This is a genomic window from Pseudomonas sp. BT-42-2 (assembly GCF_025847435.2).
GTDB classification, from domain to species: Bacteria; Pseudomonadota; Gammaproteobacteria; order Pseudomonadales; family Pseudomonadaceae; genus Aquipseudomonas; species Aquipseudomonas urmiensis.
Window position 1 is genome coordinate 1 of record NZ_JAOYTM010000009.1, and the last position, 114,743, is coordinate 114,743.

General features: G+C 62.0%; 103 protein-coding genes (1 of these 103 running past the window's edge). 39 read left to right on the forward strand and 64 right to left on the reverse strand.

The window, feature by feature from the left end; translation table 11 throughout:
• From OIU19_RS10210 to OIU19_RS10220, 3 genes are all read left to right on the forward strand, one after another.
• A partial coding sequence (locus OIU19_RS10210) for a hypothetical protein (protein WP_264234902.1) occupies positions 1–307 on the forward strand: 307 nt, incomplete at its 5' end.
• 39 nt (positions 308–346) lie between these two features.
• On the forward strand, positions 347–1,234 hold the full coding sequence (gene rhtA / locus OIU19_RS10215; RefSeq protein ID WP_264234903.1) for a threonine/homoserine exporter RhtA: 888 nt from the start codon (positions 347–349) through the stop codon (positions 1,232–1,234).
• A 192-nt stretch (positions 1,235–1,426) separates the two neighbouring features.
• Positions 1,427–1,708 carry a hypothetical protein gene (locus tag OIU19_RS10220; protein WP_264234904.1) on the forward strand — a complete coding sequence of 94 codons (282 nt, stop codon included), beginning with the start codon at positions 1,427–1,429 and terminating at the stop codon, positions 1,706–1,708.
• A gap of 53 nt (positions 1,709–1,761) precedes the next feature.
• Here OIU19_RS10220 and OIU19_RS10225 read toward each other — a convergent pair whose 3' ends face one another.
• Positions 1,762–3,570, reverse strand: a complete 1,809-nt coding sequence (locus OIU19_RS10225) for an aminopeptidase P family protein (RefSeq protein WP_264234905.1) — start codon at positions 3,568–3,570, stop codon at positions 1,762–1,764.
• A gap of 172 nt (positions 3,571–3,742) precedes the next feature.
• Here OIU19_RS10225 and OIU19_RS10230 point away from each other — a divergent pair, with 172 nt between their 5' ends.
• On the forward strand, positions 3,743–4,855 hold the full coding sequence (locus OIU19_RS10230; RefSeq protein ID WP_372353305.1) for a DUF3182 family protein: 1,113 nt from the start codon (positions 3,743–3,745) through the stop codon (positions 4,853–4,855).
• Entirely contained in the window at positions 4,839–5,609 is a 771-nt protein-coding gene (locus tag OIU19_RS10235) for a S9 family peptidase (protein ID WP_264234907.1), read from the forward strand. The genes OIU19_RS10230 and OIU19_RS10235 overlap by 17 nt, the downstream gene beginning before the upstream one ends.
• Here OIU19_RS10235 and OIU19_RS10240 read toward each other — a convergent pair.
• A complete protein-coding gene (locus OIU19_RS10240; RefSeq protein WP_264234908.1) occupies positions 5,588–5,968 on the reverse strand; it encodes an antibiotic biosynthesis monooxygenase in 381 nt (126 codons plus the stop codon). The two genes, OIU19_RS10235 and OIU19_RS10240, sit on opposite strands and share 22 nt — an antisense overlap.
• Before the next feature lie 86 nt (positions 5,969–6,054).
• On the opposite strand from OIU19_RS10240, the gene soxR reads away from it, so the two are divergent.
• Both soxR and OIU19_RS10250 read left to right on the forward strand, forming a co-directional pair.
• On the forward strand, positions 6,055–6,525 hold the full coding sequence (gene soxR, locus OIU19_RS10245; protein WP_264234909.1) for a redox-sensitive transcriptional activator SoxR: 471 nt from the start codon (positions 6,055–6,057) through the stop codon (positions 6,523–6,525).
• 32 nt (positions 6,526–6,557) lie between these two features.
• Positions 6,558–7,115 (forward strand): cysteine hydrolase family protein, encoded by a 558-nt coding sequence (locus OIU19_RS10250; RefSeq protein ID WP_264234910.1) that lies wholly within the window; start codon positions 6,558–6,560, stop codon positions 7,113–7,115.
• A gap of 3 nt (positions 7,116–7,118) precedes the next feature.
• On the opposite strand, the gene OIU19_RS10255 is transcribed toward OIU19_RS10250, so the two are convergent.
• Positions 7,119–7,682, reverse strand: coding sequence for a helix-turn-helix domain-containing protein (locus tag OIU19_RS10255; protein WP_264234911.1), 564 nt, complete (start codon positions 7,680–7,682; stop codon positions 7,119–7,121).
• Between the two features lie 83 nt (positions 7,683–7,765).
• Between OIU19_RS10255 and OIU19_RS10260 the strand changes: the two genes are divergently transcribed.
• The 7 genes from OIU19_RS10260 to OIU19_RS10290 all read left to right on the forward strand — a co-directional run bounded on the left by OIU19_RS10260 (position 7,766) and on the right by OIU19_RS10290 (position 14,944).
• On the forward strand, positions 7,766–8,725 hold the full coding sequence (locus OIU19_RS10260; RefSeq protein ID WP_264234912.1) for a DMT family transporter: 960 nt from the start codon (positions 7,766–7,768) through the stop codon (positions 8,723–8,725).
• 149 nt (positions 8,726–8,874) lie between these two features.
• Positions 8,875–11,805, forward strand: a complete 2,931-nt coding sequence (locus OIU19_RS10265; RefSeq protein ID WP_186555775.1) for a monovalent cation/H+ antiporter subunit A — start codon at positions 8,875–8,877, stop codon at positions 11,803–11,805.
• Positions 11,805–12,149: a Na+/H+ antiporter subunit C gene (locus tag OIU19_RS10270; RefSeq protein ID WP_186555774.1), complete on the forward strand. Its 345-nt coding sequence runs from the start codon at positions 11,805–11,807 to the stop codon at positions 12,147–12,149. The genes OIU19_RS10265 and OIU19_RS10270 overlap by 1 nt, the downstream gene beginning before the upstream one ends.
• Complete coding sequence (locus OIU19_RS10275) at positions 12,146–13,822, forward strand: monovalent cation/H+ antiporter subunit D (protein ID WP_264234913.1); 1,677 nt, start codon at positions 12,146–12,148, stop codon at positions 13,820–13,822. The genes OIU19_RS10270 and OIU19_RS10275 overlap by 4 nt, the downstream gene beginning before the upstream one ends.
• The gene (locus OIU19_RS10280; protein ID WP_264234914.1) at positions 13,819–14,307 is read left to right on the forward strand and encodes a Na+/H+ antiporter subunit E; all 489 of its coding nucleotides are present in this window, start codon (positions 13,819–13,821) and stop codon (positions 14,305–14,307) included. The genes OIU19_RS10275 and OIU19_RS10280 overlap by 4 nt, the downstream gene beginning before the upstream one ends.
• Positions 14,304–14,582, forward strand: a complete 279-nt coding sequence (locus OIU19_RS10285; RefSeq protein WP_186555771.1) for a K+/H+ antiporter subunit F — start codon at positions 14,304–14,306, stop codon at positions 14,580–14,582. The genes OIU19_RS10280 and OIU19_RS10285 overlap by 4 nt, the downstream gene beginning before the upstream one ends.
• Complete coding sequence (locus tag OIU19_RS10290) at positions 14,579–14,944, forward strand: Na+/H+ antiporter subunit G (protein WP_264234915.1); 366 nt, start codon at positions 14,579–14,581, stop codon at positions 14,942–14,944. The genes OIU19_RS10285 and OIU19_RS10290 overlap by 4 nt, the downstream gene beginning before the upstream one ends.
• A gap of 22 nt (positions 14,945–14,966) precedes the next feature.
• On the opposite strand, the gene OIU19_RS10295 is transcribed toward OIU19_RS10290, so the two are convergent.
• Together OIU19_RS10295 and OIU19_RS10300 are read right to left on the reverse strand one after the other, a co-directional pair.
• Positions 14,967–15,182, reverse strand: a complete 216-nt coding sequence (locus OIU19_RS10295) for a hypothetical protein (protein WP_264234916.1) — start codon at positions 15,180–15,182, stop codon at positions 14,967–14,969.
• Positions 15,179–15,649 (reverse strand): hypothetical protein, encoded by a 471-nt coding sequence (locus OIU19_RS10300; RefSeq protein ID WP_186555768.1) that lies wholly within the window; start codon positions 15,647–15,649, stop codon positions 15,179–15,181. Before OIU19_RS10300 ends, OIU19_RS10295 begins: the two co-directional genes overlap by 4 nt.
• A 208-nt stretch (positions 15,650–15,857) precedes the next feature.
• On the opposite strand from OIU19_RS10300, the gene OIU19_RS10305 reads away from it, so the two are divergent.
• Positions 15,858–16,154: a hypothetical protein gene (locus OIU19_RS10305; protein ID WP_186555793.1), complete on the forward strand. Its 297-nt coding sequence runs from the start codon at positions 15,858–15,860 to the stop codon at positions 16,152–16,154.
• Positions 16,155–16,162: 8 nt separating this feature from the next.
• Here the strand turns inward: OIU19_RS10305 and OIU19_RS10310 are convergent, their stop codons facing one another.
• The 7 genes from OIU19_RS10310 to OIU19_RS10340 form a co-directional block, all read right to left on the reverse strand.
• Positions 16,163–16,357, reverse strand: a complete 195-nt coding sequence (locus tag OIU19_RS10310) for a hypothetical protein (RefSeq protein WP_264234917.1) — start codon at positions 16,355–16,357, stop codon at positions 16,163–16,165.
• A gap of 118 nt (positions 16,358–16,475) precedes the next feature.
• Complete coding sequence (locus tag OIU19_RS10315; protein ID WP_372353306.1) at positions 16,476–18,095, reverse strand: methyl-accepting chemotaxis protein; 1,620 nt, start codon at positions 18,093–18,095, stop codon at positions 16,476–16,478.
• A gap of 328 nt (positions 18,096–18,423) precedes the next feature.
• Positions 18,424–18,828 carry a TraR/DksA family transcriptional regulator gene (locus tag OIU19_RS10320; RefSeq protein WP_264234918.1) on the reverse strand — a complete coding sequence of 135 codons (405 nt, stop codon included), beginning with the start codon at positions 18,826–18,828 and terminating at the stop codon, positions 18,424–18,426.
• 216 nt (positions 18,829–19,044) lie between these two features.
• Positions 19,045–20,709, reverse strand: coding sequence for a NahK/ErcS family hybrid sensor histidine kinase/response regulator (locus OIU19_RS10325; RefSeq protein ID WP_264234919.1), 1,665 nt, complete (start codon positions 20,707–20,709; stop codon positions 19,045–19,047).
• Positions 20,693–21,856: an alcohol dehydrogenase-like regulatory protein ErcA gene (gene ercA / locus OIU19_RS10330; RefSeq protein WP_264234920.1), complete on the reverse strand. Its 1,164-nt coding sequence runs from the start codon at positions 21,854–21,856 to the stop codon at positions 20,693–20,695. Before ercA ends, OIU19_RS10325 begins: the two co-directional genes overlap by 17 nt.
• Before the next feature lie 108 nt (positions 21,857–21,964).
• On the reverse strand, positions 21,965–22,036 hold the full coding sequence (gene pqqA, locus OIU19_RS10335) for a pyrroloquinoline quinone precursor peptide PqqA (RefSeq protein ID WP_009394664.1): 72 nt from the start codon (positions 22,034–22,036) through the stop codon (positions 21,965–21,967).
• 104 nt (positions 22,037–22,140) lie between these two features.
• A complete protein-coding gene (locus tag OIU19_RS10340; protein WP_264234921.1) occupies positions 22,141–23,661 on the reverse strand; it encodes an aldehyde dehydrogenase family protein in 1,521 nt (506 codons plus the stop codon).
• Positions 23,662–23,848: 187 nt separating this feature from the next.
• On the opposite strand from OIU19_RS10340, the gene OIU19_RS10345 reads away from it, so the two are divergent.
• Entirely contained in the window at positions 23,849–28,399 is a 4,551-nt protein-coding gene (locus OIU19_RS10345; RefSeq protein WP_264234922.1) for a DUF6543 domain-containing protein, read from the forward strand.
• Between the two features lie 88 nt (positions 28,400–28,487).
• Here OIU19_RS10345 and OIU19_RS10350 read toward each other — a convergent pair whose 3' ends face one another.
• The 8 genes from OIU19_RS10350 to OIU19_RS10385 form a co-directional block, all read right to left on the reverse strand.
• On the reverse strand, positions 28,488–29,261 hold the full coding sequence (locus tag OIU19_RS10350; RefSeq protein WP_264234923.1) for an enoyl-CoA hydratase: 774 nt from the start codon (positions 29,259–29,261) through the stop codon (positions 28,488–28,490).
• Between the two features lie 13 nt (positions 29,262–29,274).
• A complete protein-coding gene (locus OIU19_RS10355; protein WP_264234924.1) occupies positions 29,275–30,402 on the reverse strand; it encodes an acyl-CoA dehydrogenase in 1,128 nt (375 codons plus the stop codon).
• Between the two features lie 8 nt (positions 30,403–30,410).
• Complete coding sequence (locus tag OIU19_RS10360; protein WP_264234925.1) at positions 30,411–31,604, reverse strand: acetyl-CoA C-acyltransferase; 1,194 nt, start codon at positions 31,602–31,604, stop codon at positions 30,411–30,413.
• Positions 31,605–31,616: 12 nt separating this feature from the next.
• On the reverse strand, positions 31,617–32,384 hold the full coding sequence (locus OIU19_RS10365; protein ID WP_264234926.1) for an SDR family NAD(P)-dependent oxidoreductase: 768 nt from the start codon (positions 32,382–32,384) through the stop codon (positions 31,617–31,619).
• A gap of 13 nt (positions 32,385–32,397) precedes the next feature.
• Entirely contained in the window at positions 32,398–34,044 is a 1,647-nt protein-coding gene (locus OIU19_RS10370) for an acyl-CoA synthetase (RefSeq protein ID WP_264234927.1), read from the reverse strand.
• 128 nt (positions 34,045–34,172) lie between these two features.
• Positions 34,173–38,720: an NEL-type E3 ubiquitin ligase domain-containing protein gene (locus OIU19_RS10375; RefSeq protein WP_264234928.1), complete on the reverse strand. Its 4,548-nt coding sequence runs from the start codon at positions 38,718–38,720 to the stop codon at positions 34,173–34,175.
• A gap of 76 nt (positions 38,721–38,796) precedes the next feature.
• The gene (locus OIU19_RS10380; protein WP_264235132.1) at positions 38,797–39,822 is read right to left on the reverse strand and encodes an AraC family transcriptional regulator; all 1,026 of its coding nucleotides are present in this window, start codon (positions 39,820–39,822) and stop codon (positions 38,797–38,799) included.
• A gap of 69 nt (positions 39,823–39,891) precedes the next feature.
• Positions 39,892–40,755 carry a LysR substrate-binding domain-containing protein gene (locus OIU19_RS10385; protein ID WP_264234929.1) on the reverse strand — a complete coding sequence of 288 codons (864 nt, stop codon included), beginning with the start codon at positions 40,753–40,755 and terminating at the stop codon, positions 39,892–39,894.
• A gap of 133 nt (positions 40,756–40,888) precedes the next feature.
• Here OIU19_RS10385 and OIU19_RS10390 point away from each other — a divergent pair, with 133 nt between their 5' ends.
• Both OIU19_RS10390 and phnX read left to right on the forward strand, forming a co-directional pair.
• Positions 40,889–41,995 carry a 2-aminoethylphosphonate--pyruvate transaminase gene (locus OIU19_RS10390; protein WP_264234930.1) on the forward strand — a complete coding sequence of 369 codons (1,107 nt, stop codon included), beginning with the start codon at positions 40,889–40,891 and terminating at the stop codon, positions 41,993–41,995.
• Positions 41,996–42,026: 31 nt separating this feature from the next.
• Positions 42,027–42,854 carry a phosphonoacetaldehyde hydrolase gene (gene phnX, locus OIU19_RS10395; protein ID WP_264234931.1) on the forward strand — a complete coding sequence of 276 codons (828 nt, stop codon included), beginning with the start codon at positions 42,027–42,029 and terminating at the stop codon, positions 42,852–42,854.
• Between the two features lie 112 nt (positions 42,855–42,966).
• On the opposite strand, the gene OIU19_RS10400 is transcribed toward phnX, so the two are convergent.
• Entirely contained in the window at positions 42,967–43,527 is a 561-nt protein-coding gene (locus OIU19_RS10400; RefSeq protein ID WP_186555750.1) for an NADPH-dependent FMN reductase, read from the reverse strand.
• 157 nt (positions 43,528–43,684) lie between these two features.
• Between OIU19_RS10400 and OIU19_RS10405 the strand changes: the two genes are divergently transcribed.
• Entirely contained in the window at positions 43,685–43,903 is a 219-nt protein-coding gene (locus tag OIU19_RS10405; protein WP_186555749.1) for a hypothetical protein, read from the forward strand.
• On the opposite strand, the gene OIU19_RS10410 is transcribed toward OIU19_RS10405, so the two are convergent.
• The 4 genes from OIU19_RS10410 to OIU19_RS10425 form a co-directional block, all read right to left on the reverse strand.
• Positions 43,887–46,148, reverse strand: coding sequence for an Orn/Lys/Arg decarboxylase N-terminal domain-containing protein (locus OIU19_RS10410; RefSeq protein WP_264234932.1), 2,262 nt, complete (start codon positions 46,146–46,148; stop codon positions 43,887–43,889). The two genes, OIU19_RS10405 and OIU19_RS10410, sit on opposite strands and share 17 nt — an antisense overlap.
• A gap of 530 nt (positions 46,149–46,678) precedes the next feature.
• Positions 46,679–47,422, reverse strand: a complete 744-nt coding sequence (dnaQ, locus tag OIU19_RS10415; protein WP_264234933.1) for a DNA polymerase III subunit epsilon — start codon at positions 47,420–47,422, stop codon at positions 46,679–46,681.
• A 52-nt stretch (positions 47,423–47,474) separates the two neighbouring features.
• A complete protein-coding gene (gene rnhA, locus OIU19_RS10420) occupies positions 47,475–47,921 on the reverse strand; it encodes a ribonuclease HI (RefSeq protein WP_264234934.1) in 447 nt (148 codons plus the stop codon).
• Positions 47,922–47,944: 23 nt separating this feature from the next.
• Complete coding sequence (locus OIU19_RS10425; RefSeq protein ID WP_264234935.1) at positions 47,945–48,724, reverse strand: class I SAM-dependent methyltransferase; 780 nt, start codon at positions 48,722–48,724, stop codon at positions 47,945–47,947.
• An 85-nt stretch (positions 48,725–48,809) separates the two neighbouring features.
• On the opposite strand from OIU19_RS10425, the gene gloB reads away from it, so the two are divergent.
• From gloB to OIU19_RS10485, 12 genes are all read left to right on the forward strand, one after another.
• Positions 48,810–49,589, forward strand: a complete 780-nt coding sequence (gene gloB, locus OIU19_RS10430) for a hydroxyacylglutathione hydrolase (protein ID WP_264234936.1) — start codon at positions 48,810–48,812, stop codon at positions 49,587–49,589.
• 100 nt (positions 49,590–49,689) lie between these two features.
• The gene (locus OIU19_RS10435; RefSeq protein WP_264234937.1) at positions 49,690–51,117 is read left to right on the forward strand and encodes a lytic transglycosylase domain-containing protein; all 1,428 of its coding nucleotides are present in this window, start codon (positions 49,690–49,692) and stop codon (positions 51,115–51,117) included.
• Positions 51,118–51,264: 147 nt separating this feature from the next.
• The gene (locus OIU19_RS10440) at positions 51,265–53,094 is read left to right on the forward strand and encodes an extracellular solute-binding protein (RefSeq protein ID WP_264234938.1); all 1,830 of its coding nucleotides are present in this window, start codon (positions 51,265–51,267) and stop codon (positions 53,092–53,094) included.
• Entirely contained in the window at positions 53,091–54,941 is a 1,851-nt protein-coding gene (locus OIU19_RS10445) for an extracellular solute-binding protein (protein ID WP_264234939.1), read from the forward strand. Before OIU19_RS10440 ends, OIU19_RS10445 begins: the two co-directional genes overlap by 4 nt.
• 1 nt (position 54,942) lies before the next feature.
• Positions 54,943–56,016, forward strand: coding sequence for a microcin C ABC transporter permease YejB (locus OIU19_RS10450; protein WP_186555742.1), 1,074 nt, complete (start codon positions 54,943–54,945; stop codon positions 56,014–56,016).
• A 1-nt stretch (position 56,017) separates the two neighbouring features.
• The gene (locus OIU19_RS10455) at positions 56,018–57,037 is read left to right on the forward strand and encodes an ABC transporter permease (protein WP_186555741.1); all 1,020 of its coding nucleotides are present in this window, start codon (positions 56,018–56,020) and stop codon (positions 57,035–57,037) included.
• Between the two features lies 1 nt (position 57,038).
• Positions 57,039–58,655, forward strand: a complete 1,617-nt coding sequence (locus OIU19_RS10460) for an ABC transporter ATP-binding protein (protein WP_264234940.1) — start codon at positions 57,039–57,041, stop codon at positions 58,653–58,655.
• 386 nt (positions 58,656–59,041) lie between these two features.
• A complete protein-coding gene (locus OIU19_RS10465; RefSeq protein ID WP_264234941.1) occupies positions 59,042–59,179 on the forward strand; it encodes a hypothetical protein in 138 nt (45 codons plus the stop codon).
• Between the two features lie 10 nt (positions 59,180–59,189).
• Entirely contained in the window at positions 59,190–61,829 is a 2,640-nt protein-coding gene (locus OIU19_RS10470; RefSeq protein WP_264234942.1) for a T6SS effector BTH_I2691 family protein, read from the forward strand.
• Positions 61,829–62,989 carry a DUF6708 domain-containing protein gene (locus tag OIU19_RS10475; protein WP_264234943.1) on the forward strand — a complete coding sequence of 387 codons (1,161 nt, stop codon included), beginning with the start codon at positions 61,829–61,831 and terminating at the stop codon, positions 62,987–62,989. The genes OIU19_RS10470 and OIU19_RS10475 overlap by 1 nt, the downstream gene beginning before the upstream one ends.
• A 349-nt stretch (positions 62,990–63,338) precedes the next feature.
• Entirely contained in the window at positions 63,339–63,839 is a 501-nt protein-coding gene (locus OIU19_RS10480; RefSeq protein WP_264234944.1) for a hypothetical protein, read from the forward strand.
• Positions 63,840–63,851: 12 nt separating this feature from the next.
• Positions 63,852–64,091, forward strand: a complete 240-nt coding sequence (locus tag OIU19_RS10485) for a hypothetical protein (RefSeq protein WP_264234945.1) — start codon at positions 63,852–63,854, stop codon at positions 64,089–64,091.
• A 162-nt stretch (positions 64,092–64,253) separates the two neighbouring features.
• Here the strand turns inward: OIU19_RS10485 and OIU19_RS10490 are convergent, their stop codons facing one another.
• From OIU19_RS10490 to OIU19_RS10555, 14 genes are all read right to left on the reverse strand, one after another.
• The gene (locus OIU19_RS10490) at positions 64,254–64,943 is read right to left on the reverse strand and encodes a response regulator (RefSeq protein WP_264234946.1); all 690 of its coding nucleotides are present in this window, start codon (positions 64,941–64,943) and stop codon (positions 64,254–64,256) included.
• Positions 64,940–67,594 carry a sensor histidine kinase KdpD gene (locus tag OIU19_RS10495; protein ID WP_264234947.1) on the reverse strand — a complete coding sequence of 885 codons (2,655 nt, stop codon included), beginning with the start codon at positions 67,592–67,594 and terminating at the stop codon, positions 64,940–64,942. Before OIU19_RS10495 ends, OIU19_RS10490 begins: the two co-directional genes overlap by 4 nt.
• A 59-nt stretch (positions 67,595–67,653) precedes the next feature.
• On the reverse strand, positions 67,654–68,205 hold the full coding sequence (gene kdpC, locus OIU19_RS10500) for a potassium-transporting ATPase subunit KdpC (RefSeq protein ID WP_264234948.1): 552 nt from the start codon (positions 68,203–68,205) through the stop codon (positions 67,654–67,656).
• 11 nt (positions 68,206–68,216) lie between these two features.
• On the reverse strand, positions 68,217–70,271 hold the full coding sequence (gene kdpB / locus OIU19_RS10505) for a potassium-transporting ATPase subunit KdpB (RefSeq protein ID WP_264234949.1): 2,055 nt from the start codon (positions 70,269–70,271) through the stop codon (positions 68,217–68,219).
• 10 nt (positions 70,272–70,281) lie between these two features.
• On the reverse strand, positions 70,282–71,976 hold the full coding sequence (kdpA, locus tag OIU19_RS10510) for a potassium-transporting ATPase subunit KdpA (RefSeq protein WP_264234950.1): 1,695 nt from the start codon (positions 71,974–71,976) through the stop codon (positions 70,282–70,284).
• A gap of 9 nt (positions 71,977–71,985) precedes the next feature.
• Entirely contained in the window at positions 71,986–72,075 is a 90-nt protein-coding gene (gene kdpF / locus OIU19_RS10515) for a K(+)-transporting ATPase subunit F (protein ID WP_186555729.1), read from the reverse strand.
• A 366-nt stretch (positions 72,076–72,441) separates the two neighbouring features.
• Complete coding sequence (locus OIU19_RS10520) at positions 72,442–73,494, reverse strand: AI-2E family transporter (RefSeq protein ID WP_264234951.1); 1,053 nt, start codon at positions 73,492–73,494, stop codon at positions 72,442–72,444.
• 12 nt (positions 73,495–73,506) lie between these two features.
• Entirely contained in the window at positions 73,507–74,289 is a 783-nt protein-coding gene (locus OIU19_RS10525; RefSeq protein ID WP_186555727.1) for a DUF4892 domain-containing protein, read from the reverse strand.
• 109 nt (positions 74,290–74,398) lie between these two features.
• Entirely contained in the window at positions 74,399–75,253 is an 855-nt protein-coding gene (locus OIU19_RS10530) for an alpha/beta hydrolase (protein ID WP_264234952.1), read from the reverse strand.
• Positions 75,250–76,038 (reverse strand): alpha/beta fold hydrolase, encoded by a 789-nt coding sequence (locus tag OIU19_RS10535; protein WP_186555725.1) that lies wholly within the window; start codon positions 76,036–76,038, stop codon positions 75,250–75,252. Before OIU19_RS10535 ends, OIU19_RS10530 begins: the two co-directional genes overlap by 4 nt.
• Positions 76,039–76,141: 103 nt before the next feature.
• Entirely contained in the window at positions 76,142–76,483 is a 342-nt protein-coding gene (locus OIU19_RS10540; protein WP_264234953.1) for a hypothetical protein, read from the reverse strand.
• Positions 76,484–76,579: 96 nt separating this feature from the next.
• Complete coding sequence (gene sixA, locus OIU19_RS10545) at positions 76,580–77,038, reverse strand: phosphohistidine phosphatase SixA (protein ID WP_186555723.1); 459 nt, start codon at positions 77,036–77,038, stop codon at positions 76,580–76,582.
• Positions 77,035–77,382 (reverse strand): DUF4389 domain-containing protein, encoded by a 348-nt coding sequence (locus tag OIU19_RS10550; protein WP_264234954.1) that lies wholly within the window; start codon positions 77,380–77,382, stop codon positions 77,035–77,037. Before OIU19_RS10550 ends, sixA begins: the two co-directional genes overlap by 4 nt.
• Before the next feature lie 36 nt (positions 77,383–77,418).
• The gene (locus tag OIU19_RS10555) at positions 77,419–78,444 is read right to left on the reverse strand and encodes an NAD(P)H-dependent glycerol-3-phosphate dehydrogenase (protein WP_264234955.1); all 1,026 of its coding nucleotides are present in this window, start codon (positions 78,442–78,444) and stop codon (positions 77,419–77,421) included.
• A gap of 181 nt (positions 78,445–78,625) precedes the next feature.
• Between OIU19_RS10555 and OIU19_RS10560 the strand changes: the two genes are divergently transcribed.
• The 5 genes from OIU19_RS10560 to fabB all read left to right on the forward strand — a co-directional run bounded on the left by OIU19_RS10560 (position 78,626) and on the right by fabB (position 85,545).
• Positions 78,626–80,773, forward strand: coding sequence for a TonB-dependent siderophore receptor (locus OIU19_RS10560; RefSeq protein ID WP_264234956.1), 2,148 nt, complete (start codon positions 78,626–78,628; stop codon positions 80,771–80,773).
• Positions 80,773–81,663 carry an ABC transporter substrate-binding protein gene (locus tag OIU19_RS10565; protein WP_264234957.1) on the forward strand — a complete coding sequence of 297 codons (891 nt, stop codon included), beginning with the start codon at positions 80,773–80,775 and terminating at the stop codon, positions 81,661–81,663. Before OIU19_RS10560 ends, OIU19_RS10565 begins: the two co-directional genes overlap by 1 nt.
• The gene (locus tag OIU19_RS10570; RefSeq protein ID WP_264234958.1) at positions 81,660–83,591 is read left to right on the forward strand and encodes a response regulator; all 1,932 of its coding nucleotides are present in this window, start codon (positions 81,660–81,662) and stop codon (positions 83,589–83,591) included. The genes OIU19_RS10565 and OIU19_RS10570 overlap by 4 nt, the downstream gene beginning before the upstream one ends.
• A 206-nt stretch (positions 83,592–83,797) precedes the next feature.
• On the forward strand, positions 83,798–84,313 hold the full coding sequence (gene fabA, locus OIU19_RS10575) for a 3-hydroxyacyl-[acyl-carrier-protein] dehydratase FabA (protein WP_138220177.1): 516 nt from the start codon (positions 83,798–83,800) through the stop codon (positions 84,311–84,313).
• Between the two features lie 11 nt (positions 84,314–84,324).
• Positions 84,325–85,545, forward strand: coding sequence for a beta-ketoacyl-ACP synthase I (fabB, locus tag OIU19_RS10580; protein ID WP_186555717.1), 1,221 nt, complete (start codon positions 84,325–84,327; stop codon positions 85,543–85,545).
• Between the two features lie 202 nt (positions 85,546–85,747).
• Here the strand turns inward: fabB and OIU19_RS10585 are convergent, their stop codons facing one another.
• Complete coding sequence (locus tag OIU19_RS10585) at positions 85,748–86,752, reverse strand: amidohydrolase family protein (RefSeq protein WP_264234959.1); 1,005 nt, start codon at positions 86,750–86,752, stop codon at positions 85,748–85,750.
• 116 nt (positions 86,753–86,868) lie between these two features.
• On the opposite strand from OIU19_RS10585, the gene OIU19_RS10590 reads away from it, so the two are divergent.
• Positions 86,869–87,732 carry a pirin family protein gene (locus OIU19_RS10590; protein ID WP_264234960.1) on the forward strand — a complete coding sequence of 288 codons (864 nt, stop codon included), beginning with the start codon at positions 86,869–86,871 and terminating at the stop codon, positions 87,730–87,732.
• A gap of 265 nt (positions 87,733–87,997) precedes the next feature.
• On the opposite strand, the gene OIU19_RS10595 is transcribed toward OIU19_RS10590, so the two are convergent.
• From OIU19_RS10595 to OIU19_RS10610, 4 genes are all read right to left on the reverse strand, one after another.
• Entirely contained in the window at positions 87,998–88,723 is a 726-nt protein-coding gene (locus tag OIU19_RS10595; protein WP_264234961.1) for a dienelactone hydrolase family protein, read from the reverse strand.
• 59 nt (positions 88,724–88,782) lie between these two features.
• Complete coding sequence (gene htpG / locus OIU19_RS10600) at positions 88,783–90,690, reverse strand: molecular chaperone HtpG (RefSeq protein ID WP_264234962.1); 1,908 nt, start codon at positions 90,688–90,690, stop codon at positions 88,783–88,785.
• A 95-nt stretch (positions 90,691–90,785) separates the two neighbouring features.
• Positions 90,786–91,244, reverse strand: a complete 459-nt coding sequence (locus OIU19_RS10605) for a PaaI family thioesterase (protein ID WP_186555712.1) — start codon at positions 91,242–91,244, stop codon at positions 90,786–90,788.
• On the reverse strand, positions 91,241–91,720 hold the full coding sequence (locus OIU19_RS10610; RefSeq protein WP_264234963.1) for a PaaI family thioesterase: 480 nt from the start codon (positions 91,718–91,720) through the stop codon (positions 91,241–91,243). The genes OIU19_RS10605 and OIU19_RS10610 overlap by 4 nt, the downstream gene beginning before the upstream one ends.
• Positions 91,721–91,876: 156 nt before the next feature.
• On the opposite strand from OIU19_RS10610, the gene OIU19_RS10615 reads away from it, so the two are divergent.
• Positions 91,877–92,152 (forward strand): hypothetical protein, encoded by a 276-nt coding sequence (locus tag OIU19_RS10615; protein ID WP_186555710.1) that lies wholly within the window; start codon positions 91,877–91,879, stop codon positions 92,150–92,152.
• Between the two features lie 51 nt (positions 92,153–92,203).
• On the opposite strand, the gene OIU19_RS10620 is transcribed toward OIU19_RS10615, so the two are convergent.
• The 11 genes from OIU19_RS10620 to sdhC all read right to left on the reverse strand — a co-directional run bounded on the left by OIU19_RS10620 (position 92,204) and on the right by sdhC (position 106,362).
• Positions 92,204–92,968, reverse strand: coding sequence for a DUF599 domain-containing protein (locus tag OIU19_RS10620; protein WP_264234964.1), 765 nt, complete (start codon positions 92,966–92,968; stop codon positions 92,204–92,206).
• A gap of 276 nt (positions 92,969–93,244) precedes the next feature.
• A complete protein-coding gene (brnQ, locus tag OIU19_RS10625) occupies positions 93,245–94,558 on the reverse strand; it encodes a branched-chain amino acid transport system II carrier protein (protein ID WP_186555708.1) in 1,314 nt (437 codons plus the stop codon).
• Positions 94,559–95,025: 467 nt separating this feature from the next.
• Complete coding sequence (sucD, locus tag OIU19_RS10630) at positions 95,026–95,910, reverse strand: succinate--CoA ligase subunit alpha (protein WP_016393102.1); 885 nt, start codon at positions 95,908–95,910, stop codon at positions 95,026–95,028.
• Positions 95,910–97,076, reverse strand: a complete 1,167-nt coding sequence (gene sucC / locus OIU19_RS10635) for an ADP-forming succinate--CoA ligase subunit beta (RefSeq protein ID WP_186555707.1) — start codon at positions 97,074–97,076, stop codon at positions 95,910–95,912. Before sucC ends, sucD begins: the two co-directional genes overlap by 1 nt.
• A 172-nt stretch (positions 97,077–97,248) precedes the next feature.
• On the reverse strand, positions 97,249–98,685 hold the full coding sequence (gene lpdA, locus OIU19_RS10640) for a dihydrolipoyl dehydrogenase (protein ID WP_264234965.1): 1,437 nt from the start codon (positions 98,683–98,685) through the stop codon (positions 97,249–97,251).
• Between the two features lie 92 nt (positions 98,686–98,777).
• A complete protein-coding gene (gene odhB / locus OIU19_RS10645; protein WP_264234966.1) occupies positions 98,778–100,001 on the reverse strand; it encodes a 2-oxoglutarate dehydrogenase complex dihydrolipoyllysine-residue succinyltransferase in 1,224 nt (407 codons plus the stop codon).
• A gap of 42 nt (positions 100,002–100,043) precedes the next feature.
• Complete coding sequence (locus OIU19_RS10650) at positions 100,044–102,875, reverse strand: 2-oxoglutarate dehydrogenase E1 component (RefSeq protein WP_264234967.1); 2,832 nt, start codon at positions 102,873–102,875, stop codon at positions 100,044–100,046.
• A gap of 246 nt (positions 102,876–103,121) precedes the next feature.
• Positions 103,122–103,826, reverse strand: a complete 705-nt coding sequence (locus tag OIU19_RS10655) for a succinate dehydrogenase iron-sulfur subunit (protein ID WP_172231853.1) — start codon at positions 103,824–103,826, stop codon at positions 103,122–103,124.
• 11 nt (positions 103,827–103,837) lie between these two features.
• Entirely contained in the window at positions 103,838–105,610 is a 1,773-nt protein-coding gene (gene sdhA, locus OIU19_RS10660; RefSeq protein ID WP_186555703.1) for a succinate dehydrogenase flavoprotein subunit, read from the reverse strand.
• Positions 105,611–105,613: 3 nt separating this feature from the next.
• Positions 105,614–105,982, reverse strand: a complete 369-nt coding sequence (gene sdhD, locus OIU19_RS10665; RefSeq protein WP_186555702.1) for a succinate dehydrogenase, hydrophobic membrane anchor protein — start codon at positions 105,980–105,982, stop codon at positions 105,614–105,616.
• Positions 105,976–106,362, reverse strand: a complete 387-nt coding sequence (gene sdhC, locus OIU19_RS10670; RefSeq protein WP_186555701.1) for a succinate dehydrogenase, cytochrome b556 subunit — start codon at positions 106,360–106,362, stop codon at positions 105,976–105,978. Before sdhC ends, sdhD begins: the two co-directional genes overlap by 7 nt.
• A gap of 351 nt (positions 106,363–106,713) precedes the next feature.
• On the opposite strand from sdhC, the gene gltA reads away from it, so the two are divergent.
• Positions 106,714–108,003, forward strand: coding sequence for a citrate synthase (gene gltA, locus OIU19_RS10675; protein WP_186555700.1), 1,290 nt, complete (start codon positions 106,714–106,716; stop codon positions 108,001–108,003).
• A gap of 70 nt (positions 108,004–108,073) precedes the next feature.
• Here gltA and OIU19_RS10680 read toward each other — a convergent pair whose 3' ends face one another.
• The 9 genes from OIU19_RS10680 to OIU19_RS10720 all read right to left on the reverse strand — a co-directional run.
• Positions 108,074–108,679 (reverse strand): START domain-containing protein, encoded by a 606-nt coding sequence (locus OIU19_RS10680; RefSeq protein ID WP_264234968.1) that lies wholly within the window; start codon positions 108,677–108,679, stop codon positions 108,074–108,076.
• 33 nt (positions 108,680–108,712) lie between these two features.
• Complete coding sequence (locus OIU19_RS10685) at positions 108,713–108,967, reverse strand: YkgJ family cysteine cluster protein (protein WP_264234969.1); 255 nt, start codon at positions 108,965–108,967, stop codon at positions 108,713–108,715.
• Positions 108,968–109,083: 116 nt separating this feature from the next.
• Positions 109,084–109,590, reverse strand: a complete 507-nt coding sequence (locus tag OIU19_RS10690) for a hypothetical protein (protein ID WP_264234970.1) — start codon at positions 109,588–109,590, stop codon at positions 109,084–109,086.
• A 107-nt stretch (positions 109,591–109,697) separates the two neighbouring features.
• The gene (locus OIU19_RS10695; protein ID WP_264234971.1) at positions 109,698–111,140 is read right to left on the reverse strand and encodes a PLP-dependent aminotransferase family protein; all 1,443 of its coding nucleotides are present in this window, start codon (positions 111,138–111,140) and stop codon (positions 109,698–109,700) included.
• 234 nt (positions 111,141–111,374) lie between these two features.
• Entirely contained in the window at positions 111,375–112,184 is an 810-nt protein-coding gene (locus OIU19_RS10700) for an OmpA family protein (RefSeq protein ID WP_264234972.1), read from the reverse strand.
• Positions 112,181–112,534, reverse strand: a complete 354-nt coding sequence (locus tag OIU19_RS10705; protein WP_186555695.1) for a DUF4398 domain-containing protein — start codon at positions 112,532–112,534, stop codon at positions 112,181–112,183. Before OIU19_RS10705 ends, OIU19_RS10700 begins: the two co-directional genes overlap by 4 nt.
• Before the next feature lie 10 nt (positions 112,535–112,544).
• Complete coding sequence (locus tag OIU19_RS10710; protein ID WP_264234973.1) at positions 112,545–113,366, reverse strand: ABC transporter substrate-binding protein; 822 nt, start codon at positions 113,364–113,366, stop codon at positions 112,545–112,547.
• A 76-nt stretch (positions 113,367–113,442) separates the two neighbouring features.
• A complete protein-coding gene (locus OIU19_RS10715) occupies positions 113,443–114,372 on the reverse strand; it encodes an electron transfer flavoprotein subunit alpha/FixB family protein (RefSeq protein WP_186555693.1) in 930 nt (309 codons plus the stop codon).
• Positions 114,373–114,743 carry the 3' end of an electron transfer flavoprotein subunit beta/FixA family protein gene (locus OIU19_RS10720; RefSeq protein ID WP_264234974.1) on the reverse strand. The gene runs 379 nt beyond the window's last position, so the window shows 371 of its 750 coding nt (coding positions 380–750); its start codon lies beyond the right edge, outside the window; the stop codon is at positions 114,373–114,375.

Genomic DNA, 114,743 nt, shown 5'->3' on the forward strand with positions numbered 1-114,743 from the left:
CGAGAAACTCGTTCAACTTCAAACACTTGACTCGCTTGCGATCTCTCGTAGCGGGAGGCGAATTCTACAGCGTTACAAGCTGCTGTCAACTACCTTTTTCACCGCTGCCGATCAGAAGACCGAAGCATCTCCAGTACCGCCTGAAACATCTAACTCGTTGATACTCAAGGAGTTTTCCGTTCCAACTACGCTGGAAGTGGGGCGCATTATAAGGGGATCTGAGAGGCCGTCAACCCTTAATTTCAATAAACCTCAATTAATGTTCAAAGTGCCGCTTGCGGTCCCTTGCAGCTATTGCGCACTATAGTGCTCAACCGCACGATCACCCACGGATCACCCCCTAGACATGAGCACTCAACCCCGCAGCCTGGCCACCACCCTGTTCCCCATTGGCCTACTATTAATAGCCATGGCGTCGATCCAGTCCGGCGCCTCCCTGGCCAAGAGCATGTTCCCCATGGTCGGCGCGCAAGGCACCACAACCCTGCGCCTAGTATTTGCCAGCATTATCATGCTGCTTCTATTGCGCCCCTGGCGGGCACGCATGAACAGCAGCACCTGGCGCAGCGTGATCATCTACGGCATGGCCTTGGGCGGGATGAACTTCCTCTTCTATATGTCGCTGCGCACGGTGCCACTCGGCATTGCCGTCGCGCTGGAGTTTACCGGGCCCTTGGCGGTTGCGATTCTCGCCTCACGCCGGGCCATCGACTTTGTCTGGATCGCATTGGCTATCGTCGGCCTACTGCTGTTGATACCGGTCGGCCAAACCGGCAGCGCCATCGACCTGGTAGGCGCCGGCTACGCGCTTGGCGCCGGAGTGTGCTGGGCGTTGTATATCCTTTATGGGCAGAAGGCCGGAGCCGAAAATGGTATTCAGACCGCCGCCCTTGGCGTAGTGATAGCAGCACTGTTCGTTGCCCCTATCGGCGTTGTGCACGCGGGCAGCGCTTTGCTCAACCCGGCGTTGATTCCCCTGGCACTGGGCGTGGCTATCCTCTCCACCGCCCTGCCCTACAGCCTGGAGATGGTAGCCCTGACGCGGATGCCAGCGCGCACCTTCGGTACCTTGATGAGCATTGAGCCGGCGTTCGGTGCACTGTCGGGCCTGCTGTTCCTCGGCGAGATACTTAGCGTTGCCCAGTGGCTGGCCATCGCCGCCATCATCACCGCATCGGTTGGCGCCACGTTGTCGATGCGCAAGGAAACCACGCCGCCGGTAGCTGCCGACTGATATGAGAAATATTTTCATTTGAGACGGCGTTAGCGGTTGTACCCATCCGCCCGGCTGATTAAGCTGTCACCAAATCATAATATTTACGCTATCTACTGTGCCGAACACGGACGCTGGGGAAATTTCAGGAAGAAATCGACGCGATGACGACGGGGGCAGGCAATGTGGTCGCTCCCGCATTTAAGGACAGGAATGAAACGTATTTTGCTCATCCTGGCCATCTTGGCCATTGCTGGGTGTGCCGCTACCGCCAAAACCGAGGTGAAGCGGGGGAAAAAGGGACTGCATATCAATTGCTCCGGCCTCTCCTCCTCCTGGGAAAAGTGCAACAGCAAGGCAGCCACCGCTTGCGGCAGTCGAGGCTATAAAGTCATAGCCCGCTCCGGTGACACTGACGAAGAGCCCGGCGACTACTTGTTCGGGATCAACCCGGCCGGCTATACCAGCCGCAGCATGATCGTGATCTGCAAGTAGCAACGGAAAAGGGCAGCCTACGGGCTGCCCTTTTTATTGCACGCGCAAGCTGCTCAGAGCGCTGCGGTGCGCGCCTGCAGCCAGGCCAGCGCCTCGCCCTGCAGCAGCGGAGTCAACCGCTCACGTACCTCGGCGTGATAGCTGTTGAGCCAACGCAGCTCCTCTTTGCTGAGCATCTCGGGCAGCAGGCAACGGCTATCGATTGGACACAGTGTCAAGGTTTCAAAGGCCAGGAAATCACCAAAGGCACTTTTGCCCACTTCGCGATTGACCACCAGGTTCTCGATCCGCACGCCCCACTCACCTGGCCGATAGGTCCCCGGCTCGATCGAGGTAATCATGCCCGCCTGCATCGCGGTTTGTGGCGTCGTCGCCGCCTGGTAGGCGATGACCTGCGGCCCCTCATGCACATTCATGAAATAGCCCACACCATGGCCAGTGCCATGACCGTAGTCGACCTGGTCAGCCCAAATCGGCGCGCGGGCTATGGCATCGAGCAGCGGCGAGAGGATGCCGCGCGGGAAGGTCGCTCGCGACAGCGCGATCATGCCCTTGAGCACCCGCGTACAATCCTGGCGCTGCTCAATAGTCGGACTGCCAATCGGCACCATCCGCGTAATGTCAGTGGTACCCCCCAGATACTGGCCACCCGAATCGATCAGCAGCAAGCCATCACCTTCGATCAGCGCATGCGATTGCTCGGTGGCGCGGTAGTGCGGCATCGCCCCATTGCGATTGAACGCGGCGATGGTGGAGAAGCTCAATGAAACGAAGTCAGGTCGCCGGGCACGGGCGGCGGTCAGGCGCTCGTCGATGGTCAGTTCGGTAATGGGTTCCTTGCCCAGGGTCGCTTCGAACCAGGCGAAGAACTCGCACAGCGCAGCACCATCCTGCTCCATGGCCTTGCGGATATGCACCAGGTCCTGCTCGCCCTTGCGAGACTTGCTCAAGGTCGTCGGATTGACCCCTTCAAGCAATGACACCTGCGCATCGAGCTTATCGAGCAACCCGCAGGTAACTCGCGTCGGATCGACCAGCAGCCGGCTGCCCTTGCCGATAGCCGCCAGCGCCGCGCCGATCTGCTCATAGCCCAGCACTTCAATGCCGTCGACCGACAACACCTGACGCAGATGCGGATCAATCTTCTCCAGCCCGACGAACAACGTCGCCTGCTCCTGGCTGATCAAGGCGAAGGAGACGAACACCGGATTGTAGGAAACATCGCTACCGCGCAGGTTGAACAACCAGGCAATGTCGTCAAGGGTGGCAATGAAGTGCCAGTGGGCGCCCTTATCGCGCATGGTCTGGCGCAGATCCGCCAGCTTCTGCGCGCGATTGACCGTGGCATGCGGTGGCAAGTGCTGATAGACAGGATTGCCAGGCAGCGCCGGGCGATCCTCCCACACGTGCTCAAGCAGGTCCTTGTCGGTCTTGAGCTGCGCCCCTCGCGCTTGAAGGTTGTGCGCCAATTGGCGAGAAGCACTCAGCGCCAGTACCGCACCATCCACTGCCACGCAGCCTTGCTGCTTGATGTTTTCCCCTAGCCACTCCAACGCGCCAGGCCAGCCGGGCAGCATTTTCATCAGTTCGATACCACTGCCGGCGAGCTCGTTCTGCGCCTGCTCCCAATAGCGGCTGTCGACCCACAGCCCGGCGAAATCCGCCATTACTACCAGGGTCCCGACCGATCCATGAAAACCGGACAACCACTGGCGCCCTTGCCAATGGCCCGGCAGATATTCCGACAGATGCGGATCGGCAGAAGGCACCAGCAAGGCGTCCACCCCTTCCTTGGCCATGACCTCACGCAGGCGTGCGAGGCGCGCTGGCACGCTTTGCTGAATCGGGGACTGACTGTTCATGCGCACTCCTGCGATAACTTATTCGACATTCAATCGCCTCGATAATGGAACAGCTGCCAGCTCGCCGCAATCGGCATGATGCCGTTATCGCCGCCGCCGTCGATCAATCTTGCTGAACTTCGCCGCCGCTGCGGCTTCACATTTCATACACGCCCAGCGGACGAGATTGCCCATGCCCCGTTCTCCAGAACCGCACAGCGCCGTAGTACTGCTCGACACCCGCGAGCACACCCCTGAGCACGAGCACGCCACCCATTTGCAACTGGCCGAGCACCTGGCCAAGCTGCTGGGCATAGCCTGTGCACAGCCTGATCAGCCACCAACCGCAGCTGATCGCTACTACTACCTCCCTACCGAAACCCTGATCGATCCGCAGCGCTACCGCGGTATGGGTATCAACAGCGAGCAGGACCTGTTCGGCGGCATGGTCAGCCATCCTTATATAGCTACCAAGGCGATCTCCCATCCGTTGCCCGCCAATGGCAGCTTTCCACCGGGCTGGACCGACGCCTTCGCCCAGCAGGCCAGTGATGCGCTGCTCAAGGGTTACACCGTGTTCAGCAAGGACGACGCCCGGCGCGCGGCGCAGTTGCTGCTACCTGAGGGGGCGGTGCGGATCAAGCCCGTGTTGGCAACCGCAGGTCGTGGCCAGGAAGTCATCGAACAGATCGATCAGCTGGAACCGTTATTGGCTGATATGGATGACCAGACACTGAGCCTTTGCGGACTGGTCCTGGAGGAAAATCTCACTGATGTGCAAACCTTCAGCGTCGGCCAGGTGCGAGTGGCCGGCTTGACCTGCAGCTATCACGGCACCCAGCGCCTGACCCATGACCACCAAGGTATCGAGGTATACGGCGGATCGGATCTGCTGGTGGTACGGGGTGACTACCAGGCCCTGCTGCAATTGCCCCTGGAAGACCCGGTACGCTTGGCAGTCAATCAAGCCATGGCCTATGAAAAAGCCGCTGAGCAGCACTTCCCAGGCTTTCTTGCCTCGCGGCGCAATTACGACATCGCGCGCGGGCTGGATCCGCACAACCATATGCGCAGCGGTGTACTCGAACAATCCTGGCGACTAGGCGGCGCCAGCAGTGCCGAAGTGCTGGCCTTGCAGGCGTTCGCCGATGACCCGGCCCTGCAACGGGTGCACGCCTCGAGTCACGAAGTGTTCGGCACCACGACGCTGGCCGCAGACGCCACTCTCTTCTATCAGGGGAACGACAGTGAACTCGGACAATTCAGCAAATACGCACGGATCCGCGAGCATGGCCATTCAGAGTGAGACCGTCGAATTGCAGGTCCAAGGCGAAACCATCGCCGGAACCTTGGTCAGCCCTGGCAGCAAGATGCCAGGCATCCTGTTCGTCCACGGCTGGGGTGGCAGCCAGCAGCGCGACCTGGCCCGGGCACGGCAGATCACAGGCTTAGGTTGCGTGTGCATGACCTTTGATTTGCGCGGCCATGAAAAAACCGAAAGCCAGCGCCTGACCGTCACCCGCGAGCAAAACCTGGATGACCTGTTGGCCGCCTATGATCGGCTGGTCAGTCATCCTGCAGTAGACCCTGGCGCAATTGCCATCATCGGCAGCAGTTACGGCGGCTACCTGGCGACCCTACTGACCTTGCAGCGGCCCGTGAAATGGCTGGCCATGCGCGTGCCGGCGCTGTACTGGGACGACGAGTTCAACATCCCCAAACAGGCGCTCGACCGCCAGCGCCTGAATGCCTACCGCCAACGCAGCCTCGGCCCGGCCGACAACCGTGCCCTGGCCGCCTGTGCGGAATTTGCCGGCGATGTGCTGTTGGTTGAGTCCGAGCAGGACGACTATGTCCCACACAGCACCTTGATGAGCTACCGCTCAGCATTCGTCAGCGCCCACTCCCTGACTCATCGCACTGTCGATGGCGCCGACCATGCGTTGTCCAGTGAGGAAAGCCAAAAGGCCTACAGCGCGATCCTCGCCGCGTGGATCAGCGAAATGGTCATCGGCGCGCGCCTGGACCGCTACCCGCATTACGCGCCCTGGTACGCCTGAGGTTCGCCGACTTCGCAGTGCAAGCCGCCATCGACGCCGCGCACCAGACTGCGCAAGGTCTGATAAGCCGCGAAATTCACCCCCTTGGCCTGATGCTGGCAGAGCAGGTCAAGGAACGGCTCCTCGACAAAGCACGCGGTGGCCGCAGCCCATTCATAACGCGATTGCCATTGCAGGTATTGCAGCACCCGGCTGCCATCGTCGCTGGCCTGGATGCTTACGCCCAGCAGGCCTTCGCAGCGCGAGGCCAGCTGCTCACTGCGCAGCACCAACGCTTGAGCCAGTGCCGCTTGACGCGCCGCTGGCACTTCGTATTCGATCATCTGGGTGAACCACAGGGCATTAGGGTTTGCCGTCATGGGCTGTCTCCTTGTAGCGGATACTTGCAGCAATGATGGCCGGCAGGGTAAAACCTCCAGTTAACTCAAGGTCAAGGACTATTTTCATGCCGAGCAAATCGCCCAACAGCGAAGAACGCCTGCTCAGCGTCGGCCAGCTCGCCAGTCGTAGCGGAGTAGCGGTCACTGCCCTGCACTTCTACGAAACCAAAGGCTTGATCCATAGCACTCGTAACGCGGGCAATCAGCGCCGCTATCCACGGGCGATGCTGCGGCGGGTGGCGGTGATCAAGATGGCCCAGCGCTTGGGCATCCCGCTGGCCGACATCGCCCAGGCCTTGGCCAGCCTGCCACAAGACCACACCCCCAGCGCCGAAGACTGGCAGCGACTGTCTGCACGCTGGCGCCAAGACCTGACCCAGCGCATCGAAGCGTTGACCCTGCTGCGCGACCAGCTCGATGGCTGCATTGGTTGCGGCTGCATGTCACTCAAGGAGTGCCCGCTGCGCAATCACCATGATCGCATGGCCGAGGAAGGCCCTGGTCCTCACCTGCCGGTGGCAAACGACTACGCTTGACTGACATTCGCAAGACCCCACAGGAGGCAGCAATGAGCAACCAGGCTTTGATCATCATCGATATCCAGAACGATTACTTCGCCGGGGGCAAATGGACCTTGGAAGGCGCCGATGCGGCAGCTGACAATGCCGCCCGGCTGCTGGCCGCCGCCCGCGAGCGCGGTGACCTGGTGGTGCATGTACGCCATGAGTTCGAATCTGCCGACGCACCGTTTTTCACTCCCGCATCGGAAGGGGCGCAGATTCATCACAAAGTGACCCCAGTCGAAGGCGAGCCGGTGGTACTCAAGCACCAGGTAAATGCTTTTCGCGATACCAACCTCAAGACCGTGTTGGATCAACATGGTATCGACAAACTGACCATTGTCGGCAGCATGAGCCACATGTGTATCGACGCCGCCACCCGCGCTGCGGCTGACTTTGGCTACCAAGTCTCAGTCGCCCACGATGCCTGCGCCACCCTGCCCCTGGACTTCACCGACCAGCAAGTGCCTGCGGCGCAGGTCCACGCAGCGGCGATGGCCGCCTTGGCATTTGCCTATGCCGAGGTCGAAAGCACCGACAAGCTGCTGGACAGCTATCAGCGCTAGACCTCAGATCACCACATTGCGCACGAAGCGCACAGGTAAGTCACCTTCGTTGCGGTAGGCATAGGTGCAGTCGCAGGGAAAGACATGGAAGTCACCCGCGCCAAGTACGTGGACCTGCCCTTCGATGATCAAGGTCAGACAGCCCTCGGCGACGTAGATCTGCTCGCTCCAGCCCTGGGCGTCGGCTTCGCTGGCGTAGCATTCGCCTGGGGCCAAGGTCCATTCCCACAGTTCGACCTCGCGCCGGGCCGGGCTGGTGCCGAGCAACACGGCTTTGCTACCGGCATGCTCGCCGGCCCAGGCCAACTCGTCGATTCGACTTGGGTCGCGCTTGTCCGGGGCCTGGATCAAGGTGCTGAAGGCCACCCCAAGGGCTTCGGCGATCAGGTCCAAGGTGGTCAGGCTGACGTTCTTTTCACCCGCCTCGATAGCCACCAGCATCCGTCGACTGACCCCGGAACGCTCAGCCAAGGCGGCCTGGCTCAAGCTAGCAGCAGCGCGCAGTTGACGAACATTCTGACTGACATGCTGTAACACCGAGGCTCGGTGCGCAGAATTTTTGTGCACTATATTGCTCACTCATCTAGGTTGCGCAGTATACTGCCCACTTTGCGGCGATTGTGCGCCGCCTCCGCCGAGTGTGCAAGACCATGAGCCAAGCCCCCGACAGCCCAAAGACCTCCGTTTCCTTGCGCCTGAGTAAAGCCGAGTTGGTGCTGGTGTTCATCACCATGCTGTGGGGTGGCACCTTCCTGATCGTGCACAACGTCATGACCGTCAGCGGGCCGATGTTCTTCGTCGGCCTGCGTTTTGCTGCGGCCGCCTTGTTCGTTGGCCTGGTCTCGGCGCGCGCACTGTCAGGGCTGACCTTCACCGAGCTCAAGGCCGGGGTGCTGATCGGGGTGACAATCATGCTCGGCTACGGTTTGCAGACCATGGGCCTGCAGAGCATCAGCAGCAGTCAATCGGCGTTCATCACGGCCCTTTACGTGCCGTTCGTGCCGCTGCTGCAATGGCTGGTGCTGGGCCGTCGCCCTGGACTGATGCCAAGCATTGGCATCTGCCTGGCCTTTATCGGGCTGATGCTGCTCGCCGGCCCCACCGGTGGCAGCTTGCACTTTAGCGAAGGCGAACTGGTAACGCTGGTCAGCGCGGTAGCGATTGCCGGTGAAATCATCCTGATCAGTCGTTACGCCGGCCAAGTCGACGTGCGCCGGGTCACCGTGGTGCAACTGGCTACCGCCTCGGCCTTGTCGTTCCTGATGATCGTGCCAACCCAAGAACAACTGCCGGACTTCTCCTGGCTGTTGCTGAGCAGCGCGCTTGGCCTGGGCCTGATGAGCGCGATCATCCAGGTGGCCATGAACTGGGCTCAGAAATCGGTTTCGCCCACCCGGGCGACCCTGATCTATGCAGGTGAGCCGGTCTGGGCTGGGGTAGTCGGACGCATTGCCGGCGAGCGGCTGCCAGGCGTTGCGCTGCTGGGTGGCCTGCTAATTGTGGTCGCGGTTATCGTCAGTGAGTTGAAAGTACGCCGTACGCGCGACACCGAGCAACAGCAAGCCGAAGACCTGCACCATGCTCAAGGCGAACGCGAAACAAGACAATAAAGCGGCAAACAGCAGCTATGCTTTGAAAAAAACTGTTATAAAAAAACAGCGTGTCACACCCCTTTTGTATGATTCTGCGACAGCTTGCGTGTTGGTGATCACCTTCCCGGCACGTATCATCCTTGGAAACTTCTCCAGATTAGGTCGCTATGTCATTGATAGTGCTATTGCTTCTGCCGTTCTTGGGCAGTTGCCTGGCAGCCGTCCTGCCGCACAATGCGCGAAATGCCGAGTCCATTCTCGCCGGGCTTGTGGCGTTGGTCGGCACCGTCCAGGTGGCACTGATGTACCCGCAAATCGCCGACGGCGGGGTTATTCGCGAAGAATTTCTCTGGTTGCCTAGCCTGGGCTTGAACCTGGTGCTGCGCATGGACGGCTTTGCCTGGCTGTTCTCGCTGTTGGTACTGGGCATCGGCACGCTGGTGTCACTGTACGCCCGCTACTACATGTCGCCGCAAGATCCGGTACCGCGTTTCTTCGCGTTTTTCCTGGCCTTCATGGGCGCAATGCTCGGCCTGGTGATCTCTGGCAATCTAATCCAGCTGGTGTTCTTCTGGGAGCTGACCAGCCTGTTCTCGTTCTTGCTGATCGGCTACTGGCACCACCGCGCCGACGCCCGCCGCGGCGCCTACATGGCGTTGATGGTCACCGGCGCGGGCGGGCTGTGCCTGCTGGTGGGGGCCCTGCTGCTTGGCCATGTGGTCGGCAGCTATGACCTGGACAAGGTCCTCGCCTCCGGCGAGGCGGTACGGCAGCACGCCCTGTATCCGGTGTTGCTGCCGCTGATCCTGATTGGCGCGCTGAGCAAAAGTGCGCAGTTCCCCTTCCAGTTCTGGCTGCCACATGCTATGGCAGCACCCACCCCGGTATCGGCCTATCTGCACTCCGCCACCATGGTCAAGGCCGGGGTATTCCTATTGGCCCGGCTGTGGCCGACCCTGGCGGGTAGCGAAGAATGGTTCTGGATCGTCGGCGGCGCTGGGGCGATCACCCTGCTGCTGGGCGCCTTCGCCGCGATGTTTCAGAACGACCTCAAAGGTTTGCTGGCCTACTCGACCATCAGCCACCTGGGCCTGATTACCCTGCTATTGGGTTTGAACAGCCCACTGGCCGCAGTCGCCGCCGTGTTCCATATCCTCAACCACGCCACTTTCAAGGCGTCGCTGTTCATGGCGGCCGGGATCATCGACCACGAGAGCGGCACCCGTGACATTCGTCGCCTCAGCGGGCTGATCCGGCTGGTACCGTACACCGCCACCCTGGCCATGGTCGCCAGCGCCTCGATGGCAGGCGTACCGCTGATGAACGGCTTCCTGTCCAAGGAGATGTTCTTCGCCGAAACCGTGTTCATCAGTTCCACCGCCTGGGTCGAGGCCGCCCTGCCGGTGATCGCCACCCTGGCCGGCACCTTCAGCGTCGCCTATGCGCTGCGCTTCACCGTCGATGTGTTTTTTGGCCCAACTGCGCAAGACCTGCCGCATACCCCGCACGAACCTCCGCGCTGGATGCGCGCGCCAGTCGAACTGCTGGTGCTGACCTGCCTGGTGGTGGGCATCTTTCCCGCTCAATCGGTTGGCCCGCTGCTCGCTGCGGCAGCGTTGCCAGTGGTCGGCGGTACCTTGCCGGAATACAGCCTGGCGATCTGGCATGGCTGGAATGCACCGTTGATCATGAGCCTGATCGCCATGTGCGGCGGTGTGGTGCTCTACCTGCTACTGCGCAAGCAACTGCGTCGGGGCCGCTTCCCTTATCCGCCGCTGATCGAGCGCTTCAATGGCAAGCGTCTGTTCGAGCACGGTTTGGTGCGCCTGATGTTGCTGGCGCGCCGCGTTGAAGGCGTACTCACCACCCGCCGCCTGCAAAAACAACTGTTCATGCTGGTCCTGGCGGCGTTTATCGCTGGCCTCATGCCAGTGCTGTATACCGGCCTAACCTGGGGTGATCGACCGAAAATCCCAGGCTCCGGGGTGTTCGTCGCGCTTTGGCTGATTGCCATTGCCTGCGCCATCGGCGCCGCCTGGCAAGCCAAGTACCACCGTCTGGCTGCGCTGATCATGGTCAGCGTCTGCGGCCTGATGACCTGCATCACCTTTGTCTGGTTCTCCGCACCTGACCTGGCCCTGACCCAACTGGCGGTTGAAGTGGTCACCACCGTGCTGATCCTGCTCGGCCTGCGCTGGCTACCGCGCCGGATCGAAGGGGTTTCGCCGCTTCCTGGCAGCCAGGAGCGCGCGCGCCTGCGGCGCCTGCGTGACTTGCTGCTGGCGGTGCTGGTGGGTGGTGGCATGGCGCTGCTGTCCTACGCCATGCTGACCCGGCCAACGCCCAACGATATTTCCTCGTTCTACCTCAGCCGCGCCCTGCCGCAAGGCGGCGGCACCAATGTGGTCAATGTGATGCTGGTGGACTTCCGCGGTTTCGACACCCTCGGCGAGATCACCGTACTGGTCGCCGTGGCCTTGACCGTATTCGCCCTGCTGCGCCGCTTCCGCCCGCCGAAAGAGAGCATGCAGTTGCCTGCCCAGCAACGCCAATTGGCGCCGGACGTGGTCACCGACCTGATCAACCCGCGGCATGCCACCGATACCGCCTTGGGCTTCATGATGGTCCCGGCTGCGCTGGTGCGCCTGCTGCTGCCAATCGCGCTGTTGGTGTCGATGTACCTGTTCATGCGCGGTCACAACCAACCGGGAGGCGGCTTCGTCGCCGGCCTGGTGATGTCGGTGGCGTTCATCCTGCAGTACATGGTCGCCGGCACCCAATGGGTCGAGGCGCAGATGAGCCTGCGACCGCTGCGCTGGATGGGCACCGGCCTGCTTTGCGCGACCCTGACCGGTGCCGGCGCGATGCTGCTGGGCTACCCGTTCCTGACCACCCATACCGCCCACCTGCACCTGCCGTTGCTGGGTGATGTGCACGTGGCCAGCGCGCTGTTCTTCGACATCGGCGTATACACCGTGGTGGTGGGTTCGACCCTGCTGATCCTGACCGCACTGGCGCACCAATCGGTCCGCGCCTATCGCCCCAGCAGCCCGCAGAGAACCAACCCACAGCAATCCAGCCAAGCAGGAGCCGCCTGATGGAAGAAGTCATAGCAGTAGCCATCGGTGTCCTGGCCGCCTCCGGCGTCTGGCTGATCCTGCGCCCACGGACCTATCAGGTGATCATGGGCCTGTGCCTGCTCTCCTATGGGGTCAACCTGTTCATCTTCAGCATGGGCAGCCTGTTCATCGGTAAGGAGCCGATCATCAAGGACGGCGTACCGCAAGACCTACTCAACTACACCGACCCGCTGCCCCAGGCGCTGGTGCTCACCGCGATCGTCATCAGCTTTGCCATGACTGCACTGTTCCTGGTAGTGCTGCTGGCCTCGCGCGGCCTGACCGGCACCGACCACGTCGATGGCCGGGAGCGTGACGAATGAGCTGGATGAATCAACTGATCATCGCGCCGATCCTGCTACCGCTGGTGACCGCCTCGCTAATGCTGCTGCTCGGTGAGAAACGCCGGCGCCTCAAGGGCCATCTGAACCTGCTGTCGAGCATCATTGGCCTGGCGATTGCCATCACCCTGCTCACCTGGGTGCGCACTCAAGGTCAGGCCGAATCGATCGGCGTGTACCTGCCCGGCAACTGGCCGGCGCCCTTTGGCATCGTACTGGTAGTCGATCATTTATCGGCGCTGATGCTGACCCTCACCGGCATCGTCGGAGTCAGCGCCCTGCTGTTCGCCCGCGCCCGCTGGGATGGCGCTGGGGCCAGCTTCCATGCGCTGTTCCAGATCCAGTTGATGGGCTTGTACGGGGCCTTCCTGACCGCCGACCTGTTCAACCTGTTCGTGTTCTTCGAAGTGTTGCTGGCGGCCTCTTACGGCTTGCTGCTGCACGGCTCGGGGCGCGCGCGGGTCAAGGCAGGGCTGCATTACATCGCGATCAACCTGTTCGCTTCCTCGCTGTTTCTGGTCGGTGCAGCGATGCTATATGGCGTCACCGGTACGCTGAACATGGCCGACCTGGCGTTGAAGATCCCGCTGGTGCCAGAGGCTGACCGGGGCCTGCTGCATGCGGGTGCGGCGATCCTGGCGATGGCGTTCCTGGCCAAGGCCGGTATCTGGCCGCTGAACTTCTGGCTGGTGCCGGCCTATGCCTCGGCCAGCGCGCCGGTGGCGGCGCTGTTCGCGATCATGACCAAGGTTGGCCTGTACGCAGTGCTGCGCCTATGGACGTTGCTGTTTTCCGGCCAGGCCGGTGCTTCGGCGCACTTTGGTGGGCAATGGCTGATCTACGGCGGCCTGGCGACCCTGGCAGTGGCGGCAGTGTGCATTCTCGCTGCCCAGCGCCTGGAGCGCATGGCGGCACTGAGCATTCTGGTTTCGGCCGGCACGCTGATGGCCGCAGTGGGCTTTGGCCAGCCGATCCTCACCGGCAGCGCGCTGTTCTACTTGGTCAGCTCGACCCTGGCACTGTGCGCGCTGTTCTTGCTGGCCGAGCTGGTCGAACGTTCGCGCTCGGCCAATGAAGTACCGCTGGATGATGACGAAGGCATGCCTTCGCCGTTGGAGTCGCTACACCCGCCCAAGGGCATCAACCTGGACGACGAGCAGAAGGCGGTGATCGGCCAGATCATCCCCTGGACCATGGCCTTCCTCGGCTTGAGTTTCATTGCCTGCGCCTTGCTGATCATTGGCATGCCGCCGCTGTCTGGCTTTATTGGCAAGCTGGGCCTGATCAGCGCGCTGTTCAATCCGCTCGGCCTGGGCACCGCCCCCGAGCAGCCGTTGTCCGCCGCTGGCTGGACGCTGGTAACGCTGTTGATCCTGTCGGGCATGGCCTCGCTGATTGCCTTCGGCCGTGTCGGCATCCAGCGCTTCTGGAAGCCTGAAGAGCGCCCTTCGCCACTGCTGCGACGCTATGAGTGCCTGCCGATCGTGATCCTGCTCGGCTTGTGCATCATCTTGAGCTTCAGGGCCGAGCCACTGCTGCGTTACACCCAGGATACCGCCGCGAGCCTGCAAGCGCCTGATGCCTATATCGATGCGGTGATGGCTACCCGGCCGGTCCCAGGCCCTACCACCTTTGACGTACAGGTGCAGCCATGAGCCGAGTCTTCCCCGCACCGCTGCTGTCCGTTGCGCTATTCGTTCTGTGGTTGCTGCTGAACCTGTCACTGAGCCCTGGCAATCTGCTGCTGGGCGCTCTGCTGGGCATTCTCGCGCCGATCCTGATGGCGCCGCTGCGCCCTCAGCACGCACACGTGCACCGGCCGTGGGTGATCGCCAAGCTGATCGGCCGCGTAGGCCTGGATGTGATCATTTCGAACCTGCTGGTAGCGCGTAGCGTGCTGCGTGTCGGCAGCCGTCCGCCACGCTCGGCGTTCGTCCACATTCCCTTGGCCTTGCGCGATGCCCACGGCCTGGCGGCCTTATCGATGATCACCACGGTGGTGCCCGGTACCGTCTGGTCGGAGCTGGCGCTGGACCGCAGTGTCCTGCTGCTGCATGTGTTCGACCTGGACGACGAAGCGGACTTCATCGACCACTTCAAGCACACCTATGAACGCCCGCTGATGGAGATTTTCGAATGACAGGCCTGCTCGCCAACGCCATTCTCGCCAGCCTGTTCATCTTCGCCATCGCCATGGCCCTGGCGCTGGTCAGGTTGTTTCGCGGGCCGTCCGCCCAGGACCGAGTGCTGGCGCTGGACTACCTGTACATCTTGGCCATGCTGATGATGCTGGTGCTGGGCATTCGCTACGCCAGTGATACCTATTTCGAGGGCGCACTCCTGATCGCCCTGTTCGGCTTCGTCGGCTCCTTCGCCCTGGCCAAATTTCTCTTGCGCGGTGAGGTGATCGAATGACCGAAGCCCTTGAACTGCCATTTTGGCTAGAGCTGGTCACTGCCGCCCTGTTGCTGACCGCCAGCCTGTTCGCCCTGATCGGTGCCCTGGGGCTGGTGCGCATGAAAGACTACTTCCAACGCATGCACCCGCCTGCGCTGGCTTCGACCATCGGCGCCTGGTGCGTCAGCCTGGCGTCGATCGTGTATTTTTCATGGGTCAAGCAAGGGCCGGTACTGCACGCCTGGCTGATCCCGATCTTACTGTCGATCACCGTGCCGGTGACCACACTGCTGCTCGCCAGAGCGGCCTTGTTTCGCAAGCGCATGTCGGGTGAATCGGTGCCAGAAGAAGTCAGCAGCGGCCGCGATCGCGGCAACTGAACCGATCTCAGCTACGCACCCACTAGCCTGGATCCTGGCTCAGCCTCTCTAGCTCACGTCGCACCATGGCGGCGTATGGCGCGGGGCTGAGCCGGTACAACTCACCCGCCACCCAGGCTAACCAGGCACCGCCCAGCTCATCTTTGCGCGCCAACAGTTGCTCGGCTTGCGCCGTAGCGCGGGCTTGATGCTGAGTGTGAAACTGCGCCCGTCCAGCAGGCGGGCCTTCAGTGCTCACTCGCTAGCCTTGAACGTGGTGAGTTCGCCCTTGCGCCATTTGGCGACTTTGCCGGTTACCGCTTTGAGCATCTTGCCCAGGCCTTCCTGCACTTGCTGCTGCGCGGCGAATACCAGCATTACCCCGTGACCGTTGCGGAACACGATGCCATCACCTTCCGGGACCGAGACAAAGGCATAGTCGCCCTGGCCATAGACATTGAGCTTGATTTCACGAAAACGCAGTTCCAGCTTGCCACCCTCACGACTGGGCAATACTGCCGCGCGAAAGTGATCACCAACCTTGAGTTCCAGCCGGGGCTTGTCATCGACCACCAGAGCGCTTTCAGTGTCGATCTCAGCCATGTACAGGCCTTCAGGACTTTGCTCGGTGACATAGACAAACCGCCCTTGGAACAGCTTGACCAACTTGGCCCGCAAATCACCCAAGGCAAACAATGCGTGGGTATCGAGTGTACTGACTGCCAATGAAGAGTTCCTCAAACCGGTTACATGCGCACCCCTTCGGAACCCCGGAGCGGCGCGGTCATTTCTAAACGATGCTTAAAAGATTATTAAAACCATGCACGATGGGTCTGTGCACATCGGCGATACGTCGCGCAGGATTTATTACTCCAGCTCGCCAGCCAAAGCGTCACAACCTGATAACGGCAGTTTTCCCCATTAGGGAAGCGTAATGTCTGACAACAGCAATGCCAGAAAAGATGCAATAGATAACAGCAGGCCCCCACAGAATGGGCCTCAGCATTCATCAGCGCATTACAAGGGACGAAATATGCACGAAAACACCGAAATCCGTCGAGAGGTGAAGGAAATTTCTTACCTCTATCGGGACAAAAAAGAGCCGCGTTTCGTGGTAATCCCGGCCGGTATCGCCTTCTTTCATGTTACCGAAAGCTCGACTGGGCGAGTCAAGGGCTTCAGACGGCGTCACCAGGATGCCTGTGAACTGGCTCGCCATCTTGAGCGATGAGGCAACCCTCAGGCTGCCTGCCCCTTGGCTAACTGAGCCATCCAGGCGGCCTGGCACTCGAGCGCTTCGCCGCGACTGGCGAACGCCGTACCACGCCGCTCGCCATTGACCAACACCACCCAACACACCCTGCGCCCCATGGCCTTGAAGGTAGCAGGCACCCCGGAGCCGATCATTACGGCAACATCGACTCGGCTATTCATAATCCCCTCCGGAATTTAATTAGCAACCTAACGATGTAGCTATGATACGCCCGTGCCGAGCTCAATTAAAGCGCTCGCCCGTACTGCTGTTTTGCGTCAACGGCAATAAACCCCGGGATCAATCGAGCCCAGGTTCGGGCCGATAACCCAAGCGCAGGCCACCCCAATGCCGGCCTTTGGCGAACACCGGTACCGACAGATCGTGCATCAGCTCACCAGTATCACGGCTGTAGGTCTGCAATAGCAGGCGCTGCTGATGGCTGCCGCAGCGTATGCCAGTGCGGTCATCGAACAGCCGTTTGCTGCGATTGTGCGCGGTGTCATGGGCCTCATCACCGGTCAGCGGCAGGCTGAACGCCGCATTGTGGGTGGGCACGTAACCTTCTGGGGTGCAGGCGATGGCATAGATCATGCCCTCGTGTTGGCTCAGCAGCGGCTCCTGGATGCCTGGCAGCACGCTGTCGGTGTATTGGTCAAAACGCGTGTTGAAACGCGGTGGGCGCATGCCGGGGATAGGCTGATAGCGGCGATCGAACAAATCTTCCAGGCTGATGACACCTTGTTCGATATCCTGTTCGAAGCGCTCGCCGATCGCCTTTGCGCCCCGCATCGCCAGCTCGAAGATGCGCTGGTGATAGTCATCCAGGCCAACCTCGGCCAGGCGTTCGCTGAGCGCTTCGGCCTGGCTCTCCATCTGCACCGCGGCCTGGGCCAGGCGCTGGGTCTGCTGGTCGCTGAGCTCAAGGTCGGCGCGCACCTGCCCCACCGCTTGAAACAAGTTATCCAGTTGCACTTGGTTGACTGCGGTACCCTCGGCGATCTCACCCACTTGGTGCTCCACCCTAGCGACGAGCTGGGCAATCTGGATCAGTTGCTCACCGGTATCTTCGACCTGCTCAAGGCCGCTACTCAGATCACCGGCCAAACTGCGGATCTGCTCGACCACCTGGGCGGTACGTGCCTGAATGTCAGCCACCATCTCTCCCACTTCGCCGGTAGCAGCCGCAGTACGCCCCGCCAGCCCGCGCACTTCGTCGGCGACGACCGCGAAGCCACGCCCATGCTCACCCGCCCGAGCGGCCTCGATCGCGGCGTTGAGCGCCAGCAAGTTGGTCTGGCTGGCGATGGCCTGAATCACCAGGGTGACCCGGGCGATATCTTCGCTACGCTGATGCAGCGCTTCGATCAACTCGCGGCTGGCGGTTGCGCGGGTGCTGAGCTGATGCATGCGCTGGATCGAGTCGGCCAGTACCTCGCGACCCGCAGCGCTGCTGACATGCGCAGTACGTGCGGCGTCCAGGGCTTGCTGGCTGAGCTGGGCGGTGGCCTTCTCGGTGCCGATCATGATCTGCGCACTGTCGACGATTCGCGAGGCGGCGCCCAACTGCGACTGCAAGCGCGTGGCCAGCTGCTGTACCGAAAACGCCATGGCAGCGGCGGACAGCGCGTTATGCGTGGTATTGCGCGCCAAGCTCTGGGTCAGATCGTGGGGCATCGGTAATTGCTGTTCGGCGACATTGGCAGCCAATGGCTTGCGGCGCCAGAGCGGGACCCACAGCACCAACAACGCCAAGGGTAATGCCAGATAGAACGGCAGTTGAGCAAAGGCCATCGCGGCCAGCACAACGCCCAGCGCCAGGCCTTGCAACAGGGCGACGGTGACAGGGAATCGGCCAAGTGTCGGCTGGAGCGATTGGCTGGTGGGCAGAGATCCTTCTCGCATCATCTTCGGGGTCATCCGTGCGTCGTTATTATGCGGACATTAAACGCCACTATTAGGCCATTATCCATGGCTCTTTAGGAGGTAAGGGCTAGGGGTTGACGCAGGACAAGCTTAAGGATGGCTCAGGATGCAGCGCTGCGCCGAAGATGGCGCCGCTAGCGCGGCGCTTCGCGGGCAAGCCCGCTCCTACCGGGACCGCGTGGTTTGGTGAGTCAGCGCAGTGCCTGTGGGAGCGGGCTTGCCCGCGCAGGGGCCGGCAGCTACGACGCAAAGGCCATGGGCGGGCAAGAAAACGCAAAAAGCCCCAGGGATCGCTCCGTGGGGCCATGCGACAAACGCTGGATCAGATCTGGCGCTGGTGGCGGCCGATCTGCTCGTGGCGCTCTTGGGCTTCGATGCAGTACTTGGTGGTCGGGCTGATCAGCAAGCGCTGCAGGCCAATTGGCTCGCCGCTGTCTTCGCACCAGCCAAAGCTGTCGTCACCAATTCGGCCCAGGGCCATCTCCAGCTGCGGCAGCAAGCGCTGGTCGCGCTCGATGCCGTTGACCAGCCAGTGACGCTCTTCCTCGACCGATGCCACGTCAGCTGGGTCCGAAGGGGTATCCAGGCTTTCAATGGTAATGCGGCTCTGCTCGATGCGCTCGTGGGTATCTACCTTCATCGCTTGCAGCAGCTGGGCAAAGAACTCCAGCTGTTCAGCGTTCATGTAGTCATCGGCCGACATGGCCAGCAACTGTTCCTTGGTCATCGATTTCTCTATGAAAAAATGTGCATTTGGGCGATTCAAATGTCGCCCACGCCAGTGCGAGGGCAACGGAATTCTTCAAGCGCCAACCGGCACTCTTTTACAGGGGGCGGCAGTCTAAGGCGACACGTCGCACGGGGCAACAGGGATTGGGCCGCAATTGTCCGAAATGACGCGGAATCCGCCCATCGGCCAGATATCTCCTACTTATGGCCAGCCCTACCCTAACAATTGACTCAAGACCGCACGCAATTTGCCCGGTTTGACCGGTTTGTTCAGCAGGGGTGCCTTGAGCCGCTGCATGGCGCGCCGACTTTGCTCGCTGCGATCGGCGGTGATCATCACCGCAGGGATGGCGCAGGCGAAGTGCGACCTCAAGTCGCGGACCACATCGCAGCCGGTCAGGCCATGGTCAAGGTGAAAGTCCGCCAGCACCAGTTCTGGAGGGCGATCCTGCAACACCTGCAACGATTCGTCCAGATCCCCCGCAGTAACCACCTCGCATCCCCACTGGGCGAGCAGCGCAGCCATGCTCTGGCGGATGCTCAACTCATTGTCCAGCACCAGCAGGCGCCGCCCCGGCAGCGGGTCGCCGACACTGGCCTGGGGCAGGGACACGCTGCCCTGGGCGGGCTGCTCATTGGATAACGGCACTTCAATACTGAACACCGAGCCGCGCCCAGGCCATGAACGTACATCGATGCGGCAATCGAGGATCCGCGCTATGCGCTCAACGATCGCCAAGCCCAAACCCACGCCTTTGCGGTCGACAGCACGGCCGACATCGAGCTGGTTGAACTCCAGGAAGATCGATTGCAGCCGGTCCGCAGCGATACCCCGGCCACTGTCCCAGACCTCGATGCGCAGCCGCTCACCGCGCTGGCGCCAGCCCATCAGCACCCGACCGTGCTCGGTATAACGGCAGGCATTGCTCAAGAAGTTACGCAGGATGCGCGTCAGCAGGCGCATATCGGTACGCACCACACGCTGGCCACCCCGCACCCGCAAGGCCAGCCCTGCCGCCTCGGCCACCGACTGGAATTCCGAATCCAGGGGCAGCAGCAGATCGTCCAGGCGGTAGAAGTCCAGGTCAGGCTTGATCGCCGCCTGATCCAGGCGGGAGATGTCGAGCAGGTCGGTGAGCAGGTCTTCGGCGCCTTCCAGCGCCTGGTGGGCCCGCTCGACGAGCACCCCTTCTGCCTGGGCCAAAGGCCGCTCGCGCAGGGTCGAGATCAGCAGCCGGGCAGCGTTGAGCGGTTGCAGCAGGTCATGACTGGCGGCGGCCAGGTACTTGTCCTTGCTCAGGTTGGCCGCTTGCGCAGCGTCGCGGGCCTCGATCAGCTCGTTGGTGCGTTCGGCGACCCGCAGCTCAAGCTGGTCGTTGAGTTGCTGTAAATGGACCTGGGCCTGCTTGCGCTCGGTGATATCTGCGACAAATCCCTCAACCACCCCCACCTCATCCGGACGCAGCAGCAGGTTCATCAACACGTCGATGCTGCTGCCGTCACGCCGGCGCAAGCGGGTCTCATAGCCCAGCAGGGCATGCTCGCGCTGCAGCACCTGGACAATTTCCTGCAATTCATCAGTGCCACGGTCGAATAGCAGGCTGGCCAGGTCGCTGCGCGAGAACAGCAGCGCCTGCGGCTGATCGAAGCCGAGCATGCGCGCCAAGGCAGGATTAGCCGCCCGCATGCCTTGCTCCAGGCTGGCCTGAAAGATCCCATGTACCGCGTGCTCGAACAGCCACTTGTAGCGATTGCGCTCTGCCTCCAACTCTTCCAGACGCACCGCCAGTTCCGGGTAATGGCTCTTGCGCACGGTGTGGTTGGACAACCCCAGCAGCCCAGCCAGGGCGTCGGCGCTGGGCTCAGAGGGCCTCGCCATACACCACCTCGACATCACGCAGGCTGGAGTTGCGCGGGTTGGTGAGGATGCACGGGTCATCCATGGCGTGACGCGACAGAAACGGGATATCGCTGCTACCCACCCCGTGCAAGCCAAGCGTTTCATGGAAGCCCACCGAATGCTTGAGGGCGATCAGATGCTCGACCAAGCGCTTGCGTACCTGCTCATGGTTCAGGCCACGGCAATCGATACCCAAGGTTTCGGCGATCACCTTGAAGCGATCTGGCGCGGCGCTGTAGTTGAACGCCACCACATGCTCGACCAGCACCGCATTGCACAGCCCATGCGGCAGATCGAGAAAGCCGCCCAGGCTATGCGACATCGCATGCACCGCACCGAGGATGGCATTGGAAAACGCCAGGCCCGCCTGCATGCTGCCCAGCATGACTTTTTCGCGCAGGGCGATATCGTCGGGGCTGGCGATCATCTGCACCAGGTTGCCATTGATCAGGCGCATCGCCTCCAGCGCATGCGGGTCGGTCAGCGGCCCGTGACCGGTAGAGACGAATGCCTCGATGGCATGTACCAGGGCATCGATGCCGGTGCAGGCAGACAGAAACGGATCCATGCTCAAGGTGGTTTCGGGGTCGATCAGCGACACATCCGGCACCACCGCCTTGCTGACGATGGAAAACTTCATCCGCTCTTGCTGGTTGGAAATGATCACGAACTGCGAAACATCGGCAGAGGTGCCCGCCGTGGTGGGGATCAGGATCAGCGGCGGGCTCGGCACGCGAATGGTGTCGACCCCTTCGAACTCAAGAATGTGCCGGCCGTGGGCGACCACGATGCCAATACCCTTGGCGCAGTCCATCGGGCTGCCGCCGCCCACGGCGACGATCACATCGCACTGTTCGCTGCGGTAACGCTCGGCGCCGGCCATCACTTCTTCGACCCGGGGATTGGGCGAGACGTCGGTGTACAGGCAGTAGTCGATGCCCTGCCCTTGCAGGCTGGCTTCGATATCGGCGACCCATCCGGCAGCCACCACACCCGGGTCGCTGACCAGCAGCACCTTGCGCGCACCGAACGTGCGGGCGTAGTTGGCGACATGATGCCTGCAACCGGCACCAAAGATGATTTCGGGGGAGACGAACTTGCGCAACTGGCTCAGATTCGGGCTCATGCAACGCCTATTGTTCTTGTCGTAGTGTTCCTGAGCCTAAAGCATCCAGCAGGGTTTGTAATCAAGGTGAGCGCCGGCCGCCGCACACAGCGACCGGCGCCTGGAGGATCAACGGTTGGCGAAGTACATGGTCACTTCGAAACCGATACGCAGATCAGTGAACGCGGGCTTTTTCCACATAGGTTCATCCTCTTCTGGCACCACGAGATTGCGGTGCGTTTATTGATACACCGTTTCCGGTGCACTGCCATTGCTACTTTAGGACCGGTTACTACCCATACCGATCAAAAGAAGCCCAGGGGATTGATGTCGTAACTGACCAGCAGGTTCTTGGTCTGCTGGTAGTGCTCGAGCATCATCTTGTGGGTTTCACGGCCTACGCCGGATTTCTTGTAGCCGCCGAAAGCGGCGTGGGCCGGATACAGATGGTAGCAGTTGGTCCACACTCGGCCAGCCTTGATCCCCCGTCCCATGCGATAGGCGCGGTTGATGTCGCGGGTCCACACCCCGGCCCCGAGGCCAAACTCGGTATCGTTGGCAATCGCCAGCGCCTCGGCCTCATCCTTGAAGGTGGTGATACTGACCACCGGACCGAAGATTTCCTCCTGGAACACGCGCATCTGGTTGTTACCCTTGAGCAGGGTCGGCTGGATGTAATAACCGCTGGCAAGCTCACCCTCAAGTCGCTCGGCCTGGCCGCCAGCCAGCAGTTCAGCGCCCTCCTGCTCGGCAATCTCAAGGTAGGAGAGAATTTTGTCGAACTGCTGCTCGGAGGCCTGGGCGCCGACCATGGTCGCGGTGTCCAGCGGGTTGCCGCGCTTGATCTGTTTGATCTTTTCCAACACCACCTGAATGAATTGCGGATAGATCGACTCCTGCACCAGCGCCCGCGACGGACAGGTACACACCTCGCCCTGGTTGAAGAACGCCAGCACCAGCCCTTCGGCGGCCTTGTCGATGAAGGCAGGTTCGGCTTGCAGGATGTCCTCGAAGAAGATGTTCGGCGACTTGCCGCCCAACTCCACAGTGGAGGGAATGATGTTTTCGGCTGCGCACTTCATGATGTGCGAGCCTACCGGGGTGGAGCCGGTAAAGGCGATCTTGGCGATGCGTTTGCTGGTGGCCAGCGCCTCGCCCGCTTCACGACCGAAGCCATGGACGATGTTGAATACACCGGCAGGCAGCAGATCGCCGACCAGTTCGGCCAGCAGGGTGATCGATTGCGGGGTCTGCTCGGCCGGCTTGAGCACTACGCAGTTACCCGCAGCCAAGGCCGGCGCAAGCTTCCAGGCGGCCATCAGCAGCGGGAAGTTCCACGGGATGATCTGCCCAACCACCCCCAACGGTTCATGGAAGTGATAAGCCACAGTGCCGTCATTGATCTCGGCAGCACCACCTTCCTGGGCGCGGATGCAGCCGGCGAAGTAACGAAAGTGATCGGCCGCCAGCGGCACATCGGCATTGAGCGTCTCGCGAATGGCCTTGCCGTTATCCCAGGTTTCAGTGATCGCCAGCTTTTCAAGGTTGGCCTCGATGCGGTCGGCGATCTTCAGCAAGATCAGCGAGCGCTCCTGCACCGAGGTTCGGCCCCAGGCATCGGCAGCGGCGTGGGCGGCATCCAGCGCACGCTCGATATCAGCGGCGCCGGAACGGGGGAACTCAGCGATCGGCTGGCCATTGACCGGTGATGAATTGGTGAAGTATTCACCGGCAACCGGCGCAACGAACTCACCGCCGATGTAGTTGCCATAGCGCAATCTGAACTGAACGAGGGCACCGGGGGTGCCGGGTGCGGCGTAGATCATGGGAAGAGCCTCGGCTGGACTGGGCCTGTCGCGCTGACAGGCGGTGTCTGGATTCTAGGGACGCCGGCCGCGCCGACGAATCAGCCGATGGGCGCACTTGACTGGTTCCTTGGTATCAACCGGTTAACACCCATCAACTCGGGCTCAAAGGCTTGATGCAGGTCCATCAACAACGGCTGGAACCCTCATGGATCTGCATCAACGCCTTGCCCAATACAGCGCTCTGGAGTGCCAGGTCGCCAAACGCTTCAGTTCTCGTCCGACGCTGCTGGAAGTCGCCACCGGCATGCTTCGCCAGCAGTGGTCTGCGCAGCGGATAAGCAACCGCTATGATCCGCTGTTCATCTACCTGGTCAGCCGCGAATCAGCCGACCTTACCTGGATACGCCCACTGCCCCAGGTGGTAGTGGAGCGTTTCTGTCTGCGCCGCACCCTCAACCTGATTGAGGGTGAAGACAGCCTTTCAATGCGCGAAGATGGTGACCCCAGCGGCAAGGTATACGTCGATCTGCACAAGGTTGAAACGCTGATCAACGCCTGTGCGCCGTTCTTGCTTGATATCTACAAACAGGCCCTGGTCAGCTACTGGAGCCAGTTTGACCGCAGCGGGCAAACGCCCTGGGGCTGGTACGCCAACCATCTGCAAGAGCAACTCAAGCTGGCCATCGATTCAAGCCAGCCAGACAACGCCCAGTCATCCTTCGCCAACAGCCTCGCCCGCCTGGTGCAGCGCTATCCAGACCCCGCCCAACGCAATCTGCGGCCCAATGCCCGAAACCTGAGCGTGTCGAACCTGCAACTGGACTTCGCGAAAGCTGGTTTCATAGATGTGGACATGGCCAGCGCCGTGCTGATCGAACACCCTGGCCAAAGCCCAGAACGTAACGTTCACCTGCTGTACACCTTGGGGGGAATCCTCTACCCATTCGCTTCGCGCCAAGCACTGCTCAGCGCCATATCCAGGCAATGGCCTGCGCAAGCGGCAGACCTGCCACGCCACGTATCTATCGAACCGTCGCTGGGACAGGTGTTCGAGGTCCAGGCCAGCACCCTGTTCAATCAGCAACTCAACCTGATCGATCAACTAGCTCCGCGCTATCGCACTCGCCAGGACGCCCTCACCCTTGCGCTGGACCTTGATCGGCTGACGGCCATGCTCGACCTGTGTAGCGCCAGTGAAGCCGAACAACGGCAAAGCTTGATCAGCCAACTGCCGGACTGGTTGCGCGACGCCCAGGCCCAACCGTTGATACGCTATAGCACCCTGCTGTTGAACGTGGCACAGGCTTACAAGGATGCCAACGGCCAGTTCTGGCTCGACGACGTCGCCACTGCCGAACAATTCGCCAACCAGGCGTTGGCGGCGCGCTTTGCCCTTGATCACCCTGGCCAGCCGCTGGATCCCATGCAGGTGCGGGTCATCAATCACCAGGCCGTTGCCGCCGCCAGCCCCGCACAGGGTGCGCCATTCGTCGCAGGAGAAGTGCGCAGCGTAGAGCTTTCCCTGGCCCAGTTGGCCATCGGCAATCTGGGCTTGCTCAAGCCCGGTCGGGTCGAGCTACTGTCCAGCACCGACCAGGCACTGCCGAGCTGGATGAACGAAGCCTATGTACGCACCCTCATCACCCAGCTCGACATCGCAACCCGCTACCCGCAGATGCTCACCGCGAAGTTGCTCGATGACCCGTCCCAGCGCCAACACCGCCAACGCCTGCTAGCCAATCAACTGCGCTCACAGTTGCCAACCCTGGCCTTGGAATTGCACCTGCGCGGCGAGGACATCGGGGTCGATGCCGCAGACCACATCGCCCAGGTCTTCAGCCCAGTGCCGGTCGAGGAGGCGCTACGCTGGGTACTCAGGCCGCTCGCCTTCATCAAGTCGCCAGGGGCAGCCCCCGATCATCCGCTCAATACCTGGTTGATCGAACCCCTGCGCCCCGGCCATACACCTTGCCTGCTGTATCGCCCGCTGCATCGGCAATCGCTGTTGGCGTTTAGCGACCGTATGGCCTTGTTCGTGGCCATCAGCACCCCCGGCCCACTGCAAGATGACCTGTTGCAGCGGCTGCCGGCCGTTGATCGCAAGGTATACGCCCATGGCGGGTTCGTTGAACCGCACCTGTTCTACCCACTGGATGACACCAGCGCCATACCCTTCGGCGCCCCGCCCCCGGTGGAGCTGGCCACCGACGCCCCCGCAAGTGACCCGGCTCAGGCCTTGTATCAAGGCTGTGTCGAGGAATCCATCCAGCGTTTTCGCGAACACTCCGCTACCAGTGCCCAGACGCGCTGGAACAGTTGGAAAGAGCTCAGTTGGCTGCTATTCAACACCTTGCTGCCACTGGCCGGTGAAACCCTGGGCAGGGTAGCCTGGCTGGCTCAGATGGAAGTGGCCCTGGCCGAGTACGTTGACCTCGAGCCGCAAACCGCCCCTGGCGAGCAGCGCCTGGCATTGGTCAATCTGCTGCTCAATGTCGCGATGCTATTGTTTTCCCATTCGATGTTCCGCATGCGTCTGGAGCTGGATGAACCTGCTCAGCCGGTCGAGGTCCAGCCCCTGCAACCCGATCAGCCGCTTGCCCAGGAACAGCCCTCGACGCTGCCTGCCATGTTGGATTTGCGCTGGGCACAGGCGCAACCTGCGCTGTCAGCCACCCAACGCTCGGCGCTGGCGAAGTTGCAGTCGACACTCAGCTACCATGAACTGGGCAGCGCCATCCCCCATGGCCCTCTATGGGGCCTCTACCTGCATCAGGACAGCCTCTGGGCGGTCGTGGAAGGCAAGGTCTACCCGGTTATGCTCGATCCTCAACAGAACCAGGTACGCATCGCCGCGCAGACACCTGAACAGACCTATGGCCCCTGGTTGAGGCGCGACGAATCCGGGCGCTGGCAGTTGGATCTGAGCTTGCGCCTGCGCGGCGGCATGCCATTGGACGAACGACTGCGCCAACGTCAACAGCGGCTGGCCGAGCAGTGCAAGCCACTCGATGTCCAGCTCGATGAAGAAATGGCTGCCAGTAAACTGTGGGAACAAAAGCTCAAGGTCGTCACCAACCTGGCCAATAGCACCAGCGAACAGAGCGTACTCAATAGCTGCCTGATCTCCGCCAGGACAGTTTCGTCAGCCTGGTCCGAACATGTGCATCACGCCGACGCCCGTAATGCCATTATGCCGTTGGCCGATTATGCGACCGTGCGCGCCCACGGCCTGCACCAAGACAGCCTGTGCTTGCAACTGATCGAGCTGATTTTGCGCAAGCTGTGGAAGCCCAAGCGCGAGCAGCTATTGGCACTGGCCCGGCGCCAGGGAACCGGAGCTGTGCTCAGCCCTGCCGAGCTGGCCAACGCAACCGACCGGCTCAACGAAATGGCGCCGTTGCTCGAGCAAAGGATCAGCAACATCGATGCGCTCAAAGCGCGCCAATTGGAGCTGGGCAAGATGGCCAGCCGCACGCGCTCCGATATTGCCCATGCACATCGCCAGGCATGCTGGGTCGATGCCGGGCCCGAGAAAGCCCTGATACTGCGCTTCATGAAACTGGAATCATTGGTCAACCGAATGATTCTGGTGCATGGCGTGACTGACGACGCCGCCGCTTTCTGGCTGGAGCGCTGCTGGACCAACATCCAACTGGGCATCGGCCAGCGCATCAAGCTGTTCGAACACGATGACCTGAGCGAAGAGGTGCAGGTTCGCCTGCTACGCAGCATCCATGAGCAATTCAACGCCGCCAAGCGCCAGTTGGGCAACCTCATGCCACTGTACGAGCAAACGCCCGCGGCGTTAGAGACCCTGACGCGGTTGGATCAGGCGCTGGACTCCGTCATCGGCAGGGTGACCCAAGACCTGGGCGAACTGCCCAACTATCCTCCAGTCAAGACCCTCGCCCAGCTGCGACGCAATTTGCCCGGGCTGATCGAGACCAGCGAGCATGGTCTGCTTCTGGGAGAGCCGAGCGCCAATGACAGTAACATCGTGCAAATTGCCGGCCCCGACGGGCAGAGTCCGGCGCAAACCTACCGTCTCGATCAAGGCGCCTGGCGTGAGGTTGCAGCGACGGCAGCAGCGCCTTCGCGCAACCGCCAAGCGCTGGCGCAGCTGCTTGGCGAGAGCACCCGCTTGATGGATCGTGCCCGTGCAGAGGTACAAAGGCTTGGCGCCTACAGCGCTAGTAGCTACTTACCGATCGAGCTCGAAGAGTTAGTCCATCATCAGCGCGACAAACTGCGGGCTCAGGTTAGCGCCATCGAACAGCGCCTGACCGAGCACAATCAGGTCGATGAAGCTGGCGACGGTGAGAGTGCAGCCCAGATGATCCAGGCGCTCGACACCCTTGCCAGGCACTTCGATGAGCAAGCCATCACCCTGCGAACTCGCGCCGCGCTTGCCCAGCGCCCTCGCATGGCCGAAGTGCAGTATCTGATCGACAACCATCAGGTGACCGTCAGCCCCATCGGGACACGCACTCGCCTGGCCAAGGTCAAAGGCAGGCCAGACGACTACCTCGATGAGTACGCCATCAATTACCAGGGGCGCCCGCTGTGGTTCGCGCATTTTCACTATGCTGCCAACAACACCGCCAGAGCACAGTTCACCGTAGGTCATCTGAAAACAGCGGCGCAGCGCCATAGCGCCGGCCAGCAGGCCAACGACCCCGTGACCGGCAGGCCGGTTGCGGTGTATCGCGCGCCAATAACCGCAGCTGCCGCGCAGCGTTACTTCTTTTCGACTTGAACCTTGACCGGATCCGGCTACGGCCAGTCCTCGCCCGGCCCCCCGACCAGGAGACGGGGGCGCTGGCCGACCGTGCGTGTGCGCGACATCAGCGATCTTTAAACTGCGCCTCGCGCTTGGCAACGAAGGCCGCCATGCCTTCCTTCTGGTCTTCGGTGGCAAAGGCTGCATGGAACACCCGGCGCTCGAAGCGCACACCCTCGCTCAGGGTCACTTCGAAGGCGCGATTGACGCTTTCCTTGACCATCATGCTGACCGGGATCGATTTGCTGGCGATGGTCGCGGCCACCTTCAAGGCTTCCTCCAGCAGTTCTGCCTGCGGTACCACACGTGCTACCAGGCCAGCGCGCTCGGCCTCTTCGGCGCCCATCAGGCGACCCGTCAGGCACAACTCCATGGCCTTGGCCTTGCCCACCGCACGGGTCAGGCGCTGGGTGCCGCCCATACCCGGCAATACGCCAAGATTGACTTCCGGCTGACCGAACTTGGCGTTGTCAGCGGCCAGGATGAAATCGCACATCATCGCCAGTTCGCAGCCGCCGCCCAAGGCAAAGCCAGACACCGCAGCGATGATCGGCTTGCGCCGATTGGCGATGCGGTCGGCGTCGCTGAACAGGTCATCGACGTAGATCTGCGGGTAAGTCAGATCGGCCATTTCCTTGATGTCGGCGCCAGCGGCGAACGCCTTGGCCGAGCCCGTCAGCACCACACAGCCGATGTTCGGATCCTTCTCCAACTGGTCCAGCGCCTGGTTGATCTCACTGACGATCTGCGCGTTCAGTGCATTCAACGCCTGCGGCCGGTTGAGGGTAATCAGGCCGACTTTGCCACGGATGTCCAACAGGATGGTTTCAAAAGACATGCAGGCTGCTCCTTCAAAGATTGCGCGCAATGACCATGCGCTGAATGTCGCTGGTGCCTTCGTAGATCTGGCAAACCCGCACATCGCGGTAGATGCGCTCCAGCGGGAAGTCGCTCAGATAGCCATAACCGCCCAGGGTCTGCAAGGCATCCGAACAGACCTTTTCGGCCATTTCCGAGGCAAACAGCTTAGCCATCGAGGCTTCTACCAGCGCTGGGCGCCCCGCGTCGCGCAAGGCCGCAGCGTGCAGCACCATCTGCCGGGCGACAGCAATGCGCGTGGCCATGTCGGCCAGGCGGAAGGCCACCGCCTGGTGCTCGATCAATTTTTTGCCAAAGCTCTGGCGCTCGTTGGCGTAATCACGCGCCACCTCGAATGCGGCGCGAGCCATGCCGACCGATTGCGAGGCGATACCGATGCGCCCGCCCTCAAGGTTGGCCAGGGCGATCTTGTAGCCCTCCCCCTCCTCGCCCAGGCGATTGGCCAACGGCACGCGCACATCATCGAAGACGATCTGGCAGGTATCGGAGGCGTGCTGGCCAAGTTTGTCCTCGACCCGCGCCACCTGATAACCGGGTGAATCGGTGGGCACGATGAATGCGCTGATGCCACGCTTGCCCGCCTCAGGATCGGTAACGGCGAAGACGATCACTATTCCGGCGTTCTGCCCGGAGGTGATGAACTGCTTGCTGCCGTTGAGCACGTAGTGCTCGCCATCGCGCCGCGCCCGCGTCTTCAGGCTGCTGGCGTCGGAGCCGGCCTGCGGCTCGGTGAGGGCGAATGCACCGAGCATCGCGCCACTGGCCAGCGGCGCGAGGAACTGCTGCTTTTGCTGCTCTGTGCCAAATTTGAGAATCGGCACGCAGCCCACCGAGTTGTGCACACTCATGATGGTCGAGCAGGCGCCGTCGCCCGCAGCGATCTCTTCCAGGGCCATGGCGTAGGCCACATAACCGGTATCGCTGCCACCATATTGCTCAGGCACCAGCATGCCAAACAGACCCAACCCGGCCATCTCGTCAATCGCCTCGCGGGGAAAGCGATGTTCCTTGTCCCATTGTTCGGCGAAAGGCTTCAGCCGCTCCTGGGCAAAATCACGCACCGCATCGGCAATCTGTTGTTGTTCGTCAGTGACCAGCATGTTTCACCTCAATACAGGCATTCGACCGCGATGGCGGTCGCTTCACCGCCGCCGATGCAGATCGCCGCGACACCACGGCGCAGATTGTTCTGGCGCAACGCCGACAGCAGGGTGACCAGGATACGCGCACCAGACGCGCCAATCGGGTGGCCCAGGGCGCAGGCGCCGCCATGGATGTTGACCTTGGCGTGCGGCAGGTCCAGGTGCTTCATGGCCGCCAGGGTGACCACGGCGAAGGCTTCGTTGATCTCGAACAGATCGACCTCGGACAGGGCCCAGCCGGTACGCTTGATCAGCTTGTCGATGGCGCCGATTGGCGCGGTGGGGAACAGCGCCGGGGTGTCGGCAAAGGCCGCATGGCCATGGATCACCGCCAGCGGCTTGAGGCCACGTTGTTCAGCTTGAGAGCGACGCATCAGCACCAATGCTGCGGCGCCATCGGAAATCGAACTGGAGTTGGCCGCAGTGACCGTACCGCCTTCGCGGAACGCCGGACGCAGTTGCGCGATTTTGTCCAGGCGCGCCTTGGGCGGCTGCTCGTCATCACTGACCAAACGTTTTTCCTTGCCCTCGGTGACCTCCACCGGAACGATCTCAGCGGTAAAGCGACCGTTCTTGATCGCCTGTTGAGCGCGGGTCAGCGACTCGATGGCGAAGGCATCCTGCGCTTGCCGGCTGAACCCACCACTTTGCGCGCAATCCTCGGCGAAGGTGCCCATCAGCCGGCCTTTGTCGTAGGCGTCTTCCAGGCCATCCAGGAACATGTGGTCGATGATCTTGCCGTGCCCCATGCGATAGCCACCGCGGGCCTTGTCCAGCAGGTACGGGGCATTGCTCATGCTTTCCATGCCGCCAGCGACCACCACCTCGGCGCTGCCTGCCAGCAGCAGGTCATGGGCCATCATCGCCGCCTGCATGCCTGAGCCGCACATCTTGTTCAAGGTGGTGCAAGTAGTGCCTTTATCCAGGCCTGCGCCCAGTGCCGCCTGGCGCGCCGGCGCCTGGCCGAGGCCTGCCGGCAGCACGCAACCGAACAACACCTGCTCGACGCTGGCGGCATCGATGCCTGCGCGCTCGACAGCGGCCCGAATCGCCGCAGCACCCAGCTGTGGCGCGCTCAGGCTTTTCAGATCGCCCTGCAGGCCGCCCATGGGCGTGCGCACAGCACTGACGATAACAATCGGATCGTTGGCGAGGGTCATGAGCAATTCTCCTTACTTGGCAGCCATGCGCAGGGCACCGTCGAGGCGGATCACCTCGCCGTTGAGCATGCTGTTTTCAATGATGTGGCGAGCTAGCGCTGCGTATTCGTCAGCTCGACCCAGGCGCGGCGGGAACGGCACCCCGGCGGCCAGCGAGTCGCGTACTTCCTGGGTCATGCCGGCCATCATCGGGGTTTCGAAGATGCCCGGGGCGATGGTCATCACGCGGATGCCAAAGCGCGCCAACTCGCGCGCCGCTGGCAGGGTCAGGCTGGCGATGGCGCCCTTGGAGGCGGCGTAGGCGGCCTGGCCGATCTGGCCGTCGTAGGCGGCAATCGAAGCGGTGTTGATGATCACCCCGCGCTCGCCATCTTCACCCGCCTTGCCCTCGGCCATGGCCGCAGCGGCCAGGCGCAGCAGGTTAAAACTGCCGATCAGGTTGACGTTGATCACCTTGGCGAAGCTGTCCAGGCCATGCGGCCCGTGCTTGCCGAGAACCTTTTCAGCGCCGACGATACCGGCGCAGTTGATCAGCCCGTGGAGGCTGCCAAAGGCGCTGACGGCAGCGTCCACCGCAGCCTTGGCGGCCTGTTCGTCGCTGATGTCGGCGACCGCGTAGCGCGCCTGCTCACCCAGCGCCTGGGCCTTGGCCGCTACCGCTTCGGCGTTGAGATCGACCAGCATTACCTTGGCGCCGGCTTCGATCAGCATCTGTGCGGTCGCCGCGCCCAGCCCGGAAGCTGCGCCGCTGACGATGAAGTGTTTGTTGGCAATGTGCATGATGAGGTTTCCTTCAGGCGCTGGCGGTTGCTGCCAGGGCTGCTTGTTGTTTGGCGATTTCCTGGTTGCGCAGGATGAAGCGTTGCAGCTTTCCACTCGGGGTCTTGGGCAGCTCGCTGACGAATTCGATTTCACGCGGGTAGGCATGGGCATACAAGCGCTGGCGTACGTGCTGGCGCAGGGTCTCTTCCAGTTCAGGGCTACCCTGCACGCCGCTGGCCAGCACCACGAAAGCCTTGATCAGCTCGGTGCGCTCCGGGTCGGGCTTACCAACCACTGCGGCCTCGACCACTGCCGGGTGTTCGATCAGCGCGCTTTCGACATCGAACGGACCAACCCGATAACCGGACGTGGTAATGACATCGTCACTGCGCCCGACGAAGCTGATACTGCCGTCAGTATTGAGCTCGACCGTGTCGCCACTGAGGTAGTACTTACCGACGAAACTTTTGGTCGGCAAGCCGTGGTAGCCACCGAACCAGCACAACGGCGATTGCTCGCGGTCCACCGCAAGGATGCCGGGGACACCGGCAGGCAGTTCGTTGTTGTGCTCATCGAGCACGACGATGCGATGGCCGGGAATGGCAAAACCTGCCGAGCCCAGGTGCACCGGATGGGCCAGGCCATGGTGGTTGCATAGGACCATACCCAGTTCGGTCTGCCCGTAGTGATCGTGAATGGTCACGTCGAGCTCATCGGCAAACCAGCGGATAACCTCGGGGTTGAGCGGCTCGCCAGCACTGCTGACCACCCGCAGACGCCCCTTGATCGGCGCGGAGAACTCGCGCCCAGCGGCGATCAGCAAGCGATAGGCGGTGGGCGAACCTGCCAGGTTGGTGATGCCAAGCTTGTTGATGATCCGCGCACAGCTCTCGACGCTGAACGGCCCATCATAGAAGGTGGTGGCGTGGCCCAGCGCCAGCGGCCCGGTGACCGCGTAATACAGGCCATAAGCCCAGCCTGGGTCGGCCAGGTTCCAGAAGTTATCCTCAGGGCGCAGCTCGATGGCGTCGCGCATGTAGCCCTGGAAGGCAACGATGGCGCGCAGCGGCACCTCCAGCGGCTTGGCCGGGCCGGTGGTGCCGGAAGTGAACATCAACAGAAACGGATCATCGCCACGACGCAGCACCGGCGCGCATTCAGGCTCGGCCGACGCCAGCAGTTGCTGGAAATCAGCATCGCCGGCACGCGCATTGACGCTGATGATCGAAGGGCAGTCAGCCACCTCATCGAGTTTGGCCCGGTTGTTGGCATCGGTGATGACCACCTTGGCCTGCGACTGCTCCAGTCGGTGCTCGATCGCCTTTGGCCCGAAAGCGGTGAATAGCGGCTGATAGACCGCGCCCAGGCGCCAGGTGGCCAGAATCGTGATCAGCAGCTCAGGGGTGCGTGGCATCAGCCCTGCGACCCGGTCACCGGCAATGACGCCCTTGGCCTTGAGCACGTTGGCAAAACGCGCAGCCTGCGCCTGCAGTTGCTCGAAACTAAAGCGCTGGCCATTGCCATCACGATCTTCGTAGATGAGGGCAAGGGAGTTGCTGCCGGTGTGTCGATCACAGCATTCGACACAGGCATTGAGGGCGTTCAGATTGCCGTGCAAGGCCGCCTCTGCGGCTTTGGCGTGTTCGAACGAACGGACGGCCTCGGCGTAATCGCGCATCGTCAGACTCCTGGTTTCTTATTGTTGGAGTAGCACAATCGGTTTGACGATGTTGTCGCCGCACGCCGTTCGCGGCAATGGCCAAACCGCTCAATCGGGATGAGCGGTTTGGCCGCTATGACGCAGGTTCAATCGGCTGGATGCCAGCTACGCATGACCTCGCGGGTCAGTTTCAAAATCAGGTCAGCCTCGGCCTGTTTGAACGCCTTGGCGATTTCATCACTGCGTTTGAGCAGCTCACCTTCCGGTAAACCTTGCAGTGCCTCTTGCTGAATCCAGAACGGCTGCGCGACCTGCTCGAACTGCACTGCGTATTCGCGGCGCAGGTAATCGATCCAAAAATCCCGTTGGCTGATGTAGCTAACCAAATCATTGGTGGCTGACGCCCATCTCACCTGTGCGGCGGCGTTGCTTAGCTGCTGCTGAGTCACTCCGGCAATCTGCCCGAACTGCATCGTGCGCGGCTGGCCCGGTAGGTTCAAGGTACGGGCCAGACCAATGCGATAAGCCAAGCTGACTTCAATTTCATCCACCCGCTCACGCCCTCGCGTGGCGGCGTCTTGCTCTGACAAGCCAGTATTACGCAGCCTATCGGTTTCCATGGTGATGCGCCGTTCGATGTCCAAACGGGCAATACGCTCGACTTCGTCCAGCCGGAACAGGCCACGCGCCAACTCCAGCAACGATAGCTGTTCACTCGCCGAGCTCGCCTGGGCCACCAGCATGCGAATCTCTAATCTGCTGAAACACGAGATCAAGCGATCCACACACCCCCGCGCGGCGGCCAACTCAAATACTTCGGCGCGTAACACGCTGTTATCGCTGATCGCCGCCAGCAAAGCCCACACGCGCCGACTCAGGTCCTGACGGGCATGCTGAAAATCGCTGGTATCAGTCAATAAATCGAGCAGGCGGAAGAACTCTTCACTGTTGGCCTCTGCATGCAGGGCATCCCAGCGTGCTTCGCACGCTGGGCGCTGGGCCTCTTGCAAGGATGCAAGCCATGTCTGCCTGACTGGCGAAGGCTCAACAGCGGTAGACTGTACTATCTGAGGCGCAGGCTCAGGGGCATACAGGCGCTGGCGAACATCGACCGCCAGCGGGTTGTCGCGCAGTTCCAAGGCTTGTCGGGTTTGCGCAGAGGCAGTGAGCAAAGTTTCCGGCACCTGAGCGATCTGGTTATCACGAAGATCGGCCAACTCCAGCATCCCACACCATTCCAACCCCTCGGGTACACTTTGCAGACCCGTCTGGCGCAAGCTGAGTTCGCGCAGACGTGATAGCTGCCGAAACCGTAGACTGATTGCACCCAGTGGATTGAAACTCAGGTCCAAGGTTTGCAGCCTATACAGCTCACGAACGGTATCGGCAGACGCCTGGGTCATGCGAATCCGATTGCGCGCCATGCGCAGCTCCACCAGGCTGGTCAGCTGCGCGATATCATCAGGGATGCCAGTTAGCGCGTTACTGTTCAGATTGAGCCATCGCAGACGAGAGAAGCAACGCAAGAATCCACTAGGAATGGCATGAAGATTCAACCCCACCATAGTCAGGTCGGTCACGTGGCCATAGTCGGTATCGGCCGGCAAGGTCGGGAGGCTTGCGATATCCAACCCAATCAGGCTCAGGCGAACACCGGCCAATTGCCCGGATCTGTTGAGCAACCGTTGCCCCTGAAGCTGCCAACTACGGCGTAATTCAGTCGCAACGTGTCGGCGTCGCGTGTACCGAGTGGTCGCACGCTCTTGCTGCACCCACTCCACCAGCGATTGGTCAAGCTGGCGGTACTGCTGGAACTGCTGAGCCATGTTGAGATAGGCGGTCTCAGGATTCTCCAACAGCAGTGCCACGAAGCGATCAAGGTCACGGTCGTTGAAGCTCGGATAAAGTGCACGCGCAGAGCGCATGAGCAGACGCCGCGAAGGATGACCACCCTGGCCGCGACCACTGAGCAAATACCCAAGCCGCCCATCGGCCAGTCGCTGCATAGGGCTGTGCCATGGTTTGATCTTTGCCATCCCTACCAACTGCGCAAGCGCCGGATTCCCCGAGGGCAGCCAGCTGCGCAGATCATTGATGATGCGCTCACGGGCCGTGGCCCCCTGCCAGTTCAGGCGCGTGCAATCAGCAGCGGACAGAAGCGCAGCCAACGCCTCTGGCAAGCCTTCGGGCTCACTCAATTCCAGTGGGTGTTTAAATCCATCCCGGTTGTAGCAAAGAAAACGCCCTGCGCGTCGCACCAAAATCGCACTGACCTTCTGCGGGTCGTTGTCCGGATACAATCTGGCCAGTAACGGTCCGGTATCGGATTTGTCCCGCAATTCCAGATCTTCTGGCCCGGTCAAGGCGCCATACTGACGCAACAGAGCGAACGCCAGTTGTACAGTCCCTGGTTGATAGCTGGCGTCCAGGTACAAGCCTTCACGCATGCGCGTCAGTTGCGCCAACTGCAAGTGCGCACGCGCTTGCTCGGCAACCGCCAGAGGGATGCGGTTTTGCGTGAGCATGCTCCGGCGCTGCTCATCGGTGGCAAGCTTGAGGACGTCCAGTGCATAGGCGCTTGGTAATCCTTTGAAATGTTTCTGGATCAGGCTCAGCAGAGGGTCTTGTGGCAGGTACTTGACGCTGAAATGCTCGAACAGTCGCTCGCCAAGCTCAGCAGCATTGTCGAGAAAATCAGCCTTCTGCTCCTCGACCGACAACGCATCGAGCTTCAAATAGTCGCTGCACCAGCCAAACAGCTCCAGGTCATAATCTTGGCCGTCGGCCAACTGCTTGAAGAACGCATGGACTCGTGCATCCACGGCAAACCGCTCCAGGGTATCGCGCAGAGCCACCGGCATTGGCCGGTTTTCTACCAATAACCCGCGCAAGTAGTCTTGATCGACATCGGCGACTTTCAAAATGTGCTCGACACGTGCTGCCGACAAGCTAGCGGCGGGCGGCCATAGCCGCCCCAGCAACAAACCTTCACCCTGCCAGGCAAGCGGTTGCTCGCTCGTCAAGCGCCAGCATCGCTCGCCGTTGAACTCAAGCAAAGGCCCAAAACTGGCCTCACCTTGGGGATGGACTAACTGCCAAGCACTGCGCCTGGGCACAGGCCTGACCCTATAGTAGGTATCACCATTTCGCCACCAATGGCCTGTTTGATTGGCCAGCAGGCCGTTCTCGAGTGCCATCAGGTCGCCGGGCGGAGCAAGGACGGCATACGGGCGTAGATCGCCCGACCACAGTCGCGGCTGACCCGCGTCGTTCTCTATCGGCAGCAGTTGGTCAACCACAGCGCTGCGCTTGAAGGCCCGCGCAACCAACGTCGCGCCGCCCGCCACGGCAGCCGCCACCACCACGGTCTCGGCAACCCCGAGCAAGTGCTCGATAGCTTCGTGCTGATGGCCTTGGCTCCAGTCCCAAGCACCTTCACAGACCTGTGACACGGTCTGGCCAACCAAGTCGGCAGCCAGCAGTGCACCGACAACCGGGACGAAAAAGCCGGCTAGGTTGAGTAGGTTCACGCCGACCGTTTGCAAGTTGCGCAACTGGTCGGCGCTGGCACGGGCATTGATCTGCGCGGTCGGTACCGCAAGAAAACGCGCATTGTCTCGGATGCGTTGCACCTGTTGCTCGGCCAAGGTATGGAACAGCGGGTCGTGGATTACCTGGCAGGAAGCCGTAGCATCCGTCTGTGGATCCTTTAGACGAAGCTGCAACACCCCCAAGAAGCTTGCCCGCTCCGATAGACCAATTCGTCGACTGAAGCGCTGTTGGTAACCCTCTTCACGCAGCAGTGTGCCAAGAGTCAGGCTAGCTTCACGCCAAGAGGTGAAGGCCCGCAGCGATTGCTGGCGATCCCCAGGTAAGTACAGGACCACCCCCTCCACGCTGATCTGCGGCACACGTCCTGGAATGGGCACGATCCCTTGCCGCTCGAACGCAAGAGCCCCTTCGACACGACAGTCCAACACTTTCAGGGCTCCGGCATGCACCCGGTCGCTTTGCGCATGGGTGGCAGGTTGCCCGTTGACTACCCGACGTAGCATATCGATGTCGGCTGAAGACAACTGCTTCTTCAAGAACGCAACCTCGATTGCCAACGCCAGTTGCAGGCGTTTGTCCTCGCTCAGCGCAGTGAGTAAGCCTGGGGTGAAGACCGTATTCAGATGCTCCTGGTACTGCCCACCGAGATCTACTGTCCGACAAAGATTGACCAACTCCGTGCTGTCGTTGGTCAGCACCTGTTCCGCCTCGCCGGTCGAGCTATCGGCCGGATAAACCAGGGCAGTCTGCTCAAAAAACGCTTCATCCTGTTTGAAATTCTGCAGAAAGACCTGCACAGCTGGCGTATGCACGAAATACGAGCGGTACTGCTGCGGCCCGGTTGCATCCGCGCGCAGATGACGCCGCTCCTCACGCCACTGGGCCTTGTCGAAGTCGACCGACAGCGATAAGGAGGAAGAACGCAAAGCCTGCTGTAATACCGGCTTGGCGAAGCTGTTCGGGGGCTGCAGCGCGGCTAATGCCGAGTGAACCTGTTGTTGGCTGCGCACATGATTGTCAAAGCTGCTGCGCAGTGCCTGAAACTGATTGAAGCTGGCCTTTTTGAGCCAATCGGGCAGTGTGTGGACGATGAATGCATCAGTTGCCCGTTGAAATTGGGTATCGGTGTTGTTCTGTTCCATGATCAGCACTGTTCGGTTGATGAACCACCTAGAGTGCGGCGCTTCAACAGCCTCGATCAGCGGGAAAGCACACCGCCTAGGGCAGCTCGTCCCCACGGCTATGGACCAGGCTCCGATAGTGCCCTGGGTTGCAGCCGAACCACTTGCGAAACGCCTTGTAGAACGAACTGCTATCAGCGAAGCCAAGACGCTCGGCAATGTCCCCCAGGCTCGGCTCGGCCTGGGCTAGCCAAGCGATCGCCAGCTCTCGACGCACGCTGTCTTTGAGGCCCTGATAAGTCTGCCCCTCTTCGGCCAATCGCCGGCGCAAAGTAGCGCTGGACAGACACAAGTGCCGGGCCAGACTACCGGCGTCTGGCCATTGCGTCGGATCCAGGCCTAGCAGGTCAGCGCGGATACGCCTGGCCAGGCTGGCCGGATCGCGATATTTGACCAGGATATTGCCCGGTGCCTCGGCCAGGAAACGCTGTAGCTCCTGCGCCGAGCGCTTGATGGGCAGGTCCAGGCAATCGCCGGTAATGATCATGCGTGTACGTGGCCGATCAAATTGCAGGTTTTCCGAAAACATTACTCGATAATCATCGCAAAACGGCGGCTCGGCGCAGCGCAGGTCGACTGCCAGGATCGCAATGCGCCGCCCGGCCAGCCAACAGGCCACGCCGTGCACGATCATCCAGAAGGTGAAATAGGTAAATGCCCGGCGCGGCTGCTCGCACGGTTCATTGATCACGATCTCGGCCAGGCTCTGCTGGCGTACCAGGCTCGGTTGCAAGTCGTCGAGCATCAACGAAAGAAAGCCCAGGGCAATCTCCAGCCCCGCCCCCAGGCTCGGTTGGGCCATCGCCGCGCGGGTCATGAAAGCCAGGCTGCCATTAGGCAAACCGCGCCGGTCCATGGCGAAGAACTCATCGTTGCAGCGCCGCGCCAGCAGCCGCCAGAGTCGTGCGTAAGCATTGGCAGAGACCCGCGCCTCTGCCTGCTCCAGCTGCGCTGGATCGATGCCTGCGCGCAGCAGCACACCGGTGTCGGGCTGGCCCGCCGGGCAGGTCTGCAATAGCGCTTCGCGCACCAGTTGCATGGAGATGGTGTCTTTCTCGCTCATCGGCCGTCCAGCGCCAGGTTGCTCGGAGTCGGCCATCTTAGGCCGCTGCGCGGTATTCGTCAGCATGGCTCAAAGATCTGTGGCCAGCCCCAGGAAGGCCTGGATCAAGCGCAGCTCGCGGCGCCGTTCCAGGCAACCGATCATATGCCGGTTGACCAGGCCCGCCCCGCTGATCGGCCGCGCCACCACCCGTGGGTCGTGCGCCACTTCAACCGACGAGACGATGCCAATGCCAAGCTCGGCGGCGACCGCCTCGGTGACCGCCTCGCGGCTGTCCAGTTCGAGCAACACCCGCGGGCTGACCTCGGCCTCGCGACAGGCCTGGTCGAAGGTGCGCCGGGTGATCGAGCTGGGTTCGCGCAGCACCATGATCTGCCGATCGAGATCGGCCAAGGGCAGCTCACCCTGATCGTCGGCCCACGGGTGACCGACCGGCAACAGCGCGCACAGGCGTGAGTCTCCCAAACTTTGCAAGTACAAGCCCTTGCGCGGCTCGACCTCGGTCAGTACCGCCACGTCGGCATGCTCCGAAAGCAGCGCTGCCAAGGTTTCCTGGGCATTGCCCAGGCGCAGGTTGACAGTGATACCAGGGTAGCGGGCACGCAGCTGGGCGAGCATCGGCATCACCCGGTGCGGCCCATCGGCGGCAACCTCCAACCGTCCGGTCAGCAACTGGCGATTGGCTTCGAGCATCGCCTGCGCCTCTTCCGCCAGGCCGAACATGGCCCGGGTGATGGCTGCCAGGCGCGTGCCCTCTTCGGTCAGCTCGACCCGGCGCGCGGTCCGTCGCAGCAAGGTGATCTGGTAATGCTCTTCTAGCGCTTTGACGTGCCCGGTCACTGCCGGCTGGCTGATGAACAAGCGGGCGGCGGCGCGGGTGAAACTGCCTTCGCGGGCGACGGCATCGAAAGCGCGGAGCTGGAACAGGTTCATATTTATCGGCCTGACTTATGGCTGGCATAACGACAAACAATTTGATTGATGACAAGGCCAATTGCAACCTAGCACCCGTAGTTTCAGCACCCACTTATTCGCTGACCACCCGCCGCTTGCGAGGAACTCCGGTATGAGCAACGCCCCTATCCTGCTGACCCCCGGCCCACTGACCACCTCCGCCCGTACCCGCCAAGCCATGCTGGTGGACTGGGGCTCGTGGGATCGCGACTTCAATCAACTGACTGCCAGTGTCTGCGAGCAGCTCCTGGCAATCCTTGACGCCAGCGCCAGCCACCACTGCGTGCCGCTGCAAGGCAGCGGCACCTTCGCCGTGGAAGCCGCCATCGGCACCCTGGTGCCGCGTGACGGCAAGGTCCTGGTGCTGATCAATGGCGCCTATGGCCAGCGCCTGGCCAAGATCTGCAACGTGCTGGGGCGCAACTTCAGCACCTTCGAGACCGCCGAAGACCAACCGACCACCGCCGAAGACGTCGACCGCCTGCTGGCAGCCGATCCGGCCGTGACCCATGTGGCACTGATCCACTGCGAGACCAGCACCGGCATCCTCAACCCGCTGCCCGAGATCGCACAGGTCGTGAAACGCCACGGCAAGCGCTTGATCATCGACGCCATGAGTTCCTTCGGCGCGCTGCCGATCGATGCTCGCCAGGTGCCGTTCGAAGCGCTGATCGCCGCCTCCGGCAAGTGCCTGGAAGGCGTACCGGGAATGGGCTTCGTGTTCGCCGAGAAGAGTGCCCTGGCTGACGCCGAAGGCAACGCCCATTCGCTGGCCATGGACCTCTACGACCAGCACAGCTACATGGCCAAGACTGGCCAATGGCGCTTCACCCCACCGACTCACGTGGTCGCCGCCCTGCACGAAGCCTTGCAGCAATACAACGAAGAAGGCGGCCTGCCGGCGCGTCATCAGCGCTACTCGGACAACTGCCAGACCCTGCTCGAGGGCATGGCGGCGATCGGCCTGAAAAGCTTCCTGCCGACTGAAATCCAGGCGCCGATCATCGTCACCTTCCACGCCCCCAACGACCCGCGCTACCAGTTCAAGGACTTCTATGAGCGGGTCAAGGCCAAGGGTTTCATCCTCTACCCGGGCAAGCTGACCCAGGTCGAAACCTTCCGCGTCGGTTGCATCGGCGTGGTTGGCGCAGATGGCATGCAGGCCGCCGTCGATGCCGTGGCGCAAGTGCTGCGGGAAATGGAAGTGCTGGACATCTGACTTTGCCTCTACCTTTGAAGGATTACTGGACATGAACTACAGCAACCCTACCCGCCTGCAAGCCGCCATCCTTGACTGGGCTGGCACCGTGGTCGACTTTGGCTCCTTCGCGCCAACCCAGATCTTCGTCGAGGCCTTTGCCGAATTCGATGTCGAGGTGTCCATCGAAGAAGCCCGTGGCCCGATGGGCATGGGCAAGTGGGACCACATCCGCACCCTGTGCGACCAGCCGGCGATTGCCGAGCGCTATCGCAACGTGTTTGGCCGCACGCCGACAGACGATGATGTCACAGCTATCTACAACCGCTTCATGCCGCTGCAGATCGAGAAGATCGCCGTGCACTCGGCGCTGATCCCAGGGGCGCTAGAGACCCTGACCGGGCTGCGCCAGGATGGCCTGAAGATCGGCTCGTGCTCGGGTTATCCGAAAGTGGTGATGGACAAGGTGGTGGAGCTGGCCAAGCAAAACGGCTATATCGCCGACCACGTGGTGGCCACCGATGAGACCCCCAACGGCCGCCCCTGGCCGGCCCAGGCCCTGGCCAACGTGATCGCGCTGGGCATCGATGATGTGGCGGCGTGCGTAAAAGTCGACGACACCGTGCCGGGGATTCTCGAAGGTCGCCGCGCCGGCATGTGGACCGTGGCGCTGGTGTGCTCGGGCAATGCCCTGGGGCTGACCTGGGAAGGCTACCAGGCGCTTGGTGCCGAGAAGCTCGAAAGTGAGCGCAAGCGTATTCATGCGCTGTTTGAAGGCTCGCGCCCGCACTACCTGATCGACACCATCAATGACTTGCCAGAGGTGATTGCCGACATCAACCGACGCTTGGCCAAGGGTGATATGCCGCAGGCATTTTGATCTTGTGCCGTCACTTCTGACGCTATCGGGACAAGCCCGCTCCCACGCCACGCCTCAGGCATGAGGTAATTGGCGTGGGAGCGGGCTTGCCCCGCGATAACAGATCAACGACTCACACGGCCCGATTGAGTTTCACCCAGGCAGCAAACTTATCGATAAACGCCTGCAAGAATGGCCGAGTCTTGTCATTGAGCTTGCCAGACTCTTCGAACAAGCTCGCCGCCCCACCGATATACGCCTCGGGCATCTGCATGCACGGCATATCGAGAAACACCAGCGACTGACGCACCGCATGGTTGGCGCCAAACCCGCCAATCGCCCCCGGCGAGACGCTCACCACCGCCGTTGGCTTCCCCCCCCAGGCACTTTGGCCATACGGCCGCGAGCCCACGTCAATGGCGTTTTTCAGGCAACCCGGCACCGAGCGGTTGTACTCCGGGGTGACGAACAGCACCGCATCGCTACGGCGGATCTCGTCGCGAAAGCGCTTCCACGCATCCGGCGCGCCGCTGGCCTCGACATCCTCGTTGTACAGGGGCAGGTCGCCGATCTCGACGATTTTCAGGGCAAGGCTGGAGGACGCCAGCTCACTCAAGGCCCGGGCCACCTTGCGGTTGTAGGATTCCTTGCGCAAGCTGCCGACCACGACTGCTACCGAAAACACCTGGCTCATGGCGATTTACACCCTCTGCTGGCTGATGGACCTAGTAGTTATAGATGACCGTTCCTCGGCGCCGAGGTTTTTTTCCTCTTGATAGAAAACTTCCCAAGGGTTTCACTGGTCTATGTCTGCAGACATTTCCTACATTTTTCAGAGGTTTCCCCCCAAAATGGCAGCAGTACTGGTCGGCCAATTCCACGCCCGTGACGCCGAAGGCCGTATCTACCCCGTCCATGAGTTCCAGGAGTCGACCCTCCAGGCCGATGGCAGCGTGCTTGGCGCGCCGATCAGCAGCTATCGCCTGGCCATCGGTGACCGGGTCAACCACTTGGGTGAGGACCGTTTCGAACTGGCGCAAAGCGGCGTGGAAATCATCCGCATTCCTTGACGCAGTCGACCGTGTAGATGCGCCCTTGGCCACAGTCTTCGCTTTGCAGACCGTGCACATCGGCGACAAAACCGGGGAAGCCCTGGTCGAACGCGCGGGCGAAGGCCAGGTAATCGAGGATCGAGCGCGTCGTTTCGGTGAAGCGTTCGCCTGGCATGATCAATGGGATACCAGGCGGATAGGGCACCAGCATCACCGCCGAGATCCGCCCTAGCAACGCCTCGACCGGCACTGCCTCGACCGCCCCGCGCACAAGATGGTCATAGGCCAGCGCCGGGGTGATGGCCACCTCCGGCAAACGGGTAAACAGGCGCTTGAGCTGCTTGGCCGTGGCATTGCTGCGATAACACTCGTGCAACTGGCCGCACAGATCACGTAGGCCCAACCCCTGGTAACGCATCGGCGCCTGCGCCACCACGCTCGGCAGGCTGACGCTCAAGGGGCTGTTCGCGTCATAGTGGCGCTTGAACTCCAGCAGCTCGGTTAGCAAAGTGCTCCATTTGCCCTTGGTGATGCCCATCGAGAACAGCACCAGAAAGCTATATAGCCCGGTCTTTTCCACCACCAGCCCACGCTCCCAGAGAAACTTGCTCACCACCGCCGCCGGAATGCCATGCGCACCCAGCGCGCCGCCAGCCGTCAGCCCCGGCATGACCAGGGTAACTTTGAGCGGATCGAGCAACACGTAGTCCTGCTCCACCTCGCCAAAGCCATGCCAGGGCGCACCGGGCTGCAACAGCCAGTCCTGGGCGGTAATGTGCTGGATGCCCTCGGCACGCTCCGGCTGCCAGATGCTGAACCACCAGTCATTGGCAGCGATGTGCTCGCGCAGGTTGGCCAGGGCGCGGCGAAAGCTCAGTGCCTCGTCGAACATCTCCTGCAACAGCGAACGTCCAGCAGGGCCTTCCATCATCGCCGAGGCGACGTCCAGCGAGGCCAGGATGCTGTACTGCGGCGAGGTTGAGATGTGCATCATGAACGCTTCATTGAAGCGGTCGCGGTCGAGCTGGCGCGTGGCGCCGTCCTGCACATGAATCATCGACGCCTGGCTGAAGGCGGCCAACAACTTGTGGGTCGAATGCGTGCTGAACAGCAGCGGGCTGTCGGCACTGCGCGGCGTGCCCATGGCGTAACGGCCGGCAAAAAACTCATGAAAGGCGGCATAGGCGAACCAGGCTTCGTCAAAATGCAGCACTTCGACGCTATTACCCAACGCCTGCTTGATCATCCCGGCGTGATAGCACAGCCCGTCGTAGGTCGAGTTGGTTACCACTGCCAGCTTGATCCGCGCCGGTCGGCCTGTGGCCAGCGGGTTGGCGGCGATCTTGGCCTGGATCGACGCAGCGCTGAACTCACTCAACGGAATCGGCCCGATAATGCCCAACTCATTGCGCTCGGGGCACAAGTAAATGGGAATGGCGCCGGTCATGATGATCGCGTGCACCACGGACTTGTGGCAGTTGCGGTCGACGAGCACCAGGTCGTCACGGCCGACCATCGAATGCCAGACGATCTTGTTGGCCGTCGAGGTGCCGTTGATCACGAAGAAGGTGTGATCGGCGCCAAAATTGCGCGCAGCGCGTGCTTCAGCCTCGGCCAAGGGGCCGGTGTGATCGAGCAAGGATCCCAACTCGGGCACCGATACCGACAGGTCCGAACGCAGCGTGTTCTCGCCGAAGAACTGGTGGAATGCCTGCCCCACCGGGCTTTTGCGATAAGCCACCCCGCCGCCGTGGCCGGGGGTGTGCCAAGAATAGTTCGATTGCGCGGTGTGCTGCACCAATGCCTTGAAAAACGGCGGCAGCAGGCCATCGAGGTAGTTGTGTGCAGCCCGCGCGACCTGGCGGGCGAGAAACGGCACGGTGTCTTCGAACAGGTAAAGAATGCCGCGCAGCTGGTTGAGCTCGCTCATTGCCTCGGCGGGGGCGTTCTCCAGGGTGACCTGTTCGCCGAGGGCGAAGATCGGCAGGTTTGGCGCGCGCAGACGCGCCAGGCTGATCAGCTCGGCCATGTTCTGCAACAGATGAGTGTTGTCGCCGACCCCTTCAGCGGCGATCAGCATGCAGGCCAAGCCATGATGGGTAGCGGCGACCAGGCGCGCTTCGGCGTGGTCGGCGGCGGCCAGGATGGTGAAGCCGTCCTGGGCCAATTCAGCAGCGATGGCACGCACGCGCTCACCGGCGACGCTGTCAGCCTTGATCGCCCGGTGAACGATCAGGATCGGGAACTGCAGGTCCTTGTACATGGGCAACCACCACCTGGGCAGAACTGCTGGGTTCTTTCAGGGTAGAAGCTGGTTGCTCAGGCTGCGACGTTTAGTATTTGTGCTGTCAGCCCCGGCCTCTTCGCGGGCAAGCCCGCTCCCACAGGGAGCGTAGCGTTCTTAAGCCGAGAGCCTGGAGCGGGCTCGCCCGCGAAGAGGCCAGCCCTGGCACCACAAAGGCAGACCTGCACATAGCATTCCCCAGACAGGCCCAACATTTACAGGACAACACAAAACCCTGTGGGAGCGGGCTTGCCCGCGAAGAGGCCAGCCCTGGCACCCACAAAGGCAGACCTGCACATAGCATTCCCCAGACAGGCCCAACATTTGCCAGACAACACAAAACCCTGTGGGAGCGGGCTTGCCCGCGAAGAGGCCAGCCCTGGCACCCACAAAGGCAGACCTGCACATAGCATTCCCCAGACAGGCCCAACATTTGCAGGACAACACAAAACCCTGTGGGAGCGGGCTTGCCCGCGAAGAGGCCAGCCCTGACACCCCGCAGGGCTCGATCAACCTTCGGTCAGGCTCTGCCACAAAGCCGGCCCACCCGCCGACTTGGCCACTGCTGCCAGACGCTCGGCATGCGCTTCCAACTCTTCAGCCGAGGCCATGATGATCCGCCCAGGCTGGCGTCCGACGATACGGCGAATCTCACTGCCAGTGCTGTTGCTACCCTCTTCACCGTCAGCGCCATGCCCAGCCAGCGACAGGCTGGTCTGCCCGCCGGTCATCGCCAGGTAAACGTCCGCCAACAACTCGGAGTCGAGCAAGGCGCCGTGCAGTTCACGGCCGGAGTTGTCGATGCCGTAGCGTTTGCACAAGGCATCAAGGCTATTGCGCTGGCCCGGATGGCGCGCACGCGCCAGCATCAGGGTGTCGAGAATGCCGCAGTGCTTGGAGATGTCTGCGCGGTCGTGCTGACCGAGCATGGCGAACTCGTTGTTGATGAAGCCAACGTCGAACGCCGCGTTATGGATGACCAGCTGGGCACCCTGGATAAACTCGAAGAACTCCTCGGCCACGTCGGCAAAACGTGGTTTGCCAACCAAGAATGCATCAGTGATGCCGTGCACACCAATCGCGCCTTCGTCACTCTCGCGGTCGGGCTGCAGATAGACGTGGAAGTGCCGCCCGGTCAGGCGCCGGCCCATGACTTCGACACAACCGATCTCGATGATCCGATGCCCCTCACTGACCGGCATGCCGGTCGTTTCGGTATCGAGGACGACGAATCTGCTGTTCTGCTGCTCCACGCGGGTGGCTCCAACTGGTACTTCGAGGGAAAGCCGGCGATTGTACCCCAGCTCAGCGCTTGGCGCGTACCTCGTCGACGCCGCGATTGGCCAACTGGTCAGCGCGTTCGTTGCCAGGGTGGCCGATATGCCCGCGCACCCATTTCCAGGTGACCTTGTGTCGGTTGACCTGCTCGTCGAGCTCGCGCCACAAGTCAGCGTTTTTCACCGGTTCCTTGGTCGCGGTCTTCCAACCGCGCTTCTTCCAGTTGGCCATCCACTCGTTGATGCCCTTCATCACGTACTGCGAGTCGGTGGTCAGCACCACCTCGCATTCACGCTTGAGCGCCCGCAGGCCCTCGATCGCCGCCATTAGTTCCATGCGATTGTTGGTGGTCTCGAGCTCACCGCCCCACAATTCCTTCTCGACGCCTTTGTAGACCATCAGCACCCCCCAGCCACCCGGGCCAGGGTTGCCCTTGCAGGCGCCATCGGTGTAGATCTCGATGCTATCGCTCATGTACTGCCTTTACTCGCTGTGGATTATCGACCGGGATGGCGCTCCCGCTGGCTAGTTGCCTCGCGGTTGACCTTGGCCAGCGGTAACGGCAGCAACTTACCCATTGGCTCGCGCCGCTCCAGACGCAGCGGCCGCAGGCCGACCACCATCTTGCGCGCCACCAGTAGGTAGACCCCGCCGCCAGAGGTTTGCCAACCGCCGGCCATCCGCTCCCAACCGGCCAGGCGTTGTTGCCAGGCCGGCGAGGCCAGCGGCGGACGATAGCAGCCGAAGCGGCGTTTCTCCAGCGCAAAGCCGAGCAGGTTGAGCCAGTCGCCGACCCGCGACGGCGAGATGCAACGCGCCTTGCGCAGCGCCCCATGGCTAAAGAAATGACGCATGCCCCAGCTACTCCACGGGTTGATGCCCACGATCAGCAAATGGCCACCCGGGCGCACAGCGCTGGCCGCCTCACGCAGCAGGCCATGCGGCGACAGGCTGAAGTCCAGGCCATGCTGCAGCACCACCACATCGGCTGCGTGCTCGGAGAGCGGCCAGGCCTGTTCTTCGCAGACGATCTCGACCCCCGGCAGCGGCGCGCCAAGGCGCACGTTGCGGTGCACCTGTGGAGCACTGGGCGGGGTTTCGGCGCAGGGGCCGTAATGCACCAGGTAGCCGCCGAAGAAGCGCGCCAGTTCGTCTTCGAGCAGCTTTTCTTCCTCGCGCAACATCAACTGCCCAAGAGGGCCCTGGAACCAGTCGCGGGCCAGGCTGATCAGTTCGATCCATTCAGGATCGGCCTGGGCAAAGGCTTGGTCGGTCATTGCGTTTTCCCTCCAAGGTTCTCCCGCCGCGCCATCGCGGCTAAGATGCCCTCATGTCCCACGCCAGATGATTCGGATCCGCACCATGATACAGATCGATGCCCTACCCGCTTTCTCCGACAACTACATCTGGTTGTTACAGGATACTGCCAAACGCCAGTGCGCGGTGGTCGATCCCGGTGACGCCGCGCCGGTGCTGGCTTGGCTCGAGGCCAACCCCGACTGGACGCTGACCGACATCCTGGTCACCCATCACCATCACGATCACGTCGGCGGCGTCGAACACCTCAAGCAGGTGACAGGTGCGCGCGTTTGCGGCCCGGCTGCCGAAACCATCCCCGGCCGCGACCTGGCCCTGCAAGACAATGCCCAGGTTACCGCGCTGGGCCTGAGTTTCCAGGTCATGGCGATGCCCGGCCATACCTTGGGACACATCGCCTATTTCACCGCGCAGACGCCCACCCCCCTGTTGTTCAGTGGCGACACCCTGTTCGCGGCCGGCTGTGGTCGCTTGTTCGAGGGCACCCCTGAGCAAATGCACCACTCCCTTGAGCGGCTGGCCGCCTTGCCCGCGGAAACCCAGGTGTACTGCGCCCACGAATACACCTTGAGCAACCTGCGCTTTGCCAAGGCTGTAGAACCAGAAAACCCGCACGTTGTCGCACGCTTTGCCGAGGTTAGCCGCCTGCGTGAGCAAGATCGCATCACTCTGCCATCTACGATCGGTTTGGAACGCTTGACCAACCCCTTCCTGCGTACCGCTGAAACATCCGTTAAACAAAAAGCAGACGAATGGAAGGGTCTTTCAAACGTAGGCCAAGCCGCTGTTTTTGCTGCCCTGAGGTCTTGGAAAGACCGCTTTTGATAACCTCAAGATATATCGCAATCGGTCCCCAAAGGTTGACCGGGCGGGAAGCGGTTCCTAGAATCGCCGAAATTTTTTGCCCGGATACCCGTCCCAGCCGATGTCTTCTCGTAGCCGCAGAACCTCGCAATCCGTCGCTTTGACGCGCCTCGCACAGATCAGTGCGCTGGCCCTGGCCGCCACTTTGGTGGGCTGCCAGAGCACCCGTCAGGTTGACGAATCCGAAAGCGTTCGCGCGCACAACTACCAGGCTCGGATCAAGCACAAACCGGCGCCGCTGATGGTCAAGCCCAAGGAGCAAGCACCCCAGGATGTCTGGGAGCGCATGCGCCAGGGCTTTGCCCTGCAAGACAGCATCGACGTCAACCCGCGCATCGAACAGCAGCGCCTGTGGTTCGCCAGCAACCCACGATTCGTCGAAACCGCCGGCGAGCGCGGCAGCCTGTACCTGCATTACATCGTCGAGCGCCTGGAAGAACGCGACATGCCGCTTGAGCTGGCGCTGCTGCCGGCGATTGAAAGCGCCTACAACCCGATGGCCTACTCGCGGGCCCACGCCGCTGGCATGTGGCAGTTCATCCCGTCCACCGGGCGCCACTTCAACCTGCGTCAAACCAATTTCTACGATGGCCGCCGCGACATCACCGCGTCGACCAATGCTGCGCTGGAATACCTCACCCGCCTGCACGACATGTTCAACGGCGACTGGCTGTTGGCGCTGGCCGCCTACAATGCTGGCGAGGGCACTGTCAGCCGGGCGATCGAGCGTAACGAAAAGCTTGGCCTGCCGACCGATTACTGGAACCTGCCGCTGCCGCAGGAAACCCGCGACTACGTGCCCAAGCTGCTGGCGCTGTCGCAGGTGGTGTCGACGCCTGAGTCCTACGGCGTCAACCTCAACCCGATCGCCAACGAGCCCTACTTCGAGGCCGTGGCTATCAACGACCGCCTGGACCTGTCCAAGGTCGCCGCCTTCGCCAACATGGATGAAGACGAGCTGATTCAGCTCAACCCCGCGTTCAAGAAGCGCATGACGGTCGATGGTCCCAAGCAGTTGCTGGTGCCTACCGCCAAGGCGCAGTTGCTATCGGCCAGCCTGTCCAACCTCAACCCCGAGCAGTTGGTCAGCCTGCAACCGCGCAAAGCGGTGTTCGAGGCAGCGGTGGCTGAAGCCAAGGCGCCTGCAGCGCGTAGCTACCGGGTCAAGCGCGGGGACAACCTGGGCAGCATTGCCAAGGCCAATCGGGTTTCGGTCAAGGACATCCAGCGTTGGAACCGGCTTTCGGGCAACCGCCTGAAAGCTGGCCAGGTTCTGGCCCTGCGCGGCGGTAATGCACCTTCGGCTGCCGGCAACCGGGTTGCGTCGTCCAAGCAGCGCTCGACCCAGTACAAAGTACGCAAGGGCGACTCGCTGTACCTGGTGGCCAAGCGCTTCAATGTCGAGATGCAGCACCTCAAGCGCTGGAATCCGCGTAGTGGCCATGCGCTCAAACCCGGCCAGACCCTGACTGTCTACCTGGGCCATTGATGGAATTGGGGCTGCCTTGCAGCCCCACGTTAGCAACACCGCCAAATAGCGCTGTGCCCTCCCCGCTCCCAGCACTCTTTTTCCAACCCCGCCAAGCTGTTACTGTAGCCCGACCAAAGCCCAAAGCCCTCTGGATCGGATGCCGACTTGATACGTCCCCTCCTGCTGTCATTCAGCCTGGCCTTGAGCTTTCCCGCAGGCGCGATGGTGAGCGAAAGCCACGGTTACGCGCAGTTCGGCACGCTCAAATACCCAGCCACCTTCACCCACTTCGACTGGGTCAATCCGCAAGCGCCCAAGGGCGGTACCTTGCGGGCCATGGCATTTGGCACCTTCGACACGCTCAACCCATACACCTTCAAAGGCTCAAGCCCGGTCACCACGCCAAACTTCCTGCAGTACGGCATCAACGAGCTCAACGAGACGCTGATGGTCGGCACCGGCATGTACGACCCGTCTGGCGACGAACCCACCTCCAGCTACGGCCTGATCGCCCGCTCGGTCGAGTACAGCGAGGACCGCAGCTGGGTGGTGTTCAACCTGCGCCCCGAAGCACGCTTCCACGATGGCAAACCGATCACCTCGGCGGACGTGGCGTTCTCCTACCGCACGCTGCTCAAGGACGGCCACCCGCTGTACCGCACCAACCTGCAGGAAGTGCAACGGGTCGATATCCTCGGGCCGTTGCGCATCCGCTTCGTGTTCAAGCGCGCTGGCAACCCTCTGCTGATCCTACGCCTGGGCGAAATGCCGGTGTTGCCCAAACACTACTGGCAAAAGCGCGACTTCAAGGCCACCACCTTCGAGCCACCGCTGGGCAGCGGGCCGTATCGCATTACTGAAGTGCAGCCAGGCCGGCGCCTGGTGTTCACGCGGGTCAAGGATTACTGGGGCAAGGATCTGCCGGTCAACCGTGGCAAGTACAACTTCAACAGCGTCGAATACGAGTTCTATCGCGACGCCACTGTCGCCTTCGAGGCGTTCAAGGCCGGTGAGTTCGACATCTACATCGAGCACCAGGCCAAGAACTGGGCCAACGGCTACAACTTCCCCGCGGTGCGCCGCGGTGAAGTGATCAAGGCGCAGATCCCGCATCGCATCCCGACCCAGACCCAAGGCCTGTTCATGAACAGCCGCCGGGCGACCTTCAGCGACCCGCTGGTGCGCCAGGCGCTGGGCCTGATGCTCGACTTCGAGTGGACCAACCGCGCCCTGTTCAGCAGCGCCTATCGCCGCTCGACCAGCTACTACCCCAACAGCGAGTTTGCCGCCACCGGCCTGCCGACCGGCAAGGAGTGGCTGCTGCTGGCGCCGTTTCGCGAGCAACTGCCGGCAAAGCTCTACACCGAGCCGTACAAGGTCAGCCACACCAACGGCAGCGGCGTCAGTCGGCAAACCCTGCGCCAGGCCCTGGCGCTGTTCGCCCAGGCGGGCTGGAAGCTCGATGGCCAGCGCCTGGTAGACGCCAAGGGCAAGCAGCTGCGCATCGAGCTGTTGCTGGTCAACCCCAACCTTGAACGGATCCTGCAACCTTATGTCGAAAATCTGGCGAGCATCGGCATCGATGCGCGCTTGCGCACCGTGGACCGCGCCCAGTACAAACAACGGCTGGACCAGTTCGACTTCGACATGATTCTGATGACCCTGAACCAGACCTTGAGCCCCGGCCTTGAGCAGTGGCTGTACTTTCATTCCAGCCAAGCCTCGACCAAGGGCAGCAAGAACTATGCTGGGGTCAAGGACCCGGTGGTCGACCACCTGCTCGACACCCTGCTCGCCGCCCGTACCCGCGACGACCAGGTCGCCGCTGCGCGCGCCCTGGACCGGGTACTGTCGTGGCACTACTACATGATTCCCAACTGGTATCTCGACAATCACCGCTTGGCCTACCGCAACCGGTTCGCCTTCGTCACCACACCGCCCTACACCCTGGGCTTGAACAGCTGGTGGCTCAAGACTTCGGAGAAAGCCAAATGATGCCGACCCACAGCCTACGCCGCCTGGCTGGCAGCTTGCTGCTCGCCTGCCTGAGCGTGACGGCAATGGCCGCGCCGCAACACGCCCTGACCTTGTACGATGAGCCGCCCAAGTACCCGGCGAGCTTCAAGCACTTCGACTTCGTCAACCCCGACGCGCCCAAGGGCGGCACCTTCCGCCAATCCAGCTTCGGCGGTTTCGACAGCCTCAACCCATTCATCAACAAGGGCGTGCCTGCAGAAAACATCGGCAGCATCTACGACACCCTGATGCGCCAAAGCCTGGATGAGCCCTTCACCGAGTACGGCCTGGTGGCCGGCAAGATCGAAAAGGCCCCAGACAATAGCTGGGTGCGCTTCTACCTGCGCCCCGAAGCGCGCTTTCACGACGGCCAGCCGATGCGCGCCGACGACGTGGTATGGACCTTCAACACCCTGGTCAGCAAAGGCGCGCCGCTGTACCGCGTGTACTACGGCGACGTCGCCGAAGCCGTGGCAGAGAACCCGCTGACTGTACTGTTCAAGTTCAAGCACAAGAACAACCGCGAGCTGCCGCTGATTCTCGGCCAACTGCCGGTACTGCCCAAGCACTGGTACGCCGAGCGCGACTTCACCCGAGGCAACCTGGAAATCCCGCTGGGCAGCGGGCCGTACAAGATCGCCCAGGTCAAGGCCGGACGCTCGGTACGCTACGAGCGGGTCCGGGACTATTGGGCCAAAGACCTGCCGATCAACCGCGGCTTCTACAACTTCGACGCCATGACCTTCGACTATTACCGCGACAACACCGTCGCCCTCGAAGCGCTCAAGGCCGGCCAGTTCGACTACATGCTGGAAATGACCGCGAAGAACTGGGCCACCGCCTACAACGTGCCAGCGGTGCGCGAAGGCCGGCTGATCAAGGAAGAGCTGCTCAACGGCAACCCGGTCGGCATGCAGGGCTTTGTCTTCAACCTGCGCCGCCCGGTATTCCAGGACATTCGCGTACGCCAGGCGCTGAGCCTGATGCTCGATTACGAGTGGACCAACAAGCAGCTGTTCAACGGTGCCTACACCCGCACCGGCAGCTACTTCGAAAACTCGGAAATGGCCGCCAAGGGCCTGCCCTCGCCGGCCGAGCTGAAGATCCTCGAACCGCTGCGCGGCAAGATTCCCGAGCAAGCCTTTAGCGAAGCCTTCCACAACCCAGTCACCGACGGCAGCGGCATGATCCGCGAGCAACAGCGCAAGGCTTACAAGCTGCTGCAAGACGCCGGCTGGAAGATCGTCAACGACAAGATGGTCGACACCCAAGGCAAACCGGTGAGCATCGAGTTCCTGGTCGCGCAGACCGAGTTCGAGCGCGTGCTGCTGCCGTTCAAGCGCAACCTGGCCGACCTGGGCATCGAGCTGAGCATTCGCCGCGTCGAAGTCCCGCAGTACATCAACCGCCTGCGCTCGCGCGATTTCGACATGATCGTCAGCGGCTTCCCGCAGTCCAGCTCGCCAGGCAACGAACAGCGCGAGTTCTGGTCCAGCGGCGCCGCCGACAACCCCGGCAGCCGCAACTTCATCGGCCTGCGCGACCCGGCCATCGACCAACTGGTCGAAGCCTTGATCAACGCCGACTCCCGTCAGAGCCTGATCGACCACGCCCGCGCCCTCGACCGGGTGCTGCTGTGGGGCTACTACGTAATCCCCAACTGGCACATCAAGACCTGGCGCGTGGCCTACTGGAACCACATCGGCCACCCCAAGGTATCGCCCAAGTATGACGTTGGCATCGACACCTGGTGGATCAAACCCGACGTCACCCCGGCAGTGACCACGCAGCCGGCAGACGCCGAACAACCCGGCGAGGCGAACTGACATGCTCGCCTACATCCTGCGTCGTTTGCTGCTGATCATCCCAACCCTGCTGGGCATCCTGGTAATCAACTTCATCATCGTCCAGGCCGCCCCCGGCGGCCCGGTCGAGCAGATGATCGCCAAGCTCGAAGGCTTCGACGGCGCCACCAGCCGCATCGCCGGCGGCGGCGCCGAAGTCTCGGTGGCCGGCTCCAACTACCGTGGCGCGCAAGGCCTGGACCCGGCGCTGATCGCCGAGATCGAGCGCATGTACGGCTTTGACAAATCGCCGCCCGAGCGGCTGTGGATCATGATCAAGAACTACGCCCAGCTCGACTTTGGCGACAGCTTCTTCCGCGACGCCAAGGTCATCGACCTGATCGCCGAGAAGATGCCGGTGTCGATCTCGCTCGGGCTATGGAGCACGCTGATCATGTACCTGGTGTCGATCCCCCTGGGGATCGCCAAAGCGGTACGCCACGGCAGCCACTTCGACGTCTGGACCAGCTCGGCGATCGTCGTCGGCTACGCCATCCCGGCGTTCCTGTTCGCCATCCTGCTGATCGTGTTGTTCGCCGGCGGCAGCTACTTCGACTGGTTCCCGCTACGCGGGCTGACCTCGAACAACTTCGAGGAGCTGTCGACCACCGGCAAGGTGCTCGACTACTTCTGGCACCTGGTGCTGCCGATCACCGCGCTGGTGATCGGTAACTTCGCCACCATGACCCTGCTGACCAAGAACAGCTTCCTCGACGAAATCAACAAGCAGTACGTGGTCACCGCCAAGGCCAAGGGCCTGAGCCGACCACGGGTGCTGTACGGGCACGTGTTCCGCAACGCCATGCTGCTAGTGATCGCCGGCTTCCCCTCGGCGTTCATCGGCATTTTCTTCACCGGCTCCCTGCTGATCGAGGTGATCTTCTCGCTCGACGGCCTGGGCCTGATGAGTTTCGAAGCGGCGATCAACCGCGACTACCCGGTGGTCTTCGGCACCCTGTTCATCTTCACCCTGCTCGGGCTGGTGGTGAAACTGATCGGCGACCTGACCTACACCCTGGTCGATCCGCGCATCGACTTCGCCAGCCGGGAGCACTGACATGGCCCTGTCCCCTCTCAATCGCCGGCGCTTCGAGCGCTTCAAGGCCAACCGCCGCGGCTGGTGGTCGTTGTGGTTGTTCATCATCCTGTTCGGCCTGAGCCTGGGCGCCGAGCTGATCGCCAACGACAAACCGATTGCCGTGCGCTACGACGGTGAGTGGTACTTCCCGGCATTCAAACGCTATCCAGAGACCACCTTCGGCGGTGAATTCCCACTCGAAGCCAACTACAAGAGCCCGTACATCCGCGAGCTGCTGGAGAAAAAAGACAGCTGGGTGCTGTGGGCGCCGATCCCGTTCAGCTACCAGAGCATCAACTACGACCTCAAGGTCCCGGCGCCCGCCCCGCCCTCGGCGGATAACTGGCTAGGCACCGACGACCAGGGCCGCGATGTGCTGTCGCGGGTCATCTATGGCTTTCGCGTATCGGTGCTGTTCGCCCTGACCCTGACCGTGCTCAGCTCGATCGTCGGCGTCATCGCTGGCGCCTTGCAAGGCTTCTACGGCGGCTGGGTGGATCTGGCTGGCCAGCGTTTTCTGGAGATCTGGTCTGGCCTGCCGGTGCTGTACCTGCTGATCATCCTCGCCAGCTTCGTGCAACCCAACTTCTGGTGGCTGCTGGGGATCATGCTGCTGTTCTCCTGGATGAGCCTGGTCGATGTGGTGCGCGCCGAGTTCCTGCGTGGGCGCAACCTCGAATACGTGCGCGCCGCCCGCGCCTTGGGCATGCGCAACGGCGCGATCATGTACCGGCACATCCTGCCCAACGCGATGATCTCGACCATGACCTTCATGCCGTTCATTCTCACCGGCGCGATCGGCACCCTGACCGCGCTGGACTTCCTCGGCTTCGGCCTGCCCGCCGGCTCGCCCTCGCTGGGCGAGCTGGTCGCCCAGGGCAAGTCCAACCTGCAAGCGCCGTGGTTGGGCATCAGCGCCTTTGCCGTACTGGCGCTGATGCTCAGCCTGCTGGTATTCATCGGCGAGTCCGCCCGCGATGCCTTCGACCCGAGGAAATGACATGAGTGAACACAACCTGATCGAAGTCCGTGATCTTGCGGTCGAGTTCCTCAGCGGTGACCAGGTCAACCGCGTGGTCGACGGCATCAGCTTCGACATCCGCAAAGGCGAGACCCTGGCCCTGGTCGGCGAAAGCGGCTCGGGCAAGTCGGTGACGGCCCACTCGATCCTGCGCCTTTTGCCCTACCCGCTTGCCCGCCACCCCAGCGGCAGCATCCGCTATGGCGACAAAGACCTGCTGCAGCTGGGCGAAAAGCCCATGCAGCGCATTCGCGGCAACCGCATTGCGATGATTTTCCAAGAACCAATGACCTCGCTGAACCCGCTGCACAGCATCGAAAAGCAGATCAACGAGATCCTCCTGCTGCACAAAGGCCTGACCGGCAAGCAAGCCACCGCGCGCACCCTGGAGCTGCTTGAGCTGGTCGGCATCCCCGAACCGCGCAAGCGCCTCAAGGCCCTGCCCCACGAGCTGTCTGGCGGCCAGCGCCAGCGGGTGATGATTGCCATGGCCCTGGCCAACGAGCCGGAGCTGCTGATTGCCGATGAACCGACCACTGCGCTCGACGTCACGGTGCAGTTGAAGATCCTCGACCTGCTCAAGGAGCTGCAAGCACGCTTGGGCATGGCCCTGCTGCTGATCAGCCACGACCTCAACCTGGTGCGGCGCATCGCCCATCGGGTGTGCGTGATGCAGCGCGGCAAGATCGTCGAACAGGCCGAGTGCGCCACCCTGTTCAGCGCCCCGCAGCATCCCTACACGCAGATGCTGATCAACGCCGAACCCAGCGGCCAGCCCGCGCAAAACCCGGTGGGCGCGCCGCTGCTCGAGGTCGATGACCTGCGCGTGTGGTTCCCGATCAAGAAAGGCTTGCTGCGGCGCACCGTCGATCATGTCAAAGCGGTCGATGGCATCAACTTCAGCCTGCCCCAGGGGCAGACCCTGGGCATCGTCGGCGAGAGTGGCTCGGGCAAGTCGACCCTGGGCCTGGCGATCTTGCGCTTGATCTCAAGCCAAGGCAGCATCCGCTTCCACGGGCAGAACCTGGAAAGCCTCAATCAGCAAGAAGTGCGACCGCTGCGGCGGGAAATGCAGGTGGTGTTCCAAGACCCGTTCGGCAGCCTCAGCCCACGTATGTGCGTGGCGGATATCGTTGGCGAAGGCTTGCGGATTCATCGCATTGGCACGGCTGAGGAGCAAGAGGCGGCGATCATCGCGGCGTTGCAGGAAGTGGGGCTCGATCCAAGCACTCGACACCGCTATCCGCATGAGTTTTCCGGCGGGCAGCGGCAGCGGATTGCCATTGCCCGGGCGTTGGTGCTCAAGCCGGCGTTGATTCTGCTCGATGAGCCGACCTCGGCACTGGATAGGACCGTGCAGCGACAGGTGGTGGAGCTTTTGCGCTCGCTGCAGCTTAAGTACAACCTGACTTATCTGTTCATCAGCCATGACTTGGCGGTGGTCAAGGCGTTGAGCCACCAGTTGATGGTGATCAAGCATGGGCAGGTGGTGGAGCAAGGGGATGCGCAGGCGATATTTCATGCGCCGCAGCATGCGTATACCCGGCAGTTGTTGGAGGCGGCATTTTTGCAGCCCAATGCCGAAGCGGCTATCTGAAATCCCAAGGGCCATAGTGTGCCCCGTGCGCGACGCAATGCCGCGCCTGCGACCTACCCAGATAGGCGACGAACTTATAACAAGAGGTGAAGACCTTCGCCGGCTGAACAGCCGGCGCACCTGCAATCAATCCCTCTTGCGCATCAATAACTCCTCCGTCCCTTTAGCGCAGCAAGCCGATACTTACTACCTCCGAAGATCGCTAGAAGAGAAACTTCCTACACGATTTTAGGAAGTCAAAAATATCACTGAGAAATGCTTCTTCGTTAGTGTCGGGGCTTGCCCCATCAGCAGCTCATTGAGATGCGTTAGATGTGTTCGCTGTTAGCGCATCTTCCCTCAAACCTGCCCGATGGAGAGCCGCCCACAGCAGACAAGGACTTCTCATGCCCCGCCAATCTGATCTGCATTACTGTCGTTTGAGCGCGATTGTTGAATTCGGCCAGCTCAATGCACAAGCCCGTGCCAATACCCGCCTGCTCGCCGACGCCCTGGCCCAGGCGAACATTCAATCGCTGCAGTAAGGACGCTCAGATGATCGCTTGGCAAGACTTCCTCGAGCTCAACCGCAAATCCTGCGAAGAACTCAGCGAGCAGTTCGACCTCGGCCCCGCCGTCAGCTGCACCCGCACCTTCACCATCCTGCCGCTGCGCTACGCCGTGGTTGGCGGCAACCCCGGCCAGCGCAAGCGCTTGCCCGATCTGGCCGAACACCTGCGCCAGCCCCAGCAGGTCGCCGCACTCAAGCATGCGGCCTACGCCATACGCCCTTTGCGCGAAGGGTTTCTGTACGTGATGGAACAACGCACCAGCACTGGCCGCGCTACCCTGCACCGGCCCTATCGGATTGCCGCCAACGGCTCGCTGTCACTCACCGAGCCCGACGCGCCCTGGGAGCCACCGCCAGCCCTCGGCGTCCGGGACGTACTCAGCAACATCGCCTGGGCCTTCAACGTGCACGACCTGGACGATCTGCAATCGCTGCGCGTGTTCTACAGCCCCGACCCGCTGACCGTAGCCGCCCAGGAACAATTGCTGCGCCGGCGGCACAGCCTGCCCGCCGTGAACATCGCCCGCTTCACCGGCACAGCCTGCCCGACGCCCGAACCGCATGTGCTGACCCATGACCAGCTCGAACAAGTCGCCGACTTTGCCGCCGAGTACGATCCGCAGCTGCGCACCTTGCTCCAGCGCCAACTGTTCAGCACACCCAGCGTCCTCTCCCTGGCCGGCGTCCGGCAGATGCTCAGGCCCATGGCAGAACCGCTCAAGCCACGCGGGGTTGCCCTGGTGGTCGAAGATGCCATCGGCATCACCCAAGAGCTCAATGCCTGGCGCAACGCCGGTCTTGAACACCTCAAGGACTGGCTGGAAACCACCGAGCCGGCCGGCCCCGACGGTAAGCCCGGGCCGAGCAACGAGCGCAAGACCCTGGTCGCCCAAGCCTTCACCGAGCTGCACCAGCAGTTCAGCGAACGCAAGGTCGCCGCGCTCATGGGCCGGCACGCCGAAACCTTGCGCGTACAGCTCAAAGACAGCGATCGAGCCTTGCTGCCAGGGATGAACCGCGAAGGCTGGAATCAGTTCAAGGACACCCTCATCGATATCAACAGCGAGCTGGTGCGCCAAGACCTGCAAGCTCGCGCCGAGCGAGGCGAGTTCGCCAAACAGTTCGAACAACGCTACCTGCCCCGGGTCAACCTGGGCGGTATGCGCGTACAGCTTGGCTGGTTCCGCCAGGAGAGCGAAGAGGCGCAACGACTGGCCGAGGCACGCGCCGACGACCATCTGGCCTGGCTGCTCAGCCCCACCTTGCTGGAGGCATTGGCCTACTACGACGACAACGACCTCAACAGTGGGCTGTGCTTCGCTCACCAGAGCGGCTTGTGTGTCATCGGCATGGAAGCGGTGCCAGCCGGCGCACGCCTGTTGGCCCAGTGGTGGCAAGCCGAAGAAATGACCCCAGCCAACCTGGCGCTGCGCTCGTTCGTGTTCAACCAGCGCGACATCGCCCAGGTGCTGGAACAAACCCGGCTGAAGCTCGCCAACCTGCAGGCGCCCGCCGACCCGTGGCAGATGCTCGACACCACGCTCAAGCAGGCCAAGGAACTGGCTGCGCAGTTCAGCCGCGTCGATGGCCACCTCGATCAGCTTGCCGAGCACAGCCAGATCAACACCGCTGGCGCCCTGGCCTGGCTGGGCCAGCTGGGGCGAGAAAGCCTGCAGGCAGGCATGCCCAACAGCAGCGACCACCGGCTGCATCGACGCTTGACTGCCTACCTGGTGGCCTCGCTGGGTGAACAGGCGTTGAACTTGCGCCTGGCCGAACACGCCCAGGATGGCCGCACCCCCTCCCCCGGACGCGTCGCCGCCCCCATCGTGCGCCGCCTGGAGCAAGCCTATGTCGACACTGTGCGGGACGCGCAGAGCAATGCGTTCTACCGATTGCGGGTCGCCAGTGGGTTGTTGCTGCTTGAGGCGAGCCTGCTGTTGCTGCAGGGGCAGCGGGACAACAAGGACCGGCGGTTCTGGAGTGAAGTGGCAGCTGCGGGGTTGACCAGTGCGGCGGCGGGGATGGAGTTACTCGCGGTGGGGACCGAACAGGCGCTGGCCACTGTAGGTCAGGGCTCGGCAGCGGCGCGGGGGGCGCAAGTCAGCCTGGGGCGCTTTCGCTTGTGGGGAGCGGGGATGGCGGCTGCGGGAGGGATTGTTAGCATTTATTGGGACTTTGCTGATGCGAAAACAAAAATTGACCAAGCAGAGCGAGCAGGAAATCACGCAACCAGTCTGGGGGTAGCTTACTCCGCAAGAGCAATGGCAACAGGTGCACTCGTGATAGGCCAAGGAGGAGTCGCTTTTTCGCAAGCGGGCATGTATTTCGAATGGTTAGCCCTACGTGGCAATAATAACCCTGGCTCTATATTTATTCGACTTTCTTCACTATCTAATCGACTTGCCGCAAACCGAGCAGTCATGTTGCTGCTTAGCCGCCTCGGCTGGATTGGCGGATCAATAGCACTGGGCGCAACCACTTACTTACTGATAATGGATGATGACGCCTTGGAGCAGTGGTGCGAAAAATGTTGCTTTAGTCTAAATCCAACAGCGAAGCGCTATAACTCTGATGCAGACGAAATGGCGGACTTCTTAAAATCCGTCACCGAGGTTTTGTAATGTACTTTTTCGAATGGGGATCATGGGAAGCCGCCCTCGAGCCAGATGCGGAAAAGAATGAAGATGCACGCACTCGTAGGCTCCGCAAAAAAATCACACCTTATGAAAATGAACAAGCAGAAGAAGAAGCTGCAGCAAAGTTAAGCGTAAGTGAAACGCCAAAAAGCCGAGGCCCCGTTTACGCCTTCGACAACCGTACCCTAGAAATACGCAGCGGTATGTTTGAGGAAAAACGCGGATTGATTAGTATTTTATCAGCTACAGTAATTTATATCATTACCAATTGCTTTGCCGGCATAATTAGCGGTGCAATATTGACCATCGAGCACTTTCATAGCAAAGGCACCATCGCAAGCGTATATCTATTCATAAGTGCATGGTTTACCCTATTAGCATTACCTACAACCTGGTTCTATTTAAAATACGGACTGCGCTTCACCCGACTGGAAATGTTCACCTCGCGCCACCTGTTGATTCGCTTCAACCGTACTACCCAACAGGTCTATCTTCATCGACCGCCTCACTGTGGCGGTATCGTGGTTCTGCCGTGGGACGGAGTCGCTTCAAGCGGGTCCGCCAACAAGTACGCCATTGCTGACGGCGTGGGCGTGCCGCTGGCGCTCCACTGGTCAGCCCGGGTCACAGGCACTCTGCACCCCGAACTGGCCTGGGTCGGCAAATCAGCAAACCATCAAGGAGAAATCCGCGACGAGTGGGAGTTCATCCGCCGTTTCATGGACGAAGGCCCCGAAGGACTACCGCGCCCGCGCATCACCTCGCACTTCCCCTGGCCATGGCAAGCGTTCACTCCGCAGTTCGAAGGGGTCACGCACTATTTCCGCAACGCCTCGAAGCTCATCAAGGTCGGCCTGGTCCTGATCTCCCCGGCCTTCTTGATCATCGGCGCCGGCCACTGGCTCAGCCTGCTGCTGTGTTGGAAACCGCGCTGGCCCAAGATCATTCGCCAGGCCGGCATGCCAGGCAAACCCGTTCCACCGTTGACGACACTTGCCGACTATCCACCCCACATTCAGCAGCGCCTCCGAGAAAACGCTCACCTTTGGACGGCACACCCTGGGCAGCGCCCGGAGAAAAAGCCGCGAGCGCCCTCCAAACGCCGGAGCACCGACGCCAAGCCTGCTTCCAAGGCTAAGCCGTGATTGCCTGGCAAGATGTCCGTACGCTCAACGGTATAAGGGCTCAAGCCTTGGTATTTTGCATAATCGATATATCCACTACCCAAGTCCCCCGTCTCGGCTCTGATAATGGCCTCGATGCAAGAGCTTAAGATGCTGCGGGTGTCGCTTGAGTCGGCGCTGATTCAGGTGCAGATGCCGGCTGAGGCGCGGGCTGTGCATTGAAACTTTAGCGCGTTGTTGGCTGGTCTGGCCTATTCGCGGGCAAGCCCGCTCCTACAGGGTTTGCGTGTAGGACAGATGTGTACATGGGTTGCATCTGCAGCCTGTCTTGTAGAGAATCGCCGCCCTTCTGCTCGAAAGGATGCGCGCAATGAAGTTCGAAAGGACTTTCCAGTACATGGCCCAGCACGGGATCATCTTCACCGTCTCGCAAATCACCCTCACCGACAATGAGCGCGGCAATCTGCGCGAACTGCATTTTGGCGAGGCGAAAAGCGCCCATTATCAGGTCAACAGCAAGGTCGTAGAGATTTACGACAAGATGCAGGCCAACAACCGGCCATGCCTGATGATGGTCGGTATCTCCAAACCGCTGACCCGGCAACAGGCCGATGCCCTCAACACCCGTCGCACCAGCATCGCCAATGCAGCCGGCTCGGCCGCTGGTGGCGCTGCCGGAGCCGCCGGTAGCTTGGCTGGCCCCGCTGCCGGTTTCGTCGCGGGGTTGGCGGCAAAGACGGGCGTGAGCTCGTACGTCAACGGCGCGCTAAGCACCCATCATGCTGGCGACGTTATCGTCAGCATCGAGGCGCAGGTCAATGGCGGCATTGGCCCTCAACGCACGACTGAATCCCTGCTCATCAGGGCCTGACGGGAGTTGCTCATGTCCGAAGTTACCCAGACAGTTATCGTCGTAGTACTGGCCTTTGTACTGCATTGGTGGGTGAAGCCGTACCCGCTGCGCAAGTGGCTCGGGGTGGCGCTGGTGATACTTGGCGCGGTCGGCTGCATTGCATTGAGCCAAACCCAGCTGCTGGGCTTTGACCTGGGCTTGATGGCGTCTTTTGCGGTGCCAATTGGCGTAGTGCTGTTCATGACCCGTCGGCACTATGCAGCGGACTGATCTTCACTGCAGAGATGCAAGCTCATTGCCTGAGCAGGGACCCTGTGGGAGCGGGTTTACCCGCGAACGAGGGCGTAGCCCTCGCCGTAAGGGGATGGTGGCCATGCCCGCTTCTTCGCGGGTAAACCGCTGCCACTGAGGCTGAGGGAGACAGGTTGCAGCTTAAGGCGCGACCAATCGATACCCAACCCCAGGCTCGGTAATGATGAAGCGCGGCGCGGTTGGGTCATCGCCAAGCTTTTGCCGCACATGAGCGACGACGATGCGCAGGTAATGGCTGTCGTCGACGTGGGTCGGGCCCCAGATGTCCTTGAGCAGTTGTTGCTGGGTAATCACGCGACCGGGGTGCCCGGCCAGCTGGGCCAGCAGCGCGTACTCTTTGCGAGTCAACGCCACTTCGACGCCATCGAGGGTCACTTTGCGAAAAGCAAAATCGACCAGCAGCGGGCCGAAGCTGGCCGTCGCCTGCCCTACTTCGGCTTGCGGGGCTTGGCGTAACAAGGCGCGAATGCGCGCGAGAAACTCCTGGATGCCAAACGGCTTGGTCACGTAGTCGTTGGCGCCGCCATCCAGCGCATCGACTTTCTGCACTTCGCTGGCGCGCACCGACAGCACCATCACCGGCACCGTGCTCCATTCGCGCAGCTCGCGCAGCACTTGCTGGCCGTCCATATCAGGCAGGCCGAGGTCGAGCACCACCAGGTCCGGTTTGGCCAGCGCGGCTTGAGCCAGGCCTTCGGCGCCGGTGGCGGCTTCGATCACTTTGTAGCCCTGGGACACCAGGCTGATGCGCAGGAACTTGCGAATCTGTGGCTCATCGTCGATGACCAACAGGGTGGCGGCTTGGCTCATGAGTCTTGGCTTTCGGTTTCAGGTTGGGTGGGCAGCGGCAAGCATAGAGTGATGCAGGTGCCCTGGCCATCGATGCCTTCGCTGACCAGGATGCTGCCGCCGTGGGCGCCGATCATGCCTTGGCAGATCGCCAGGCCCAGGCCGGTGCCTTGGCCACCGCGGTCGCCACGGGCAGCGGTGTAGAACATGTCGAAGATCTTCTCGCGCTCGGCCACCGGGATGCCTGGGCCTTGGTCGCTAACGGCAAAGCACAGTTGCTCGTCGCGCACCTGTACGTGCAGTTCGAGGCGGCCGTTGTTGGGCGAGAAGCGCGCGGCGTTTTCCAGGACGTTGACCAATGCCTGCTCGATCAACGCAGCGTGCACGAACAGCAGCGGCAACTCAGTGGGCACGTCGGTGCTCACCCGCAGTGGCGCCAGCACCACACGCAGGCGGTTGAGGGCGCTGCCGACGATGTCAGCCGGGGCGACCCAGTCGCGGGCCAGCTTGAGACCGCCATGGCCGAGGCGAGTCATGTCGAGCAGGTTCTGGATGTAGCGATCGAGACGCTCAGCTTCGTTGCGGGTGCCTTCGAGCAACTCGCGGCGGTCCTCGGGAGGGATCGCATCGCCCAGCGCCAGCAGGCTGTCGATGCTGCCGCGCATGGCGGTCAGTGGGGTGCGCAGGTCGTGCGAGACCGAGGCGAGCAAGGCGCTGCGCAGTTGTTCGGTTTCGCCGTGCAGGCGCGCCGCTTCCAGTTGCTCGCCCAGGCGCGCGCGGGCCAGGGCCTGGGCCAGCGGTTGGGCCAGGGCCATCAGCAGACGGCGGCGCTGGGCGCTCAGGCTGTCGTTTGTGCGCGGGCGCACGCCTAGCAAGGCCAGCGGCTGGTCTTCGACCGCCAGCGGCCACCACCACCAGCGGCCATGGGGCAAGGTATCGCTGCCGTGGCCGGCGGCCTGGCCATGTTGCCAGGCCCAGTCGGCCGCGGCGCGTTCGTTATCGGTCAGCGCCGGCGGCTGGCCACTGGCGACCTGCAGCAGGCCTTCGCTACCACGCTCCATCAGGCACACCTGCACGTCATGCCAGCCGTCGAGGTGCTGGTTGGCGGCGTTGAGCACGGCCTGACGATCGGTGGCCACGGTCAGGCGGCGCGACAGGTCGAGCAGCTGATTGGTCTGCGCCTGGGTCTCGCGCAGGGCTTGCAGCTGGCGACGCTGGCGTGCGGCGAGGTTGCCGGTCAGTGCGGCCATGAGCAGGAAGAACACCAAGGTCAGCACGTCTTCTTCGCGCTGGATGCTGAAGGAGAAGTTGGGCGGGATGAACAGAAAATCGTAGGTCAGGAACGACAGCGCGGCGCAGGCCAGTGCCGGGCCGAGGCTACTGCGCACCGCAACCAGCAAGACAGCGGCGAGGAACACCAGCGAGATATTCGGCAGCGCCAACACCCTGGACACCGCCCAGGCCAGACCCGCTGCCAGCGCGGTGGCGAGCAGCGCCAGCAGGTAATGGCGCCAGACCCAGACACGCTTGACCACCGCCCGCGCCGCTACCGGCTGCACATCGCGGTCGAGCACGTTGATCTCCAGGCCATGGCTTTCGCGCAGCAGGCGCGTCGCTACACCCGCGCCGAACAGACGTCGGCGCCAGCGGTCACGCGATTGGCCGACCAGCACCAGGCTGGCGCGGCGTTCGCTGGCGTGTTGGATCAACGTGCGCGCGACTTCGCCAGCGCGCAGCAACACCACCTCGCCGCCCAGCCGTTCGGCCAATTGCTGGGCCGCTTGCAAGCGTTGCCGGGCACTCTCGTCGCGCAGCTTGCCGTTATCGACATGGACCAGGCTCCACGGCAGGTGGCGGCGCTGGGCGACGCGGCTGGCGTGGCGCACCAGGCGCTCGGCCTGCTCGTCGCCGTCGACACCGACCAATAGCCGGCCGCGCAAGGCGGGGGCTTCCTGGCCGCGTTGGCGGTAGCCGTGAGCGAGGTCGGCATCGACCTGTGCGGCAGCGGTTTGCATGGCCAGCTCGCGCAGGGCGCTGAGGTTGGTTTGCGAGAAGAACGCGTCGATGGCGGCGCGGGCCTGCTCGGGTACGTAGACCTTGCCTTCGCGCAGGCGCTCGAGCAGCTCACGCGGCGGCAGGTCGATCAGGACCAGTTCGAAAGCTTCTTGCAGGACCCAATCCGGCAAAGTTTCGCGCACTTGCACGCCGGTGATGTCGCGGACTTTGTCGTTGAGGCTTTCCAGGTGCTGGACGTTGACCGTGGTGTAGACGTCGATGCCGGCTGCCAGCAGTTCCTGGACGTCTTGCCAGCGTTTGGCGTGGCGGCTGTTGGGGGCGTTGGTGTGAGCCAGTTCATCGACCAGGACCAGTGGCGGTGCGGCCTTGAGCAGGCCGTCGAGGTCCATCTCTTCCAGGGTTACCCCGCGGTAGTCGCTGCGTAGCAAGGGTTGCTGGAGCAGGCCGGCGAGCAGCGCTTCGGTTTCGCCGCGGCCGTGGGTTTCGACCACCCCGGCGACCACTTGCACGCCTTGGCGTTGCTGGGCGTGGGCGGCCTGGAGCATGGCGTAGGTCTTGCCTACGCCGGGGGCGGCGCCGAGAAATACCTTGAGCCTGCCGCGGCCTTCGCGGGGCAAGCCCGCCAACAGCGCGTCGGCGCGGGCGGAATCACTCATGTTGCATCCTTCACTTTTGCGGCGGTCAGTCGGGCTTGGGCCGCGTTGCGGCCCCACAATCAATGTGGCCATTTTTCCAAGGCCTGATTCAAGGCCAGGACGTTGACCACTGGCGGGCCGATCAGTGGGTGGAGGGTGGCCTCTTCGAGCAGGGCTTGCAAGCGCTCTACCGGTACTTGCCGCGCCGCTGCCACCCGCGGGATCTGATAGGCCACCGCCGCTGGCGGCAGGTGCGGGTCCAGACCGCTGCCGGAGGTGGTCAGCAGGGCCAGCGGCACAGGGCCAAGATCTGCGCGGTGAAGCGCACTGGCATCGGCCGTTATCCGCTGCGCCAGCGCCGGATTACTCGGGCCTAAGTTACTCGCACCACTGGCCACAGTGGCATACGCTGCCGCCGAGGGCCGTGGGTGGAACCAGCCATCGCCCGTGGCCTGCTGGGCGATCAGGGCCGACCCGCGCACCTGCCCTTGGGCGTCGCGCACCAGGCTGCCATTGGCCTGTACGGGAAAAGCGAGCTGGGCAAGGCCGGTCACCGCCAGGGGATACAACGCACCGGTCACCAGGGTCATCAGCAGGGCCAGGCTCAAGGCCGGGCGTACATAAGCAGTCATGTTGGTTTCCTTCACACCAGGTGCAATGCGTTGAGCAGCAGGTCGATCAGCTTGATTCCGGCAAACGGCACGATGAGCCCGCCCACGCCGTAGATCAGCAGGTTGCGCCGCAGCAGGTGGGCGGCACTGGCGGCTTGCACGCGCACGCCGCGCAGGGCCAGCGGGATCAGCACGATGATGATCAGCGCGTTGAACACGATCGCCGAAAGGATCGCACTCTGCGGGCTGGCCAGATGCATCAGGTTGAGCACGCCCAGTTGCGGGTAGATCGCGGCGAACAGCGCCGGAAGAATGGCGAAGTACTTGGCCACGTCGTTGGCGATCGAGAAGGTGGTCAGCGCGCCACGGGTGACCAGCAGTTCTTTACCCACCTGGACCACGTCGAGCAGCTTGGTCGGGTCGCTGTCCAGGTCAACCATGTTGGCCGCCTCGCGGGCCGCCTGGGTGCCGTCGTTCATGGCCATGCCGACGTCTGCCTGGGCCAGGGCCGGGGCATCGTTGGCACCGTCACCACACATGGCGACCAGGCGGCCGTCGTTCTGCTCCTGGCGGATGCGGGCGAGCTTCTTCTCTGGAGTGGCTTCGGCGAGCACGTCATCGACCCCAGCCTCGGCAGCAATGGCGGCGGCGGTCAGCGGGTTGTCGCCGGTGACCATCACGGTGCGGATGCCCAGCTTGCGCAATTGGGCGAAGCGTTCGCGAATGCCGGGCTTGACCACGTCCTTGAGGTGGATCACGCCGAGCAGGCGTTTGTCGACGCAAACCAGCAAGGGCGTACCGCCGCTCTGGGCGATGCGCTCGACCTCCTTGGCCAGCGGCACGGGCATCTCCAGGCGTTGCATGCCGACGAAGGCCAACACGGCATCGACGGCGCCCTTGCGGTAGCGGTGTTGTTGCAGGTCGACGCCGGAGAGACGGGTCTCGGCGCTAAAGGCGATCGGGGTCAATTGCTCAGGCGAGGGCTCGATGAAGTCGTGCAGTTGGCGCAGGTACTCGACAATCGACTTGCCTTCGGCGGTATCGTCGGCCAGCGATGCGAGCAAGGCGCCCTCCCCCAGCTCTTTGGCGGTAATGCCGGGTGCCGCGTGCAGTGCGCTGCAACGACGGTTGCCGAAGGTGATGGTGCCGGTCTTGTCGAGCATCAGCGTGTGCACATCACCCGCGGCCTCGACGGCGCGACCGGAGCGAGCGATCACATTCAACCTCACCAGACGATCCATGCCGGCGATACCGATCGCCGACAGCAAGCCACCGATAGTGGTGGGGATGAGCGTGACCAACAGTGCGGCAAGGAAGATCAGCGGCAGGCTGCCCCCTACGAAATGGGTGAACGGCTGCAAGGTCACCACCACGATCAAGAAGATCAGGGTCAGGCCAATCAGCAGGATGTCCAGGGCAATTTCGTTGGGGGTTTTCTGCCGTTTGGCGCCTTCGACCAGGGCGATCATGCGGTCCAGGGTCGACTCGCCGGGGTTGCTGCTGATGCGGATCAGCAGCCAGTCGGACACCAGCCGGGTGTTGCCGGTGACGGCCGAGCGGTCGCCGCCGGACTCGCGGATCACCGGCGCTGACTCACCGGTAATGGCCGCTTCATTGACCGCAGCGATGCCTTCTATCACTTCGCCGTCACCGGGGATCAACTCACCGGCAATCACCTTGACCACGTCGCCCTTGCGTAGCTCGCTGGCGGCAACCTGCTCGAACTGGCCAGCGGCGTTGCGACGGGTGGCTTGCAACCCTTGGCTGCCGGCCTTGAGGCTGTCGGCTCGGGCCTTGCCACGGCCTTCGGCGAGGGCTTCGGCGAAGTTGGCGAACAGCACGGTGAACCACAGCCACAGGGCGATCTGTACCGCCACCGCGGTACTCACGCCGCTGTCCGGCGCGAAGCACAGCAGGGTGGTGAGGATGGCGGTCAGTTCGACCACCAGCATCACAGGCGAGCGTTTGAGCTGGCGTGGGTCGAGCTTGACCAACGCCTGGATCAGGGCCGGCCGCCACAACGCGGCGAGGCGGGTCTGGTCGGCGCTGACGCGCGGCGCTTTGACTTCAGCAATGGGCATGTTCATGGTTGATTCCTCAGAAACCCAGGCTCAGGTGTTCGGCAATGGGGCCCAGCGCCAGCGTTGGCAAGAAGGTCAGGCCGCCGACCAGCAGGATGGTGACCAGCAGCAGGCTGGTGAACAGTGGGCCGTGGGTGGGGAAGCTGTTGTGCCCCAGCGGCGTGCTTTTCTTCGCCGCCAAGCTTCCCGCCAGGGCCAGCACCGGCAGGATGTAGCCGAAGCGGCCGATGAGCATGGCCAGGGCGATCATCACGTTGTGGTAGACCGTGTTGGCGCCGAAGCCGGCGAAGGCCGAGCCGTTGTTGGCGGTGCCGGAGGTGTAGGCATAGAGCAGCTGGCTAAAGCCGTGCGCGCCGGGGTTGCTTACGGCAGCGGCCGGGCCTGGCAGGCTGGCGGCGATGGCGCCGAGCACCAGCACGCCGACGGGCATCACCAACAACGTCGCCACCAGCAACTGCACTTCGCGGGCCTGGAGCTTCTTGCCCAGGTATTCCGGAGTACGGCCGATCATCAGCCCGGCCAGGAACACCGCGATCAAGACGAACAGCAGCATGCCGTACAGCCCAGCGCCGACGCCGCCGAAGATCACCTCGCCGACCATCATGTTGACCATCGCGACCATGCCGGTCAGCGGGTTGAGGCTGTCGTGCATGGCGTTGACCGAGCCGTTGGAAGCGGCGGTGGTGGTGACCGTCCATAGCACCGAACCGGTGGTACCGAAGCGGCTCTCCTTGCCCTCCATCGGCGCCGATTGCTGCACCTGAGGGTTCTCAAGCGCGGGGTTGGGCTGATATTCGGACCACAGCGCGGTGCTGCCACCGATCAGGAACAGCGCCAGCATGCAGGCAAGAATCGCCCGGCTCTGGCGCAGGTCCTTGACGTAGTGGCCGAAGGTGAACACCAGTGCGACCGGGATAAGGATGATCGAGGCCACCTCGAACAGGTTGCTCCAGGCCGTTGGGTTCTCGAACGGGTGCGCCGAGTTGACGCCGAAGAAGCCGCCGCCGTTGGTGCCCAGCTGCTTGATGGCGATCTGGCTGGCGGCAGGGCCCAGTGGAATGGTCTGCTCGCTGCCTTGCAGGGTCAGCGCGTGGGCATAGTCGGCGAACGTCTGCGGTACGCCCTGCCAGACCAGCAGCAGCGCCAGCACGATGCACAGCGGCAGCAGGCCGTAGAGGGTAGCGCGGGTCATGTCGACCCAGAAGTTACCGAGGGTGGTGGCCGAGCGCCGGGCGATGCCACGGCACAGGGCGACCAGCACGGCAAGACCGGTGGCGGCACTGACGAAGTTCTGCACGGTCAGGCCCAGCATCTGGCTCAGGTAGCTGACCGAGGCTTCACCGCTGTAGGCCTGCCAGTTGGTGTTGGTGACGAAGCTCACCGCCGTGTTGAACGCCAGCGACCACTCTTGGCCCGGCAAGTGCTGCGGGTTCAGGGGCAGGTAACCCTGCAACAGCAGCACCGCGAACAGCAGGAGGAAGCCGGCCAGGTTGAATGCCAGCAGCGCCAAGGTGTACTGCTTCCAGTTCTGCTCCTGCTCGGGGCGCACCCCCGCCAGGCGATAGCAGCCCTGCTCCACTGGCGCGAGAACGGGTGACAGCCAGGTACGCTGGCCTTCCATGACTTTGTAGTAGAACCTTCCAAGCCACGGTGCTGGCAGCAGCACAATGGCGAAGAACGCCAGCAACAACGCGAAATCATAACTGTGCATGGCCGCTCCCTAGCTGCGATCGGCGCGCAACAGCGCCACCAGCAGGTAAACCGCCAACGCCACTGCCAACAGCAGTGACACCCCGTCGAGCATATTCATGAGCGATCTCCCCGAATTGCGGCGTTGGCCGCTTTGGGGAAATTGTCCGAGGGAGGGGCGTAAAGGGGCGAGATCGGGGGGTGGCTCAAGCCATAAAGAATGCGTAAAGACCAGCAGTTGGCTGTTAGCAGCAGCTGAGCCTGCAGGCTTGTCCCGCCCCAGTAATGCTGTTCACTTAAGGCCCTTGTCGCCTGCTTTGGGGCCGCGTTGCGGCCCTTCGCGGGCAGCCCGCTCCCACAGGTATAGCGCCGCTCGGACGGTCAGCGCCGTACCTGTGGGAGCGGGCTTGCCCGCGAAGGGCCGCAACGCGGCCCCAAAATCTTAAGTGAACAGCATTACGCTCCTACAGGGATTGTGCAGGCCGGATTAGCGCTGCGGGGTGTGCTGCCCGGCGCTACGGCTCCAGTCCAGCAGCAGGCTGTAGGCTACTGCGAGCAAGGTCGGCCCGATGAACAGGCCAATGAAGCCGAACGCGATCAACCCGCCAAATACCCCAAGCAGCACGATCACCAACGGCAGGTTGCCGCCGCGGCTGATCAGGTAGGGCTTGAGCACGTTGTCCACACCGCTGATGACGAAGGTACCCCAGATACCGAGGAACACCGCCATCCCATACTCCCCCTGCCACACCAGCCAGGCCGTCGCGGGGATCCAGGCCAACGGTGGCCCCATGGGGATCAGGCTGAGCATGAAGGTGACCAGGCCAAGCACGATAGCGCCAGGAACCCCAGCGATCAGGAATCCGATCATCGCCAGCAGCCCTTGCGCAGCCGCGGTACCAATCACGCCGTTGACCACCCGCTGCACGGTGCCGGCCACCAGGTCGATGTAGTACTCGGCACGCTCGCCAATCAACCGCTGCAACAAGCGCAAGACGAACGCCGCCAGGCGTGGCCCGTCACGGTAGAAGAAGAACACGAACACCAGGCTCAAGGTCAGCTCGAGCACGCCGCTGCCGATCTGTGCACTGCGCGCCAGTAGCCAGTTGCCCACCTGGCCCAGATACGGTTTGATCGATGCAATCAGCGCAGCGCCTTGCTGGTCGACAGAGTCCCACATCGCCACCAGCCGTTCACCGACAAAGGGAATACCCCCCAGCCAACTCGGTGCGTCGGGCAAGCCATCGACCTGGACATCGCGCACGAAGGCCGTGGCATCACGGATATGGTCGGCCAGGTTGAACCCCAGCCACACCAGCGGCAGCGCCACCAGCAAGATCCACATCGTGGTCAGCACGCTGGCGGCGAGGGTCTCGCGCCCGCCGAGCAGGCGCGTGAGCAGGCGCATCAATGGCCAGCTGGCGAACGCCAGGATAGCGCCCCACAGCAGCGCGGAAATAAACGGCGCCATCACCCACAAGCCGGCACCGAGCAGCGCCAGCAGGAGGATCTGGACCAGCAGGCGATCATTGTTGGCCATGGTGACTCACTTTCAGCGGATCAATTCCAGGTGCAAGCCTTCTGTCGGTGCCGTGCCCACTTCCAGGCGCGCGCTACGCACACCGGCCTTGGCCAGTTGTTCGCGCCAGGCTTCGGCTTGCTCGCCGCTCAAGCTCACGCGCAGGGTGCTGTCGAGGTTGAGGCTGCGGCTCAGCAGGGTCACCCAGGCATCCTTGGGCTCAGCAAGATCAGGGTAGTCGAGCTTGCCGGTGTCGCGCAGCTCGCGCATCACCGTAGCCGAGGTGGGCAGCAGTTCGCCCAGCGGTTGCTCGGCAACGAACTCTTCCACATGCAGGTAGGCGCGCTTGTTGCCAGCGGTGACGCTGTACAGCGCTACCAGGGTGTTGGCCTCTTCTGCCGAGCGCCGCAGGAGGATGAACGCCTGCTGGTCGTCGCCGCCATTGAGCCGAGCGTTCTTGAACACTTCATTGGCCCACAGGCTGGCTTCACCGCAGTCACGCTTTTCACACCAGAACAACGGGTAGCCGCCGTCACGCTGCAGCGCTTCGCGGGCGCTGGTGAAAGCTTCGCGCGCGGTACGCTCGGTGGGCAACAGGTAAGTGACGGAATTGACCTGGCCACGGCTCTCGACCTTGCCTTCAACGCGCAGGCGGCCACTGATCTTGCGCAATGCGCCCATCGGATAGACGCGCTCCTGCTCGACCGCAGGGCGCTCATCGACCACTTTGCCGTCCAACGGTACCGGCAGCGTGCCGGCCCACACTATCGGGCTGGCCAGGCCCAGGCAGGCGGCGATGACGATTCGAATGCTCATCGGCCACCCATGCCGCACGCAGCGCCGGTGATCGATGGATGGATGTCTGGCATGTACATGGTTGTCTCCCTGTTCAACCCGCCAAGCCTCGACACTTGTCCGGTGCAAGTCAAGGAAACCCGAAAAAGCGATTGATACAGTCTGCGACAAGGGTCGCGCCGTGCTCGTCATTCAGGTGCAGGTGATGGCCGCCTGGCAGTGAAACCTGTTCAAAGGGTAGCTGCTCCAGCAGCGCCGTGTGCCGGGCGAGCATGCCATCGGCGGCCACCACCAGGCAGGCCTCGCACTGTATGCGTTTGACGAAGGCCATGGCCTGGGTTTCGCTCAGCCGCACGGGTGACGGCAGGGTCAGGCGGCTGTCGCTGCGCCAGCTGTAGCCGCCGGGCACCGGCATCAGGCCGCGCTGGGCCAGCAGTTCGGCGGCTTCGCGACTGACTGCGACCATGCCTTTCATGCGCGCCTCGACGCCCTCTTCCAGGTTGGCGTACACCGACTTGCGCTTGCCATCCAGGCGCAACTGGGCCTGCAGCGCCATGCCTAGCCGTTCGGCAGCGTCTTGCTCGACGCCGGTCGGCGGAATGACGCCGTCGATCATCAGCAAATGGCTGACCCGATCAGGCAAGGCGCCGGCCAGTTGCACGGAAATGATCGCCCCCAATGAGTGCCCAAGCAGGCCGAAGCGCTCCCAGCCGAGCTGCTGGGCAACCCGCACTACGTCGTGGGCGTAATCGGCCAGCGCATAGCTGGCGCCGGCCGGGCGATGCTCCGAATAGCCATGCCCGGCCAAGTCCAGCGCGACGATGCGCAGCCCTTTGAGACGAGGTGCCAGGCGGGCGAAGCTATTGGCATTGTCCAGCCAGCCATGCAGGGCGATCACCGGGATGCCGTCGGCGGGACCGAACAGGTGCGCGGCCAGTTCGATATGGCCCAGGTTCAGGCGGATTTCCTCGACCTGCGCGCTCATGCCTGGCTCCAGCGATCGAACAGGCCCTTGATCAGGCTGGCGGTGTCGTCGGGGCGCTCCAGCGGGAACATGTGCCCGCCCGGCACGCTGTGGTATTCGCCCTGGGGCATGCCGCGCACGGCCAAGGCATGGTGGCGGCGGATCACCCGACTGCGCTCGCCGCGGACCATCGCCAGCGGCACCTGTAGCTGGCGCGCCGGAGCTGGGCTGAGGTGGGGAATGCTGCGGTAGATGCTGATCTCGGTGGCCGGATCGAAGCGCAGGCGCAGGCCGTCTTGCGCAGCTTGCAGGCCGTGTTCCAGATAAGCTTCCAGGCAATCCGGGTCGAAGTGGCGGAACAAGGTCTTGCCGGCAAAGTAGCCACGGGCGCTGTCGCGATCACTGAATGACTCGCGCCGGCCCAAGGTGCGCCCTGCCGGGGTGATGCGGTCGATGAAGCCAAAGCGCTTGGCCGCGCGGATTACCCATTGATCGGCGCGGGTCAGCACGGGGGAGTCGAGCATTACCACGCCGCGGTAGTACTGCGGGCAACGCAGCGCCGCATGCAAGTGCAGCACGCCGCCCAGCGAGTGGCCGACGCCCCAGACCGGCGCGTCCTGCTGGGCCAGGTGATGGAGCAGCTCATTGACCAGGTTCAGCCAGTTGTCATCGACCGGAAAGCGCGGATCGTGCGCATGCTGCTCCAGGTGCTGGACCTGGTAGTCCGGCGCCAGTGCGGCGAACAGCTTGCCGTAGGTGGCCGAGGGGAAGCCATTGGCATGGGCGAAGAAGATCTGCTGCGACATGGCCGGCTGCTCTGCTGGGGGAATGATGGCCCATTGTCGGCAAGCGCGGCGATGGCGGCAACGTTTGGATAGGTCATCGCCAAGGGCGATCAGGTCATCGAAGTCAATCGAAACTGGCCATCGAGCGGCGCAGACAGGCGTGCATATACGCCAGCTGATACTCCAGCGCCTCACGCGCCAGGCCTTTATCGCGCTCACTGAGCTTGAGCCTGCGCAAGGCCAGGCAGCTGGTTTGCAGCAAGTGCGCCATGCGCATACTGGCCTGGCGCAGCTGTTCGAGTTCGTATTGGCCCTCGAACTTGCGCAGCAACAGGTTGAAGCTGGCATCTGCGCAGTCTTGCAACAAACGGTGCTCGGCAAAATCCGGGACGCCCCGCTCATTGAGTTTGTCCAGTGCCGCCTGCGGCTTTACCGACTGCACCAACTCCAGACGCCGACTGCTCATACAATCCTCCCTGGCCCACTGCTCGCTTGATGTGCCGGCAACGCTAGCAACGCGCCCAACGCCAAAGCAACTGACAAAACTACCAGTTGCCAGGGATCAGCCTGGGTGGCTAAGGGCGCGCAGGGTCATCAGGCCCGCCAGCGGCCAATCGCCTTCCAGCTCAGCGAGGCTGGCGGTGCTCATTGGCGCAGCTTGTTGCCCATGGCCATGCTCGAGCATGCCGACCAGCGCCCCAACCAAAGGCTGGTGGCTGACCAACAAGACATGCTCCAGGCCCAACCGCTCGATCTCACCGATAACTTTTTGCACATCGCTTTCCGGAGTCAACCAGGGCACGGTGCGCACCGGCTCGGCGAAGCCCAGGGTGTCATGCACCAGTGCTGCGGTCTGCTGGGCGCGCACATAGGGGCTGGCGATGATCGCCTGCAGCGGCTGGCCGAGCAGCCGCGCAGCGCTGTGCAACACTTGCTCGCGGCCATGGGCGGTGAGGCGTCGCTCGGCATCGGTATTGGCGCGCGGCTCGGCCTCACCATGGCGCAGCACCCACAGCTTCACAGCTTGGGCTCCTCGTCACGCACCGGATGGGGCGCTGGGGCAACGGCATGCGGCGCCTCGCCTTCCGGGGTACGCGGGGTTGGCCAGTCGGCGAACGGCCATGGCTTGCTATCGGTATGGAAAGTGCCGAAGCGACCGATCTGCGCCAGGTACTGGCTGAGGCTGTCGCCAAAGTTCATCAGGCTGGCGCTGGGCGCGCCATAGATCAGCCGGTAGATCAGCTGGACCAGGACCAGGCCGCCGAGCAGCAGCTCGGCCAGCTGCCAGACCACCAGGAACACCAGCATCCACAGCACCCGCAGGATGATCGACTCGCGCTGGGCGCGCTCGGGGGTATCGTTCATGTATTGCTCCTTGCTCTGGTCAGAGCCGCTGACGGCTCAGTTGAAACCGCTGGTGGAAATGAAGTCGACGTCGGTTTTCGGTTCGGCGCGCATCAGGTGTTCAATGACCTGGTTGAGCGTTCGCCCCTCGAACAGGATCGCGTGCAGGCCGGCCACCAGCGGCATGTACACCTGCGCCTCGTGGGCCTTGACCTTGAGTACCTTGAGGGTGTTGACCCCTTCGGCCACTTCGCCCAAGCGGCTGACGGCCTGTTCCAGCGACAGTCCTTGGCCCAAGGCATGGCCGACCTGGTAGTTGCGGCTTTTGGGCGAAGAGCAGGTGACGATCAGGTCGCCGACCCCGGCCAGACCAAGGAAGGTCATCGGGTTGGCGCCCAGGCTCACGGCAAAGCGGGTCATCTCGGCCAGGGCACGGGTAATCAGCATGCTCTTGGTGTTCTCGCCCATGCCCAGCGCCACAGCCATGCCGGCGATGATCGCGTAGACGTTCTTCAGCGCACCGCCCAGCTCGACGCCGAAGCGGTCGGCGCTGGCGTAGACACGGAAGGTGCGGCCATGCAGCACCTCTTGTACGCGCTGGCACAGCGCTTCGTCTTCACTGGCGACCACGGTGGCGGTCAGCGCGTGCTCGGCGATCTCGCGGGCCAGGTTCGGCCCGGACAGCACGCCAATGCGCGCCTGCGGGGCAATCTCTTCGAGGATCTGGCTCATCAGCTTGAAGCTCTGCGCCTCGATGCCTTTGGTCAGGCTGACCAGGCATTTGCCCCGCAGCAGCTCGGCATGCGGCGCCAGCACGCTGCGCAGCGCGCTGGATGGCAGGGCGACGAAGATCAGCTCGGCGGCTTGCAGGGTAGCCAGCAGGTCGTTGACTGGCTCGACGCCGTCCTGCAGGCGAATGCCTTTGAGGTAGCGCGGGTTCTCGCGATTGACGCGCATGGCCTGGGCCTGGTCTGGATCGCGCATCCATTGGCGTACCGGGTTGCCGTTTTCCGCCAGCAGGTTCGCCACGGCGGTGCCGAAGCTGCCGCCTCCCAGCACCGCAACAGGTTGCTGTTCAGTCATATCCAATCCGTTAAAGCCATAAGTTAAGTGGCAACCGCTGCATTATACGGCCCGTGTGCGTCAGAACCAGTGGCAGACGCGTGCGAGCTGCGAAGTCGCAGGCAGCCTGCACGCGTGAACAAGCCAACACAGTACTCAGCCTTGACCTGAGCCGCTGGAAAAACCCGCAAGGTCAGTTAACATGCCTGTTTCAACACTGATACAAGGCCGTACCGTGTTTCCTGGCCCGCCACCGGTTCCTCGCCTGCTATTGCTGACTGCCCTGCTCGGCGGCCCTGCTGTGGCCGACGATCTGTTCATCGACAACCAGGACCTGCCGCAAGTTCTGACCGCCACCCGCCTGAAACAATCCCCTGCCGCAGTGCCGGGCAGCATGACCGTGCTCGACAGCGACCTGATCCGCGCCAGCGGCGCCCGGGATATTCCCGAGCTCCTGCGCCTGGTGCCAGGGATGATGATCGGCTACGGCGCCGGCAACCAGCCGACGGTCAACTACCACGGCAGTAACGTCAGCGAAGCCCGGCGCATGCAGGTGTTGATCGATGGCCGCTCGGTGTACCGCGCAGGCCTGGCCACGGTGGACTGGAGCGATATCCCGGTAGCCCTCGAGGATATCGAGCGGATCGAGGTGTTTCGCGGCCCCAACACCGTCAGCTACGGCGCCAACGCGCTGATGGCGGTGGTCAACATCCTCACCCGCAACCCCGCCGACAGCCACGGTACGCGTCTGAAAATGACCCGCGGTGAAGATGGCATCAATGACTTCTATGCCAGCCAAGGGCTTGGCTGGGACGGTGGCGACCTGCGCCTGTCGCTGTCTGGCCAGCAAGATGACGGCTTCGATCAGGACCAGTACGGCCGTGACTACCGCGACAGCCGCCGGCTGAACCGGATCAACCTCAATGTCAGCCATATGCTCGCGCCCAACCAGACCCTGGAGTGGCAGTTGGCGGCCAAGGAGGGCAGCAACCAACGGCCTTACACCTACAAACCGGTGTTCCCCTTCGTCACCCGCGCCGGCGACAGCGCTGATGTCAACGCCAAGGACTACGCGGGCTCGCTGCGCTGGAGCATCGATATCAACCCCGAACACAGCCTGTACGTGCAGGGTTCGGCGCAGCACTTCGACCGCCAGCAGGTCTGGCGGGCCTGTGATGCGGCGCTCTCGTTCAGCCAGGAACTGACTCGTCTGTGGCAGCTGGACTCGAACTATGCCGAGCAGGTGGCACGCAACATCACCAATCCCCCGGGCAACAGCAACCCCGCCTTGCAGGCGTTGCGTGACCAGGTGAAACAGCAGTGGGACAGCCAGGGTGGCAGCCAGGTGGTGTGTGGCGATGTCGACCAGAGCACCCGTGAAACCCGCTATGACCTGGAGATCCAGGACACCCTGAGCCTGACCGACAACCTGCGCCTGCTCAGTGGTGCCAACTTCCGCTATGACAAAGCCGACTCGCAGACCTACTTCAATGGCACCCTGGACGATCAGACCTGGCGCCTGTTCGGCCAACTGGAGTGGCGCGCGGACGAACACTGGATCCTGCAAGGCGGGGCGATGTTCGAAGACAGTCGCCTGTCCGGCAGCTCGCTGACGCCGCGGGTCGCGGTCAATTACCTGATCACCCCGCGGCATGGCTTGCGGGCCGTCTACTCTGAGGCGGTGCGCTCGCCAGACATGTTCGAGAACAACGTCAACTGGAGCTACACGGTCAACAACCTGACGCCCTATCAACCCTGGATGGGCAATGGTGAGTACTTCGTCAAGACCCGCGGCCCGGGCGATCTGGACCAGGAGCGGATGCGCTCGCGCGAGTTGGGTTACAACGGTAACTTCAGCGATATCGACCTGAGCATGGATGTGAAGCTGTTCTACGACGAGATCACCGGAATGATCAGTGAACCGCTGCGCAACAACCAGTACATTGCCAGCAACGCCAACAAGGCCAATTTTCGCGGCACCGAAGCGCAGGTCGACTGGCGCCCGAGCCGGCGCGATCGCCTGCGACTGAGCTACGCCTACGTCGACGCCTGGGCCAGCAACCGCAACGACAGCCAGAACAGCGCACGCAACAGCGGCTCGGCTGGCTGGATGCGTGACTGGGGCGCGGGTTGGTCCAGCGCGCTGTTCTACTATGGCGATGCCAACCTCAACGACTATCGCTTCGAGCGCATCGACCTGCGCGTGGCCAAGCGCCTGCGCATTCAGGGCACCACCCTGGAGCTTGCCGCACTCTGGCAGCAGCGCCTGGACGACGAGCCGATCACCCTGCCCCAGAACCGTTATGACAGCCGTCACCGCCTGAGCGTCAGCGCGGAGCTGGAATTCTGATGCTGCGTCTGCTGCGCCTGCTGCTGCTCTGCCTATGGCCACTGGGGACGCTGTCAGCCAGCGAAATCCTGTTGGTCGGGGGTGACGATCAGCCTGGCATCCGCAGCTTCGTCGAGGCCATGCAAAGCCGTCGCAGCCATGACCAGGTGCGCTTTCAAAGCGTGGCCGAGCTGCCCCGCCCCAGCCAGCTGAAAAGCGATATTCGCCTGATCCTGCTCGACAGCGCCGCGCTGGAATGGCGCCTGGGCGAAACCGCCGGGCCGCCGGCTTTGGCCATGCGGGTCAGCCGGGTGCAAGTTGAACAGCGCCTGGGAAAGTCGCGTCCGGCCTATTTGTGCCTGCTCTGGAGTGACCCGCCGCTGGCCCGGCAACTGCGCCTGACACGCTTGCTGCTGCCCCAGGCCCGCCGAATTGGCGTGCTGTACGGTGAGCAAAGCCGCTTTCTGCTCGACGAACTGCGCCAGGCCGCCCAGCCCCTGGGCCTGGAGATAGTCGCCCAGGACTGGCCCGACCTGCGTGACAGCCGCCCGCTGCAGCACCTGTTGGGCAATAGCGACGTGCTGCTGGGGATCGATGACCCCGACCTGTACAACTCCAAGACCGCCAAGAACGTCCTGCTCAGCAGCTATGGCCGCCAGCTGGCACTGATCGGCCCCAACGTCGGCTTCGTCCGCGCTGGCGCCCTGGCCAGCACCTACAGCGACCAGGACGACTGGCTGGCGGTGCTCGACCGGCTGCTCGACCAGTCCCCGGCGCGCTGGCCGCGTAGCCTGTATCCCTCGCACTTTGGCGTCAGTGGCAACCAACAGGTCGCCCGCGCCCTGGGCCTGGAGCCGATTGATCCGAAGGCCGCCGCCCTGGCCCTGGCCGAAGGAGAACCCACCCCATGAGAAAGCGCCTGAGCTGGGACATCCATACCCGCACGCAAATCATCAGCCTTGGCCCGGCCTTGTTGCTCACGCTGTTGCTGATCAGCTTCTTTACCTTCGTGCGTATCCAGGACTTGCGCCAGGAGCTCAACCACACCGGCCAGCTAATCGCCAACCAGCTGGCGCCGGCCTCGGAGTACGGGGTGATCTCCGGCAATAACGAGGTGCTGGAAAGCCTGATGCGCGCGACCTTGAGCATTCCGCACGTGCGTTTTCTGGAAGTGCAGGACAGCCGCAACCATATCCTGGTGTACGTCGAGCAAGCCGATGAAAGCGCCAACCGCGCGCAGCGCGTGGAAGTGTTTCAGGCGCCGATCCGCCTCCAGCAGATCCGCCTGGACAACGACTTTCTGCAGCAAGGCAAGACGCCGATGCCGCGCATTGGCGATGACTACCTGGGCCGGGTAATCGTCGGCATGTCGGACGACGCCTTCAGCCAGCGCCAGCAGGAAATCGTCATCAAGGCCGGGATCCTGGCCCTGTTCGCCCTGCTGTTCACCTTCCTCCTCGCGCGCCGCTTGGCCATGAGCCTGGCCAAGCCCATCAGCGACATGGGCCACGCGGTCAAGGCGATCCAGCAGGGCGAGTTCAATGCCCCGGTGCCGGTGGTCGACGACAGCGAGCTGGGCCATCTGGCGCATCATATCAACAACCTGGCCAGTGCCTTGGAGCAGGCCAGCCAAGAACAGAAGCAGGCAATCGCGCAGTTGATCCAGGCCCGCGAAGAGGCCGAACAGGCCAACCGCGCCAAGTCGGACTTCCTGGCCATGATGAGCCATGAACTGCGTACGCCGATGAACGGTGTATTGGGCATGCTGCAACTGCTCGAAACCACCCAGCTGACCCACGAGCAGGCTGACTACACGGCAGTGGCCAGCGAATCGACCGGCCACCTGCTCAAGGTGATCAATGACATCCTCGACTTCTCGCGGATCGAGCGCACCAGCCTTGAGCTGGAGCATATCGATTTCAACCTAGGCGAGCTGATCAGCAGCAGCGTGCAGTCGTTCCAGCACAGCGCCCAGCAGCGCGGACTGGACCTGCAGTTGAAACTGCCGACAGGCCTGGACCGCCTGGAAGTTGTCGGCGATCCGACACGCATCCGCCAGATTCTCCTGAACCTTATCGGCAACGCCTTGAAGTTCACCGAGCGCGGCCAGGTCGAAGTCGAGCCGCGCTGGCAGGTGCTCGACCGCCAGTTGATCTGGTTCAGCTGCGCGGTACGCGACACCGGCATCGGTATCGACAGCGACCGCCTGGAAATGATGTTCGTCGCCTTCCAGCAGGCCGACAGTTCGATCTCCCGACGCTACGGCGGTACTGGCCTGGGTCTGGCAATTGCGCGCACCCTGGCCGAACGCATGGGCGGCCAGTTGCGCGCCGAGAGCCGCGAGGGTTTGGGCTCGACCTTTACCCTGGAAATGCCTCTGGCCCTGGCCAGCAAGCCCGCCGCCCTGCTCCCAGGCCGCGCGGCGCAGGACCAGCAGGGCGAGGCTGGCGGGCGGATCCTGTTGGTCGAGGACAACCCGGTCAACCAAAGCGTGATCGAGGCGATGCTGCGCAGCCTCGGCTTTGAGGTCAGCGTGGCCATGGACGGCGCGCAGGCGGTAGAGCAGGTCGACCAGCAGCGCTTCGCTGCGGTACTGATGGATTGCCGCCTGCCGCTGATGGACGGCTATGAAGCGACCCGGCGCATTCGTCAGCTACGCCAAGGCGCCGGGCTACCGATCATCGCCTTGACCGCCAGTGCCTTGCAGGGCGATCGCGAGCGTTGCCTGGCGGCTGGCATGGACGATTACCTGAGCAAACCCTTCAAACGCACGGAACTGCAGCGGATCCTGCAGCGTTGGTTACCCGGACAGACAGCCGCGACTGGCGATAAATGCTAAAGTGCGGCAGTCTTAGACTAGACAGGACCGCCGCTGGGCCTGAAAATACTGGTTTCAGTGAACACCTGTACTTCATTTGCCAGGTGCGCTGTGACTTTCACCACAACGCAATAGTCTACCTGTAGGCTGCCGCCTTGAGCTCATAGTGCTCTGGGATGGCCGGGAAGATTCATCCCCTGCCGCATGGGGATTATTGAGGAGCTCGCATGACCAAACAAAACGCCTTTACTCGGGAAGACCTGCTGCGCTGCAGTCGCGGTGAGCTGTTCGGCCCAGGTAACGCGCAACTGCCCGCCCCGAACATGTTGATGGTCGATCGCATCACGCATATCAGCGAGGAAGGCGGAAAGTTCGGCAAAGGTGAATTGGTCGCCGAGCTGGATATCACCCCAGACCTGTGGTTCTTCGCCTGCCACTTCGAAGGTGATCCGGTGATGCCGGGCTGCCTGGGCCTCGATGCCATGTGGCAGTTGGTCGGTTTCTTCCTCGGCTGGCAGGGTCTGCCGGGCCGCGGTCGCGCCCTGGGTTCGGGCGAAGTGAAATTCTTCGGTCAGGTGCTGCCTACCGCCAAGAAAGTCACCTACAACATTCATATCAAGCGCGTCCTGAAGGGCAAGCTGAACATGGCCATCGCCGATGGCTCGGTCAGCGTCGACGGCCGCGAGATCTACACCGCCGAAGGCCTGCGGGTCGGCGTGTTCACCTCCACTGACAATTTCTAAGGGTTATTCGCATGCGCCGCGTCGTTATCACTGGTCTGGGCATCGTATCGTGCCTGGGCAATGACAAAGAGACCGTCACCGAAAACCTGCGCAAGAGCCGTCCGGGCATTCGCTACAACCCGGAATATAAGGAAATGGGGCTGCGTAGCCAGGTTTCCGGTTCCATCGACCTCAACCTCGAAGAACTGATCGACCGCAAGGTGTTCCGCTTCGTCGGCCACGCGGCTGCCTACGCCTACCTGGCGATGCAGGACGCGATCAAGGACTCGGGCCTGACCGAAGAGCAGGTTTCCAACCCACGCACCGGCCTGGTAGCAGGCTCCGGCGGCGCATCGACCCTGAACCAGATGGAAGCGCTGGATACCCTGCGCGAGAAGGGCGTCAAGCGCGTCGGTCCATACCGTGTCACCCGGACCATGGGCAGCACTGTATCGGCGTGCCTGGCAACGCCGTTCAAGATCAAGGGCATCAACTACTCGATCTCCTCGGCTTGCGCTACCAGCGCCCACTGCATCGGCACCGCACTGGAGCAGATCCAGTGGGGCAAGCAGGACATCGTCTTCGCCGGCGGCGGTGAAGAAGAGCACTGGAGTCAATCGTTCCTGTTCGACGCCATGGGCGCGCTGTCCACCAAACGCAACGACACCCCTGAGCTGGCCTCGCGCGCCTACGACGCTGACCGTGACGGTTTCGTCATCGCCGGCGGCGGCGGCATGGTGGTGGTCGAAGAGCTGGAACACGCCCTGGCCCGTGGCGCCAAGATCTACGCCGAAATCGTCGGCTACGGCGCAACTTCCGATGGTTACGACATGGTCGCCCCGAGCGGTGAAGGCGCCATCCGCTGCATGCAGCAGGCACTGTCCACCGTCGACACACCGATCGACTACCTGAACACCCACGGCACCTCGACTCCGGTCGGTGACGTCGCGGAAATGAAAGGTGTGCGTGAAGTGTTCGGCGACAAAGCGCCGAAGATCAGCTCGACCAAGAGCCTGTCCGGTCACTCGCTGGGCGCCGCTGGCGTGCACGAGGCGATCTACTGCCTGCTGATGATGGAAAACAACTTCATCGCCGGTTCCGCCAACATCGATGAGCTGGACCCAGAGGTCGCTGACCTGCCGATCCAGCGCGAAACCATCGAGAACGCCAAGATCGATACGGTCATGAGCAACAGCTTCGGCTTCGGTGGCACCAATGCCACCCTGGTACTGAAGCGTTGGGAAGGCAAGTAAGACCTTAGCGCTCAAGCGAAAACGCCCCGACTGGTTCGGGGCGTTTTTGTTTGTGGCGTTGTTGGGCTGTGCCGACGCTATCGCGGGGCAAGCCCGCTCCCACGTGGAAGTACGCGCATGGCGTGGATCTAGGCGCATTGCGTGGATGTACGCGCATTACGTGGGAGCGGGCTTGCCCCGCGATAGGGCCGGTACAGCCAGCTCAATGCCCCTTGGGCAACACCGCCAGAAAATTCTCCCTCGCCACCTTCTGCGCGACCTGCTCGGGCAATGCATCCAGGAACGGATCAAAGCCATGCAACTGCTCGCCCAAGCTGCCAAACCGCCCCACCACATCCGAGCCGAGCATGAACCGATCAGGATAGCGCTCGACCAACGCCAACCAAGCCTGGCGCGGCCTACCCTGCTCATCAAGCAAGTACGGCTCAAGCACGCTCCACGACAGATCAATGTACAAGTTGGGGTAATCCTTGAGCATTCGGGTCAGCACTGGCAAGAGAAAGTCCATCTGCGTCTGGTGCCGATGAATCTCCATGCTGGTGCCGGCATGCGCCCAGATGAAGCGGGTGTGCGGATGGTTGCGCAGCGGCTCCTCGATCTCGGCCAGGTACAGCGGGTTGCGCTCGCGCTTGGAGGTGATGTTGGAGTGAATCAGTACGGGTAGATCGCGCTCGGCCGCCAGGTGATAGATGCGCGTCATCGCCTCGTTGTTGGCCCTGGGCGTGTCACCGCTGGTCAGGGCAGTAAGGTCATCGTGGCGGGTGAACACCTCGCCAATGCCTTGCCACAGCCCCGGATACAGCTCAAGCATGCGCTCGATATGGCTGACAGCATTCTTGTCCACCGGATTGAAGCCGGTCAGAAACGGATGAAAGCGTTTGCGCTGCTGCGGCGTTAACTTTTCAAGAGCAGCCGCCACATAGATATCAGTGGCGCTGTACCAATATGCATCGGCGTCGTCACCCGCGTAATAGCGTGGGCGCTTGGGTTCGTCTTCATGCCATTTCTTGGCCACCGAAACCCCGGAAATCATCGACTGGTCGATCCCTGCCTGGTCCATCGCCTTGAGCAAGGCCGGCATGCCTTCGGTTTCCTGGAAGAAGTCGACGTAGTGCAGGTGGGCATCGCTGTAGCGGTACTCGCGGGCCTGGGCCAGCTGGCACAGCAGGCCCGAAACCAGCACGGCAGCCAGTGTTCTGGCGATCATGGCAGCATCCTTATCCTGATTCGAACAGAGTAGACCCGCGCGCGCTCGCCGCGGTTCAGCAATCGACCTCAACCCGTTATGCTGGTGGGCACTTACCGCGCCGCCTGGAGCCGAACATGAGCAACCCGTTGATCATCCGTCCGCGCGCCGAATCGGTCGAGGGCCAGCCGATCCTGCGCCCACTGCCTTCGGCGCAGTGCCGCAGCGTCGGCCCGTTCGTATTCTTCGACCATATGCTGGAGACCGATTATGCGCCTGGCAGCGGCATGGATATCCGCCAGCATCCGCATATTGGCCTGTCGACCCTGACCTACTTGTTCGAGGGCGAAATCCTGCACAAGGACAGCCTGGGCTCGGATCAGCGGGTACTGCCTGGCGATGTCAGCTGGATGACGGCCGGGCGCGGCGTCGCCCATGTCGAGCGCACGCCCGCGGAGGGTTTTGCCAAGGGCTCGCGCCTGCATGGGCTGCAGGTATGGCTGGCCTCGCCACGTGAGCATGAGCAGGGCCTGGCGAGCTACAGTCATCACCCGGCGGCGAGCCTGCCGGTCAGGGAAACGCTGGGCGTGCGCATCTGCTTGATTGCCGGCAACGGCTTTTGCCTGGAATCTCCGGTGCCAGTGCTCTCCCCTACCCTGTACGCCCATGTGCGCATGCAACCTGCGACAACCCTGCTGGTGCCGAATGAGCATGCCCAGCGGGCGCTGTACCTGCTCGATGGCGAGTTGCAGCTCAATGGGCAGGAGGTCGAGCCGTGCAGCCTGCTGGTGTTGCCGGAGGGTGAAGAGGTGACGCTGTATGCCGAGGGCGAATGCCAGTTGGTGCTGATCGGTGGCGCGCCGCTGGATGGTCCGCGGCGGATGAACTGGAATTTTGTCGCGAGTGATCCGGCACTGATCGAACAGGCCCGAGTGCGCTGGGCTGCTGGGGATTGGCCGGTGGTGCCTGGGGAAATCGAGCGGATCGAATTACCGCGCTAGTTGGGGCCGCTGCGCTGCCCTTCGCGGGCAAGCCCGCTCCCACAGGGATAGCGGCGCTGCGCCGGTCAGGGGTGAGCTAAGTTAGATCCGCAAAGAGCTTTATTAAAAGCGTTGGGGCTGTTTTCCACTCCTTGCGGCGGTTCGGCGGCCCGGCAAGCCCGCACCAATCAGGGCGTCTGGTCTAGCTCACCACTGACCCCACAGCGCCGCTATCCCTGTGGGAGCGGGCTTGCCCGCGAAGGGCCGCTGTGCGGCCCCGGCACACTCAACCTCTGAACACTTCTGTCAGCAGGTTGTGCATCGCCTTGAACGCCCGCTCTGAAGTCTTGCGGTCGTACTGCATCTTGCCCGTCACATTGGCATTCGGATCAGTGAACGAATGCACCGCCCCGCCATAGCTGAGCAATTGCCAATCGACCTTGGCGGCATTCATTTCTTCCTCGAACGCCGGCAACTGCTCACGCGGCACCAAGGGGTCCGAGGCACCATGCAGCACCAGTACCGAGCCTTTGATGCGCTTGGCGTCCTCTGGGTTCGGCGTATCCAGGGTGCCGTGGAACGACACGGCAGCCTTGAGATCCGCCCCGGTACGCGCCAACTCCAGCGCACAGCAACCGCCAAAGCAGAACCCGAAGGTTGCCACCTTACCCGGCTCCAGCAGCGCCTTGGACTGCCCCAGCAGTTGATCCAACGCCTCTTTCATGCGCTTGCGCAGCTCGGCGCGATCATTCTTCAGCGGCATCATCGCGTTGCCTGCCTCATCGGCATTGGCCGGGCGCACCGACTGGCCATACAGGTCAGCGATCAGTACCACATAACCTTTCTCGGCAACTTCCTTGGCAATACGCTCGGCACCTTCACCGATGCCCATCCAGTTCGGCGCCATCACCAGACCTGGTCGCCCCAGCGCACCGGGCTCATACACCAAGCGGCTCTCATAGGTCTTGCCGGACAGGTGATAGACCAGCGATTCGACGATTACCTTGCTCATCAAACTCCTCCTTGCACCATGAAAAAAGCCCGCCGAAGCGGGCTTTCCTAGCAACTAACTCAAGCAGACAGCTCGACCAGCAGCTTGTTCAAGCGACGAACGTAGGCCGCTGGGTCCTTCAGGCTGTCGCCAGCCGCCAGCGCGGCCTGATCGAACAGGATGTGCGAAAGTTCGGCGAAGCGGTCTTCGCTCTGCTCGTTGTCGAGCTTGTCGATCAGCGGATGAGCCGGGTTGAATTCGAAGATCGGCTTGGAATCCGGCACCTTCTGCCCACTGGCTTCGAGGATCTGGCGCATCTGCAGACCCAGGTCCTGCTCGCCAATGGCGAGGATCGCCGGCGAATCGGTCAGGCGATGCGAGACACGCACCTCGGCGACGCTGTCACCCAGGGCCGTCTTCAGACGCTCGACCAAGCCTTCCTTGTTTTTGGCGACTTCCTCCTGGGCCTTCTTGTCCTCTTCCGAATCCAGCTGGCCCAGGTCCAGGTCACCGCGAGCGACGTCGACGAAGCTCTTGCCGTCGAAATCGCTCAGGTAGCTCATCAGCCACTCATCGATACGGTCGGTCAGCAGCAGCACTTCGATGCCTTTCTTGCGGAAGACTTCCAGGTGCGGGCTGTTCTTGACCTGCGCGTAGGTTTCGCCGGTGAGGTAGTAGATCTTGTCCTGACCTTCCTTGGCACGCGCCAGGTAGTCAGCCAGCGACACGCTTTGCTCGCCGCTGTCGTCATGGGTCGAAGCGAAACGCAGCAGACCGGCGATCTTCTCTTTGTTGGCGAAGTCTTCAGCCGGGCCTTCTTTGAGCACCTGGCCGAAGTTCTTCCAGAAGCCCTTGTACTGCTCAGGCTCGTTCTTGGCCAGTTTCTCCAGCATGTCCAGCACGCGCTTGGTCAGGGCCGTTTTCATCGAGTCGATGATCGGGTCCTTCTGCAGGATTTCACGCGAGACGTTCAGCGACAGGTCGTTGGAGTCGACCACACCCTTGATGAAGCGCAGGTACAGCGGCAGGAACGACTCGGCCTGGTCCATGATGAATACGCGCTGTACGTACAGCTTCAGGCCGCGTGGCGCTTCGCGCTGGTACAGGTCGAACGGCGCGCGGGCCGGGACGTACAGCAGCGAGTTGTATTCAAGCTTGCCTTCGACCTTATTGTGGCTCCAGGCCAGCGGGTTCTCGAAGTCATGGCCGATGTGCTTGTAGAACTCCTGGTACTCCTCGTCCTTGACCTCGGTCCGCGGACGGGTCCACAGGGCGCTGGCGCGGTTGACGGTTTCCCACTCTTGCGTAGGTTGCTCTTCGCCTTCAGCGGCTGCGGCTTGCTCTTTGGGCAGCTCGATCGGCAAGGCAATGTGGTCGGAGTACTTCTTGACCACGTTGCGCAGACGCCAGCCATCGGCGAACTCTTCCTCACCCTTTTTCAGGTGCAGGACGATACGGGTGCCACGCTGTGGCTTGTCGATGGTGGCGACTTCGAACTCCCCCTCGCCCTTGGACGACCAGTGCACGCCCTCGGCAGCTGGCAGACCGGCGCGGCGGCTGTAGACGTCGACTTTGTCGGCGACGATGAACGCCGAATAGAAACCCACGCCGAATTGGCCGATCAGGTGCGAATCTTTCTTCTGGTCGCCACTGAGGTTCTTCATGAAGTCGGCGGTGCCAGACTTGGCGATGGTGCCCAGGTGGGCGATGACGTCTTCACGGCTCATGCCGATACCGTTGTCCTCGAGGGTCACGGTGTTGGCATCTTTGTCGAAGCTGACGCGGATCTTCAGGTCGGCGTCGCCTTCGAGCAGCTCAGGCTTGGCCAAGGCTTCGAAACGCAGCTTGTCAGCGGCGTCGGAGGCGTTGGAAATCAGCTCGCGCAGGAAGATTTCCTTGTTCGAGTACAGCGAGTGGATCATGAGGTGCAGCAGTTGCTTTACCTCGGTCTGGAAGCCCAGGGTTTCTTTTTGTGTCTCCACACTCATGGTCTTCAAAACTCCGATCTGATGGCAGTTGTCGCCCGGCGGCCCGATTGGCCAGCTTTTACGGCGGGATGACAAGCAGATGGGGGCTGGCCTGACTATTTCAAGGGCTTTTCTGGTTCGATCTTGAAATGGGCACGGGCGGTGGCGATCGGCGTGTCCCGATCAGCCTGCCAGGCAGTGATGGCGACGTTGGTCACCCGCCTGCCCTGGCGCCACAGCTGGCAGTGGGCAAAGGTGTCGCGCAGGTGGCCGGCGCGCAGGTAATCGATGGAAAAATCGATGATCTTGGGAATGCTCACGCTTTCGCTGTAGATCAGCAGGTACAGCGCGGCGCTGAGCTCCATGAAGCCTGCGATCACCCCGCCATGAATCGCCGGCAACAGCGGATTGCCAACGTTGTCCGGGTTGGCCGGCAGGCGGAACAGCAGCTCGTCGCCGCGACGTTCGCACTCGATGCCAATCAGGCCTGCATAAGGGATCAATGCCAGCAGCGGCCGGTAGTCGCCCGCCGCGTGCGCTTCGTTAAGGCGCTGGCGAACATCGCGGGGGATCATACGCCCTGCTCCTTGTTCAAGCTGTTTCCAAAGCGGATGCCCCCTTTGACCTCCTGGCCCAGGCGCATGAAGGTGCCGACCACCTGGCAGATGGGTTGCTCGGGGTCATCCTGATAGGCCGTGCCGCGGGTGAAGATCACATCACGGGTCACCCGATAGCAGTATGCGTGACCGTGGATAGCCTTGCCGGGCTCGGCCGGGTGCATGTAATCGATGCGCAAATCCAGGGTCGGGCACACCTCGAACTGCTCCAGCGCGCAGAGCGTGGCCATGCCGCAGGTTGTGTCCATCAGCGTGGTCAGCGCACCGCCATGCACGGCGCCGGACTGGGGGTTGCCGACAATCATTGGCGACCAGGGCATTACCAGGGTCATGCCACGGGCGTCAGCGTGATGCACGCGCATCTGCAAAACCTGACAATGTTTCAATGCTGAGAGAAAGCGCTCAGCCATGGCTATCAAGGGCGTGTCGCTCATCGGGCGATTTCCTTGTACCGATTGGTCAGCGGCACAAAATCAGTGAAAAGTCTATGTAGAACGGGGCGTTATATATCTGTAATCTTCGCGGAACTTATTCCGCTTACTTGAGCTCGAAGGAACAAGTAAGTTATTCCACCAAGGAGAGACACCCCCATGCGTAAACCTTTTGCTTTTGCTCTGATGCTGGCCGCTGCCATGGGTCTGGCCGCTTGCGACAAGGCAAGTGAAGACAAAGCCCAGGATGCACAGCAACACGCTGAGCAAGCCCAGGAAAAAGCGGGCGAAGCTCAGGATAAAATGAACGAGGCTGCCAAGGAAAACGCCGAAGCCGCCAAAGATCAGGCCGAAGCGCAGCAAAAAGCTGCTGAAGAAGCCGCTGAAGAAACCGCACCTGCTACCCCGGCTCCAACCGAGCCAGCTAAGCAGTAATCGGTTTAAACAAAAAAACCCGACATTGTCGGGTTTTTTTGTGCCTGAAGTTTAAGGGTTAATCGTTTCAGTCGATGCGATGGAACTTTCTTTAGCCGCGTCGATCGGTGCACTTTCGGTGGGTGTGAACACCATCACTTCCAACACATCCGAATGGAACTCGCGGCGATAAAGAATCAGCACTACGCCGATTGTAGTGGCCATGAATATCCAGGGGCTGATGAACCAGGTGAGCATGGCCATGCCGAAGTAATAAGAGCGCAAGCCCAAGTTGAACTGGTTGGCCGCCAGCGACAACACCCGCGCCGCGCGCGAGGCAAACGCCTTGCGCTCCAGTTCATTGACCAGGCGTTCGCCGATCATCGGCGCCGAACCGACCAGCACGGCGGCAAAGTTGTATTGGCGCATGCACCAGCTGAAGGTGAAGAAGGCATAGACGAACACCGCCGCCAGGCTCAACAGCTTGATCTCCGAGACGCCCTGCGACGCCTCCTGCACCAAGGGCAGGTCGGCCAGCAGCGACAAGGCCCGATCCGAGGCGCCAAGCACGGTGAGGATACCGGCCAGGATGATCAGGGTACTGGAGGCGAAGAACGAGGCGTTGCGCTCCAGGTTACCGATTACGCTGGCATCGGCGATGCGGTTGTCGCGCAGGAGCATGCGGCGCATCCAGTCCTCGCGGTACAAGTGCAGGACGCTGGCCAGGCAAGCGGTGTCGCGGCCCTTCCAGATGGCGTAGCGGGTGTAGCCACCCCAGCACAGGGCGAACCAGCAGACCGCCAACAGATTGCTCAAATTGCTTTGGATGAAGCTCATGCAGGGTTCTCGACCGTTCAGGTGCAAAGAAGGATGTTGACCGGTTTTCGACGTTTGGATTCGGTAAAAGGCACGTACTTGAGAGAATAATCTGCTTTGCTCGTGCGGGCCTTATCGCGGGACAAGCCCGCTCCCACGTACGACGTCTGCGCAGATGCCTGAGTGGGGACCGACCAGAAAAAAACCCCGCATCCTGACGGATACGGGGTTTTTGGTCTCAACCATTTGCAGGTGCCCTTCGGCTTGTGGCCGGCCCTGCCTCCTGGTTTCAATCCATCAGGCCATGGCCTCGCGCGGCTTGCCGAGCATGCGGTCGCAGACCACGGCCCCAGCCAGGGTGATGACCGAAGGCACCAGCCAGGCCATGCCTTCATTGCTGAACGGCAGGTGAGCCATGAAGTCTGGCAGCACGTGAGCCAGGCTGCTGCCCTTGATCGCATCGACTACGCCAAATACCAGCGACACCAACATCACCGGCGCCAGAATGCGCGTCGGCGAGTTCCACAGGTCTTTGACGAAGCTCAAGCCCACCACCACGATGCATGGCGGGTAGATGGCGGTCAGCACCGGAATCGAGAACATGATCAGCTTGGTCAGGCCCAGGTTGGAGATCAGCAGCGAGAAGCCTGCCAGGATCACCACCAAGGCGCGATACGACAGCGGCAGGATCTGGCTGAAGTACTCGGCGCAGGCGCAGGTCAGGCCTACCGCAGTTACCAGGCAGGCCAGCGCGATCAACACCGCCAGGAAGCCACTGCCCAGCGATCCGAAGGTGTGCTGCACATAGGCATGCAATACCGCTGCGCCGTTAGTGGCATCCGCCGCAATGTCGTGGCTACCGGCACCCAGGCGGAACAGGCTGATGTACACCAGGGCCAGGCCGACACCGGCAATCAGGCCGGCAATGATGGCATAGCGGGTAATCAGCTGCGGCGACTCGACACCGCGCGAGCGGATGGCATTGACGATGACGATACCGAACACCAGGGCGCCCAGGGTATCCATGGTCAGGTAGCCATCGGAGAAGCCCTTGGAGAAGGCTGCGGCAGCATAGGCCGGTTGCGCTTCGCCAATGGTCCCCGCTGGCAGCGCGAAGGCAGCGATGCCCAGCACAGCCAGGGCAATGATCTTCAGCGGCGCCAGGAAGCGGCCAACGGTATCGAGCAGCTTGCCCGGATACATCGACACCGCCAGCACCACCAGGAAGTACACCAGGCTGTAGATGAACAAGGCCAACGGGCTTTCACCGGTCAGCGGCGCCACGCCTACCTCGAACGACACCGTAGCGGTACGCGGGGTGGCGAACAGCGGACCTACCGACAGGTAGCAGACAGCTGCCAGCAGGCCGCCGAAGAACTTGCCGATCGGGCTGCTCAACGCATCCATGCCGCCGCCGACCTTGGCCAGGGCAACCACGGTGATGACCGGCAGGCCGACTGCGGTGACCAAAAAGCCTAGGGCTGCCATCCACACGTGCGGACCGGACTGCAGGCCGACGATAGGCGGGAAGATGATATTGCCGGCGCCTACGAAAAGCGCAAACGTCATAAAGCCAAGTGCCAGGATATCCTGGCCTTTTAACACTTTCATTTAGGGTCGTACCACACTGCTGAAATCGGGATTCGAGAAGGGATTTCCCTATGGGTGAGGGAAATGCTGCCCGGCTTGATAGGCCAGACCCGTTTAGCGTGTCGTTCCCTTTTGGGGCACGGGCACAGAGTGAGCGCGTAGGTTAAACGTTTTGCCTGGAAAACGCACTGTAACAGTGCTGCTTGTCCGATGTGCGTATGTGTTTGTCGTCTGCGCGACCGAGGACGCGGGCAATTATCGCAGGACTGGGAACGGCGTAAGCTTAAAATTCTATTGAAGCGATCGATTTTCTGTGGGCTGATCCGGTCTCTTCGCGGGCAAGCCCGCTCCCACAGGGACTTAATGTGCGCTGTGGGAGCGGGCTTGCCCGCGAAGAGACCGGATCAGCCCACAGCAATCTTGCCCCCAGAAACGACAAAGGCCACCCGAAGGTGGCCTCTGTGCGCGTGGGGGGTACTACGTGTTACTTACTTCTTGGCTTCCCAGCCAGTCAGCTCGGCCAGGGCCTTGCCGATGTCTGCCAGGGAACGCACGGTTTTCACGCCAGCGTCTTGCAGGGCAGCGAACTTCTCGTCTGCAGTACCCTTGCCGCCGGAGATGATCGCGCCAGCGTGGCCCATGCGCTTACCAGCAGGTGCGGTAACACCAGCGATGTAAGACACGACAGGCTTGGTGACGTTGGCCTTGATGTAGGCAGCCGCTTCTTCTTCAGCCGAACCGCCGATCTCACCGATCATGACGATCGCTTCGGTCTTCGGGTCTTCCTGGAACAGCTTCAGGATGTCGATGAAGTTGGAGCCTGGGATCGGGTCACCGCCGATGCCGACGCAGGTCGACTGGCCGAAGCCGGCGTCGGTGGTCTGCTTGACCGCTTCATAGGTCAGGGTGCCGGAACGCGAAACGATACCGACCTTGCCTGGCAAGTGGATGTGACCTGGCATGATGCCGATCTTGCACTCGCCCGGAGTGATAACGCCTGGGCAGTTAGGGCCGATCAGGGTAACACCCAGCTCGTCGCACTTGACCTTGGCATCGAGCATGTCCAGGGTAGGAATGCCTTCGGTGATGCAGACGATCAGCTTGATGCCGCCGAAGGCCGCTTCCAGGATCGAGTCTTTGCAGAAAGGCGCCGGAACGTAGATCACCGACGCGTCAGCGCCGGTAGCTTCTACAGCTTCTTTCACAGTGTTGAACACTGGCAGGCCCAGGTGAGTGGTGCCGCCTTTGCCTGGGGTCACGCCGCCAACCATCTTGGTGCCGTAGGCGATGGCTTGTTCGGAGTGGAAAGTACCCTGCGAGCCGGTGAAGCCCTGGCAGATGACTTTGGTGTCTTTATTGATCAGGACGCTCATTACTTGCCCTCCGCAGCTTTGACAACTTGTTGAGCAGCGTCGGTCAGGCTGGTTGCAGCAATGATGTTCAAACCGCTTTCTGCCAGTACTTTAGCGCCGAGTTCGGCATTGTTGCCTTCCAGACGGACGACAACCGGTACTTTGACGCCGACTTCTTTCACAGCGCCGATGATGCCTTCGGCAATCATGTCGCAGCGAACGATGCCGCCGAAGATGTTGACCAGTACGGCCGCGACATTGCTGTCGGACAGGATGATCTTGAAGGCTTCGGTCACGCGCTCTTTGGTAGCACCACCACCTACGTCGAGGAAGTTGGCTGGCTTGCCGCCGTGCAGGTTGACGATGTCCATGGTACCCATGGCCAGGCCGGCACCGTTGACCATGCAGCCAATGTTGCCTTCCAGGGCTACGTAGTTCAGTTCGAACTTGGCAGCGTGAGCTTCACGGGCGTCGTCTTGCGACGGGTCGTGGAAGGTTTTCAGCTTAGGCTGACGGTACATGGCGTTGGCGTCGATGTTGATCTTGGCATCGAGGCAGTGCAGATCGCCATCGGCCTTGATCACCAGCGGGTTCACTTCCAGCAGGGCCAGATCGTGATCCTTGAACAGTTTGGCCAGACCTACGAAGATCTTGGCGAACTGAGTGACTTGCTTGCCTTCCAGGCCCAGCTGGAAAGCCAGCTCGCGACCCTGGAACGGCTGAGCGCCGACCAGCGGATCGATGGTGGCCTTGAGGATCTTCTCAGGAGTGTCATGAGCGACTTTCTCGATGTCCACGCCACCTTCGGTGGAAGCCATGAACACGATACGACGGCTCGAACGGTCGACTACAGCGCCCAGGTACAGCTCTTTGGCGATGTCAGTGCAGGATTCGACCAGGATCTTGGAGACTGGTTGACCGTTGGCATCGGTCTGGTAAGTGACCAGATTCTTGCCCAACCATTGCGCAGCGAACGCCTTGGCGTCTTCTTTGCTGCGAACCAGCTTGACGCCGCCCGCTTTACCGCGACCGCCAGCGTGAACCTGAGCTTTTACAACCCACTCGGAACCGCCGATCTTTTCGCAGGCTTCTGCTGCAGCTTCAGGGGTGTCGACTGCGAAACCCTTGGAAACTGGCAGGCCGTATTCAGCGAACAGCTGCTTACCCTGATACTCGTGAAGATTCATGCTTTTTACCGTCTTCGTTAGGTACTGCGCTTCGGCGCTGCGCCAGTTACGGCGCCGCACCACCTGTGACCTTTAACCATTGGGTGGTCCCAAAGGCCCGGTCCGGCGGACGTTCCGCGGTGAGTCATGCACGCAAGACTCACGACGGGCAGCCCGCCGTGGTTTCTTATAATTAACGCTTCTTACGGTTGGCTACGTGAATGGCACCGCCATTCACTGCCAGCGCGGCTTCATGCAGCGCTTCGGACAGGGTCGGATGGCTGAACACCATCATGCCGATGTCTTCGGCGCTGGTGCCGAATTCCATCGCGATTGCGCCCTGCTGCACCAGTTCGGCAGCCGATGGACCAATCACATGCACACCCAGAACGCGGTCGGTCTTGGCATCGGCGATGACCTTGACGAAACCACCGGTGTCGTTGGCCGCCATCGCACGGCCGCTGGCCGCGAACGGGAAGGTGCCCACGTTAACCTCAACGCCTTCAGCCTTCAAGGCCTGCTCGGTCTTGCCGACCCACGCGATTTCCGGGTGGGTGTAGATAACCGATGGGATCAGGTCGTAGTTCATCTGGGCTTTGTGGCCCTTGATGCGCTCGACGACCATGATGCCCTCTTCCGAGGCCTTGTGCGCCAGCATCATGCCGCGTACCACGTCACCGATGGCGTAGACGCCCGGAACGCTGGTAGCGCAGTAGTCATCGACGAAGATGTAGCCACGTTCGTCGATGTTGACGCCGCTGTCAGCCGCCAGCAGCTCGGTGGTCACAGGGCGACGGCCGACCGCAACGATCAGCTTGTCGAAGGTGATCTTCTGCTCGCCGTTGGCATCGGTGTAGGTCACTTCGACTTCGTTGCCGTTGACCTGCGAGCCGGTCACGCGAGCGCCCAGCTTGATGTCCAGCCCTTGCTTGGTCAGGGTTTTCTGGGCTTCCTTGGCAACCGCGGTGTCTGCGGCCATCAGGAAGGTGTCCAGTGCTTCGAGAACGGTGACCTGGGCACCCAGGCGCGACCATACCGAACCCAGCTCCAGACCGATCACGCCAGCGCCGATGACGCCCAGACGCTTAGGCACTTCCTGGAATTCCAGGGCGCCGGTGGAGTCGACGATGACCTTCTGGTCGACCGGAGCCGGCGGAATGTCGATCGGGCGCGAGCCGGAAGCGAGAATGACGTTCTCGGCTTCGATGACTTCGGTGCTGCCGTCAGGCTTGGTGACTTCGACTTTCTTGCCAGCCAGCAGTTTGCCGTGGCCTTGGATCGAAGTGACACCGTTAGCCTTGAACAGGGTGGCAACGCCACCGGTCAGGTTCTTGACGATGCCAGCCTTGCGGCCAACCATCGCGGCCACGTCCATCTTCACTTCGCCAGTGGAGATACCGTGAACGTTGAAGCTCTCTTTGGCTTCCTTGTACTTCCAGGAGCTGTCCAGCAGAGCCTTGGAAGGAATGCAACCCACGTTCAAGCAGGTACCGCCCAGGGCCAGTTTGCCCTCGGCGTCGGTATATTTCTCGATGCAGGCGGTGCTCAAGCCGAGCTGAGCGGCCTTGATCGCGGCTACATAGCCGCCAGGGCCTGCACCAATCACTACCACGTCGAATTTCTGGGTCATAAAAGATTCCTTTTAAGCTTCAAGCGGCAAGCCTCAAGCGGCAAGTGGCGCACTCCCCCTGGAGCTTGCCACTTACCGCTTGCAGCTGCGTTTTAGATGTCCAGCAGCAGACGAGCCGGGTCTTCCAGCAGGTTCTTGATGGTCACCAGGAAGGTTACCGCTTCCTTACCGTCGATCAGGCGGTGATCGTAGGACAGCGCCAGGTACATCATCGGGCGAATGACCACTTGGCCATTGATCGCCATCGGACGCTGGATGATGTTGTGCATGCCCAGAATGGCCGCCTGCGGTGGGTTGACGATCGGGGTCGACATCATCGAGCCGAATGTACCACCGTTGGTGATGGTGAAGGTACCACCGGTCATTTCTTCGATGCCCAGCTTGCCGTCACGCGCCTTCTTGCCGAAGGTGGCGATGCCGTTCTCGATTTCCGCCAGGCTCATTTGCTCGGCGTTGCGCAGTACCGGTACCACCAGGCCACGGTCGCTGGAGACGGCGACGCCGACATCAGCAAAGCCGTGGTAGACGATGTCGTTGCCGTCGATCGAGGCGTTGACTGCTGGGAAGCGCTTGAGGGCTTCGGTGGCGGCCTTGACGAAGAACGACATGAAGCCCAGGCGCACGCCGTTGTGGGACTTCTCGAACAGGTCCTTGTACTTCGAACGCAGGGCCATGACTTCGGTCATGTCAACTTCGTTGAAGGTGGTCAGCATGGCCATGTTCGACTGGGCTTCGACCAGACGCTCGGCGATCTTGGCGCGCAGGCGGGTCATCGGCACGCGCTTCTCGGTGCGATCGCCAGCGGCGGTCACAACTGGGGCGGCGGCAGCGGCAGGCTTGGCAGCAGGTGCTGCGGCAGGTGCGGACTTCTTGTTGGCAACGGCTGCAACCACGTCTTCTTTAGTGACGCGACCGCCTTTGCCGGTGCCAGCGACCGACGCCAGGTCGATGCCGTTTTCTTCAGCCAGCTTGCGTGCGGCAGGCGCAGCAACTGGATCGTCTTCGCCAGCATCGGCAGCAGCGGCCGGAGCAGCGGCGCCGGCAGCCGGGGCGGCAGCAGGCGCAGCGGCAGCAGCGCCGCCTTCAACGATCGAGCCCAGGACTTCGTCGGACAGGACGGTGTCGCCCTCGCCCTTGACGATTGCGCCCAGCACGCCATCAGCGGTAGCCAGCACTTCCAGAACGACTTTGTCGGTCTCGATGTCGACGATCAGTTCGTCACGCTTGACGGCTTCGCCCGGCTGTTTGTGCCAGGTGGCAACGGTGCCATCGGCAACCGATTCCGGGAAGGTTGGGGCTTTGATCTCGATAGCCATTATCAGTGTTTCCTTAAATTCGGTTTCAGGTGCGCGAAAGCATTAAACAGTGAAGGCGTCTTGCAGCAGTTTCTCTTGCTGCTCGGCGTGCTTCGATGCGTAACCACAGGCTGGCGCGGCGGAAGCGTCGCGGCCGGCGTATTCCAGGACCAGTGCCTTGTTGTGGCGGCCCAGGATACGGCGCATGTGGTGCTGGCTGCTGTACCAGGCGCCCTGGTTCATCGGCTCTTCCTGGCACCACACTGCAGCCTTGAGGTTGCTGTACGGGGCAAGGATCTCCACCAGGTCGTCCTCAGGGAACGGATACAGCTGCTCGATACGCACGATGGCGATGTCTTCGCGGCCTTCGGCACGGCGTTTTTCCAGCAGATCGTAGTAGACCTTGCCGCTGCACAGGACGATGCGTTCGACCTTGGCCGGATCGAGCGTGTCGATTTCCGGGATCACGGTCTGGAACGAGCCTTCGGCCAGGTCTTCCAAAGTCGAGACGGCCAACTTGTGGCGCAGCAGCGACTTCGGCGTCAGGACCACCAGCGGCTTACGCAGCGGACGGATCACCTGGCGACGCAGCAGGTGGTAGATCTGGGCCGGGGTAGTCGGTACGCAGACCTGAATGTTGTGCTCAGCGCACAGCTGCAGGTAACGCTCCAGACGCGCCGAGGAGTGCTCAGGTCCCTGGCCTTCATAGCCATGCGGCAGCAGCATGGTCAGACCGCACAGACGGCCCCACTTGTGCTCGCCACTGGTGATGAACTGGTCGATCACCACTTGCGCACCGTTGGCGAAGTCGCCGAACTGGGCTTCCCAGATAACCAGCGCGTTTGGCGTGGTGGTCGAGTAGCCATATTCGAAGGCCAGTACCGCTTCTTCCGAGAGGAAGGAGTCGTACAGGTCAAAGCGCGGCTGGCCCGGGAACAGGTTCTGCAGCGGCACGTAAGTGCTGGCGTCCTTCTGGTTGTGCAGCACCGCGTGGCGGTGCGAGAAGGTGCCACGGCCGATGTCCTGGCCGGTCATGCGGATCGGGTGACCTTCGAACTGCAGGGTGGCGTAGGCCATGGTCTCTGCATAACCCCAGTTGATCGGCAAGCCACCGGCCTGCATCTTCTGGCGATCTTCGTAGATCTTCGCGACCTGACGCTGAACCACGAAGCCTTCCGGCAGCTCAAGCAGCTTGGCCGACAGGTCCTGCAGGGTCTTGAGGTCGAAGCGGGTGTCGTGACGCGCGGTCCAGGCGTGGCCCAGGTATGGACGCCAGTCGACGAACAGCTCGCGGTTCGGCTCCTTGACCAGGCTCTTGACCACATGCAGGCCGTTGTCCAGGGCGTTGCGGTACTCGTCGATCTTGGCCTGAGCGCGCTCGGCGTCGATGCGACCGGCCTGGATCAGCGCCTCGGCATACAGCTCACGGGTGGTGCGCTGCTTGCTGATCTGCTGATACATCAGCGGCTGGGTACCGTTTGGCTCGTCGGCCTCGTTATGGCCGCGACGACGGTAGCAGACCAGGTCGATGACCACGTCACGCTTGAACTGCATGCGGTAATCGATGGCCAGCTGGGTCACGAACAACACCGCTTCCGGATCGTCACCGTTGACGTGCAGGATCGGCGCCTGAATCATCTTGGCGACGTCGGTGGCGTACTCGGTGGAACGCGAGTCCAGCGGGTTGCTGATGGTGAAACCGACCTGGTTGTTGATCACGATGTGCACGGTACCGCCGGTCTTGAAACCGCGGGTCTGCGACATCTGGAAGGTTTCCATGACCACGCCTTGGCCGGCGAAGGCAGCGTCGCCGTGGATCGAGATCGGCAGCACCTTGTCGCCAACGGTGTCGTTGCGACGGTCCTGACGGGCGCGCACCGAACCCTCGACCACTGGCGATACGATTTCCAGGTGGGACGGGTTGAACGCCATGGCCAGGTGAACTTCGCCACCGGTGGTCATCACGTTCGAGGAGAAGCCCTGGTGATACTTCACGTCACCGGAGCCCAGCTCGTTCATCTTCTTGCCTTCGAACTCGTCGAACAGCTCGCGCGGGTTCTTGCCGAAGGTGTTGACCAGCACGTTCAGGCGGCCGCGGTGGGCCATGCCAATCACGACCTCCTTGGTGCCGTAGGAGCCGGAGCGCTGGATCATTTCGTCCAGCATCGGGATCAGGCTTTCGCCACCTTCAAGACCGAAGCGCTTGGTGCCTGGGTACTTGGTGCCCAGGTATTTTTCCAAGCCTTCGCCTGCGGTCACGCGCTCCAGCAGGTGCGTTTGCACATCGGCGGAAAATTCCGGACGCCCACGCACGCTTTCCAGACGCTGCTGGAACCAGCTGCGCTGCTCGGAATCGACGATGTGGGTGAACTCGGCGCCGATGGTGCGACAATATGTCTTCTGCAGCGCATCGAGGATTTCGCGTAGGCTCGCTTCCTCTTTGCCGATGAACAGGTCGCCGGCACGGAAGGTCGTATCAAGATCGGCATTGGTCAAGCCGTAGTGATTGATCGACAGGTCTACGGGCGCAGGACGCTGCCACAACCCCAAGGGGTCGAGCTTGGCAGCTTGATGGCCGCGCATACGATAGGCCTGGATCAGTCGCAGAACTTCAACCTGCTTCTTCTCGTGTTCACTGCTCACGCTCCCGGCGGAAACCGGTTGGGCGCGGCGCTGGTTCTTCGCCAGCAGTACGAAATGGTCGCGGATTGTCGAGTGCGATACATCGGTAGCGGTGCTGCCGTCGGCGGGCAACTTCTGGAAGTAGGTGCGCCACTCTTCTGGCACAGCGTTAGGGTCGTGCAGGTAGAGCTCGTAGAGCTCTTCCACATATGCAGCGTTACCACCTGAAAGGTGGGCGCTTTCCCACATGCGCTGCATCACGCTTTCTTGCATGCTTGGTCACCCTCGTTCGGGGACGGATCGGCAAGCGCCTCAGCACACATGAGAAAGCCCGAGAACAGCGACTAACCACGCCACCGAGGATCCTGCAGATTTTCCGGGTACCAGCCCGGAAAGCCCCTGCTGGTCTCATATCTTCATAGGTAATGAGCGCGGGCTTTGTGGGCCCTTGCTCGGGTTTCACCTCAGCGCGGGCTCACCACCCGCGCCTTGGTGTCTTGCACTTGCAACAGCTTTGAATCAGGTGCCGCTTTGCAGCAGCATGTTACGTACGTGACCGATTGCCTTGGTAGGGTTCAGGCCTTTCGGGCAAACGTTTACGCAGTTCATGATCCCGCGGCAGCGGAATACGCTGAACGGGTCATCCAGGGACGCCAGGCGCTCCTGGGTCTTGGTGTCACGGCTATCGGCCAGGAAGCGATAAGCCTGCAGCAGAGCAGCTGGGCCGAGGAACTTGTCTGGGTTCCACCAGAACGACGGGCAGGAAGTCGAGCAGCAAGCGCACAGGATGCACTCGTACAGACCGTCCAGCTTGTCGCGGTCTTCCGGCGACTGCAGACGCTCGATGGCCGGAGCCGGGGTGTCGTTCTGCAGGAATGGCTTCACCTTCTCGTACTGCTTGTAGAAGATGCTCATATCGACCACCAGGTCACGAATGACCGGCAAGCCTGGCAGCGGACGCAGAATCAGCTTGTTGCCCTTGACCACGCCCGACAGCGGAGTGATGCAGGCCAGGCCGTTCTTGCCGTTCATGTTCATGCCATCGGAACCGCACACGCCTTCACGGCAGGAGCGACGGTACGAGAAACCCTCGTCCTTTTCTTTGATCAGTGCCAACACATCCAGCACCATCAGGTCTTTGCCGCCGGTATCGACGTCGAACGACTCCATTTTGGGCGCCGAGTCGGTGTCGGGGTTGTAACGATAAACTTCGACTTTCAACATAGCAGCCACCCTTAGTAAGTCCGGATTTTTGGCTCGAAGGCCGGAACGGTCTTCGGCGCAAAGTTGACGCCGCGCTTGGCAACGCGCTTCTCACCCGGGTAGTACAGGGTGTGGCACAGCCAGTTTTCGTCGTCACGGTCTTCGAAGTCTTCACGGGCGTGAGCGCCGCGCGACTCTTTACGGGCTTCGGCCGCGATGGCGGTAGCTTCGGCGACTTCCAGCAGGTTCTGCAGCTCCAGCGCTTCGATACGCGCGGTGTTGAAGGCCTGGGACTTGTCGTTGATCTTCACGTTGGCGATGCGGTCACGCAGGCCAGCCAGCTGCTCGATACCCTTCTGCATGTATTCGCCAGTACGGAATACACCGAAGTAGTTCTGCATGCAGCTCTGCAGCTCGCGCTTGAGGCTGGCAACGTCTTCGCCAGTGGAGCGCTCGTTGAGCTTGTTCAGGCGGTTCAGGGCAACTTCGATGTCGGTGTCGCTGGCGTCGAGATGCTCGATGCCGTCGCTCAGCGCCTTCTCCAGGTGCAGGCCGGCCGCACGGCCGAACACCACCAGGTCGAGCAGCGAGTTACCGCCCAGGCGGTTGGCACCGTGAACCGATACGCACGCCACTTCACCTACGGCGAACAGGCCAGGGATGATGTGATCCTTGCCTTCTTCGTCCATGGTGATGGCCTGGCCATGGATGTTGGTGGCAACGCCACCCATCATGTAGTGGCAGGTCGGGACAACCGGAACCGGAGCGACGACTGGATCGACGTGAGCGAAGGTCTTGGACAGTTCGCAGATACCTGGCAGGCGGCTGTGCAGCACTTCCTCGCCCAGGTGGTCCAGCTTCAGCAGTACGTGGTCCTTGTTCGGGCCCACGCCGTTGCCGGCGATGATTTCCTTGACCATGGAGCGGGCGACAACGTCGCGGCCGGCCAGGTCTTTCGCGTTCGGCGCGTAACGCTCCATGAAGCGTTCGCCGTGGGCGTTGATCAGGTAACCACCTTCACCGCGGCAACCTTCGGTGACCAGTACACCGGCGCCGGCGATGCCGGTCGGGTGGAACTGCCACATCTCGATGTCCTGCACCGGTACACCGGCACGCAGGGCCATGCCGATACCGTCACCGGTATTGATCAGGGCATTGGTGGTGGAGGCGTAGATACGGCCCGCACCGCCAGTGGCCAGAACGGTGGCCTTGGACTTGATGTACATGGTTTCGCCGGTTTCGATGCAGATCGCGATCACACCGACAAAGGCGCCTTCCTGATTCTTCACCAGGTCAACGGCGTAGTACTCGTTGAGGAAGGTGGTACCGGCTTTCAGGTTGCCCTGGTACAGGGTGTGCAGCAGCGCGTGACCAGTACGGTCGGAAGCGGCACAGGTACGGGCGGCCTGGCCACCTTTACCGAAGTCCTTGGACTGACCACCGAACGGACGCTGGTAGATACGGCCGGTTTCGGTGCGCGAGAACGGCAGGCCCATGTGGTCCAGCTCGAAGACCGCAGCCGGGCCTTCCTGACACATGTATTCGATAGCGTCCTGGTCACCGATGTAGTCGGAACCCTTGACGGTATCGTACATGTGCCAGCGCCAGTCATCGTTCGGGTCGGCCGAAGCGATGGCGCAGGTGATGCCGCCCTGGGCGGATACAGTGTGCGAACGGGTCGGGAAGACCTTGGTCACGACGGCAGTCTTGTGACCGCCCTGGGCCAGCTGCAGCGCTGCGCGCATGCCGGCGCCGCCGCCACCGATGATGATGGCGTCGAAGGAAATGGTTGGAATGCTAGCCATGGATCAGATACCCCAGAGAATCTGCACACCCCAGACGAAGTACGCGAACATTGCAACGCCGCATACCGCCTGGAACAGGAAACGAATCGCAGTCGCCGACTTGCCGAACGCCATTGGCGTCAGGTAGTCAGTGGCGATGGTCCACATGCCGACCCAGGCGTGAGCGCCCAGGGCCACCAGGGCCAACAGACTGAAGATACGCATCGCGTTGTTGGAGAACAGGATGTGCCACTGGGCGTAATCAATGCCCGGGTGCACCACCAGGTAGCCGATCAGGAAGATGAAATAAGCCGCGAGAACGACCGCAGAAACGCGCTGCGCCATCCAGTCATAGAGGCCCGAACGCGACAGGTTCGTGACATTGGTTACCATACCCAAACTCCCGCCAGAACGATCACCACCACGGAGATGACAATCACGATTTTCGAGCCCAGTTTGCCGCCTTCCAGCGTCTCACCGATGCCCATGTCCATGATCAGGTGGCGCACGCCTGCCACCAGGTGATACAGCAGGGCGGATAGCAGGCCCCAGGTCACCAGCTTGGCCAGCGGGCTGGTCAGACACGCTTTCACCTCAGCGAAGCCTTCCTCGGATCCGAGCGACTTGCCCAATGCATAAAGCATGATGGCAATACCCACGAAGAGGATGACACCGGAGATACGGTGAAGAATGGACGTGTATGCGGTGACAGGGAGCTTGATGGTCCTTAGGTCTAGGTTTACAGGTCGTTGGCTTTTCACGGCTTTTTTCACACTGAAGAGCCCCTAGCTAACAGGGCAAAGTTGTTGGTAAGTGTACTGGTCAGGTACCCACCACCCAGAGAACGGCGACCCCCATCAGGTCGGGCTTGCAAGCCCCTGGCGGTCGGCTGCCGAGTATAGACAGTTAGGCTGCTTATGACAACGTGAGGGGCTACCCCAAATAGCGCATTGCCTTTAGCGAGCAAAAGGCGTAAATGGGCGACAATTTCGTGAAAAATCAGGGCATAGAGGGCATTTCAACCAGCCTTTAGGCAAATTGACATTCGAATTTATCCCTCTATAGTGGTGCGGGCCCTGCGTGGGGGGTCTGTCTGATGATTTCTAGCATTAATAGGAGGCCACATGGCTGACAAAAAAGCGCAGTTGGTCATCGAGGGCGCTGCCCCCGTCGAGCTGCCCATTTTAACCGGCACCGTTGGTCCCGATGTAATCGACGTCCGCGGGTTGGGGGCTACCGGTCACTTCACCTTCGACCCTGGTTTCATGGCGACTGCCTCGTGCGAGTCGAAGATCACCTATATCGACGGCGACAAGGGTGTCTTGCTGCACCGCGGCTACCCGATCGAACAACTCGCCGAGAAATCGGACTACCTCGAAACCTGCTACCTGCTGCTCAACGGCGAACTGCCGAACGCTGAGCAGAAGGCCCAGTTCGTCAGCACCGTGAAGAACCACACCATGGTCCACGAGCAGCTGAAGTCCTTCTTCAACGGTTTCCGCCGCGACGCTCACCCGATGGCGGTGATGTGCGGCGTGGTTGGCGCCCTCTCGGCGTTCTACCACGACTCCCTGGATATCAATAACCCGCAACACCGCGAAATCTCCGCGGTGCGCCTGGTCGCCAAGATGCCGACCCTGGCCGCGATGGTTTACAAGTACTCCATGGGCCAGCCGATGATGTACCCGCGCAACGACCTGTCGTACGCGGAGAACTTCCTGCACATGATGTTCAACACCCCGTGCGAGATCAAACCGATCAGCCCGGTGCTGGCCAAGGCAATGGACCGGATCTTCATCCTCCATGCCGACCACGAGCAGAACGCCTCCACCTCGACCGTGCGTCTGGCCGGCTCTTCCGGTGCCAACCCGTTCGCCTGTATCGCAGCCGGCATCGCCGCACTGTGGGGCCCGGCACACGGCGGCGCCAACGAAGCCGTACTGACCATGCTCGATGAGATCGGCGATGTGTCCAACATCGACAAGTTCATCGCCAAGGCCAAGGACAAGAACGATCCGTTCAAGCTGATGGGCTTCGGTCACCGGGTCTACAAGAACCGCGACCCGCGCGCCACCGTCATGAAGCAGACCTGCGACGAAGTCCTGCGCGAGCTGGGCATCAAGAACGACCCGCAGCTGCAACTGGCCATGCGCCTGGAAGAGATCGCCCTGACCGATCCGTACTTCATCGAGCGCTCGCTGTACCCGAACGTCGACTTCTACTCGGGGATCATCCTCAAGGCGATCGGCATTCCAACCAGCATGTTCACCGTGATCTTCGCCCTGGCACGTACCGTGGGCTGGATCTCGCACTGGAAAGAAATGCTCTCCAGCCCGTACAAGATTGGCCGCCCGCGCCAGCTGTACACTGGCGAACCGCAGCGTGACATCGTCAACCTGACGGATCGCAAGTAAGCTCATCGAGCTGAACGCAAAAAGGCTGCCCTCGGGCAGCCTTTTTTGTTCGTCCGGTTCGCAGCCCGTCTCAGGGCTTCTCAGCGCGCTCACGCAGCGCTTTAAGCGTATTGAACGGCGCATCGACCACAAACTTGTTGGCGACCATCGCCGGCACGCTGCCACCTGGCTCGGTATGCACCTGGTAGGTCACCTCGGTGCTGTCACCCTGGGGCACCAGCTTCCAGAAACCCTCGACCTTGGCCACCCGCACATAGCCCTGCTCTTCAGGGAGGTACTGCGGTTTCTCTTCCAGCTTACGGGTCAAGCTGCCGTCCGCCCCTTGAACCGTGGTCACTTGCAGGATCGAGTCGCGTGGGGTTACTGGCCATGGCGTATTGAACTGGGTGTAGGTCCAGCTCTGGTCACCTTCGTGCTTGAGCAGTTTCTGCGACTTGCACTCGTGAATCCAGGCGCAGGCCCCAACCACATCCTCCTGCAACGCCTTGACCTTGGCCAACGGCGCCTTGATCACGGTCACCCCGCGATACGCCTTGTACTTGGAGCCTGCGACCTCACTGAGGGACACCTTGATGCCATCCTCGTTCTTGGCCACCTGCCAGTTCTCGGCCCAGGCGGCAGGCGCCAGCAGGACACCCATGCCACACAGCAGTGCAATACGCTTGAACGATCTCATCATCTTTATCCTTGTTGTCGAAGATCCAGCCAATCACGCCGCCGTCATCTGCTCCAGCCAACCGAGTAATCTGATCGCCTCATCACTGTCACTGCCACACACTTGCACATCCGCCTTGAAGCCGCCGCACACCGCCGGGCGCTCTGGTCGGCCGAACAGCTCGCAAAGATTCTGCGCAGTCAGGTGCAGGCAACGCTCTCCGGCCGGCTTGCCGTTGGGCATGCGCGGCATCGGCGAACTGATGGAAGGGGCAATGCAGCAGGCGCCGCAACCCTCTCGGCATTTCATGAAAACAGGACTCCCTGGAGCGAAACGGGACGAACGTCCCTGGATAGTAACCGCTCAAACATACGTTTGAAATTACTGTCCGAATGAAATTGCCGTGACCTGGCAGTCAGTTCCAGCTACTGGCGAAACTCGAAATCGATGGCCGCACCTTCGACATCATGGCGACTGTCATTGCGCAGCTGCAGCTGCATTTCGTTGCTGATCAGCCGGCCATTGAGCTGGAACGGGCTGTCATCGACCGGCGGGGTCTGCGGGAACATCGACGGCAGCAAAGGCTTGCGCCGCGATTTGCCGGTGGGTTTCGAGGTATTAACGTTGGGCTCGAGCTGATTGACCATTTCCAGGGGCAGACTCAGGTCGAGCTTGGGCTTGGCCAGCGGCTTGGCCACCGCCTTGCTGACCGCCTTGCGTTTCACCTTGGCCGCAGGCTTGGCCTTGTTGCGACTGACAGCCTTGGCCGGGGCCTTGTTAGTCTTGGTCGCGACAGGCTTTTTCGCGGGCTTGGCCGGGGCACTTTTGGCCGCTGCCGCCTTGGTTTGCGGCTGGGCAGCCTGCAACATACCGCTGGACAGGCACAGCGGCGCAAGACAGAGCAACAGGGCAAAAGAGCGAAGCGCTTTCATGGACATCAGGTACTGGCATAAAGATGCGTATGCTGTCTGTTCCGCCCGCATCTGGCAAGACAGGCTTTGTGCGAAAAGTCACTATTGGGCGACAGTGCGCACAACGCCTAGACCAGCGAGCCGGTCGACTCCTTGCACAACTGATGAGCCAACAAGCCAAGGGTGATCACCGCCCGCTCCGCCTCTTTGTTCCACGGAATACCGCAGTTCAGGCGAATACAGTGATTGAACTGCTCGGTATTGCTGAAGATCAGCCCTGGCGCAATGCTGATGCCCTGCTCCAGCGCACGCACGTGCAAGTCCTGGGTATTGACCCGCCCTGGCAGGCTGACCCACAAAATGAAGCCGCCGGTAGGCCGGGTCATCTGTGTACCTTCAGGGAAGTGCTGCTGCACCGCCAACTGATAAGCGCTGAGGTTCTTGCGGTATTCCTGGCGAATGAAGCGCAGATGGCGATCATAGCCGCCGTTCTCCAGATAGGCCGCCACCCCCATCTGCGTCACGCTGCAAGCTGAGTGGGTAGTGAAGGTCTGCAAGCGCTGGATCTCGGCCTGATAGCGCCCAGCGATCATCCAGCCTACCCGCACACCCGGCGACAAGGTCTTGGAAAAGCTTGAGCAATAGATCACCCGATCGAGGCGATCGAACGCCTTGAGCGCCTTGGTCCGCCCCTGCTCGAACATCAGCTCGCCGTAGATATCGTCCTCGACGATCTGGATGTCGAAATCCGACGCCAGGCGCAGCAGTTGCTTTTGGCGCTCTTCAGGGATGGTGCCGCCGAGCGGATTACTCAAGCGCGCGGTCAACACCAAAGCCTTGATCGACCACTGGTTAGCCGCCAGCTGCAAGGCTTCCAGGCTGATCCCAGTGGACGGGTCACTGGGGATCTCGATGACCTTCAAGCCCAGCAAGTCGGCCAATTGCAGCAAGCCATAATAAGTTGGCGACTCAGCGGCGATCAGATCACCCGGTCGGGTCAACACCCGCAACGACATCTGCAAGGCATCGACACAGCCGTGGGTCACGATCACTTCACGCGGATCGACCAGCACCCCGGCATCACGCATGCGAATGGCAATTTGCCGGCGCAGTGGCTCAAAGCCGGGGCTGAACATGTAACTGAATGCCCGCGGGCTATGAAAGCGAGTGACTTTGGCCAACTGCTGATGCAGCGCCCTGACCGGCAGGTAATCCACATGTGGCACCGCCGCGCCGAACGGAAACACGCCATCGCGACGGGCCTCGGTCAGCACTTGCTGAATGATGCTGGCACGCGTGACCAAGCCGGGGCGCTCGACCCGGGCGATATCCGGCGTCTGCGCGGTCAGGGCTGGAGTCTGGTGCACATAGTAGCCAGACTGCGGCCGGGCGCGGATCAAGCCCTGATCTTCGAGGTTGGCGTAGGCCTGCAACACCGTGGCATGGCTGACATTGAGCTGGGCGCTCATCTTGCGCACGGAGGGCACGCGCTCGCCTGGCTGGTAGACACCGCGACGGATGTCATCGGCCAGTTGCTGGGCGATGCGCTGGTACAGCAGCAGGTTGGTCATGACGGTGTTCTCGAAGCGCGGACAGGTCGTTGTTGTTGTGCGACACACTGAGAGGCAGAGTACCGGAACAGTTGCAAAGTGTACTGGGACAGATTGCAGAATAGTCGACAACACAGTGGCGTGACTAGCGCCTTGAAGCGCCGATGTCGTGCTCAGAACAACCGAGGCGGGAGGCGTCTTGTCGCGGCGAGCTCTGCCGCAAAGGGGCGCCAGGCGCCCCACCCTGCTCCACGATCACCGCGGGGCGGCGAGCTTGCCTTTATCGTCAGAGAACACGATCTCAACCCGGCGATTCTGCGCCCTGCCCCGCTCCGAGGCATTGGCTTCGATCGGATATTGATCGCCATAACCTTCGACCTGGATACGCTTTTCATCGACCCCCAGGTCGACCAGCATGTCCGCCACCGACTGGGCACGATCACGCGACAATTTGAGATTGTCTTGCGCCGTACCGGTGCTGTCGGTGTAGCCTTCGATTCGCACCACTCGACGCGGATTGAGCTGAAGGAACTGCACCAACTTGAGTACGGTGCGGCTAGCCGAATTCTTCAGATCCGCCCGTCCGGTATCGAACAACACATCGCCCAGGGTCATCACCAAGCCACGATCGGTCTGCTCGGAGGCCAGCGCAGCGATTTGCGCCTCAACCCACTTGCCTTGTTGCTGCACGCTGGCCAACTTGGCCTCGCGCAGGGCCAGCTGCAGGCGCTGGCGATCCAGATCGAGCTTGGCGATACGCTCCTGATTGAGCGCAAGCTTGGCATGCTCAGCGGCAATCTCACTGTAGCGCTGGCTCAGGTAGGCGTAGTGACGCACATCGGCACCGGTGCCGATGTAGCTGGACAGGCGCTCGGCCCGGGCCAGCGACTCACCGGCACGGATCACATCACGCGGCGCACTGCGCAGCACGTTGGAATCGTCCTTGACCTTCTGGAACGCCGCACTGGCCTCCTCCAGGGCCGACTCGCTGCGCTGACTGGCGCAGCCCTGCAAGCCGACCAGGGCCAGCAAGGTCAGCGCGGCCATTGGCTTGTAGCGCATCATGGCTGCACCTCCAGCTGTTTGCGCAAGCGTTTGACGCGCGACTGCAGCAGTTCGAGCTGCTCCTCACTCTTGTGGGTCAGCACCCGCGCCTCGGCCAGGCGCGCATCGAGCTCGGCCTGTTCGGCGCGCATGCGCGCATCGCGATGGTCTTCGGTGGCCAGGTTGCTCTTGGCTCGGGCCAGCTTGTCTTCAGCCAGCTTGAGCTCGGGCACCTGCTCGGTGGCACCGACCGCCTTGGCCTGCTCCAGCGCCTGCTCGGACAGGCGCAACTGTTCATTGGGCGCCGGGTCATTGGCGCAACCGGCCAGGCCGAGTGCGGCCATCGCCAGAATCAAGGGTTGGATTCTCAACGCAATCTTCCTACTGTTTGGGGGCGTCCAGCGGCGCCTGCATCTGCGCCTTCCAGCGCTCGACATTACGTTGCAGGACAGCCTCGGACGCACCGGAGATCGGCAATTCTGTCAGCTTTTTAGCCAGTTGTCCGCGCAACCAGCTGTCGTTGCAGGCCGAATTGTGCGACAGCGCCAGGTACAAGCCCGGCCGATCCACCGGCAGGCCGCGCGCGATCAGGTCATTGGCCATGCCCAACCCCTGCACCATGGCCATGCCCGAGTAACGCCCAGCCAGCACATAATCGACCTGGCCCAGCACCAGCTTCTGGAATGCCTGGGTCAGGTTCTGCGACGGCGCCAGCTTGAGCTGGGCCTTGGCGAAGGCATCGAAGGCCGGCGTCAGCCGAGCGCGCTCGGACAGGCTGCCCTGGTACTGGGCCAGGTCCGCCGGGCCGTCGAGCTGCACATTGCCATCGTGGCGAGTCCACACCAGGTATTCGTTCAGTTGCAGGGGCGGATGGATGTAGTCCAGTGCGGTCAGCTGCTGCACTTGCATGGGCGTATCAAGCAACAGGTCCATACGCCCGCTGCGCACTTCTTCCAGGGCCTGATCGCGCTTGCCGGCATGCAGCACTTCGACCGTCACCCCCAGCTCACTGGCAACTTGACGCAGCAGATCGACATTGGCGCCGATCAGATGGCGAGGGTCTTTTGGGTCTTGCCAGGAATAGGGGGGAGCATCCGGGCTGCCGGTCGCCACCAGGCGCTCGCATTTACCCGCCGCCATCGCCAGCGGCGACAGCAACGCCGCCAGGCAAGCCAGCAGCCGTCCCGTTCCGCGATACTTCATGCGCTACTCCTTGCAGCCATAAAAAAAGCCCGACCCTCGATGAGGGTCGGGCTTCTTTATAAGTGAAGCAGGCGAATCAGACCAGCTTTTCCAGCTCTGGAACGGCTTCGAACAGGTCCGCGACCAGGCCGTAGTCAGCCACCTGGAAGATCGGCGCCTCTTCATCCTTGTTGATCGCAACGATCACCTTGGAGTCTTTCATACCGGCCAAGTGCTGGATTGCGCCGGAGATGCCGACCGCGATGTACAGCTGCGGGGCGACGATCTTGCCGGTCTGGCCGACCTGCATGTCGTTGGGCACAAAACCTGCGTCGACCGCGGCGCGCGAAGCACCGACGGCGGCGCCAAGCTTGTCGGCCAGGGCATACAGGTGCTTGAAGTTGTCACCGTTGCCCATGCCACGACCGCCGGAAACGACGATCTTGGCAGCGGTCAGCTCAGGACGGTCGGACTTGGCCAGTTCTTCACCGACGAACGCCGATTTGCCCGCATCGTGCGCCGAGGCAACTGCCTCGACAGCAGCCGAACCACCCTCGGCGGCGACAGCGTCGAAGCCGGTGGTACGCACGGTGATGACCTTGACCGCAGCGCTCGATTGCACGGTGGCAATGGCGTTACCGGCGTAGATCGGACGCTTGAAGGTATCGGCCGATTCAACCGAGATGATCTCGGAGATCTGGTCGACATCGAGCAGCGCAGCAACGCGTGGCAGGATGTTCTTGCCGTTGGTGGTGGCGGGGGCCAGCACGTGGCTGTAGCCCTTGGCCAGCTCAGCTACCAGCGGCGCGACGTTTTCCGGCAGCAGGTGGGCGTAGGCTGCGTTATCGGCAACCAGCACCTTGGCCACGCCAGCGATCTTGGCCGCAGCCTCAGCGACGCCACCGACGTTCTGGCCTGCGACCAGCACATTGACATCGCCACCGATCTTGGCAGCAGCGGCGACAGTGTTCAGGGTAGCCGGGGCAACGGCACCGTTTTCGTATTCAGCGACAACCAGGATAGTCATTTAGATTACCTTCGCCTCGTTCTTCAGTTTCTCGACCAGTTCGGCCACCGATTTGACCTTGATGCCAGCGCTGCGAGCAGCCGGCGCTTCAACTTCCAGGGTCTTGGTGGTGGAGGCGGTGGAAACGCCCAGCGCGTCTGGAGTCACGGTTTCCAGCGGCTTCTTCTTGGCCTTCATGATGTTGGGCAGCGACGCGTAGCGCGGCTCGTTCAGACGCAGGTCGGTGGTGACGATCGCTGGCAGGTTGAGCGCAACAGTCTGCAGGCCGCCATCGATTTCACGGGTGACATTGAGCTTGTCGCCAGCCACTTCGACCTTGGAGGCGAAGGTGCCTTGGGCGTAGCCTGTCAGCGCCGCCAGCATCTGGCCGG

Bases quoted from the DNA above. Each gene is read 5' to 3' on its own strand.
- rhtA (WP_264234903.1), top strand. From the start codon at position 347: ATGAGCACTCAACCCCGCAGCCTGGCCACCACCCTGTTCCCCATTGGC.
- OIU19_RS10220 (WP_264234904.1), top strand. From the start codon at position 1,427: ATGAAACGTATTTTGCTCATCCTGGCCATCTTGGCCATTGCTGGGTGT.
- OIU19_RS10225 (WP_264234905.1), bottom strand. From the start codon at position 3,570: ATGAACAGTCAGTCCCCGATTCAGCAAAGCGTGCCAGCGCGCCTCGCA.
- OIU19_RS10230 (WP_372353305.1), top strand. From the start codon at position 3,743: ATGCCCCGTTCTCCAGAACCGCACAGCGCCGTAGTACTGCTCGACACC.
- OIU19_RS10235 (WP_264234907.1), top strand. From the start codon at position 4,839: ATGGCCATTCAGAGTGAGACCGTCGAATTGCAGGTCCAAGGCGAAACC.
- OIU19_RS10240 (WP_264234908.1), bottom strand. From the start codon at position 5,968: ATGACGGCAAACCCTAATGCCCTGTGGTTCACCCAGATGATCGAATAC.
- soxR (WP_264234909.1), top strand. From the start codon at position 6,055: ATGCCGAGCAAATCGCCCAACAGCGAAGAACGCCTGCTCAGCGTCGGC.
- OIU19_RS10250 (WP_264234910.1), top strand. From the start codon at position 6,558: ATGAGCAACCAGGCTTTGATCATCATCGATATCCAGAACGATTACTTC.
- OIU19_RS10260 (WP_264234912.1), top strand. From the start codon at position 7,766: ATGAGCCAAGCCCCCGACAGCCCAAAGACCTCCGTTTCCTTGCGCCTG.
- OIU19_RS10265 (WP_186555775.1), top strand. From the start codon at position 8,875: ATGTCATTGATAGTGCTATTGCTTCTGCCGTTCTTGGGCAGTTGCCTG.
- OIU19_RS10270 (WP_186555774.1), top strand. From the start codon at position 11,805: ATGGAAGAAGTCATAGCAGTAGCCATCGGTGTCCTGGCCGCCTCCGGC.
- OIU19_RS10275 (WP_264234913.1), top strand. From the start codon at position 12,146: ATGAGCTGGATGAATCAACTGATCATCGCGCCGATCCTGCTACCGCTG.
- OIU19_RS10280 (WP_264234914.1), top strand. From the start codon at position 13,819: ATGAGCCGAGTCTTCCCCGCACCGCTGCTGTCCGTTGCGCTATTCGTT.
- OIU19_RS10285 (WP_186555771.1), top strand. From the start codon at position 14,304: ATGACAGGCCTGCTCGCCAACGCCATTCTCGCCAGCCTGTTCATCTTC.
- OIU19_RS10290 (WP_264234915.1), top strand. From the start codon at position 14,579: ATGACCGAAGCCCTTGAACTGCCATTTTGGCTAGAGCTGGTCACTGCC.
- OIU19_RS10305 (WP_186555793.1), top strand. From the start codon at position 15,858: ATGTCTGACAACAGCAATGCCAGAAAAGATGCAATAGATAACAGCAGG.
- OIU19_RS10310 (WP_264234917.1), bottom strand. From the start codon at position 16,357: ATGAATAGCCGAGTCGATGTTGCCGTAATGATCGGCTCCGGGGTGCCT.
- OIU19_RS10315 (WP_372353306.1), bottom strand. From the start codon at position 18,095: ATGACCCCGAAGATGATGCGAGAAGGATCTCTGCCCACCAGCCAATCG.
- OIU19_RS10320 (WP_264234918.1), bottom strand. From the start codon at position 18,828: ATGACCAAGGAACAGTTGCTGGCCATGTCGGCCGATGACTACATGAAC.
- OIU19_RS10325 (WP_264234919.1), bottom strand. From the start codon at position 20,709: ATGGCGAGGCCCTCTGAGCCCAGCGCCGACGCCCTGGCTGGGCTGCTG.
- ercA (WP_264234920.1), bottom strand. From the start codon at position 21,856: ATGAGCCCGAATCTGAGCCAGTTGCGCAAGTTCGTCTCCCCCGAAATC.
- OIU19_RS10340 (WP_264234921.1), bottom strand. From the start codon at position 23,661: ATGATCTACGCCGCACCCGGCACCCCCGGTGCCCTCGTTCAGTTCAGA.
- OIU19_RS10345 (WP_264234922.1), top strand. From the start codon at position 23,849: ATGGATCTGCATCAACGCCTTGCCCAATACAGCGCTCTGGAGTGCCAG.
- OIU19_RS10350 (WP_264234923.1), bottom strand. From the start codon at position 29,261: ATGTCTTTTGAAACCATCCTGTTGGACATCCGTGGCAAAGTCGGCCTG.
- OIU19_RS10355 (WP_264234924.1), bottom strand. From the start codon at position 30,402: ATGCTGGTCACTGACGAACAACAACAGATTGCCGATGCGGTGCGTGAT.
- OIU19_RS10360 (WP_264234925.1), bottom strand. From the start codon at position 31,604: ATGACCCTCGCCAACGATCCGATTGTTATCGTCAGTGCTGTGCGCACG.
- OIU19_RS10365 (WP_264234926.1), bottom strand. From the start codon at position 32,384: ATGCACATTGCCAACAAACACTTCATCGTCAGCGGCGCAGCTTCCGGG.
- OIU19_RS10370 (WP_264234927.1), bottom strand. From the start codon at position 34,044: ATGCGCGATTACGCCGAGGCCGTCCGTTCGTTCGAACACGCCAAAGCC.
- OIU19_RS10375 (WP_264234928.1), bottom strand. From the start codon at position 38,720: ATGGAACAGAACAACACCGATACCCAATTTCAACGGGCAACTGATGCA.
- OIU19_RS10380 (WP_264235132.1), bottom strand. From the start codon at position 39,822: ATGAGCGAGAAAGACACCATCTCCATGCAACTGGTGCGCGAAGCGCTA.
- OIU19_RS10385 (WP_264234929.1), bottom strand. From the start codon at position 40,755: ATGAACCTGTTCCAGCTCCGCGCTTTCGATGCCGTCGCCCGCGAAGGC.
- OIU19_RS10390 (WP_264234930.1), top strand. From the start codon at position 40,889: ATGAGCAACGCCCCTATCCTGCTGACCCCCGGCCCACTGACCACCTCC.
- phnX (WP_264234931.1), top strand. From the start codon at position 42,027: ATGAACTACAGCAACCCTACCCGCCTGCAAGCCGCCATCCTTGACTGG.
- OIU19_RS10400 (WP_186555750.1), bottom strand. From the start codon at position 43,527: ATGAGCCAGGTGTTTTCGGTAGCAGTCGTGGTCGGCAGCTTGCGCAAG.
- OIU19_RS10405 (WP_186555749.1), top strand. From the start codon at position 43,685: ATGGCAGCAGTACTGGTCGGCCAATTCCACGCCCGTGACGCCGAAGGC.
- OIU19_RS10410 (WP_264234932.1), bottom strand. From the start codon at position 46,148: ATGTACAAGGACCTGCAGTTCCCGATCCTGATCGTTCACCGGGCGATC.
- rnhA (WP_264234934.1), bottom strand. From the start codon at position 47,921: ATGAGCGATAGCATCGAGATCTACACCGATGGCGCCTGCAAGGGCAAC.
- OIU19_RS10425 (WP_264234935.1), bottom strand. From the start codon at position 48,724: ATGACCGACCAAGCCTTTGCCCAGGCCGATCCTGAATGGATCGAACTG.
- gloB (WP_264234936.1), top strand. From the start codon at position 48,810: ATGATACAGATCGATGCCCTACCCGCTTTCTCCGACAACTACATCTGG.
- OIU19_RS10435 (WP_264234937.1), top strand. From the start codon at position 49,690: ATGTCTTCTCGTAGCCGCAGAACCTCGCAATCCGTCGCTTTGACGCGC.
- OIU19_RS10445 (WP_264234939.1), top strand. From the start codon at position 53,091: ATGATGCCGACCCACAGCCTACGCCGCCTGGCTGGCAGCTTGCTGCTC.
- OIU19_RS10450 (WP_186555742.1), top strand. From the start codon at position 54,943: ATGCTCGCCTACATCCTGCGTCGTTTGCTGCTGATCATCCCAACCCTG.
- OIU19_RS10455 (WP_186555741.1), top strand. From the start codon at position 56,018: ATGGCCCTGTCCCCTCTCAATCGCCGGCGCTTCGAGCGCTTCAAGGCC.
- OIU19_RS10460 (WP_264234940.1), top strand. From the start codon at position 57,039: ATGAGTGAACACAACCTGATCGAAGTCCGTGATCTTGCGGTCGAGTTC.
- OIU19_RS10465 (WP_264234941.1), top strand. From the start codon at position 59,042: ATGCCCCGCCAATCTGATCTGCATTACTGTCGTTTGAGCGCGATTGTT.
- OIU19_RS10470 (WP_264234942.1), top strand. From the start codon at position 59,190: ATGATCGCTTGGCAAGACTTCCTCGAGCTCAACCGCAAATCCTGCGAA.
- OIU19_RS10475 (WP_264234943.1), top strand. From the start codon at position 61,829: ATGTACTTTTTCGAATGGGGATCATGGGAAGCCGCCCTCGAGCCAGAT.
- OIU19_RS10480 (WP_264234944.1), top strand. From the start codon at position 63,339: ATGAAGTTCGAAAGGACTTTCCAGTACATGGCCCAGCACGGGATCATC.
- OIU19_RS10485 (WP_264234945.1), top strand. From the start codon at position 63,852: ATGTCCGAAGTTACCCAGACAGTTATCGTCGTAGTACTGGCCTTTGTA.
- OIU19_RS10490 (WP_264234946.1), bottom strand. From the start codon at position 64,943: ATGAGCCAAGCCGCCACCCTGTTGGTCATCGACGATGAGCCACAGATT.
- OIU19_RS10495 (WP_264234947.1), bottom strand. From the start codon at position 67,594: ATGAGTGATTCCGCCCGCGCCGACGCGCTGTTGGCGGGCTTGCCCCGC.
- kdpC (WP_264234948.1), bottom strand. From the start codon at position 68,205: ATGACTGCTTATGTACGCCCGGCCTTGAGCCTGGCCCTGCTGATGACC.
- kdpB (WP_264234949.1), bottom strand. From the start codon at position 70,271: ATGAACATGCCCATTGCTGAAGTCAAAGCGCCGCGCGTCAGCGCCGAC.
- kdpA (WP_264234950.1), bottom strand. From the start codon at position 71,976: ATGCACAGTTATGATTTCGCGTTGTTGCTGGCGTTCTTCGCCATTGTG.
- kdpF (WP_186555729.1), bottom strand. From the start codon at position 72,075: ATGAATATGCTCGACGGGGTGTCACTGCTGTTGGCAGTGGCGTTGGCG.
- OIU19_RS10520 (WP_264234951.1), bottom strand. From the start codon at position 73,494: ATGGCCAACAATGATCGCCTGCTGGTCCAGATCCTCCTGCTGGCGCTG.
- OIU19_RS10525 (WP_186555727.1), bottom strand. From the start codon at position 74,289: ATGAGCATTCGAATCGTCATCGCCGCCTGCCTGGGCCTGGCCAGCCCG.
- OIU19_RS10530 (WP_264234952.1), bottom strand. From the start codon at position 75,253: ATGAGCGCGCAGGTCGAGGAAATCCGCCTGAACCTGGGCCATATCGAA.
- OIU19_RS10535 (WP_186555725.1), bottom strand. From the start codon at position 76,038: ATGTCGCAGCAGATCTTCTTCGCCCATGCCAATGGCTTCCCCTCGGCC.
- OIU19_RS10540 (WP_264234953.1), bottom strand. From the start codon at position 76,483: ATGAGCAGTCGGCGTCTGGAGTTGGTGCAGTCGGTAAAGCCGCAGGCG.
- OIU19_RS10550 (WP_264234954.1), bottom strand. From the start codon at position 77,382: ATGAACGATACCCCCGAGCGCGCCCAGCGCGAGTCGATCATCCTGCGG.
- OIU19_RS10555 (WP_264234955.1), bottom strand. From the start codon at position 78,444: ATGACTGAACAGCAACCTGTTGCGGTGCTGGGAGGCGGCAGCTTCGGC.
- OIU19_RS10560 (WP_264234956.1), top strand. From the start codon at position 78,626: ATGCCTGTTTCAACACTGATACAAGGCCGTACCGTGTTTCCTGGCCCG.
- OIU19_RS10565 (WP_264234957.1), top strand. From the start codon at position 80,773: ATGCTGCGTCTGCTGCGCCTGCTGCTGCTCTGCCTATGGCCACTGGGG.
- OIU19_RS10570 (WP_264234958.1), top strand. From the start codon at position 81,660: ATGAGAAAGCGCCTGAGCTGGGACATCCATACCCGCACGCAAATCATC.
- fabA (WP_138220177.1), top strand. From the start codon at position 83,798: ATGACCAAACAAAACGCCTTTACTCGGGAAGACCTGCTGCGCTGCAGT.
- fabB (WP_186555717.1), top strand. From the start codon at position 84,325: ATGCGCCGCGTCGTTATCACTGGTCTGGGCATCGTATCGTGCCTGGGC.
- OIU19_RS10585 (WP_264234959.1), bottom strand. From the start codon at position 86,752: ATGATCGCCAGAACACTGGCTGCCGTGCTGGTTTCGGGCCTGCTGTGC.
- OIU19_RS10590 (WP_264234960.1), top strand. From the start codon at position 86,869: ATGAGCAACCCGTTGATCATCCGTCCGCGCGCCGAATCGGTCGAGGGC.
- OIU19_RS10595 (WP_264234961.1), bottom strand. From the start codon at position 88,723: ATGAGCAAGGTAATCGTCGAATCGCTGGTCTATCACCTGTCCGGCAAG.
- htpG (WP_264234962.1), bottom strand. From the start codon at position 90,690: ATGAGTGTGGAGACACAAAAAGAAACCCTGGGCTTCCAGACCGAGGTA.
- OIU19_RS10605 (WP_186555712.1), bottom strand. From the start codon at position 91,244: ATGATCCCCCGCGATGTTCGCCAGCGCCTTAACGAAGCGCACGCGGCG.
- OIU19_RS10610 (WP_264234963.1), bottom strand. From the start codon at position 91,720: ATGAGCGACACGCCCTTGATAGCCATGGCTGAGCGCTTTCTCTCAGCA.
- OIU19_RS10615 (WP_186555710.1), top strand. From the start codon at position 91,877: ATGCGTAAACCTTTTGCTTTTGCTCTGATGCTGGCCGCTGCCATGGGT.
- OIU19_RS10620 (WP_264234964.1), bottom strand. From the start codon at position 92,968: ATGAGCTTCATCCAAAGCAATTTGAGCAATCTGTTGGCGGTCTGCTGG.
- brnQ (WP_186555708.1), bottom strand. From the start codon at position 94,558: ATGAAAGTGTTAAAAGGCCAGGATATCCTGGCACTTGGCTTTATGACG.
- sucD (WP_016393102.1), bottom strand. From the start codon at position 95,910: ATGAGCGTCCTGATCAATAAAGACACCAAAGTCATCTGCCAGGGCTTC.
- sucC (WP_186555707.1), bottom strand. From the start codon at position 97,076: ATGAATCTTCACGAGTATCAGGGTAAGCAGCTGTTCGCTGAATACGGC.
- lpdA (WP_264234965.1), bottom strand. From the start codon at position 98,685: ATGACCCAGAAATTCGACGTGGTAGTGATTGGTGCAGGCCCTGGCGGC.
- odhB (WP_264234966.1), bottom strand. From the start codon at position 100,001: ATGGCTATCGAGATCAAAGCCCCAACCTTCCCGGAATCGGTTGCCGAT.
- OIU19_RS10650 (WP_264234967.1), bottom strand. From the start codon at position 102,875: ATGCAAGAAAGCGTGATGCAGCGCATGTGGGAAAGCGCCCACCTTTCA.
- OIU19_RS10655 (WP_172231853.1), bottom strand. From the start codon at position 103,826: ATGTTGAAAGTCGAAGTTTATCGTTACAACCCCGACACCGACTCGGCG.
- sdhA (WP_186555703.1), bottom strand. From the start codon at position 105,610: ATGGCTAGCATTCCAACCATTTCCTTCGACGCCATCATCATCGGTGGC.
- sdhD (WP_186555702.1), bottom strand. From the start codon at position 105,982: ATGGTAACCAATGTCACGAACCTGTCGCGTTCGGGCCTCTATGACTGG.
- gltA (WP_186555700.1), top strand. From the start codon at position 106,714: ATGGCTGACAAAAAAGCGCAGTTGGTCATCGAGGGCGCTGCCCCCGTC.
- OIU19_RS10680 (WP_264234968.1), bottom strand. From the start codon at position 108,679: ATGAGATCGTTCAAGCGTATTGCACTGCTGTGTGGCATGGGTGTCCTG.
- OIU19_RS10685 (WP_264234969.1), bottom strand. From the start codon at position 108,967: ATGAAATGCCGAGAGGGTTGCGGCGCCTGCTGCATTGCCCCTTCCATC.
- OIU19_RS10690 (WP_264234970.1), bottom strand. From the start codon at position 109,590: ATGAAAGCGCTTCGCTCTTTTGCCCTGTTGCTCTGTCTTGCGCCGCTG.
- OIU19_RS10695 (WP_264234971.1), bottom strand. From the start codon at position 111,140: ATGACCAACCTGCTGCTGTACCAGCGCATCGCCCAGCAACTGGCCGAT.
- OIU19_RS10700 (WP_264234972.1), bottom strand. From the start codon at position 112,184: ATGATGCGCTACAAGCCAATGGCCGCGCTGACCTTGCTGGCCCTGGTC.
- OIU19_RS10710 (WP_264234973.1), bottom strand. From the start codon at position 113,366: ATGAAGTATCGCGGAACGGGACGGCTGCTGGCTTGCCTGGCGGCGTTG.
- OIU19_RS10715 (WP_186555693.1), bottom strand. From the start codon at position 114,372: ATGACTATCCTGGTTGTCGCTGAATACGAAAACGGTGCCGTTGCCCCG.